Source organism: Mesorhizobium sp. CAU 1741 (assembly GCF_039839275.1).
Taxonomy (GTDB): domain Bacteria; phylum Pseudomonadota; class Alphaproteobacteria; order Rhizobiales; family Rhizobiaceae; genus Aerobium.
In genome coordinates, this window is record NZ_JBDOQP010000002.1 from 108325 (window position 1) to 222421 (window position 114097).

Annotated in this window: 101 protein-coding genes (2 of these 101 running past the window's edge); 39 read left to right on the forward strand and 62 right to left on the reverse strand. The window is 63.7% G+C overall.

The window, feature by feature from the left end:
* Together ribB and aroC are read right to left on the reverse strand one after the other, a co-directional pair.
* Positions 1-808: the 5' portion of a 3,4-dihydroxy-2-butanone-4-phosphate synthase gene (gene ribB, locus AAFN84_RS07510; protein ID WP_347513942.1), read on the reverse strand. Its footprint begins 290 nt before the window's first position; only the first 808 of its 1098 coding nucleotides appear in the window; the start codon lies at positions 806-808; its stop codon lies beyond the left edge, outside the window.
* Positions 809-831: 23 nt separating this feature from the next.
* The gene (gene aroC / locus AAFN84_RS07515; protein WP_347513943.1) at positions 832-1938 is read right to left on the reverse strand and encodes a chorismate synthase; all 1107 of its coding nucleotides are present in this window, start codon (positions 1936-1938) and stop codon (positions 832-834) included.
* Positions 1939-2153: 215 nt separating this feature from the next.
* On the opposite strand from aroC, the gene AAFN84_RS07520 reads away from it, so the two are divergent.
* Positions 2154-2420 (forward strand): DUF1344 domain-containing protein, encoded by a 267-nt coding sequence (locus AAFN84_RS07520; RefSeq protein ID WP_347513944.1) that lies wholly within the window; start codon positions 2154-2156, stop codon positions 2418-2420.
* Positions 2421-2423: 3 nt separating this feature from the next.
* Here the strand turns inward: AAFN84_RS07520 and AAFN84_RS07525 are convergent, their stop codons facing one another.
* Both AAFN84_RS07525 and fabI read right to left on the reverse strand, forming a co-directional pair.
* Positions 2424-3011, reverse strand: coding sequence for a histidine phosphatase family protein (locus AAFN84_RS07525; protein ID WP_347513945.1), 588 nt, complete (start codon positions 3009-3011; stop codon positions 2424-2426).
* A complete protein-coding gene (gene fabI / locus AAFN84_RS07530) occupies positions 3011-3829 on the reverse strand; it encodes an enoyl-ACP reductase FabI (RefSeq protein WP_347513946.1) in 819 nt (272 codons plus the stop codon). The genes AAFN84_RS07525 and fabI overlap by 1 nt, the downstream gene beginning before the upstream one ends.
* A gap of 190 nt (positions 3830-4019) precedes the next feature.
* On the opposite strand from fabI, the gene AAFN84_RS07535 reads away from it, so the two are divergent.
* Positions 4020-4415, forward strand: a complete 396-nt coding sequence (locus AAFN84_RS07535) for a nuclear transport factor 2 family protein (RefSeq protein WP_347513947.1) — start codon at positions 4020-4022, stop codon at positions 4413-4415.
* Between the two features lie 32 nt (positions 4416-4447).
* Here the strand turns inward: AAFN84_RS07535 and AAFN84_RS07540 are convergent, their stop codons facing one another.
* Both AAFN84_RS07540 and AAFN84_RS07545 read right to left on the reverse strand, forming a co-directional pair.
* Positions 4448-5395 carry a DnaJ C-terminal domain-containing protein gene (locus AAFN84_RS07540; protein WP_347513948.1) on the reverse strand — a complete coding sequence of 316 codons (948 nt, stop codon included), beginning with the start codon at positions 5393-5395 and terminating at the stop codon, positions 4448-4450.
* Between the two features lie 90 nt (positions 5396-5485).
* Entirely contained in the window at positions 5486-6001 is a 516-nt protein-coding gene (locus AAFN84_RS07545; protein ID WP_347513949.1) for an RT0821/Lpp0805 family surface protein, read from the reverse strand.
* Between AAFN84_RS07545 and pdxH the strand changes: the two genes are divergently transcribed.
* A complete protein-coding gene (gene pdxH / locus AAFN84_RS07550) occupies positions 6000-6614 on the forward strand; it encodes a pyridoxamine 5'-phosphate oxidase (RefSeq protein WP_347513950.1) in 615 nt (204 codons plus the stop codon). The two genes, AAFN84_RS07545 and pdxH, sit on opposite strands and share 2 nt — an antisense overlap.
* Before the next feature lie 7 nt (positions 6615-6621).
* Here the strand turns inward: pdxH and AAFN84_RS07555 are convergent, their stop codons facing one another.
* From AAFN84_RS07555 to purD, 3 genes are all read right to left on the reverse strand, one after another.
* Entirely contained in the window at positions 6622-7374 is a 753-nt protein-coding gene (locus tag AAFN84_RS07555; protein ID WP_347513951.1) for a crotonase/enoyl-CoA hydratase family protein, read from the reverse strand.
* A gap of 14 nt (positions 7375-7388) precedes the next feature.
* Positions 7389-9164, reverse strand: coding sequence for an acyl-CoA dehydrogenase family protein (locus AAFN84_RS07560; RefSeq protein WP_347513952.1), 1776 nt, complete (start codon positions 9162-9164; stop codon positions 7389-7391).
* A 150-nt stretch (positions 9165-9314) separates the two neighbouring features.
* A complete protein-coding gene (gene purD / locus AAFN84_RS07565; RefSeq protein ID WP_347513953.1) occupies positions 9315-10589 on the reverse strand; it encodes a phosphoribosylamine--glycine ligase in 1275 nt (424 codons plus the stop codon).
* A 141-nt stretch (positions 10590-10730) separates the two neighbouring features.
* On the opposite strand from purD, the gene AAFN84_RS07570 reads away from it, so the two are divergent.
* The 3 genes from AAFN84_RS07570 to ubiA are packed head-to-tail and all read left to right on the forward strand — an operon-like array spanning position 10731 to position 12325.
* The gene (locus AAFN84_RS07570) at positions 10731-10919 is read left to right on the forward strand and encodes a type II toxin-antitoxin system VapB family antitoxin (protein WP_347513954.1); all 189 of its coding nucleotides are present in this window, start codon (positions 10731-10733) and stop codon (positions 10917-10919) included.
* 3 nt (positions 10920-10922) lie between these two features.
* Entirely contained in the window at positions 10923-11288 is a 366-nt protein-coding gene (locus tag AAFN84_RS07575) for a PIN domain-containing protein (RefSeq protein WP_347513955.1), read from the forward strand.
* Between the two features lie 53 nt (positions 11289-11341).
* Entirely contained in the window at positions 11342-12325 is a 984-nt protein-coding gene (gene ubiA / locus AAFN84_RS07580) for a 4-hydroxybenzoate octaprenyltransferase (RefSeq protein WP_347513956.1), read from the forward strand.
* A 7-nt stretch (positions 12326-12332) separates the two neighbouring features.
* Here ubiA and AAFN84_RS07585 read toward each other — a convergent pair whose 3' ends face one another.
* From AAFN84_RS07585 to AAFN84_RS07595, 3 genes are all read right to left on the reverse strand, one after another.
* A complete protein-coding gene (locus AAFN84_RS07585; protein ID WP_347513957.1) occupies positions 12333-12896 on the reverse strand; it encodes a DUF6101 family protein in 564 nt (187 codons plus the stop codon).
* Positions 12897-13095: 199 nt separating this feature from the next.
* Positions 13096-14520 (reverse strand): FAD-binding oxidoreductase, encoded by a 1425-nt coding sequence (locus tag AAFN84_RS07590; RefSeq protein ID WP_347513958.1) that lies wholly within the window; start codon positions 14518-14520, stop codon positions 13096-13098.
* Between the two features lie 9 nt (positions 14521-14529).
* The gene (locus tag AAFN84_RS07595; protein WP_347513959.1) at positions 14530-15504 is read right to left on the reverse strand and encodes an L-threonylcarbamoyladenylate synthase; all 975 of its coding nucleotides are present in this window, start codon (positions 15502-15504) and stop codon (positions 14530-14532) included.
* A 131-nt stretch (positions 15505-15635) separates the two neighbouring features.
* On the opposite strand from AAFN84_RS07595, the gene AAFN84_RS07600 reads away from it, so the two are divergent.
* Positions 15636-16034, forward strand: a complete 399-nt coding sequence (locus AAFN84_RS07600) for a hypothetical protein (RefSeq protein WP_347513960.1) — start codon at positions 15636-15638, stop codon at positions 16032-16034.
* A gap of 60 nt (positions 16035-16094) precedes the next feature.
* Entirely contained in the window at positions 16095-16520 is a 426-nt protein-coding gene (locus AAFN84_RS07605; RefSeq protein ID WP_347513961.1) for a hypothetical protein, read from the forward strand.
* A gap of 78 nt (positions 16521-16598) precedes the next feature.
* Here the strand turns inward: AAFN84_RS07605 and glyS are convergent, their stop codons facing one another.
* The 6 genes from glyS to AAFN84_RS07635 all read right to left on the reverse strand — a co-directional run bounded on the left by glyS (position 16599) and on the right by AAFN84_RS07635 (position 25634).
* Complete coding sequence (gene glyS / locus AAFN84_RS07610) at positions 16599-18719, reverse strand: glycine--tRNA ligase subunit beta (protein ID WP_347513962.1); 2121 nt, start codon at positions 18717-18719, stop codon at positions 16599-16601.
* An 80-nt stretch (positions 18720-18799) separates the two neighbouring features.
* Entirely contained in the window at positions 18800-20746 is a 1947-nt protein-coding gene (locus tag AAFN84_RS07615) for a DUF2207 domain-containing protein (RefSeq protein ID WP_347513963.1), read from the reverse strand.
* Positions 20747-20760: 14 nt separating this feature from the next.
* A complete protein-coding gene (locus tag AAFN84_RS07620) occupies positions 20761-21330 on the reverse strand; it encodes a LemA family protein (RefSeq protein WP_347513964.1) in 570 nt (189 codons plus the stop codon).
* Between the two features lie 65 nt (positions 21331-21395).
* The gene (locus AAFN84_RS07625) at positions 21396-22352 is read right to left on the reverse strand and encodes a glycine--tRNA ligase subunit alpha (protein ID WP_347513965.1); all 957 of its coding nucleotides are present in this window, start codon (positions 22350-22352) and stop codon (positions 21396-21398) included.
* A gap of 120 nt (positions 22353-22472) precedes the next feature.
* Positions 22473-24470, reverse strand: coding sequence for a tetratricopeptide repeat protein (locus tag AAFN84_RS07630; protein ID WP_347513966.1), 1998 nt, complete (start codon positions 24468-24470; stop codon positions 22473-22475).
* Between the two features lie 147 nt (positions 24471-24617).
* Positions 24618-25634: a polyprenyl synthetase family protein gene (locus tag AAFN84_RS07635; protein WP_347513967.1), complete on the reverse strand. Its 1017-nt coding sequence runs from the start codon at positions 25632-25634 to the stop codon at positions 24618-24620.
* A gap of 170 nt (positions 25635-25804) precedes the next feature.
* Between AAFN84_RS07635 and AAFN84_RS07640 the strand changes: the two genes are divergently transcribed.
* The 6 genes from AAFN84_RS07640 to moaB all read left to right on the forward strand — a co-directional run bounded on the left by AAFN84_RS07640 (position 25805) and on the right by moaB (position 29479).
* The gene (locus tag AAFN84_RS07640) at positions 25805-26029 is read left to right on the forward strand and encodes a DUF2007 domain-containing protein (RefSeq protein ID WP_347513968.1); all 225 of its coding nucleotides are present in this window, start codon (positions 25805-25807) and stop codon (positions 26027-26029) included.
* Positions 26026-26829 carry a methyltransferase gene (locus AAFN84_RS07645; RefSeq protein ID WP_347513969.1) on the forward strand — a complete coding sequence of 268 codons (804 nt, stop codon included), beginning with the start codon at positions 26026-26028 and terminating at the stop codon, positions 26827-26829. Before AAFN84_RS07640 ends, AAFN84_RS07645 begins: the two co-directional genes overlap by 4 nt.
* An 82-nt stretch (positions 26830-26911) precedes the next feature.
* Complete coding sequence (locus tag AAFN84_RS07650; protein WP_347513970.1) at positions 26912-27769, forward strand: S49 family peptidase; 858 nt, start codon at positions 26912-26914, stop codon at positions 27767-27769.
* A 76-nt stretch (positions 27770-27845) separates the two neighbouring features.
* Positions 27846-28031: a hypothetical protein gene (locus AAFN84_RS07655; RefSeq protein ID WP_347513971.1), complete on the forward strand. Its 186-nt coding sequence runs from the start codon at positions 27846-27848 to the stop codon at positions 28029-28031.
* Positions 28032-28050: 19 nt separating this feature from the next.
* Positions 28051-28935, forward strand: a complete 885-nt coding sequence (locus AAFN84_RS07660; RefSeq protein WP_347513972.1) for a 4-(cytidine 5'-diphospho)-2-C-methyl-D-erythritol kinase — start codon at positions 28051-28053, stop codon at positions 28933-28935.
* Positions 28922-29479 carry a molybdenum cofactor biosynthesis protein B gene (gene moaB, locus AAFN84_RS07665; protein ID WP_347513973.1) on the forward strand — a complete coding sequence of 186 codons (558 nt, stop codon included), beginning with the start codon at positions 28922-28924 and terminating at the stop codon, positions 29477-29479. The genes AAFN84_RS07660 and moaB overlap by 14 nt, the downstream gene beginning before the upstream one ends.
* On the opposite strand, the gene AAFN84_RS07670 is transcribed toward moaB, so the two are convergent.
* Positions 29476-29988 carry a glycosyltransferase gene (locus tag AAFN84_RS07670; RefSeq protein WP_347515075.1) on the reverse strand — a complete coding sequence of 171 codons (513 nt, stop codon included), beginning with the start codon at positions 29986-29988 and terminating at the stop codon, positions 29476-29478. The two genes, moaB and AAFN84_RS07670, sit on opposite strands and share 4 nt — an antisense overlap.
* 134 nt (positions 29989-30122) lie before the next feature.
* On the opposite strand from AAFN84_RS07670, the gene AAFN84_RS07675 reads away from it, so the two are divergent.
* Together AAFN84_RS07675 and AAFN84_RS07680 are read left to right on the forward strand one after the other, a co-directional pair.
* Positions 30123-31277 carry a PA0069 family radical SAM protein gene (locus tag AAFN84_RS07675; protein WP_347513974.1) on the forward strand — a complete coding sequence of 385 codons (1155 nt, stop codon included), beginning with the start codon at positions 30123-30125 and terminating at the stop codon, positions 31275-31277.
* Between the two features lie 162 nt (positions 31278-31439).
* On the forward strand, positions 31440-32090 hold the full coding sequence (locus tag AAFN84_RS07680; RefSeq protein ID WP_347513975.1) for a ribonuclease HII: 651 nt from the start codon (positions 31440-31442) through the stop codon (positions 32088-32090).
* Positions 32091-32151: 61 nt separating this feature from the next.
* On the opposite strand, the gene AAFN84_RS07685 is transcribed toward AAFN84_RS07680, so the two are convergent.
* From AAFN84_RS07685 to AAFN84_RS07750, 14 genes are all read right to left on the reverse strand, one after another.
* A complete protein-coding gene (locus AAFN84_RS07685) occupies positions 32152-32631 on the reverse strand; it encodes a F0F1 ATP synthase subunit B (RefSeq protein WP_347513976.1) in 480 nt (159 codons plus the stop codon).
* Positions 32632-32634: 3 nt separating this feature from the next.
* Complete coding sequence (locus tag AAFN84_RS07690; protein WP_347513977.1) at positions 32635-33204, reverse strand: F0F1 ATP synthase subunit B; 570 nt, start codon at positions 33202-33204, stop codon at positions 32635-32637.
* Positions 33205-33267: 63 nt separating this feature from the next.
* Positions 33268-33495, reverse strand: coding sequence for a F0F1 ATP synthase subunit C (locus AAFN84_RS07695; protein ID WP_347513978.1), 228 nt, complete (start codon positions 33493-33495; stop codon positions 33268-33270).
* Positions 33496-33565: 70 nt separating this feature from the next.
* A complete protein-coding gene (locus AAFN84_RS07700; RefSeq protein WP_347513979.1) occupies positions 33566-34315 on the reverse strand; it encodes a F0F1 ATP synthase subunit A in 750 nt (249 codons plus the stop codon).
* A 39-nt stretch (positions 34316-34354) separates the two neighbouring features.
* Positions 34355-34717: an AtpZ/AtpI family protein gene (locus tag AAFN84_RS07705; RefSeq protein WP_347513980.1), complete on the reverse strand. Its 363-nt coding sequence runs from the start codon at positions 34715-34717 to the stop codon at positions 34355-34357.
* A gap of 178 nt (positions 34718-34895) precedes the next feature.
* Positions 34896-36059, reverse strand: a complete 1164-nt coding sequence (locus AAFN84_RS07710; RefSeq protein ID WP_347515076.1) for a cell wall hydrolase — start codon at positions 36057-36059, stop codon at positions 34896-34898.
* Positions 36060-36171: 112 nt separating this feature from the next.
* Positions 36172-37608 (reverse strand): ribosome biogenesis GTPase Der, encoded by a 1437-nt coding sequence (gene der / locus AAFN84_RS07715; protein ID WP_347513981.1) that lies wholly within the window; start codon positions 37606-37608, stop codon positions 36172-36174.
* A gap of 12 nt (positions 37609-37620) precedes the next feature.
* Positions 37621-38286, reverse strand: coding sequence for a tetratricopeptide repeat protein (locus AAFN84_RS07720; RefSeq protein ID WP_347513982.1), 666 nt, complete (start codon positions 38284-38286; stop codon positions 37621-37623).
* Between the two features lie 116 nt (positions 38287-38402).
* Positions 38403-39515 (reverse strand): YbfB/YjiJ family MFS transporter, encoded by a 1113-nt coding sequence (locus tag AAFN84_RS07725; RefSeq protein WP_347513983.1) that lies wholly within the window; start codon positions 39513-39515, stop codon positions 38403-38405.
* 179 nt (positions 39516-39694) lie between these two features.
* Positions 39695-41089 carry a DUF4214 domain-containing protein gene (locus AAFN84_RS07730; RefSeq protein ID WP_347513984.1) on the reverse strand — a complete coding sequence of 465 codons (1395 nt, stop codon included), beginning with the start codon at positions 41087-41089 and terminating at the stop codon, positions 39695-39697.
* A 97-nt stretch (positions 41090-41186) separates the two neighbouring features.
* Positions 41187-42494, reverse strand: coding sequence for a sugar transferase (locus tag AAFN84_RS07735; RefSeq protein ID WP_347513985.1), 1308 nt, complete (start codon positions 42492-42494; stop codon positions 41187-41189).
* 99 nt (positions 42495-42593) lie between these two features.
* Positions 42594-44006 carry a mannose-1-phosphate guanylyltransferase/mannose-6-phosphate isomerase gene (locus AAFN84_RS07740; protein ID WP_347513986.1) on the reverse strand — a complete coding sequence of 471 codons (1413 nt, stop codon included), beginning with the start codon at positions 44004-44006 and terminating at the stop codon, positions 42594-42596.
* A 166-nt stretch (positions 44007-44172) separates the two neighbouring features.
* Positions 44173-45579: a phosphomannomutase gene (locus AAFN84_RS07745; protein ID WP_347513987.1), complete on the reverse strand. Its 1407-nt coding sequence runs from the start codon at positions 45577-45579 to the stop codon at positions 44173-44175.
* Between the two features lie 109 nt (positions 45580-45688).
* Entirely contained in the window at positions 45689-46861 is a 1173-nt protein-coding gene (locus AAFN84_RS07750; RefSeq protein ID WP_347513988.1) for a glycosyltransferase, read from the reverse strand.
* 119 nt (positions 46862-46980) lie between these two features.
* On the opposite strand from AAFN84_RS07750, the gene AAFN84_RS07755 reads away from it, so the two are divergent.
* The 3 genes from AAFN84_RS07755 to AAFN84_RS07765 are packed head-to-tail and all read left to right on the forward strand — an operon-like array spanning position 46981 to position 50187.
* Positions 46981-48141, forward strand: a complete 1161-nt coding sequence (locus tag AAFN84_RS07755; RefSeq protein WP_347513989.1) for a glycosyltransferase family 1 protein — start codon at positions 46981-46983, stop codon at positions 48139-48141.
* Between the two features lie 28 nt (positions 48142-48169).
* The gene (locus tag AAFN84_RS07760; RefSeq protein WP_347513990.1) at positions 48170-48964 is read left to right on the forward strand and encodes an ABC transporter permease; all 795 of its coding nucleotides are present in this window, start codon (positions 48170-48172) and stop codon (positions 48962-48964) included.
* On the forward strand, positions 48961-50187 hold the full coding sequence (locus AAFN84_RS07765) for an ABC transporter ATP-binding protein (protein ID WP_347513991.1): 1227 nt from the start codon (positions 48961-48963) through the stop codon (positions 50185-50187). Before AAFN84_RS07760 ends, AAFN84_RS07765 begins: the two co-directional genes overlap by 4 nt.
* A gap of 14 nt (positions 50188-50201) precedes the next feature.
* Here the strand turns inward: AAFN84_RS07765 and AAFN84_RS07770 are convergent, their stop codons facing one another.
* From AAFN84_RS07770 to AAFN84_RS07790, 5 genes are all read right to left on the reverse strand, one after another.
* On the reverse strand, positions 50202-51311 hold the full coding sequence (locus AAFN84_RS07770; RefSeq protein WP_347513992.1) for an acyltransferase: 1110 nt from the start codon (positions 51309-51311) through the stop codon (positions 50202-50204).
* Complete coding sequence (locus AAFN84_RS07775) at positions 51308-53740, reverse strand: glycosyltransferase family 4 protein (protein WP_347513993.1); 2433 nt, start codon at positions 53738-53740, stop codon at positions 51308-51310. Before AAFN84_RS07775 ends, AAFN84_RS07770 begins: the two co-directional genes overlap by 4 nt.
* Positions 53737-54780 carry a glycosyltransferase family 4 protein gene (locus AAFN84_RS07780; protein ID WP_347513994.1) on the reverse strand — a complete coding sequence of 348 codons (1044 nt, stop codon included), beginning with the start codon at positions 54778-54780 and terminating at the stop codon, positions 53737-53739. The genes AAFN84_RS07775 and AAFN84_RS07780 overlap by 4 nt, the downstream gene beginning before the upstream one ends.
* Positions 54780-56264: a class I SAM-dependent methyltransferase gene (locus AAFN84_RS07785; RefSeq protein ID WP_347513995.1), complete on the reverse strand. Its 1485-nt coding sequence runs from the start codon at positions 56262-56264 to the stop codon at positions 54780-54782. Before AAFN84_RS07785 ends, AAFN84_RS07780 begins: the two co-directional genes overlap by 1 nt.
* Before the next feature lie 425 nt (positions 56265-56689).
* Positions 56690-57070 carry a helix-turn-helix transcriptional regulator gene (locus AAFN84_RS07790; RefSeq protein WP_347513996.1) on the reverse strand — a complete coding sequence of 127 codons (381 nt, stop codon included), beginning with the start codon at positions 57068-57070 and terminating at the stop codon, positions 56690-56692.
* 369 nt (positions 57071-57439) lie between these two features.
* On the opposite strand from AAFN84_RS07790, the gene AAFN84_RS07795 reads away from it, so the two are divergent.
* Positions 57440-59125: a DUF4214 domain-containing protein gene (locus tag AAFN84_RS07795; protein ID WP_347513997.1), complete on the forward strand. Its 1686-nt coding sequence runs from the start codon at positions 57440-57442 to the stop codon at positions 59123-59125.
* Between the two features lie 187 nt (positions 59126-59312).
* Here AAFN84_RS07795 and AAFN84_RS07800 read toward each other — a convergent pair whose 3' ends face one another.
* Positions 59313-61622, reverse strand: a complete 2310-nt coding sequence (locus AAFN84_RS07800; RefSeq protein ID WP_347513998.1) for a DUF4214 domain-containing protein — start codon at positions 61620-61622, stop codon at positions 59313-59315.
* Positions 61623-61963: 341 nt separating this feature from the next.
* Positions 61964-63772, reverse strand: coding sequence for a DUF4214 domain-containing protein (locus AAFN84_RS07805; RefSeq protein WP_347513999.1), 1809 nt, complete (start codon positions 63770-63772; stop codon positions 61964-61966).
* Positions 63773-64115: 343 nt separating this feature from the next.
* Between AAFN84_RS07805 and AAFN84_RS07810 the strand changes: the two genes are divergently transcribed.
* Entirely contained in the window at positions 64116-64943 is an 828-nt protein-coding gene (locus AAFN84_RS07810) for a SapC family protein (RefSeq protein WP_347514000.1), read from the forward strand.
* A 209-nt stretch (positions 64944-65152) separates the two neighbouring features.
* Here AAFN84_RS07810 and AAFN84_RS07815 read toward each other — a convergent pair whose 3' ends face one another.
* The 3 genes from AAFN84_RS07815 to AAFN84_RS07825 form a co-directional block, all read right to left on the reverse strand.
* Positions 65153-66115, reverse strand: coding sequence for a GDP-mannose 4,6-dehydratase (locus tag AAFN84_RS07815; protein ID WP_347514001.1), 963 nt, complete (start codon positions 66113-66115; stop codon positions 65153-65155).
* Between the two features lie 8 nt (positions 66116-66123).
* The gene (gene gmd, locus AAFN84_RS07820) at positions 66124-67104 is read right to left on the reverse strand and encodes a GDP-mannose 4,6-dehydratase (RefSeq protein ID WP_347514002.1); all 981 of its coding nucleotides are present in this window, start codon (positions 67102-67104) and stop codon (positions 66124-66126) included.
* 73 nt (positions 67105-67177) lie between these two features.
* On the reverse strand, positions 67178-68038 hold the full coding sequence (locus tag AAFN84_RS07825; RefSeq protein ID WP_347514003.1) for a class I SAM-dependent methyltransferase: 861 nt from the start codon (positions 68036-68038) through the stop codon (positions 67178-67180).
* A gap of 284 nt (positions 68039-68322) precedes the next feature.
* On the opposite strand from AAFN84_RS07825, the gene AAFN84_RS07830 reads away from it, so the two are divergent.
* From AAFN84_RS07830 to paoC, 6 genes are all read left to right on the forward strand, one after another.
* Positions 68323-70044, forward strand: coding sequence for a type I secretion system permease/ATPase (locus tag AAFN84_RS07830; protein WP_347514004.1), 1722 nt, complete (start codon positions 68323-68325; stop codon positions 70042-70044).
* Between the two features lie 53 nt (positions 70045-70097).
* Positions 70098-71411, forward strand: coding sequence for an HlyD family type I secretion periplasmic adaptor subunit (locus AAFN84_RS07835; protein WP_347514005.1), 1314 nt, complete (start codon positions 70098-70100; stop codon positions 71409-71411).
* 117 nt (positions 71412-71528) lie between these two features.
* Positions 71529-72920, forward strand: a complete 1392-nt coding sequence (locus AAFN84_RS07840) for a hypothetical protein (RefSeq protein ID WP_347514006.1) — start codon at positions 71529-71531, stop codon at positions 72918-72920.
* A gap of 186 nt (positions 72921-73106) precedes the next feature.
* Positions 73107-73676 carry an aldehyde dehydrogenase iron-sulfur subunit PaoA gene (paoA, locus tag AAFN84_RS07845; protein ID WP_347514007.1) on the forward strand — a complete coding sequence of 190 codons (570 nt, stop codon included), beginning with the start codon at positions 73107-73109 and terminating at the stop codon, positions 73674-73676.
* Entirely contained in the window at positions 73673-74623 is a 951-nt protein-coding gene (locus tag AAFN84_RS07850) for a xanthine dehydrogenase family protein subunit M (protein WP_347514008.1), read from the forward strand. Before paoA ends, AAFN84_RS07850 begins: the two co-directional genes overlap by 4 nt.
* A gap of 2 nt (positions 74624-74625) precedes the next feature.
* Positions 74626-76824, forward strand: coding sequence for an aldehyde oxidoreductase molybdenum-binding subunit PaoC (gene paoC, locus AAFN84_RS07855; RefSeq protein ID WP_347514009.1), 2199 nt, complete (start codon positions 74626-74628; stop codon positions 76822-76824).
* 33 nt (positions 76825-76857) lie between these two features.
* Here paoC and guaA read toward each other — a convergent pair whose 3' ends face one another.
* From guaA to katG, 7 genes are all read right to left on the reverse strand, one after another.
* On the reverse strand, positions 76858-78432 hold the full coding sequence (guaA, locus tag AAFN84_RS07860; protein ID WP_347514010.1) for a glutamine-hydrolyzing GMP synthase: 1575 nt from the start codon (positions 78430-78432) through the stop codon (positions 76858-76860).
* A 39-nt stretch (positions 78433-78471) separates the two neighbouring features.
* Positions 78472-79116 (reverse strand): 5'-methylthioadenosine/S-adenosylhomocysteine nucleosidase, encoded by a 645-nt coding sequence (locus AAFN84_RS07865; RefSeq protein ID WP_347514011.1) that lies wholly within the window; start codon positions 79114-79116, stop codon positions 78472-78474.
* Positions 79100-79558, reverse strand: a complete 459-nt coding sequence (locus AAFN84_RS07870) for a PaaI family thioesterase (protein WP_347514012.1) — start codon at positions 79556-79558, stop codon at positions 79100-79102. The genes AAFN84_RS07865 and AAFN84_RS07870 overlap by 17 nt, the downstream gene beginning before the upstream one ends.
* 82 nt (positions 79559-79640) lie before the next feature.
* The gene (locus AAFN84_RS07875; protein ID WP_347514013.1) at positions 79641-80093 is read right to left on the reverse strand and encodes a TspO/MBR family protein; all 453 of its coding nucleotides are present in this window, start codon (positions 80091-80093) and stop codon (positions 79641-79643) included.
* 63 nt (positions 80094-80156) lie between these two features.
* Complete coding sequence (locus AAFN84_RS07880) at positions 80157-81446, reverse strand: RsmB/NOP family class I SAM-dependent RNA methyltransferase (RefSeq protein ID WP_347514014.1); 1290 nt, start codon at positions 81444-81446, stop codon at positions 80157-80159.
* 95 nt (positions 81447-81541) lie between these two features.
* Complete coding sequence (locus AAFN84_RS07885) at positions 81542-82159, reverse strand: L,D-transpeptidase (RefSeq protein WP_347514015.1); 618 nt, start codon at positions 82157-82159, stop codon at positions 81542-81544.
* Positions 82160-82345: 186 nt separating this feature from the next.
* Positions 82346-84547 carry a catalase/peroxidase HPI gene (gene katG, locus AAFN84_RS07890; RefSeq protein WP_347514016.1) on the reverse strand — a complete coding sequence of 734 codons (2202 nt, stop codon included), beginning with the start codon at positions 84545-84547 and terminating at the stop codon, positions 82346-82348.
* Positions 84548-84813: 266 nt separating this feature from the next.
* On the opposite strand from katG, the gene AAFN84_RS07895 reads away from it, so the two are divergent.
* Positions 84814-85806, forward strand: a complete 993-nt coding sequence (locus AAFN84_RS07895; RefSeq protein WP_347514017.1) for a hydrogen peroxide-inducible genes activator — start codon at positions 84814-84816, stop codon at positions 85804-85806.
* Here AAFN84_RS07895 and AAFN84_RS07900 read toward each other — a convergent pair.
* Positions 85708-86097 carry an MAPEG family protein gene (locus AAFN84_RS07900; RefSeq protein ID WP_347515077.1) on the reverse strand — a complete coding sequence of 130 codons (390 nt, stop codon included), beginning with the start codon at positions 86095-86097 and terminating at the stop codon, positions 85708-85710. The genes AAFN84_RS07895 and AAFN84_RS07900 overlap by 99 nt on opposite strands.
* Positions 86098-86200: 103 nt before the next feature.
* The gene (gene guaB / locus AAFN84_RS07905) at positions 86201-87703 is read right to left on the reverse strand and encodes an IMP dehydrogenase (RefSeq protein WP_347514018.1); all 1503 of its coding nucleotides are present in this window, start codon (positions 87701-87703) and stop codon (positions 86201-86203) included.
* A 427-nt stretch (positions 87704-88130) separates the two neighbouring features.
* On the opposite strand from guaB, the gene AAFN84_RS07910 reads away from it, so the two are divergent.
* The 3 genes from AAFN84_RS07910 (at position 88131) to AAFN84_RS07920 (ending at position 90714) form a co-directional block, all read left to right on the forward strand.
* Entirely contained in the window at positions 88131-88448 is a 318-nt protein-coding gene (locus tag AAFN84_RS07910) for a hypothetical protein (protein WP_347514019.1), read from the forward strand.
* A gap of 141 nt (positions 88449-88589) precedes the next feature.
* The gene (locus AAFN84_RS07915; protein ID WP_347514020.1) at positions 88590-90254 is read left to right on the forward strand and encodes a peroxidase family protein; all 1665 of its coding nucleotides are present in this window, start codon (positions 88590-88592) and stop codon (positions 90252-90254) included.
* Between the two features lie 37 nt (positions 90255-90291).
* Positions 90292-90714, forward strand: a complete 423-nt coding sequence (locus AAFN84_RS07920) for a hypothetical protein (RefSeq protein ID WP_347514021.1) — start codon at positions 90292-90294, stop codon at positions 90712-90714.
* A 53-nt stretch (positions 90715-90767) separates the two neighbouring features.
* On the opposite strand, the gene AAFN84_RS07925 is transcribed toward AAFN84_RS07920, so the two are convergent.
* From AAFN84_RS07925 to AAFN84_RS07970, 10 genes are all read right to left on the reverse strand, one after another.
* Entirely contained in the window at positions 90768-92654 is a 1887-nt protein-coding gene (locus tag AAFN84_RS07925) for a BTAD domain-containing putative transcriptional regulator (RefSeq protein WP_347514022.1), read from the reverse strand.
* A gap of 121 nt (positions 92655-92775) precedes the next feature.
* Positions 92776-93918: a YcaO-like family protein gene (locus AAFN84_RS07930; protein WP_347514023.1), complete on the reverse strand. Its 1143-nt coding sequence runs from the start codon at positions 93916-93918 to the stop codon at positions 92776-92778.
* A 9-nt stretch (positions 93919-93927) separates the two neighbouring features.
* Positions 93928-95421, reverse strand: coding sequence for a glycerol kinase GlpK (gene glpK, locus AAFN84_RS07935; RefSeq protein ID WP_347514024.1), 1494 nt, complete (start codon positions 95419-95421; stop codon positions 93928-93930).
* Positions 95422-95449: 28 nt separating this feature from the next.
* Positions 95450-96955, reverse strand: a complete 1506-nt coding sequence (gene glpD / locus AAFN84_RS07940; protein ID WP_347514025.1) for a glycerol-3-phosphate dehydrogenase — start codon at positions 96953-96955, stop codon at positions 95450-95452.
* 125 nt (positions 96956-97080) lie between these two features.
* Entirely contained in the window at positions 97081-99219 is a 2139-nt protein-coding gene (gene scpA, locus AAFN84_RS07945) for a methylmalonyl-CoA mutase (protein WP_347514026.1), read from the reverse strand.
* A gap of 219 nt (positions 99220-99438) precedes the next feature.
* Positions 99439-101445, reverse strand: coding sequence for an acetyl/propionyl/methylcrotonyl-CoA carboxylase subunit alpha (locus AAFN84_RS07950; protein ID WP_347514027.1), 2007 nt, complete (start codon positions 101443-101445; stop codon positions 99439-99441).
* Complete coding sequence (gene yghU / locus AAFN84_RS07955; protein ID WP_347514028.1) at positions 101445-102356, reverse strand: glutathione-dependent disulfide-bond oxidoreductase; 912 nt, start codon at positions 102354-102356, stop codon at positions 101445-101447. The genes AAFN84_RS07950 and yghU overlap by 1 nt, the downstream gene beginning before the upstream one ends.
* 34 nt (positions 102357-102390) lie before the next feature.
* A complete protein-coding gene (locus tag AAFN84_RS07960) occupies positions 102391-102675 on the reverse strand; it encodes a DUF2442 domain-containing protein (RefSeq protein ID WP_347514029.1) in 285 nt (94 codons plus the stop codon).
* Complete coding sequence (locus tag AAFN84_RS07965) at positions 102656-102892, reverse strand: DUF4160 domain-containing protein (RefSeq protein ID WP_347514030.1); 237 nt, start codon at positions 102890-102892, stop codon at positions 102656-102658. The genes AAFN84_RS07960 and AAFN84_RS07965 overlap by 20 nt, the downstream gene beginning before the upstream one ends.
* 7 nt (positions 102893-102899) lie before the next feature.
* On the reverse strand, positions 102900-104432 hold the full coding sequence (locus AAFN84_RS07970; RefSeq protein ID WP_347514031.1) for an acyl-CoA carboxylase subunit beta: 1533 nt from the start codon (positions 104430-104432) through the stop codon (positions 102900-102902).
* Between the two features lie 180 nt (positions 104433-104612).
* Here AAFN84_RS07970 and AAFN84_RS07975 point away from each other — a divergent pair, with 180 nt between their 5' ends.
* The 8 genes from AAFN84_RS07975 to AAFN84_RS08010 all read left to right on the forward strand — a co-directional run.
* Positions 104613-106022, forward strand: a complete 1410-nt coding sequence (locus AAFN84_RS07975; RefSeq protein WP_347514032.1) for an XRE family transcriptional regulator — start codon at positions 104613-104615, stop codon at positions 106020-106022.
* Positions 106023-106119: 97 nt separating this feature from the next.
* Positions 106120-107184: an enoyl-CoA hydratase/isomerase family protein gene (locus AAFN84_RS07980; protein WP_347514033.1), complete on the forward strand. Its 1065-nt coding sequence runs from the start codon at positions 106120-106122 to the stop codon at positions 107182-107184.
* Between the two features lie 82 nt (positions 107185-107266).
* A complete protein-coding gene (gene pcaD / locus AAFN84_RS07985) occupies positions 107267-108061 on the forward strand; it encodes a 3-oxoadipate enol-lactonase (protein ID WP_347514034.1) in 795 nt (264 codons plus the stop codon).
* A gap of 37 nt (positions 108062-108098) precedes the next feature.
* Positions 108099-110192 (forward strand): 3-hydroxyacyl-CoA dehydrogenase NAD-binding domain-containing protein, encoded by a 2094-nt coding sequence (locus tag AAFN84_RS07990; protein ID WP_347514035.1) that lies wholly within the window; start codon positions 108099-108101, stop codon positions 110190-110192.
* A 21-nt stretch (positions 110193-110213) separates the two neighbouring features.
* The gene (locus tag AAFN84_RS07995) at positions 110214-111395 is read left to right on the forward strand and encodes an acetyl-CoA C-acyltransferase (protein WP_347514036.1); all 1182 of its coding nucleotides are present in this window, start codon (positions 110214-110216) and stop codon (positions 111393-111395) included.
* A 10-nt stretch (positions 111396-111405) separates the two neighbouring features.
* Positions 111406-112608 (forward strand): pimeloyl-CoA dehydrogenase large subunit, encoded by a 1203-nt coding sequence (pimC, locus tag AAFN84_RS08000; RefSeq protein ID WP_347514037.1) that lies wholly within the window; start codon positions 111406-111408, stop codon positions 112606-112608.
* A gap of 12 nt (positions 112609-112620) precedes the next feature.
* Complete coding sequence (locus AAFN84_RS08005) at positions 112621-113769, forward strand: acyl-CoA dehydrogenase family protein (protein ID WP_347514038.1); 1149 nt, start codon at positions 112621-112623, stop codon at positions 113767-113769.
* A gap of 90 nt (positions 113770-113859) precedes the next feature.
* Positions 113860-114097, forward strand: partial view of a TIGR01244 family sulfur transferase gene (locus AAFN84_RS08010; RefSeq protein WP_347514039.1) — the 5' portion only. It continues 98 nt past the right edge of the window; the window shows 238 of its 336 coding nt (coding positions 1-238); its start codon is at positions 113860-113862; the stop codon falls past the right edge of the window.

Here is a 114097-nt window from a genome sequence, read left to right on the forward strand (position 1 = left end):
GGCTGTCCGGTCCGAACACGTCGGAAACGACGTTTTCCGGATGCAGGCGCACCGGCACTTCGACGCCGTCCCGGATATCGCCGTAGACCACCACGAAGTGCTGCATGGCGTCCCATGGCAGGCGGTAGGTATAGGCCTTGGCCGGGCCCGCCACCGTGTCGATGTCGACGCAGGCAATGCGCTCGATCAGCGTTTCCTGGCGCTGACGGTATGCGATCAGGTCGGCCACGGAGACCTGCTTGAGGCCGTGCTGTTCGGCAAATCCGGTCACCTGCGGCCCACGCATCACCGAGCCGTCGTCGTTGACGAGTTCGCAGATCACGCCGACCGGCGGCAGGCCTGCGAGCTTGCACAGGTCGACGGCGGCCTCGGTATGGCCGGACCGCATCAGAACCCCGCCTTCGCGCGCCACCAGCGGGAAGACATGCCCTGGCCGCACAAAGTCGGCGGCGCCGACATTGCCATTGGCGAGATTGCGCACCGTCAGATTGCGGTCTTCCGCCGAAATGCCCGTGGTGGTGCCGTGCTTGAAGTCGACGCTGACCGTGAACGCCGTCGAATGCGGCGCGTCATTGTCGGCCACCATGGGCTGGAGATTGAGCCGCTTTGCGTCGTCGCGGGTCATCGGCGCGCAGACGATGCCGGACGTATGACGCACGATGAACGCCATCTTCTCGGGCGTGCAGTGAACGGCAGCGACGATCAGGTCGCCTTCGTTCTCGCGGCCATCATCGTCCATCACGACGACGATCTCGCCAGCCTCGAAGGCGCGCAGCGCCTCGACGATCTTCTTCTGGTCATACGCCATGGTGCGGCCCTCGTCGGTATCGGTCAGGAAATGCGTCCGGTCTGGCCGCGATGGCGCAGATAATGATCGGCGAGCGCGCAGGCAACCATCGCCTCGCCGATCGGCACGGCACGAATGCCGACGCAGGGGTCGTGGCGCCCTTTGGTGCGGACATCGACTTCATTGCCGTCCACGTCGATGGAACGGCGCGGCGTCAGGATCGACGAGGTCGGCTTGACCGCGAAGCGCGCGACGATCGGCTGGCCGGTGGAGATGCCGCCCATGATGCCGCCGGCATGATTCGCCATGAAGATCGGCTTGCCATCATTGCCCATGCGCATCTCGTCGGCGTTCTGTTCGCCGGTCATGCGCGCGGTGGCAAAGCCATCGCCGATCTCCACGCCCTTAACGGCGTTGATCGACATCAGGTTCGAGGCGATGTCCTGGTCGAGCTTGGCATAGACCGGCGCGCCGAGGCCTGCGGGCACCCCTTCGGCGACTATCTCGACAACGGCGCCCACCGACGAGCCCGCCTTTCGGATCTCGTCCAGATAGTCGGTGAAGACCGGCACGGATGCCGGATCCGGCGTGAAGAACGGATTGTCGGCGCTCTCGATGAAGCCCCAGTTCCAGTTGTCGCGGTCGATTTCGCGCTCGCCGACCGCGACCAGCGCGCCGCGCACGCTCATGCCCGGCACCACCTTTCGCGCCAGCGCACCGGCGGCGACACGGGCTGCGGTCTCCCGCGCCGACGAACGCCCGCCGCCGCGATAATCGCGGATGCCGTATTTGACGTCGTAGGTATAGTCGGCGTGGCCAGGGCGATACTGGCGCGCGATTTCGCCGTAGTCCTTGGAGCGCTGGTCGACATTCTCGATCATCATGGAGACCGGGGTTCCGGTGGTCACCATCGTCTCGCCGTCCGCATCGTCGAGCACGAAGCCGGACAGCACCTTCACCTGGTCCGGCTCGCGCCGCTGGGTGACGAAGCGCGACTGGCCGGGACGGCGACGGTCGAGTTCGAACTGAATGTCGGCGACCGTGAACCTGACGCCGGGCGGGCAACCATCAACCACGCAGCCGAGCGCCTCGCCGTGGCTTTCGCCCCAGGTGGTGACGCGAAACAGGTGACCGAAAGTGTTGTGCGACATGGCGGGGCCTGCAGTGGGTTTCGGCGACGCTTCTATTGGCGTTTCGGGTGGGCGTCAAACACACGGACCGCAAGGCTGCGCCCGACGCCGTCCCGACGTGTTGCGCACCGCGGGCACGCGGCAAAGTTTTGACACAGTCGGTGTGTTTCTGCTCTTGTCGAAGTGCGAGGCAGGAAGCGCGCTTCGCATCAAGGGGCCAGGGATAAGGAACAAAAATGCGCATCCTGACAGGGGTACTTTACGCTTTCGCAATCGCAGCCAGCATCGGGCTGTTTGCCGGCGGGGCAACCGCGGCCGACGACGAAGGCAAGATCCAGCAGATTGACGTCGAAGCGCTGACGATCACGCTGGACAACGGCAATACCTATAGCTTGCCTGGCGAGTTCAATGTCGACGCCTTGGCGGAAGGCGCTGAAGTCGTCATCGCTTACGACACCGTCGAAGGCGTCAAACAGGTGACCGACATCGTCATCTACGAGTAGCTCTCAGAGCCACTCCGCGACACCATTGCGCAGCCGCAGGATACGGTCCTGCGGCACGGACATCGCCGCGCATTCGGCCGGCGTCATGGTGTTCGTCAGCCAAAGAACCGAGCGCAGGATACCGCCATGCGCGACGCAGATGGTGTCGGCGGCGATATCTTCGAAGAACGGTCTTACCCGTTCGGCCAGTGACGCATAGCTCTCGGCTCCCGCTCCCGGCGGCACGAAACCCCATTTGTCGCGTTCGCGACGCTCGTAACAGCCGGGCTCCAGTGCTTCGAGTTCAGCGAAGGTGTGGCCCTGCCAGTCGCCGAAATGCAATTCCATCAGCCGTGGGTCGGTGCGATAACCATCTGCCTCAAGGCCCATCGCCGCTCGGATGCGCTCCATCGTCTGCCGTGTGCGACGCAATGGGCTCGATACGAAGTCGAAGCGTGTGGGATCAGGCACCAGCTCGCGCAGCAGATCGCCATTGCGCGAGGCTTGCTGGCGGCCGGTGGCGTTCAGGTCGGTGTCGGCCTGGCCCTGGAGCCGGCCTTCCGCATTCCAGTCGGTCTGCCCGTGGCGGACGAAGTAGACGAGTTTTTGCATTATTCCTTGACGACGGAGATGTCGGGCGCGTCGACCGCCTTCATGCCGACGACGTGATAGCCGGAATCGACATGATGGATTTCGCCGGTCACGCCCTTTGAAAGATCGGAGAGCAGATACAGCGCCGAGCCGCCGACTTCCTCGATCGTGACGGTCTTCTTCAACGGCGCGTTGTACTCGTTCCATTTGAGGATATAGCGGAAGTCGCCAATGCCCGACGCTGCCAGCGTCTTGATCGGGCCCGCTGAAATGGCGTTGACGCGGATCCTGCTTGCGCCCAGATCGACGGCCAGATAGCGCACGCTCGCCTCAAGCGCGGCCTTGGCAACGCCCATCACGTTGTAGTGCGGCATCACCTTCTCCGCACCGTAGTAGGTCAATGTCAGCATCGAGCCGCCATCGGTCATCAGTTTCTCGGCGCGCTGCGCGATCGCGGTCAGCGAGTAAACGGAGATGTCCATCGAGCGCAGGAAGTTGTCGCGCGACGTGTTGATGTAGCGACCGTCGAGTTCGTCCTTGTCGGAAAAGGCGATGGCGTGAACGAGGAAGTCGAGCCGGCCCCACTTCTCTTCGAGCCCAGCGAATACGGCGTCCACGCTGGCCATGTCGGTAACGTCGCAATCGCCTGCAATGTGGGCGCCAAGATCGGCGGCGAGCGGTTCGACGCGCTTGCGGAATGCATCGCCCTGATAGGTCAAGGCCAGTTCAGCGCCGGCATCGGCACATGCCTTGGCGATTCCCCAAGCGATCGACCTGTTGTTGGCAACACCCATGATCAGGCCGCGTTTGCCCGCCAGAAGCCCGTTTCCTGCCGCCATGCGTCGTCTCCCCGCATTGTTGGAATGTGCGAGCCCTATCGCACAGGCGCAGAGCGCGTTCAAGAAGACAAGGATCGCGGCCGTTAGCGGTCCTCAGTTTTCGAAGCGCCAAAACTGATTGTTCTATGCAATCAGTTTTGATAGCATTGACATGGATTCATCGTGAAGGACGCGCGGGAGAAAGCTGAGCATGCCACTACAACCAGCCGACGATCCCGATCCCGTTGCAGTGGCGAAAGCCTGCTTGCTTGCCTATGCGGCAAGCGATCGCGAGGCGATCGAGAGGGTGATCGCACCCGACTTCCATTTCACCAGCCCTTTGGACAATCGGATCGACCGCACCGCGTATTTCGAGCGCTGCTGGCCGAACAGCGCTTTCATCACGGATTTCGAGTTCGTCAGGATCGTGCGGGACGGCGACGTCGTGCTGGTCACCTATGAAGGCACGAACCAGGATGGAAAACGGTTTCGCAACACCGAGGCGCTGACGATCCGCGAGGGCCAGATCGTCGAGGTGGAGGTCTATTTCGGCTGGAACGTGCCCCATGATGCGCCGGAAGGCGGGTTCATCCAGCCTCCGGCATAGCCCGTCATTGAAACCGCGGCGCCTCGATCGGGTCAGGCCGCCTTCGGATTTGCCTCGCGCATCAGCGCCTCGAGGCGAGGATCGCCGCCTTCCGGCAACATGATGCGGAGATGGGCGTAGAGATCGCCATGTCCACCTGCCTTCAATGGCAGGCCCTTGCCCTTCAGCCTCAGCACGCGATCCGAACTCGACCACGCGGGAATGGACAGCGCGAGGCGGCCATAGGGCGTGTCGACAGGCACCTTGGCGCCGAGCACGGCATCGGCAAGCGGCACGGGCACATCGACATGCAGGTCGCGGCCCTCCACGCGATAGAGCGGGTGCCTCGCAAAACGAACCTTGACCAGAGCGTCTCCAGGCTGGCCGAAGGGCGAAGCTTCTCCCTGTCCTTTCAGCCTTATCGTCTGGCCGTCCTCGACATAGGCCGGCAGTTTGATGCCGAGCTTGCGGCCGTCTGGAAAGGCGGCGGTGACCTTCGAGGCCTGGGCAACGTCTTCGAGGCTGACGTCGAGCGACACGTTGATGTCGGAGCCGCCCGTCGCACGCGCGCCGCCGCCGGGCTGGCCACCACCTGCCTGCCGCTTGAACGATTGGCCGAACAGTTCGCTGAAAATGTCGCCAGCGTCACCGAACGGATCGCCACCGGGTCCGCCGGAACGGAACTCGAAATGCGCGCCGCCTGGGCCGCCGCGGGCGCCGGACTGTCGGAAGCCGCCGAACGGACCGCCGTCGCCGCCGCCGAAATTCGCGTAGCGCGGCTTGCCGCCAGCGTCGATCTCGCCGCGATCGAACTGGCCACGCTTCGTTTCGTCTCCGACGACCTCGTAGGCCTGGTTCACCTCGGCGAACCGGTCCTTGGCCTTCGGATCGTCCGGATTCTGGTCCGGATGATATTTCTTGGCGAGCTTGCGGAACGCCGACTTGATGTCTTTCGCAGAGGCGTTCTTCGCAACGCCCAATACGTCATAGGGATCGCGCATCGTGTCCTGTCTGCCGAAATGGAATTTTCTCTCACGGCTAATATGCGTACTGCTAGGAAGAAATTCCAGATCGGGCAAGCCGTTCAGCCACTATTCCACCGCGTCGAAGGCCCTCATCACCCAGATTCGGGAGGGTCCCAGGCAGGTCTCGCCCCGAAAAAGGTGGATGCCGTCGAAACTCTCGCGAGAGGCGACGAACTGGCGGCAGAGATAGCCGTCCTGTCGGTTTTCCTGCACCTGGCGAATCGAGCCGCGTGATCCCGTGCCCGCGTTTGCCCAGCCGATGCCGTCCGGACCAACCTCATCGACGATCGCGGAAGACACCGCGTTGCGAATCGTCGCTTCGTCCGAAAGCCGCACGGCGTCAATCTCTGGAGGCGCATCCTGGGAAATCGAGCCGGTCACGATCGAGCGATCCGGGACCGCATCCTCAATCGAAAAGCTGCTCGTCCCGCAAGCAACAAGGGGTACGCAGGTGACGATGGGCACGAGCATGCGCGGGCTGAACCAAAGGAAAAGCCGCCTGCCCCATCCACCGAATGCTTGCGCCTTGCGCGCCAATCGGCATTCTCCCGTCAGTTCGACACATGTCCGAGGATCGATCATGCCTGAATCAAGGTTAACGGATGGTGATTTCACAGAAAGCGCGCAGCCCTATGCCTTGTTTGCGCAGTGGCTGGAGGATGCCACGCAATCTGAACCCAACGATCCCAATGCAACCGCGCTCGCGACCGTCGACCCCGATGGCCTGCCGAACGTGCGCATGGTGCTGCTGAAGGGCTTCGACCAACAGGGCTTCGTTTTCTACACCAATTATGACAGCACCAAGGGGCAGGAGATCCTGGCGTCGATGAAGGCGGCGATGTGTTTTCACTGGAAGAGCCTGCGCCGTCAGGTGCGGGTACGCGGCCCGGTCGAGCGTGTCACGGATGCAGAAGCCGACAGCTATTTCGCGTCGCGGCCGCGCGGCAGCCGCATCGGCGCCTGGGCCTCGGCACAGTCGAGGCCGCTTGAAAGCCGGTTCGCGCTGGAAAAGGCGGTAGCCGAATACACGGCGCGCTACGCGATCGGGGAGATTCCCCGCCCCGCACACTGGTCGGGCTTTCGAATCAGGCCGGTACAGCTCGAATTCTGGCACGACCGGCCATTCCGCCTGCATGACCGGGTCAAGTTCGATGCAGAAGGCGAAGGCTGGAAAAAGACGCGGCTGTATCCGTAGGCCGACGTCAGCCCTTCTTCCTGCTCATGAACGCCATGAACGCGTTGCGGGCCTCGTCGGACTTCAGACGCGCACGGAAATGCACGCCTTCCTCCTTGATCCGCGCGACCAATGCGGCGCGATCGCCCAGCATCAGGTCGCGGGCGATTTTCAGCGCCTCAGGCGGCTTTGAGGCGATGCGCTCAGCCGCCGCCAGCGCGGCCGCCTCGAGTTCATCTTCCGCAACGACGTCGTAAATCAGACCTGCTGCTTTGGCGCGCTCGGCCGAAAAGCCCTCTCCCAGCGCCAGCAAGGCAAATGCCTGCTGGCGTCCGACAATGGCAGGCGCAAGCAGGCTCGATCCGGCTTCCGGCACCAGGCCGAGGTCGACGAATGGGGTGCGGAATTCCGTGCGCGGGGTCGCCAGCGTCAGATCGCAGTGAAGATTGATGGTGGTACCGATTCCCACCGCGATGCCGTCGACGCCCGACACGATCGGCTTAGCGGCGCCAGCGAGCGCCATCAGGAAATCATAGACTTCCGTGCCACCCTCAGCGCCCGTCGCCACCGCCATGAAATCCGCCATGTCGTTTCCCGACGAGAACGCGCCCGCTACGCCGAGGATGAGATGGACGCGCACGCTCTCATCCGCATCGCCTTCGGCCAGCGCGCGCGCCATTGCGGCATACATGGCACGCGTTATGGCGTTCTTCTTTTCCGGACGGTTCATGCGGATGAGTTGGACCGCGCCGTTGCGCTCAACCTGGATGTGCTCGCTCATCGGTACTCTCTCCCTCAGGACGCCAGCGCCGCGTCGGCTGCGGCAAGGCTTGCACCACCATCGATGACCCTGCGCTTGAGCGCCGATGCTTCGTCGATCAGGTTTTCGGCATAGAAGCGCGCTAGCGCGATGCGGCCAGCGTCTTCGCCGGCAAGCGCGCCACGCACCAGCCATGCGCCGCCGGCAGCAAGCCCGCACAGGCGGAGATACGGCGTCGCGCCGGCAAGCGCTTCGGCATGGCGACCATCGGCGACCGCTTGCTGGAGGAACGCGGTCGTTTCCTCCAGATCATCGATCGCGGTGTCGCATTTATCCGCCGTCTTGCCGAAGCCGCCCGCATTCGACTTGCGAAGCCCTTCGATTTCGGCCCGCAACTCGGCGATGAAACCCTTCACCTGCTCGCCGCCCGAGAGAGGCAGCTTGCGCATGACGAGGTCAATCGCCTGGATGCCGTTGGTGCCCTCGTAGATCGGCGCGATGCGCGAGTCGCGCAGCAGCGCGGCGGCACCGGTTTCCTCGATATAGCCCATGCCGCCATGCACCTGCACACCGATCGAGGCGACGTCGACGCCGATATCGGTCGGGAATGCCTTGGCGATCGGCGTCAGAAGTCCGGCACGTTCCTGCCAGCGGGCCGCCTCGTCACCGTCGCTGACGCGTCCCATGTCAATCGCATGGGCGCAGGAATAGCAGATCGAGCGCGCGGCCTGCGTCAACGCCTTCATGGTCAGCAGGTTACGCTTCACGTCCGGATGATGGATGATCGGAGCCATGCCCTTGCCGGAAAAATCGGCGGCCTTGCCCTGCGTTCGGTCCCGCGCATAGGCCAGCGCCTTCTGGTAGGCTGCCTCGGCGATCGCCACGCCTTGGATGCCGACGGCAAGGCGCGCATTGTTCATCATCGTGAACATGCAGGCGAGGCCCTTGTTTTCCTCGCCGATCAGCCAGCCGACCGCGCCGGGCTCCCTGTCCTTGGAGAAGCCGTCGCCATAGACCATGGTGCAGGTAGGCGAGCCGTGCAGGCCGAGCTTGTGCTCCATGGAGGCGCAGAAGAGATCGTTGCGCGCGCCGAGCGAGCCATCTTCTTCCACAAGGAACTTCGGCACCAGGAACAGCGAAATCCCGCGCGTTCCCTCAGGCGCGTCCGGCAGGCGCGCCAGCACCATGTGAACGATGTTGTCGGTCAGATCGTGCTCGCCATAGGTAATAAATATCTTCTGGCCAAAAATCCGATAGGTTCCGTCGGGCGCGCGTTCGGCTCGGGTGCGGAGTGCGGCAAGGTCCGATCCCGCCTGCGGTTCCGTCAGGTTCATCGTGCCCATCCACTCGCCGGACACGATCTTGTCGAGGTAGATGGCCTTTAGTTCTTCCGAGGCGTGCTTCTCCAGCGCCTCGATCGTGCCCATCGTCAGCGTGGGTCCGATTGCGAATGACATCGACCCGGAATTCCACATCTCGAACGTGGCGATCGCAAGTGACATCGGCAGGCCCTGCCCGCCATGCGCGACGGGGCCCGTCAACGCGTTCCAGCCGCCTTCGATCCAGCGCTGATAGAGTTCCTTCCAGCCTTCCGGTGTCGTCACCACAGCATCTTTCAGCGTGGCGCCCTGCTCGTCACCAATGCGGCGCATCGGCGTGATCTCTTCAGTGGCAAAGCGCCCAGCCTCGGTCAGGATGGCGTCAAGAAGGTCCTCGCTGAGATCGCCGAGCCTGCCGTCCTGCAGCGCCGGACCGACGCCCGTCACGTGCTTCAGCGTGTGTGCGATTTCTTCAACTGGTGCCCGATACATGAACGTCCTCCATCCCGTCCGCGCCGCCGTGACGGCAGCCTGTCAGTCAACGCAAGAGCTAGTTCCTTTTTACGTAAGCGTCAAACTTTCGCGGCTGACCAGCTGCGTGAAATTGGACGAGAAATCCGAGTGAGGACCAACGCTTCGAAGCTACGACCGCTCGCGCTCGATGGCCCGCCATCCGATGTCGCGGCGGCAAAATCCGTCCGGCCAGTCGATATCGTCGACGGCGGCATAGGCCTTGCGGCCAGCATCGGTCACGGTCGCCCCGAGCGCGGTGACGTTGAGAACCCGCCCTCCAGCGGCCACGAGCGTGTCACCGTCGCGCCGGGTACCGGCGTGGAATATCTTGACGCCATCGGACTCGCCTTCGCGGATACCCGAAATGCTGCTGCCCTTCTGCGGGTTGTCCGGATAGCCCTTCGCCGCGAGCACAACCGTCAGGGCCGCATCATCGCGCCAGCGTGCCGACATGTGGCCCAGTTGACCGTCGACTGCCGCGTTGAGAAGCACCAGCAGATCGTCCCTGAGACGCATTATCAACACCTGGCATTCGGGATCGCCGAAGCGGACATTGTATTCGATGAGCTTCGGACCCTCCGTCGTGATCATCAGACCAACGAAGAGCACGCCCTTGAAGGGAATACCCATCTCATTCATGCCCGCCAGAGTCGGGCGGACGATCTCCGCCATGACCTGCTCCGTCAGTTCCGGCGTCATCACCGGCGCCGGCGAATAGGCACCCATGCCACCGGTATTTGGCCCGGTATCCCCTTCGCCGACGCGCTTGTGATCCTGCGCCGTGCCGAAGGGCAGCGCGTTCACGCCGTCGCACAGACAGAAGAAGCTCGCCTCCTCGCCTTCAAGAAATTCCTCGACGACGACTTCTGCACCGGCCGCGCCAAACGCACCCTCGAAGCATGCGTCAATGGCATCCAGGGCCTCGTCTAGTGTCATGGCGACGGTAACCCCCTTGCCTGCCGCCAGTCCGTCAGCCTTGACCACGATCGGCGCGCCGACGCCACGCGCGTAGGCCTTGGCCTTGGGGGCATTGTTGAAGCGGCCATAGGCTGCGGTGGGAATGTCGAATCGTGCGCAGAGGTCCTTGGTGAAGCCCTTGGAGCCCTCCAATTGGGCTGCCTGGCCAGATGGTCCGAAGACGCGAATGCCGGCCGCGGCGAGCGCATCGGCGAGACCCGCCACCAGCGGCGCTTCCGGCCCTACAACCACCAGGTCGATGGCGTTCTCCCTGGCGAAGGCGGTCACCGCGTCATGGTCGCCGACATCCAGTGCCACACATTCGGCTTCCTCAGCGATGCCCGGATTGCCGGGCGCGGCAAAGAGCTTCGTCAGCATCGGAGAGGCGGCAAGCTTCCATGCCAGCGCATGCTCGCGCCCGCCGGACCCGATAAGGAGTACGTTCATGTCGCCGATTCCCGCCAAATGTTCATCACGATCTCCGGTAGGGTGCCGAGCGGCCATGGTCAAGAAGTGCAATTTCCGTAGGCGTGCTAGCATTGATAAGGGCATCATCTGATGCCATGTTTGACGCAATCGGGAGAGCTTATGCGCACCACCATTAATCTGGACGAAGAGTTGGTCGCAAAGGGACAAGCCCTGACCGGCATCAAGGAGAAATCCGCGCTCGTACGCGAGGCGTTTACGGCGCTGATCGAGCGCGAGAGCGCACGCCGACTCGCGCGCCTGGGCGGCACCGAACCGGACCTCGAACCCGCTCAACGCCGCAGGGCTTAGACCATGCCGCTGGTCGATACCTCGGTGTGGGTCGATCATTTGAATCATGGCGACACAGCTCTGGCATCTGCCCTTCAGGACGGTCATGTATTGATGCATCCGTTTGTCCTGGGCGAAATTGCGCTTGGCAATCTGCGTGACCGCAACGCCGTCCTAGGCCACATGGCCGGTCTCCCCGCCGCACTTGCCGCAAATGAAGCGGAAGTGCTGCAACTGATTAGCAGACACAAACTGCATGGCATTGGCGTCGGCTATATCGATGCACATCTGCTCGCTTCGGCGATGTTGAGCAACGTAACCTTGTGGACCCGTGATCGCCGTCTGAAGGCAGCGGCAGAGGCGCTAGGTCTGTCCTGGGGCATGGATTGATCGCGGCATCACAGCGTCTTGACGCCCGCGCCGGGCGCTGCCACTCAGAAACCATGGAAAACATCCAGTCCAAGGAATCCCGCGGGCGTGTCGCCGATGCGCCGACCGGCCATTGGGTCTACCGCATGCTTCCCCCCTCCCTGTGGCCCTATGCGCAGCTCGCGCGTTGGGACCGGCCGATCGGCTTCTGGCTGTTGATGTGGCCCTGCTGGTGGTCGGCTGGGATGGCCGCCACCGCGCATGCCCGGCCGGGTGCGCCGCTTCTCGACGTCCTGCCGTCTCCCTGGCACCTGTTCCTGTTCCTGGCCGGCTCCATCGCGATGCGCGGGGCAGGCTGCACCTACAACGACATCGTCGATCAGGACATAGACGAGCAGGTGGCGCGCACGCGGTCCCGGCCGCTGCCTTCCGGCAAGGTCACCGTCCGGCAGGCATGGACGTTCCTCGTGCTGCAATGCCTGGTCGGCGCGGTCGTGCTGTTTCAGTTCAACTGGTTCGCCGTGCTGGTGGGGCTGGCATCATTGCTGACGGTCGCGATCTACCCGTTCATGAAACGCTTCACCGACTGGCCGCAACTGTTCCTCGGCTTCGCCTTTTCATGGGGTGCGCTGATGGGCTGGGCCGCACATTTCGGGTCGCTGGAGCTCGCGCCACTTCTGCTTTATTTCGGGTCGATCCTCTGGGTGATCGGCTACGACACGCTCTATGCTCATCAGGACAAGGAGGACGACGCGCTTGTCGGCGTCCGCTCGACCGCGCGGCTGTTCGGCGACCGCACCAAGCAATGGCTCATCGCGCTTTATGGCGGCGCATTGTTGTTCTTCGTTGTCGCGTTTGCAAACGCGGCCGTTCCGATGCCGGCACTCGCGGGGCTGCTGGCGGCGGGAGCGCACATGGCCAGGCAGATCAAGGTCCTCGACATCGACGACCCTGATCAGTGCCTCAAGCTTTTCCACTCAAACAAGATGGTCGGCTGGCTGATATTTCTCGGCCTGGCCGGCGGCGGCGTGTGGGCCACCATCAGCCCGAGCTTCTGAACGCCCCTCAGCGGCGCGCGATGATTTCCTCGCCGTCCACCACCATGCGCACGCCGAGATGTCCGGTCTTGCGGCGGGCGAGGAAGCGCGGTCGACGCTGGCGCGAGACCTGGCCCTTGCGGCGCTCCTGTGGCGGCGACTTGCGCACGAAGCCGAGCGATTCCTCCAATGTGCGCGCGACGCCATCCGATTCGATCAGGAGCATCGGCAGGCGATAGGCCTCGGCCCACGCGCGCCAGTCGGCGGCGACATCGTCGAGGTCGCTGGCGACCAGAAGAGGCACCGAGAGTTGCGGGTCATTGTGCAGCAATTCCAGCGTGATCGTCACGGTACGATCGTCGTGCTCGATGGCGCGCGCCGCCACCCCCTTGAATGCCTTGGCCGGCAGCGCGACGCTCACCGGCAGGCCGCTGTTCTTCAGAATGCGGCGGACCGTCGCCCCACGATGGTCGATCGTGAAGGTAACGTCCCCCAGATCGTCCTGCGTGGCGTAGGATACGGCCTGGGGCAGCCGGAACGGATCGAGCCGCATGTCGCAGCCGGCCCAGACGGGCTTCAGCTTGGTATACATCGTTGCGCCTTCCTGTCTCTCCTGAGAGCCGGTGTTCCGGTCCCTCGCGGGCGGTTTGTCCCGCCTCGTTATGGGTGAGAGATTAGACGGCGCTCCTTTCCGAGGCGCTTAAGAAACTGGGTTAAGGCTTTCTCGCCTCAGCGCATGGTTATCGAATTCCGACCCGCTGCAACGCTCCGTCAACCCGGGTAAAAATCCCCTAAATCACCTTGCCCGGATTCATGATGCCGGCGGGGTCGAAATCGCGCTTGATGCGCCGCATGAGATCGATCGCCACCGGAGGAGCCGTCGCGATCAGTTCGTCGCGCTTCAGCCTGCCGATGCCATGTTCGGCCGAGATCGATCCGTCGAGGGCACGCACCACATCATGAACCACCTTGTTGATTTCGCGGTAGCGCGCGAGGAAAGCCTCGGGATCGCCGCCTTCAGGCTGCGAAATGTTGTAGTGCAGGTTGCCGTCACCCATGTGGCCGAAACAGACGAGTCGTGCCCGCGGCTCCACCTTCTGCACTGCACGCCAGGCGGCGTCGATGAACTCCGGCACGGAAACCACCGGCACCGATATGTCGTGCTTGATCGAGGCGCCTTCGGGCTTCTGGGCTTCCGACATCGATTCGCGCAAACTCCAGAATGCGGCCGCCTGACCGAGGCTTGCCGCGATGGCGGCGTCGTCCAGCAGGCCGCTCTCCAGCCCTTCGCCGAGAATCTCCTCCAGCAGGCCTCGCGCATCCTCCGCTGAACGTCCCGACGAAATTTCCAACAACACGTGCCACGGATGATCGCCCGACAGCGGCGCTGTGGCGGCGGCGAAGTGCCTGAGCACGAAGGAAAGCGACATGTCGATCATCAGCTCGAAGGCCGTCAGGCTCGCGCCCGCACGCTCGCTGGCAAGTGCAAACAGCTTCAGCGCCTGCTCGGGGTTTTGGAGGCCGACCCATGCGACCTCTCGCCCTTTCGGCTTCGGATAGAGTTTCAGCACGGCTGCCGTAATCACGCCCAGCGTCCCCTCGGCCCCCACAAACAGGTTCTTCAGGTCGTAGCCGGTGTTGTCCTTCTTCAGCTTGCGCAGGTCGTCCAGCACTTCACCGGTTGGAAGCACGACCTCAACACCGAGGCACAGTTCACGCGCGTTGCCGTAGGCAAGCACGGCCGTTCCGCCCGCGTTCGACGACAGGTTGCCGCCAATCTGCGACGAGCCCTGGGACGCAAGCGACAGCGGAAAAAGCCTGTCTGCATTGTCGGCCGCGTCATGCAGGGACTGCAGCACGACGCCGGCCTCGGCGGTGATCGTGTTCGAAGCGATGTCGATCTCGCGTATCCGGTTGAGCCTGGACAGGGACAGCACGATCTCGCGCCCGCTGTCGTCCGGGGTCTGCCCGCCCACGAGGCCGGTGTTGCCGCCCTGCGGCACGATCGGGGTTCCCGTTTCGCTGGCGAGTTTCAGGATCGCCGACACCTCCTGGACGCTGCCCGGTCTCAGCACCATCGCGGATTTGCCGGACCACAGACCACGCCGCTCGGTTACGTATGGCTCGATATCGGCGGGCAGCCGAAAAGTATAGGCGTCGCCGACGATTGCGGCGAAGCGATCCAGCACTGGTTGATCGTCGGCGGAACTGGACATGACGATGGCCTACTCCGGTAAAATGTCGTCGCCGCGTGGCGCGGCGGCCCGGCGCAGACGATCGTTGATGGCTTCGCCGAGCCCGTCCAACGGGATAGGCTCGACGGCAATCGCCGACGCGCCGACCGCGTCGAGCGCCTTCAGATGGGCGTAGAGATTGGCTGCCGCTTCGCCCAGGTCTCCGGTGGGCGACAGGTTCAGCATCGCGGTCGCCGTCTCCGCGCCTGTCACGCGGTGTGGACCGAACGCGAGCAAGGCTTCGTGCTGGCGCACCTCCGACGCATCCAGCCGCACGGCGGCATCAGGCGCGTAGTGCGAGGCCAGCATACCGGGTGCTTCGATGCCCGAACCGCCGCCCCGCCCGAGCTCCAGGCCGAGCACGTCGCCGATCTGCTCAGCCGTAAGTCCGCCCGGACGCAGGATGCGCACACCGTCATCCGCGACTTTCACGATCGTCGATTCAACGCCGATGTTGGTTGCCCCACCGTCGACGACCAGCCCGATCTTCGCGCCGAGATCGTCATCGACGGCCTTTGCGTTCGTCGGGCTGATCCGCCCGGAGGTATTGGCAGACGGCGCGGCCAGCGGACGATGCAGCCTTGCAATCACGTCGCGGCCGAAACCGATCGGCATCCGCAGCGCGACGGTCTTGAGCCCGGCTGTCACCAGCGGATGGATGTCGTGGCCATCCCTTAACGGCAGGACGAGGGTCAACGGACCGGGCCAGAAGCTTTCGGCAAGCCGTCTCGACGTCTCGTCGAATTGGGCGATCGTCTCGGCCATCGCCATGTCGCAGACATGGACGATGAGCGGATTGAAATGCGGTCGTCCCTTGGTCTCGAAGATGCGCGCCACCGCTTCGCCATTGGTGGCGTCGGCGGCAAGCCCGTAGACGGTCTCCGTCGGGATCGCGATCACCTGCCCTGCCTCGAGAAGGTCGAGAGCCGGTTCTAGTGCTGCTTCAAGCGGCAATATGCGGGCCAATAACGGCTCCCCGTCGGTTCGCGTCTGAAGGTAGGTTGCCTAACCCGGGCCTGCGATGGCGGCAAGTGCTTGTTAATGCGCGCATGCGATCATGAACACTTGTGGTGTGTGCGTATGGCAGGTGGCGAAAAATGTATCGAGTTCCGGCCAGGGGCCTTTCTTCCATGTTGATCCTGTCGGCATCGGCCCTTGGGCCGTCGCACGCGTCATCCTTCATCGATGTCGGCGCCCCGGAGTCCACGCCATCCATCGTCATGATGGGAGAAGCGGTGGCCGAGGCGATCGAGGCTCAGCCGGTATCGGCGCAAAAAGAGCCATCGGAGGACGAGAGGTTCGCGTTGAGCGCCTCCGTCACCGCAATCGGCGCTGACGCCATTCCGAAGACCAAGGAAGACGTTGCTTCGGTCACGCCAGCAGAAGCAAGTGAGCCAGAACGTCAGGCACCGTCCTGGACATCAGACGCGCTGCCCACGCTGATGCGGGGCGGCATCGTCGCCGAGGCGCTACCACGGGACACCAGCGACGAATAGGCTCGCACGCTTGACGACAGCGGGTCGGCTGGTCACAGTCCGCTCGAAGGGGAGCGCGCCATGGACCTGACCGTCAATTTCGTCTTGAAGTTCCTGCACATTCTTGGGCTCATGCTGGGTGCTGCCGCCGGCTTCGGGACCATGGTAGTCGCGCGGCAGGCAAGGCGCGCCGGTGCGCCCTCGCCCGAACTCATGGCCTTGCGGCCGCATTTCGCGACGTTTGGCCTTGCGGGTATCGTGCTCATCTGGCTAAGCGGCCTGGCGCTGTGGCTGCTGCGCTACGACCTGGCCAATCTCGGGCCGGCCTACACGCTCAAGCTGGTTGTGGCGCTGGTGCTGCTCGGCGTCATCCTGGCAATTTACCAGGTCAGCCGTCGCGCCGCCAAGGCAGGCACACCGCCGCCTTCATGGCTGCCGAAACTCGGCATGACCACGCCGATCCTGACGCTTCTCGCCATGGGCCTCGGCGTGTGGGTGTTTATCTGACGCCGTTTTGTTGCGGGTAGTGCACGTGGAGCGTTCCGGCATGTATCAGTGGACGATAATCGCCATCGGCTGGCCGTCCTACCCAGCGATCTTCGAGAAGTCGGCGACCTGGCCTGTGGCGCTGCGGATGCGTGCCAGCAGCGCGAGGCGGTTGGCGCGAACCCTGGCGTCAGGGTCGTTGACCAGGACTTTCTCAAAAAACGAATCAACTGGTTCACGCAACACGCTCAGTGCGAGCATGGCGGCGGAAAAGTCCTGTTTCTGAATCGCTTCCGCCGTTTCCATCTCTGCCTGGTTCACCGCATCGTAGAGCGCCGTCTCAGCCGCTTCCGCAAACAGTGCCGGGTCGACGGCATCGGCAATCGCCGTGCCCTTCTTCTCCTCGGCGGCAAGGATGTTGGCCGCCCGCTTGGTGCCGGCGAGAAGGTTCTGGCCGTCCTCGGAATCAAGGAATATGCCCAACGCCGCCACCCGGCTGGTGACCAGCAGCAGGTCGTCTTCCTCCGGCGAGATCACCGCGTCGATCAGGTCGTGCCGCGCGCCCTTGTCGCGCAGATAGACCTTCAGGCGATCATGGAAGAAGGAGAGGAGGTCGGCGCCGCCGTTCGCCGCCGACAGCAACTTGAGCCTTACACCATTCTCGATCACGATCCGAATGACACCCAGCGCCGCCCTTCGCAACGCGTAGGGGTCCTTGGAGCCCGTCGGCTTCTCGTCGATGGCCCAGAATCCAACCAGCGTGTCGAGCTTGTCGGCCAGCGCCACGGCGATCGACACCGGATCGGTCGGCACGACGTCCGATGGGCCCTGTGGGCGGTAATGCTCCTCGATGGCAGCGGCGACCGAGGCGGTTTCTCCCTGGATCAGCGCATATTTGCGGCCCATCGCGCCCTGCAGTTCGGGGAACTCGCCGACGACTTCGGTCTGCAGGTCGGCCTTGGCCAGAACGGCCGCGCGTGCGGCCTCGTCCGGATCGGCGCCGACGATCGGCGCCAGTTCCCGTGCCAGCGCCACGATGCGCGCGACGCGTTCGCCCTGCGTGCCCAGCTTGGCATGGAAGGTGACGCCGAGATGATCGAGGCGTGCCATGCGCTGGTCGAGCGGCTTCGCTAGGTCGAGCGCGAATCTTGTCGCGGATTCCACCAGCGTATCGCGATCCGGCAGGTCGGCCTGATCCGTCTTCCAGAAATGCACGGCGTCGGAGAGGCGCGCGCGCACGACCTTGCCGTTGCCGTAGGCTATCTCTTTGCCGCCATCCTTCGCCTCGATGTTCGACGTCAGGATGAAGCGATTGGCCAAACGCTCGTCCTCCCCGCGAGGCCGCGTGACGAAACATTTCTGGTTGGCGCGGATCGTCAGCCGGATCACTTCTGGCGGGATGCCGAGAAAGGCCTCCTCGAATTCGCCCATCAGCACCACCGGCCATTCGACGAGACCGGACACCTCTTCCAGAAGCCCGTCATCCTCGACAAGCTCCAGCCCGCTGGCGAAGGCAAGGTTGCGGGCATCGTCCTGGATGATGCTCTTGCGCCGTTCGGCATCGAGAACCACCTTGGCGGCCTCGAGTTTGGCGACATAGTCGTCGAAGCGGCGCACGACGATGGCGTCCGGCGCGTGGAAGCGGTGGCCGTAGGTGACGTTCCCGGCGCGAATGCCGTCGACTTCGAAATCAACCACGACGGGTTCCTCGGTCTCCGGGCCGAAGGTGCACAGGATCGACTGCAGCGGACGCACCCAGCGCAGCGAGCCCGGCTGCGCGGAGGCCGCCCCCCAGCGCATCGATTTGGGCCACGGGAAATCCCGGACCACCGAGGGCATGAGGTCGGCAATCACGTCCTGCGCGTCGCGCCCGGGCTTCGAAATGACCGCGACGTAGAAGTCGCCCTTCTTGGGGTCGGACTGAACCTGCGCCTCATCCACCGACGAAAGCCCGGCCGAGCGCAGGAAGCCTTGGATGGCCTGCTCGGGCGCCTTCGTGGATGGGCCCTTGCGCTCCTCGCGCACATCCTTGGAGCGCGCGGTAAGGCCGCGAACGTCCAGTGTCAGCCGGCGCGGTGTCCAATACTCCGTCGCCGCCTCATATGTGAGGCCGGCTCCGACCAGACCGTCCGTCACCATCTTCTTCAGGTCGCCTGCAGCCTTGCGCTGCATGCGGGCGGGGATTTCTTCCGAGCGGAGTTCAAGAAGTAGGTCGGGCATGGGATGGTTCGCCGTGCTGTGCAGTTGGTTGCGCTGCCTCTAGCAAGCCGGCCGCGCTTTGTCATGGGTTGCGGCTGATTTTACCAGCCGCCGCCGCCGCCGCCACCGCCACCGCCACCCGAAAAGCCACCTCCACCGCCACCGCCGCTGAAACCGGAAGACGAGGATTTCGGAGCAGGAAGGGATGCGGTGAAACTGTTGGAGAGCGAACCGGCGACGCCGCCAAGGCTGGAGCCAATCGAGTCGCCGTTGAAGCCGCGGCCATGATACCAGCCGGGTCCGACATAGGCCGCCGCCGCCGCACCAGCCGCCGTGGCTGTCGCCAGCCAGGCGTCGAAAGCGCGCGACCATGGCTTCTCGACACCGAGCGCGACGGCATAGGGAAGCAATGTCTCGAAATGGCGCGGCGACATCTGCGGCGCGCCCTGCATGTTCATGCGGTCCTGCTCGGCAAGCGTCAGGTACTGCTTCAGGCCCTTGATCTCCTCCGTCAACTTGCTTCCCAGCGGGGTCGGCGCGCCCATCAGGTAAATGAAAACGACGTTGGTGATGACGAGACCACCGGCGATAGAGAGCACCGCGCTGTCGAAATCGGATTCAAAGAAGAGGAATCCAAATCCGGACAGGACCGTGAGCGCGATGAAGCCGGCGAATGCGGTGGTCACCACGACGATGAGCCGTTGTGTGAGACTGCGAGCGGAGCGCCAGCGTCTGCCAAGATTGACGGCAAAGATCGAGATGATCACCGCCGGGATCACCACGCCCATTCCGGCCGCCATGGTTTCCACGTCGATATTGCCCAGCAGCAGCGTCCCCGCCAACGCGAGGAGTGAGAGCACCACACCTATGACAAGGTAGCCCGCATTCTGGCGGTAGTAGCGGTTTCGGTGTTCCTTCTCGATCGCGGTGCGAAACGAAAGGCCGGTGGCCTGCACGCGCTCGCCATTGTTCTTGTCGACGGTGAGTTCGTCGCCGTCTCCAGGCAGGTGGGAAAGGATCGCCGCTTCGCCGACCGACGCGTCGGCAGGCGTTCCCGTGCCCTTGCGGCGGATCGTCAGATCGCCTTCCAGATCATCGAGTTCGACGTGTCCCTTCACGCCGAGATTGATCATCGCCGCCGAAAACGCGTCCCAGCCCTGGCCGCGAAAGCCGCGCTGTTCGATATAGTTGACGAGCGCGGGGGAAACGCCCTCCGGCGGGGTCCAGCGTGGCACGACGACACCGCCGGGCGGGTCACGGCCGACACGGCTCCAGGCCCAGAAATAATACGCCAGCACAACGAGAAGGCCGATGCCGCCGACGATCCGCCCGGCATTCTCGCGGAGCCAGGCCATGCGCTCTTCCGCTTCGGTCGGCGGCGAGACGACACCCTTGGGAAAGGCAACCACGGCAGTCAGCCCCTCGCGCTGGCCCAATTCCGTGTCCGCTTCCACGATGATGCGGTTGCCGCCGTCCAGACGTTGCGCGCTCGCGGCCTGTTCTGTCGAACCGAAGGGGCCTGTGTAGTAAGTGACGTCGGTTGCCTGCGCTCCGTTCGGCAGGCGGATTTCGGCACTTGCTGCAAGGATCGGAAAATCCCATCCATTGCCGGTGACATTCCAGTAAAGCTCGTCGTGGTCCTCGAAAAACCGGATCTGCCGGGTGGTGTCGTAGGTGATGTCGTAGACGTGCTCGCCATGCGGAAGCAGCACCCCGGCATCGCCGATCCGGATACGCACGACGCCCGAGCCTCGCTCCACCGCGAAAGGTTCGTCGCTGCCGTCGCGCGTGACCGAGACAACGTCGAGATCCACTTCGCGCATACGGCCCGCCGCGTCCTCGTAGCGCACCGGAATATCGCGGAAAATCCCGCGTGATATCTGCCGTCCCTCAACATTGACGGTAATGTCTTCGCTCACCCGCAAGGTGCCGTCGGAGCCGACATCGATCTCGGAATGGAACGATCGGATTTCCTCGGCGGCCTGCGCGCCCGACGCCATGCCGAACGCAAGCATCACCAGCAGCAGAAATGGCGCGAGCAGCTTCATGCAGGGGCCGGCCTTCAGGAAAACGAGACTTTGGGAACGGCGCGGTCGGCCGGGTTCTCGATCTCGAAATAATCCGCCTTGGTGAAGCCGAATGTGTTGGCGACGATGTTGGACGGAAAGCTCTCGATGCGGATGTTGAGATCGCGCGCCGCGCCATTGTAGTAGCGCCGCGACATCTGGATTTCGCTTTCCAGCGTTTCCAGCGTGGTCTGCATCTGCAGGAAATTCTCGTTGGCCTTCAGGTCCGGATAGGCTTCGGCGACCGCAAAAAGCCTCCCCAGCGCCTGGCTCAGCATGCCTTCCACCTGCGCGCGTCCGGCGACGTCATCGCTGGGGAGGCTTTGTGCGCGCGTCCGCAATTCGGTGACCTCCTCGAGCGTCTGGCGCTCGTGGCCGGCATAGCCCTTCACCGTCTCGATCAGGTTGGGAATGAGGTCGGCGCGCCGCTTGAGCTGGACGTCGATGCCTGACCACGCCTCCTTCACCATCTGGCGCGCCCGCACGAGCGCGTTGTAGACGACGATGACGTAGCCCGCGAGGGCAACGAGGACGACGATGGCAATCGTACCGAATCCGAAATCCATACTTGGTCCCCCTCTGCCGTTTGGCGAAATCTAGCCCGAGGGTTCCCTAAAGGAAAGCGGGAGAATCAGGCCGCCCGTTCGAATCCGAAGCCGCCGGCATCGGTCTGCAGGAATGCTTCGCCGCAGGCCTTTGCGAGGTTTCGTACCCGCAGGATGTAACTTTGCCGCTCGGTGACGGAGATCACGCCGCGCGCGTCGAGCAGATTGAACGCGTGCGAGGCCTTGATGCACTGGTCGTAGGCCGGCAGGACTATCCTGTGGAGAGGCTGGTTTGCGTCAGGCGACGGGGCGCCCGCGGCCAGAAGCGCAGCGCATTCGCGCTCCGCATCCTCGAAATGCCGGAACAGGATGGACGTATCGGCATGCTCGAAATTGTGCCGCGAGTATTCCTGCTCGGCCTGGAGGAAAACGTCGCCATAGCTGACCTTGTCAGCTCCCTCGCGACCGTTGAAGTTCAGGTCGTAGACATTGTCGACGCCCTGGACATACATCGCAAGGCGCTCGAGGCCGTAGGTCAACTCCCCCGCGACGGGTGCGCATTCGATGCCGCAGACCTGCTGGAAATAGGTGAATTGCGACACTTCCATGCCGTCGCACCAGCATTCCCAGCCCAGCCCCCAGGCGCCGAGCGTCGGGCTTTCCCAGTCATCCTCGACGAAACGGATGTCATGCACGAGCGGATCGATGCCGATCGCCTCAAGCGAGCCGAGATAGAGTTCCTGCAGGTTCGACGGGTTCGGCTTGAGGATCACCTGGTACTGATAATAGTGCTGCAGGCGGTTGGGGTTCTCGCCATAGCGGCCATCCTTCGGACGACGCGACGGCTGAACATAGGCGGCGTTCCATGGACGCGGCCCCAAGGCGCGCAGCGTGGTCGCAGGGTGAAACGTGCCAGCGCCCACTTCCATGTCGTATGGCTGGAGCACGACGCAGCCATATTCAGCCCAGTAGTTGTGCAGCGTCAGGATCAAGCCCTGGAACGAGCGGCTGGGATGCATGTGGGCGGGGATTTGTGCGTTCACGGCTTGCCTCGGAAGGGCTGTGGCGGGGTTGGCCACCTCCTAAAGCGGCGACCGTGGAGCGTCAAGCGCGCGGGGAGGCTCGAGTCCTCGCTACACGCGTTGGCGCTACGCCGTTGCCGCTCAGTTCGACGGTGGCACTACAAGCTGCTGTCCGGGGACGATGCGTCCGGGATCGCCCTGAAGGGACGGATTCAGGTCGAGAATCTCCGGATAGCGATTGCCGTCGCCAAGGACATCGGCAGCGATGGACCAGAGCGACTGGCCCGGCGCCACGACATGGACGTTCTCGTTCACCGATACCGTCTCGACGTTCGGTTCAGCCGGTGCCGGCCGCGCGCCTTCGGGCAGAGGCACGATGCCGGACGCCGCGGTCTCGACCTCAGCTTCCTCCGCTTCCGCCTCGGCACGCTGTTCGAAGGGCTTCATGCCTTCCGCGAGCTTGCGCTGCGCTTCCGAACGCACGGCATCATCGGGATCGAGTGCGAGAGCGTGGCGCCATTGGAACGTGGCCTCAAGCTTGCGTCCGACACGCCAGTATGCGTCGCCCAGGTGATCATTGAGCACCGGATCGGCCGGCATCAGGCCCACCGCACGCTCCAGTTCCTTCACCGCCTCGTCGAACTGGCCGAGGCGATAATGCGCCCAGCCGAGCGAGTCGACGATGTAGCCGTCGCTTGGCCGCAACTCGACGGCACGGCGGATCATCTCCATGCCTTCTTCGAGGTTGGTGTTCATGTCGACCCAGGAATAGCCGAGATAGTTCAGCACCTGCGGCTGGTCAGGAAACAGCTCCAGTGCGCGACGGAAATTCGGTTCCGCTTCCTCCCAGCGCTTCAAGCGTTCCAGGGCGATGCCGCGCTGATAGAAGATGTTCCAGTCAGCCTGAGTGGGCTCCTCCAGACGCGACACGGCTTCGTCGTAGAGTTCGGCGGCAGCGGCATAGTTCTCCTGCCGGGCATAGACGCCGCCGAGCGCGAGATAGCCGCGCATGTCGTTCTTGTCGCTCTCGATCGACGACTTGAGATGACGTTCCGCTTCCGGATAGCGTTCGAGGTCGGCCAGGTTCAGTCCGAGCTGAAGCTCCGCGACCGGCTTCATCGGTGACGTTTCAGGAAGCTGCTGGTAATGCATGATCGCCGTCTCGGCGTCACGCTGCTGTTCGGCCACGCCCGCAAGCTGGATGAGGATGGCGTCGTTTTCGGGCCGAAGCGCAAGCGCGTATTGCAGATAGAGACGGACGAAGGATTCGCCGCCGCTGCGGTTGAGCGCGGTGGCGAGGTTCAGCAGGGCCTCGGCGGCGCCCGCCGCGGGATCGGGCACAAGCGGCTCAATCTCCGTGCCCGCCTCGATTTGGGCCCGCAACACTTCGATGGTGAGGCGTCCGGATGCGAACTCGTCGGCACGATCGAGTACAGCAAGCGCTGCCGCATCATCACCTTGCCGGGCGAGGAAGCCGGCATAGGCTTCCATCAGGCGCAGATAGGCATCCGGCGCGGCCGCGCCCGCAGAAACGTTGGTGGAGGCAGATTCATAGGCGGCGCGCGCGGTTGCGGCGTCTCCCCCCTGCTCGGCGATGAGCGCACGATGATAGGCCACGAAGATATTGTACCATTCGGGGCCCGACATGTTGTCCACGTGGGCCAGCGCGCCGGAGGCATCACCGCCGCCCAGCTTCGCCCAGGCGGTCATGATCCCGGTGATCAGCCTGTCGAGGTCGGATTCCAGCGTGAGTTTCAGCAAGTGCTCGGCGTTGGCGTAGTCTCCCTTGCGAATCGCGTCCACTCCCAGCGCCAGGCGCGAGAAGCGTTCGACATCGGGGGCTTCCTTGAGCTTTTCGGCATAGGGCAGCGCCTTGTCGAACTCGCCGTTTGAGATCAGCCCGAGCAGCAGGCTTTGCTGAACCGCCTGATTGTCGGGGTCGAAGGAGAGCGCACGCCGGTAGTAGGCGATCGCGGCTTCGAGATCGTTGTCGCTGTCGGCGGTGCGCGCCGCCAGAAATGCTCCAGAAAGCGAATAGACCCGAGCGGCTTCGCGTTCGCTGGCGGTTGCGGGGCTTCCGATCAGCGTCAGGGCTGCGACCCCGGCGGCAGCGATCAAACGTCCAGTTCCAAGCGGCATTGCTTCCCTTCCTGTCGATCCGGCATGCGCGGAGAGCGGACTCAGCGGTGGGCTTTTGAAGGCCAAAAGCATGGCCTTTTTGCGGACGCCGTTCAATGCGCGTTCGTTCACGATATGGCTATGGGTGCAATCCGCCCCGACGCAGGGCTAGTTGACCCGGCTGATGCAGAAGTCGATCACGTCGAGCATCGCCTGCTTTTGCGGCGTCTTCTTCAGCGGCGCCAGCGCATCGCGCGCGATTTCGCCGAAATGCCGCGCGCGGCCGATCGTGTCGCCGATGGCGCCATGCTTCGTCATCAGTGCGCGCGCGTGCTCGAGCGATTCGTCATCGCTGCGGCCGTTCTCGATCGCATCCTTCCAGAAGCTGCGTTCTTCCGAAGCGCCGCGACGGTAGCTGAGGATGACGGGCAGCGTCACCTTGCCCTCGCGGAAATCGTCGCCGACATTCTTGCCGAGGCTGTGGGAGTCGCCGCCATAGTCGAGCGCGTCGTCGATGAGCTGAAACGCAAGACCGAGATTCATCCCGTAGGAGCGCAGCGCCGCGCGGTCGGTCTTCGACGCGCCGGCGACGATCGGGCCGACTTCCGCAGCCGCCGAGAACAGCGCCGCCGTCTTGGCCTTGATGACCGCGAGATAGTCGTCTTCCGTCGTCTCCAGGTTCTTGGCCGCGCCAAGCTGCATGACCTCGCCCTCGGCGATGACCGATGCGGCGGTCGACAGGATGTCGAGCGCGTCGAGCGAACCGACCTCAACCATCATCCGGAACGCCTGGCCAAGAAGAAAATCGCCGACCAGCACGCTTGCCTGGTTGCCCCAGATCATCCGCGCCGTCCGCTTGCCACGCCGCAGGTCGCTTTCGTCGACGACGTCGTCGTGCAACAGGGTCGCGGTGTGCATGAACTCCACGCTGGTGGCGAGCTTGACATGCGAATCGCCGGAATAGTCGAACATCTGCGCCGCGGCGAGCGTCAGCATGGGGCGAAGCCGCTTGCCTCCCGACGAGATCAGGTGGTTCGCGACTTCGGGTATCATCTCGACGTCGGAACCGGCCTTGGAGAGGATCAGTTCGTTGACACGCCCCATATCTTGCGCCGTCAGCGATACCATGGCCTCGATCGACGGGTTCTCCCGCCGGCCACCTTCGATATTCAGTACGACACCCACCTGTGGAACTCCCGACTGCGCGGCAACCAGCCGCCATTGCGGCCGAACTCTAGGCAGACGAACCCCACACGGCAAGTGGCGAATTGGCGCGGAACGGTCCACGGAAAGCCACCTTTCCCCCGTTAGTCAAAGTCGTTTACAAAGCGCGGCCAAACTGAGAGCGTTCCACCATGATCGAACTCCTGCGTTCCAACGACCCGGTGCTCATTTCCTTCGTCGAGGCCCTGCTGCGTGACGCGGGTCTGTCGTTCTTCGTCGCCGACGAGAACATGAGCATCATCGAAGGCTCGCTGGGCATTCTTCCCCGACGTGTGATGATCGCTGACGATGAAGCCGACAGCGCGCGCGAGTTGCTCCGCGACGCAGGCATCGCCGGCGAGATGAAGGACGGATGAGCGCCGGTGCATCGCTGCCGGGTGACGACCTCGCCGGTCCCGTCACGCTGGATGCGTTTCACCGTGGTGATTTCCATCTCGTGCAGCCGGCTGCCAAGGGGCATCGCGCGGGAACCGATGCGATGATGCTGGCGTCCACAGTGCCGGGCACGTTCGCCGGCCGCCTCGCCGATCTCGGCGCAGGCGCAGGCGCAGCAGGGCTGGCCGTCGCGTCGCGCTGCCCGCAGGCACGCGTGACCCTCATCGAGCGATCGCCGCAGATGGCGGCCTGCGCGCGCCATTCGATCGCGCATGAAGCCAATGCACGCATCCATGGACGCGCCGATGTCGTCCTCGCCGACGTAACCCTTACCGGCATGGCACGCCATGCCGCAGGGCTCGACGATGGCGCCTTCGACTTCGCGATCATGAATCCACCATTCAACGCCGCGGTCGACCGGCCGTCTCCCGACCTTTTGCGGCGCGAGGCGCACGTCATGGATGAAGATCTCTTCGAGCGCTGGCTGCGTACGGCCGCGGCGATAGTGCGGCCGCGCGGCGGCCTTGCAATCATCGCGCGTCCCCAGTCGCTGCCGGCGATCCTCGCGGCGATGAAAGGCCGGTTCGGCAACCCCTGGGTCAAGCCGGTGCACCCGCGTGCGTCGGAACCCGCCATCCGCATCTTGGTGCGGGCAGTGCGTGCCTCGCGCGCGCCACTGTCGTTGATGCCGCCCCTCATCGTGCACGACAGCGGCAGCGACAGGTTCTCCACCGAGGCCGAGGCGGTGAACAATGGGCGAGCCTCGCTTTTCGGAGACTGAAGCGGCGCCTTTTCGGCTCCGATATTGCGCATGCGCGCCGAATGCCTACATGCGACATTGACACATTGGAGAAACGCCCCTCGTGAGACGACTGTTCAGCCGCCTTCTACCCCGCTCCATGCGCCCGAGTGGCGTCACCATTCCCGTCATCCGCCTGCAGGGCGCGATCATGGCCGGAGGCGGCCAGTTTCGCCAGAATCTGTCTATTGCGAACACGGCAGGGCTGATCGAAAAGGCGTTTGCCGTAAAGGATGCTCCCGCCGTCGCGATCGCCATCAACTCGCCCGGCGGCTCGCCGGTCCAGTCGCGTCTCATCTACAAGCGCATTCGCGACCTTGCCGAGGAAAAGAACAAGCGCGTCATCGTCTTCGTCGAGGACGCGGCGGCTTCCGGCGGCTATCTGATCGCGCTCGCCGGCGACGAGATCATCGCCGATCCGTCGTCGATCGTTGGATCGATCGGCGTGATTTCTGCCTCGTTCGGTTTCCAGGACCTGATCAAGAAGATCGGCGTCGAGCGGCGGGTGCACACGGCGGGCCAGAACAAGTCGGTAATGGATCCGTTCAAGCCGGAAAAGAAGGAAGACGTGGAGCGCATCAAGGCGCTGCAACTAGAAATCCACGACACCTTCATCGACCTCGTAAAGGAACGGCGCGGCGCGAAACTCGCCAACCATCCCGACCTCTTCACCGGCCTGTTCTGGACGGGCAAGAAGGGCCTCGAACTTGGCCTCGTGGACGGACTTGGAGATATTCGCTCCTTCCTCAGGCAGCGCTACGGCGACAAGACGAAGCTGCAACTTGTGTCGATGCCGAAGGGGTTGTTCGGGCGCCGACTGGGCATCTTCGGCAGCAAGCTCCCGGAAATGACCGCGTCTGCGGCGGACGGGCTTGTCAGCGCGGCGGAGGAGCGGGCTTTGTGGAACCGGCTCGGCCTTTGACTGGACGCTGAAATCAACTAAACTCGGCGGTCGTAGACACGCGATGCAAACGCCGCGAAACCGAGGAGACCAGGAGATGCCGCAACTGATATTCTTCTCTCTCGTCGGCGTGGTTGCCTATGTGGGCTATCGTTCGTTCGTGCGAGAGGCAGAGAAGATCACCGCCAAGGCAAAGCGTGCCGAAGCGGAGCGCCGGACCGGCAGCCAGGGCACCCTGGTCAAGGACCCCAAGACCGGCGAGTATCACCTGCCGAAGGATTGAGCGGGCCGGCCCGCCACTGATGATCCAGTTCATTTCGGAACATGCCCCGGCAAAGGTCAATCTTGCCCTGCACGTCACCGGGCGACGCGCGGACGGCTACCACCTGCTGGACACGCTGGTGGTCTTCACCGAGGCCGGAGATCGTATTCGCGTGCGTCGGGCCGATCGCGACACGCTCGACATTTCCGGGCCGTTTTCGTCCGGACTTGAAAGCGATGCCGACAATCTCGTGCTGCGCGCGCGCGACATGCTGCGTCGGTTGACCGGAACGACCATTCCCGTCCACATCGCCCTGGAAAAGAACCTGCCGATCGCCTCCGGCATCGGTGGCGGTTCGAGTGACGCGGCGGCGATACTTCGCGCGCTGCACTGCCTTTGGCGTCCGGACGTGTCCCTTGACGAGATCGCGCTTGAATCGCTGCAATTGGGTGCGGACCTGCCGATGTGCATGGAAGCCCGGCCTCTGATCGCGCGTGGAATCGGTGACGCGATCACTCATGTGGAAGGATTGCCGGCCCTGGCGATGGTGCTCGTCAATCCGGGCGTTGCGGTGTCGACACCTGCGATCTTCCGTGCGCTGGCCAGCAGGGACAACGCACCGATGCCGGCGCTCGATCCGCGTCCTGATTTCGCCGGACTCGTCGGGTGGTTGGCGTCGACGCGCAACGACCTTGAGGACACCGCCGCCTCGCTTGCACCGCCGATTGCCGATACACTTCAGGCCCTGCGGCACAGCGGCGCCGCGATGGCGCGCATGTCCGGCTCTGGCGCAACGTGCTTCGGGCTGTATGCCAGTCTGGACGAGGCTCGGCGCGCAGCGGAGGTGATCGCAAGCAGCGAGCCATCATGGTATGTCCAGGCCACCAACACGATCGAAAGGGTCTCAGCCGATGTCGCGACTTGACGAAAGCCGCCCGTTCGTGCCGGTCGGCATTGCCATCCTGACCGTGTCGGATACGCGGTCGCTTGCCGACGACCGCTCCGGCCAGACGCTCGCCGACCGCGTCGGCGACGCCGGTCACAGGCTCGTCGCCCGCGAAATCGTCACAGACGACGTCGATGCGATCAGGGAGATCGTCGGGCGCTGGGCGCGGGACGAGGCTATCGACGTGATCATCACCACCGGTGGCACCGGCTTCACCGGCCGCGACGTGACGCCGGAAGCGCTCGAGCCGCTGTTCGAAAAGCGCATGGACGGTTTTTCCGAAGTCTTCCACCGCATTTCCTACGACAAGATCGGGACTTCGACGATCCAGTCGCGCGCAACGGGCGGGGTCGTCAACGCCACCTTCGTGTTCGCCCTTCCCGGCTCGCCGGGCGCTTGCCGCGACGGTTGGGACGAGATCCTCAAGCCGCAGCTCGACTATCGGCACATGCCATGCAACTTCGTCGAGATCATGCCGCGCCTCGACGAGCATCTGAAGCGTGGCGCGGCCAAGTCGGCCTAGCCCTTGGAGAACGGCGCGACGACAATTTCCGCGCCGAGCCTGCGGGCTGTAATCGCCTTTGCGATTGCTGCGGCCGACGGTTCCCGCTGAGACAGCGATAACGCTTGGCGACGCGTGATCATCAGTCCCTCGGCAAGTGGCCGTCGACCTGACAGGATGCGCGCGAGGAAAGGCTGTTTCGACTGCCTGGCACGCTGGAAGCGGGCCGGGCCGGTCGCATCGCCAGCATGGGCAAGAACCGCGTCCATCCAGCCATCGAGCAGCCGCGCGCCGGGCTCAAGCAAAAGCAGCCACTCGCTCCGCGCCTGCCGTATGCCGGCTTCGAGGTGGGCATCCGCGAGATAATGGCAGCCGGCATGGTCGGCGACCGTGTGGGTGCGATCCGAAGAGCCGGCATCACACACGATCACTTCACGCACCACGCCTTCGACCGCGCCGCCGACGAGCGACGCAAGCGTGCGCGCCAGCGCATCCTCGTGATTTCGTGTCTCGATGACGACTGAGAGCATGAATGCGACATAGCCGAAAGCGTTCTTCAAGGCCAGCATTGCAGTGCAACAAAGAAAGTTCTTGCTTTGTTCTCTCCTCCAAAATAGGAATAGTTTCATCACGGCGACGCGAGTCGCCAGCCACGGAGGCGCAAATGGAACCGATCAGACAGGCTGATGCCGCGGCGTTCGCACAAGGCGGCGCGCCGCTTGCGAACGCGATGATCGACGAGAGCGGCATGCGCGTCGGCTTCGACCGGCGGCGCGGCCGGGCGGCGGGCATCAACCCATCGGGACGATACGAACCGATTTCGCGGCACGTCTTCGACGATGGCTGGAGCACGCTCGAGGAGCTGCCTCCGTTCAAGACGGAAGTTCAGGTCGAGAAGCCGCGCACGATCATCACCCGCAACAGTTCGCCCGACATTTCGTTCGACCGCTCGATCAACCCCTATCGCGGTTGTGAGCATGGTTGCGTCTACTGCTTCGCACGGCCGACCCACGCCTATATGGGCATGTCGCCGGGGCTCGATTTCGAATCGAAGCTGTTTGCCAAACCCGATGCGGCGCGCCTGCTTGAGCGCGAACTGGCCAAGCCTGGCTACGAACCGCGCACGATCGCCATCGGCACCAATACAGATCCTTACCAGCCCGTTGAACGGCAATGGCGCATCATGCGCGAGGTGCTGGAGGTTCTGGAAGCGCATGACCATCCGGTCGGCGTCGTGACCAAGTCGGCGCTGGTGACCCGCGACATCGACATCCTCGGCCGCATGGCGGAAAAGGGTCTGGCCAAGGTGGCGCTGTCCATCACCACGCTCGACCGGAAGCTGGCGCGGACGATGGAGCCTCGCGCCGCGACGCCGCCAAAGCGCCTTGAAGCCCTTCGGACGCTTTCGGATGCCGGCATCCCCGCATCCGTTATGATCGGCCCGGTGATCCCGGGGCTCACTGACCAGGAAGTCGAGCGGATTCTCGAATCGGCTCATGCGGCGGGCGCGCGCGAGGCCGGCTACATCATCCTGCGGCTGCCTTTGGAGGTGTCCCCGATCTTCAAGGACTGGCTGCTGCGTCATTATCCCGATCGCTACAGGCACGTGATCTCGCTGATCCGCTCCATGCGCGGCGGCAAGGATTACGACGCCGAGTGGGGCAAGCGGATGAAAGGTGCCGGGCCATATGCGTGGCAGATCGGGCGGCGTTTCGAGATCGCTGCCAAGCGGTTGGGGCTCAACGCCGAGAAGCAGCGGCTGCGGTCCGATCTCTTCAAGAAGCCGGGTGGCGGCGCGGAGCAGTTGATGCTGCTCTGAGGCTCGGCCACTGCAGGCGCCACGCGTGCGCTTCCGCCAGGTTTCAGACATTCAGTTCCGTCCGGCCTCCCTGTCCCCTCGAGCCGACGGAGCCTTCCCGCCCCGCCCCATTGGCGGGAAGGCCTTGCGGAGAATCAGAGCCAATGCGAGCATCGCCGCACCATGCAACGCGCGCGCTCTGATTCTCCGCTCCTCTGCGATCTGCCCATCCGTCCGGATTTCTCGCTCGAAATGACCGCCCGCCGCGAGGGGCACTGGCCGGTTGCGGGCACAGACGAGGCTGGCCGCGGCCCGCTTGCCGGGCCGGTCGTCGCCGCCGCCGTGATCCTGGACCCCGACAACATCCCGGATGGGCTGGACGATTCCAAACGTCTCGACGCCAAGGCTCGAGAGCTGGTGCTTGCCGAAATCTTCGCGCGCGCCGTGTCGGTGTCGTTCGCGTCGGTATGCGCCGGGTCGATCGATGCCGGGGATATCCGCAAGGCGAGCCTCGAAGCAATGCGCCGCGCGGTATCCGGGCTGTACACGGCACCGCTGATGGTCCTCGCTGATGGTCGCGATGTTCCGCCGGGGCTTTCCTGCGCCGGTCGGGCGGTGGTCAAGGGCGACCAGCGCTCACAATCGATCGCGGCCGCCTCCATCGTTGCCAAGGTGATGCGCGATCGGATGATGTCCCGCGCGGGCTCTTGCGACGGTCGCTACGGGTTTGAACTCCACATGGGCTACGCGACGGTCCGGCATCGCGAGGCGGTCACCGCCCACGGACCGGTGGCGCGCATGCACCGGATGTCGTTCGCACCATTCAAGGCCTGAGCCGCAATGCAAAACGCCGCCCGAAGGCGGCGCTCGACAGACTTTCACGCAAAGAGCCGGATCAGTTCAACCGGGCCTTCACGTCATCAAGCGTCGACTTGAAAAGCGCGGTGTCGGTCTTTGCATCGATCTTGTCGGCAAGAAGCTTGGTTGCGGCGTCGACGGCGATGTCGACGGCACGGCTGCGCACCTCTGCCACCGCGTCGCGCTCCGCCTGGGCGATCTTCTGCTCGGCCAGGACATTGCGGCGGGCCACATACTCTTCTGTCTTCTGCTTGGCGTCCTCGACGATCACCTGCGCCTCGTGCTTGGCGGCGGCGATGATGTCGCTTGCCTCCTTCTCGGCCTCCCTGCGCCGCTTCTGGTACTCGGCCAGAAGTTGCTGGGCTTCTTCACGAAGGCGGCGTGCCTCCTCGAGATCGTTGCGAATACGGTCGGCACGCGCATCGAGTGATTTGGCCATCATCTTGGGAACGCCGAGGTAGGTCACCAGGGCGAGGAAGATGAAAAGGGCGACTGTCGCCCAGAATGTCGCATCCATGACTTACCCTTTCGCAGCCCGAACCGCTGCCGAAACAGCGGACTTCTCCACCTTGGCACCCACCAGTTCCTGGACGATCAGGCCAGCGGTCTCCTCGGCGATCTGGCCGACGTCACGCATCGCGGCATCCTTGATAAGCGCGATGCGGGCTTCGGCCTCGGCGAGCTGAGATTCGAGTGCGGCTTCGACCTTGCGGCGTTCAGCCTCGGCCTCGGCCTTGGCGCTATCGCGTGCTTCCTGGCCGATGGTATTGGCCTTGCTGCGCGCGTCGGCAAGTTCCTGCTCATATGCCGCCACTGCGGCATCGGCTTCTTCCTTGAGCTTGGCGGCCTGGTCGAGATCCTGCGCGATGCGACCGCTGCGGACTTCGAGAATCCCCCCGATCCGCGGCAGTACGACCTTGTTCAGGAACAGGTAGAACAGGCCAAAGGTAATCGCCAGCCAAAGTAGCTGGGATGCATAGGTCGAGGAATCGAAGGGAGGGAAAATTCCTTCCGCGCCGTGCTCGGCACCGGTCTCGGTGTGTTGCTCGGTTTCCGTCGATTCCTGCGCAAATGCAGGCGCCACGAACATGGGCATCCCCTGTCAGGTAGAAGCCGGCCGCGCCACCGCAGCCGGCCTGTGCAGCTTCAGATCTTAAACGGCGAAGAGCAGCAGCAGTGCGATCAGCAGCGAGAAGATGCCGAGCGCTTCCGTCACCGCGAAGCCGAAGATCAGGCGGCCGAACTGGCCATCGGCTGCCGACGGGTTGCGCAGGGCGCCCGAGAGGTAGGCACCGAAGATGTTGCCGAGGCCGAGAGCCGTGCCGGCCATGCCCAGGCAGGCGAGACCTGCGCCGATGTAACGTGCTGCTTCCGCTTCCATGTCAAACTCCTTGTGACTTTCAAGATTGCGGTTTTCTGTCGACGGCTTGGCCGCCAGTGGATGGTATGCGTCAGTGACCCGGATGGATCGCGTCGTTGAGGTACATGCAGGCCAGCACGGCGAACACGTATGCCTGCAGGAACGACACCAGGAACTCCAGCGCCGTGATGGCGATCGTCATGATCAGCGGCAGGACGGCACCTGCGACCCCAACCGCGCCAAGCGAGCCGAGCGAGACGATGAAGCCGGCGAAGACCTTCAGCGTGATGTGGCCTGCCAGCATGTTGGCGAACAGACGCACGGAAAGGCTGATCGGGCGCGAAAGGAACGAGATGATCTCGATGATCACCACCATCGGCAGCACCGCCGCGGGCACTCCGCTCGGCACGAACAGCCTCAGGAACTTGAAGCCATGCTTCCAGAAACCGTAGACGAGCACGGTGCCGATCACCAGCAGCGCCAGCGCGAAGGTGACGATGATCTGGCTGGTGACGGTGAAGAAGTAAGGGAACATGCCCAACAGGTTCGCGACCAGCACGAACATGAACAGCGAGAACACGAGCGGGAAGAATTTCATGCCAGCCGTGCCGGCGGCATCGCGCAGCATGTTCGCGACGAACTCGTAGGACATCTCCGAGACCGACTGCAGGCGATTGGGAACGACGCTGCGGCTGGCGGTGGTCAGATAGAGGAACGCGCTCGCGCCGGCAGCGGTCGCCACCATGAACAGCGACGCATTGGTGAAGGACAGGTCGAGCCCGCCGACCTCGATCGGTATCAGATCGGAGATCTGAAACTGGTGAATTGGATCGTCGGCCAACCTGGACCCCCTCGATACGTCACGCGCGCGCTCGCGCAGCTAATTCCTGTCGGGTCCATCCGCGCGGTCTTGCGCCGACGGCGACCCTGGCTGGGCAATCATCCCCGCTGAACGCAGGACGTTGAGCACACCAGCTACGAAACCAAGGAGCAGGAAGATGATCAGACCCCATGGCGAGGTTCCCGCCATCGTGTCGATGAGCCATCCTATGCCCACCCCGACCGCTATGCCAGCGATGAACTCGCTCGATAGCTTCAGTGCCTGCCCGTAGCCGACGGCACCGCCGGCTCCAGAGCCTTTGTCTTCTTCGCTGCGGGCCGGTCGCCTGGCTGCAAGCTTCGCCTCGAGTTCCTGGCTGCGACGAGCCAGATCGTCTTGGCGACTTTCCGGTCCTGACGGCATGGACTTCCCGCTTTCAAAGTCGCGCGCAACATAGTTAGGGGCCTCTCCCCAGTCAAGCCGGGGAAAGCGGTTGAAAGCGCCGTCGATTTTATAATGATTTCAATATTTTAATTGACTGCGACAATGCGTCGTCGCTGAGGCGGCGGATTCGGCGCCCCGAATCCCCGGCATCCGGGCGCTAGCGCCATCCTCCGCCATAGGTGCGATAGAAGACGTGCAGGCCGATCTTCTTCATCTTTTCCATGGTGCGCGCCCAGCGCGGATGGACATAGGTGGCGTGATAATGCGTGGCTGAACCGACCTCCGGGATAAAGATCTTGCCCGCCGTGACCGCCATCGCGACCTCCTGCGCCACCTTGTAGTGCTGCGCGCTGCGCACGCGCGGTCGCGTGCCGTCGCAGGCAAAGGAAAACTGGCAGCGGTTGCGCCAACTCTTGTTCTGATAGACCACGCCGCAGATCGTGCTCGGATAGGCGGGATTGCGCACGCGGTTCAAGATGACCTGTGCCACGGCCGACTGGCCAAGCACGTCCTCGCCGCGCGCCTCGAAGTAGATGCCTTCCGCAAGACATTTCTGCTCAGCCGAGGAGAACACGCTCGCCGGCAGCGGCGTGCGCATCCATGGATGGTCGCCCTCCGGCACCGGGGGAATGAAGCGCCCTGCCCCGGCCACTTCGTGCTTCAGCAGGCTGGCGAAGGGCGATGCACGGGCATAGTCCGGCTCGGCGGGCGCATAGGCGGTTGCCAATATGTCGGCCTTCTCATTCGTCACCAGAGAAGCAAGGAAAGCCGGAACGCCGGGTTCGGACTTGTCTTCCATCAGGTGGAAGGCACCGGCGATCTGGATTTCCTTGCCCTGTATCTCGGGGACCACGAAGCTCATCTCGACCCCGACGTCCGAAGCGGGATCGAGGAGCGAGCTGGTCCGCTCGAAGACGGAGCCTGCGTTGAACGAGCGAGGCGGCGCGACGGGAGCGACATTGACCACGCGACCGCGTTTGTCGCTGCGGTTGACTCGAGCCTCATCCGGCGTATCGCTGGCTGCTGCCTTGCCGCGCAGGGCAACGGTGCCGACGCCCGGTGTCGAGAGGCCGCCACCCGCGATCGAGCCGGTAGGCGTGGCATCGAGAAAAGGCATCTCGGCCTGATGAACGGAGCCCAGCGCGGATTTCTCCACGAAGGCCCCCCAGCGCGCACCCGTCCGCTCGACGCCGGATACGAGGCTTGCCATGTCCTGATATGCCGTCTGTGTCGGCGAACCTGCCCAGATTGCAAGACCGATCACCAGGGGCGCTGCGAAAGAGCGCAAACCACCAGCGATGTCCCGCCGGCGCGAAACCATACGACGCTGCACAAAAACTCTCCAGAAACGCATCACCCAACACAGTGTCGATAGTGATGCATTAACCTTGAAGGAGGGTTAACGCGGTCGGTGCGGCGGCAATGTGACTGAATCAGTTTCTCTTTTTCGCCTTGTTGGCGAACGGATTTTCCGATGCGCGCAACACCATCCGGATCGGAACACCCGGCATGTCGAAGGTCTCGCGCAGTCCGTTGACGAGATAACGGATGTAGGATTGCGGCATCGAGTCCGGGCGCGTGCACGAAAGCACGAAGCCCGGCGGGCGCGTCTTGGCCTGCGTGATGTATTTGATCTTGAGACGGCGCCCGGCAACAGCCGGCGGCGGGTGATGGCCGAGCACGCCTTCGAGCCAGCGGTTGAGCTTGCCGGTCGAGATGCGGCGATTCCAGACTCGATGGGTCTTCTCCACCGCCTCCATCAGCTTGTCGAGGCCCCTGCCGGTTTCGCCCGATACGGTTACCGCCTGCAACCCGCGTACCTGCGGCAGGAGGCGCGTGGTCTTTTCACGCAATTCCGCAAGCAGTTCCTGTGGATGCTCGATCAGGTCCCATTTATTGAAGGCGAGAACAGGAGCACGTCCCTCACGGATGATCAGGTCGGCAATCTGCAGATCCTGCTTTTCGAACGGTATCGTCGCGTCGAACACGATGACGACGACTTCCGCAAAACGAATGGCCCGCAAACCGTCTGCCACGGATAGCTTTTCCAGCTTCTCCTGCACTCTGGCCTTGCGGCGCAAGCCGGCGGTGTCGAAAAGCTTGATGTGACGCCCACGCCAATCCCAATCGACGGTGATCGAATCACGCGTGATGCCCGCCTCGGGGCCAGTCAGGAGGCGCTCCTCGCCGACGAAGGCGTTGATCAGCGTCGACTTGCCGGCATTTGGCCGACCGACCACGGCGATCCGCAGCGGCTTGGTAGCGTCATATTCGGGAACCGTCTCGTCATCAGGATCGTCGACGTCCTCGCCGATCAAAGCTTCACCGCCGCGCGCCGGCGCTGCCTCGTCCTCGTCGTCTTCGAAGACCCGGTCCTCGCCCAAGGCGGCGATGATGGCCTCGCGTAGATCCGGCATGCCCTCGCCGTGCTCGGCCGAGATCGGGATCGGTTCGCCCAGACCCAGTTCCCACGCTTCAAGCATGCCGGCCTGGGCACCGCGCGCCTCGGCCTTGTTGGCAACGAGAACCACCGGCTTGGACGTACGTCGCACGACGTCGGCAAAGGTGCGGTCGTCGGGCATCAGCCCGACCTTGGCATCGACCAGGAACAGAATCAGGTCGGCCTCGTCGATCGCGGCCTCGGTCTGGACGCGCATGCGGCCTTCAAGCGAGGCAGCCGCAGCGTCTTCGAGGCCGGCCGTGTCGACGACCTCGAAGCGCAGGTCATACAGCTTGGCGGAATTGACACGACGATCGCGCGTCACGCCCGGCGTATCGTCCACGAGCGCAAGCTTGCGACCGGCCAGCCTGTTGAAAAGCGTCGACTTGCCGACATTCGGTCGGCCGATGATCGCTACCTTGAAGCCCATATCAGGCCCCGATCAGGACGATGAACCCGAACCGCGGATCAGTTCGGACATGAGTTCAGCTCGCTGGCGCATATTGCGGGGCGCACCCTCGTCATCGAGGATCTGGCCGAACAAGGCCGAGGCATCCTCCATGCGGCCATGCTTCCATGCCGACAGCCCGAGAGCCTCGCGTGCGGAATGGCGCAAAGCGTTGGTCTCCGCGACAAGCGCCTCGACCCGGGCCGAGACATCCTCGTAGGAACCGTGGTCGACCAGCAGCAGCGCGGCACGCAACGCCGCCATGTCGCGGATCGATTGTGGCACGGAGCCGTCGGACGAAACCTCGTCGAAAGCAGCGATCGCGCCGGCATGGTCGCCTTCCTCGGCGAGCAGCGTGGCCGCGCGCATGCGTGCCAGAACCGGATAGGCACCATAACCGTCTGCCTCGAGCTGCTCGAAGGCGGCCTTGGCCTCCTCGGTGCGACCTTCGCGCGCAAGCGTCAATGCCTGGGAGTAGTCGTCACCCGACTGGTTGGCCTGCGACTGGGTCCAATAGTCCCATGCGACCCATGCGGCCGTTGCGAGCACGACGGCGACCGCCAGCGCGATGGCGGCGGGCCCATAGCGGTCCCAAAGCGCCTTCGCCCGGTCCTGGCGCATCTCCTGGTCTACTTCGCGAAAGAAACTGTCGTCCGACATCACTCACCGGCATCGCATGGGAAAAATTCGGGCGCAGTCGCGCGCCAAGCATCGCTGGCCATGCGTTTAAGCCGAAATCCGCCATCATGGAAGAGGCGACGCCGAAAAATGGCGCGTCAGGACGCTTTGCCGGCTCCCCTGACGACAAAAGCGGAAAGCAGCAGGACCAGCGCGGCCAGCAGCGATGGCGCGGTGAAGCTGCCCGTGCGGTCCGCAAGAAAGCCAGCCGCGATCGGCCCGAGGATCTGTCCGAACCCGAACGCCACTGTCATCAATGCTATGACCCGACGCGGCGATTCCTGCGCCAGTTGTCGCCCCAACTGGAAACCGTAGGCCGTAACCGCCATGAAGGTTCCACCCAGCAGCAGGCCACCGATGAGCGGCCCGACATAGCTTCCCATCGCGACGCTGGCGCCCACGCCGACCGCCTCGACCGTGCAGCCGATCGCCAGCATGGCGGGAAGGCCCCAGCGGCGCACGCCGAATCCCCACAGCCAGACGGACGGGATGATCGCCAGGCCCGTGACGAGCCAGACAACGGACTCGAACAGCCGTCCCGCCTCGCCCGCGCGCACGATCGCCACGAGGAAAGTGGCGGTGATGATATAGCCGAAGCCGAACAGACCGTAGGCAAGAATGGTCCGGGTCAGCGCCGGGCTCTTGGGCATCGGCGGCTCCGCCGTCGGTTTTCCGACAAGCGCAGGGCCGGGATCGATCAGCAGCCAGACCACGAGAAATCCGGCCAGGGAAAGACCGCCGGCCCAGAGCCAGTTTGCCTGCCACCCGGCGCCCGCCACCAAAAGCGAGCCGGTCATCAGTGACGACAGGGCAATGCCGACACCCACGCCGCTGAAATGCCAGACCTGTAGATCCCCACGCTGAGCGGCCGCCAGCCGGGAGACCACGATCGTCGAGCTGAAAACCATGACGAGCGCGCTTGTCACTCCGGCGAAGAAGCGGATCGCAAGGAAAGCCGCGACGTTCTCGGTCAGGCCCATCAGCGCAGCCAGCACGGCACTGGCCACTAGTCCCACCAGCACGATGCTTCGCTCCCTGCCCTGGCCCCAATTGCCGGATGCCAGCACCGCGCCAAGGAAATAGCCGGCGTAGTTAGACGACGCGATGAGCCCGGCATCCGATGATGAAAGGCCGACGCTGTCCATCATTGACGGAAGGATCGGAGTATAGACGAAACGGCCGATACCCATGGCAACAGCCATGGCGGCCATTCCGCCCACCGCATAAACGATGGGGGAACGTGCTTGATAGTGCATTGCGCGCGGTCTGCTTCAGTCCTTGGGAGACGGAACGGAATGCCAAACAGACAAGACACGCCGCGACCGGTCAATAGCCAGCACGCGATTTAGAAGAGTCCAGGAGATGCCAGGGTGCCGGGACCGAGGACTCGTCAGGCGACCCAGTAGCCGTCTTCGATATCCGGGGCGCTGAGCCCGACATACTCGGCAAGCTGTGTGAAGTTGACCAGCGCGGCGGAGCGCGCGCCGCCATCGGCGAGATAGTCGTTCCAGAAATCGACGCCGGCTTCCTCGCCGGGACGTCCCAACACGTTCAGGTAGAGCTGGTCGACGAATTCGGCATCCGTCAGACCGGAGCCATAGAGCGAACTGAACTCCGCACTGGCAATGAAGCCGGCCGCGGCGTCGAGCAAGGTGCCGCCATCATTGAGGTAGTCAGCCCAGAACAGGAAACCGCCTTCATCAGGGGTTCGGTCGAACGCCCCGCCATAGAGCCGATAGGCAGCAGGACCGTTGGCGCCTTCCACGTCGAAAAGCAGAACGCCGTCGGAAAACTCCGCGCGCTCGATGGACACCAGCGTGTCGATCCCGTCCGGCTTCTGGATGAGCACCGCGCCGCTCGCTTCGATGGAAGCTGAAAAATCCGAGCGCGCGCCTGCATAAACCACCGTGTCATTTCCGGCGCCGCCGTCGAAACTGAGGTTTCCGGCACCGGTATTGTAAGTGTCGTCAACGGCACCGCCGCCTGTCCCGGCACCCATCTCGCCCAGCGTGGCATCGAGCTTGACGTTGTCCTGGCCGACCGTGACGTTCGACGTCACCTGTTTGCCGGCATAGGTGAAGGTGACGGCATAGTTGCCTGCAGGAACCTCGAGATTGTATCCGCCTGCCGCCCAACTCGTGGTCGAGTACGTGCCGGACTGGCCGGTTGCCTCGATCGTCACGGCGCCCACGCCTTCGCCGATATCGTAGAACCGGTCGCCATCCTGATCGTCGAGGATCACCCCGGTCAGGAAGGTCTTGTTGCCGCTATAGGCGAAATTCTGCGTCACCATCGCGGCGTTGTAAGCCGCGCCTCCTGACGTAAAGGCGCCCTGCAGGATGCCGACGCCGACCTCGACGAAATCGTCATTCATGAGGTTGACGCGGTGGCCCGAACTGACGAACAGCCCCTCGTGGCGGCCGATCGTCTGCTGCTGCATGTCGATGGCGCCCGTCGAGCCTCCCCAAGCGATGTTCTCGCCATAGCCCCAACCGCCGGAGAAATCGTAGCCAGCCGCGCCCATCCGGTCGCCGGGGCTGCTGCCGCCCTGCCCGGTGTGGGAAAACACGTCGGCGTCCAGCATCCACTGACTGTGGACGCGCGCGGCGTCGATCAGCGTCGCGTTGAAGGCGAGCGGCTGCTTGGCGGTGCCGGAAATGGTGCCGGGCGCCAGCGACGCGTTGAGGTCGATGCCCAGCGCGTTTGCCTGGGCGGTCGGGTTGGCCCGCGCCCAGTTGATCATTTCGAGCATCAACTGCTCATAGACGGTGGGGTTGATGCTCATGGTCTTGTCCTCAACAGTCAGAATCGGGCGGACCATAACAAGGTCGCTCGGAAACCCACAATCACGTCCGTCGACGAGCCGACGCGGAAGCGTGAAGTCAGCGCACGCCGGTGCGGAACAGGATGATGCGCACGGTCTTCACCAGAATCACCAGGTCGATGTCGAACGAAAGCCGCTTCACGTAATAAAGGTCGTAGGCGAGCTTTGCCGCCTCTTCCTGCGGGGTGCTCGCATAGCCATGCGACACCTGCGCCCATCCGGTGAGCCCGGGCCTGACGAGGTGCCGGTAGGAATATTGCGGCAGCATCACCTCCAGGGTGCGCGCGATGGGGATGGCCACCGGCCGAGGGCCGATCCACGACATCTCGCCGCGCAGGATATTGAGAAGCTGTGGAAGTTCGTCGAGGCGGAATTGGCGCAGGAAGCGCAGCGCTGGCACGACGCGATCGTCGTTCTGCCGGGCGGGCGCGTCGCCCGCCTGCAGCACCATCGTCCTGAACTTGACCATCGTGAAGATGCTGTCGCCGAAACCGCAACGCTCCTGGCGGAAAAACACCGGCCCTCCGTCGACGACCCGGATATAACCCGCGATGAGAAGGCATAGCGGAACGGCGATCGGCGACAGGAGGACCACGGCGGTGACGTCGATGGCGCGCTTGAGCTTCGAATAGTAGATCTGGCTCGGACTGTAGGCGAGATGCAGGAGATCGAAACTCTGGACGTCGACGCGGTCAAGACGCGTCTCCAGGAAGCGTATCCACGGCGTCACCTTGACCCCCAGCATGTAGAGACGCGTCAGGAATGCCGACCATTCAGGCGTATGGTGGGCGTCACCGTCGATGAGCACGCGGTCGACACCGGAAATGTCGGGCAGCGGCTTCTTCAGCACCGCGATGCTGCCTCCGAGTAGCCCGGCGATCTCGGGCGCGCGCGGAAAATCGAGGATGGCGATCTTTTCCTTGCGCGCCCGGCGCAGCCGGAAACCGGCATGGACGACGCAGACCAGCGCCACGGGCGCCGCCAGCAAAATGCCGGTGTAGCTCACCGGTATGCGCAGCCCGGCAAGCACCGCGACCACGAAATTGAAGACGATCACCGTGATGAAGGTGGCGGTGGTGATCGGAAAGTCCTGCCGCGGCAGCCAGTTGAGCAACGCCACCGAGACCAACGGCACCAGGGCGAGCGCGACAACCACGAAAGCGAGATTGTGCCAGTCGCTGCGCCCGGCATTGAAGATGATCAGCCAGTAGATGAATGCCTGGAGTGCGACGGCGACGGCGATGGAGGGCCAGGCATGGCGCAGGTCATGGAGAAAACGTCTCGGGCGCAGTGAAGCGCCTCTTGCGACGACCCCCATGAGTTCGGGGGATGGCCCGCGCCGTATGGGTCGGTTATGGCGGTTCATGCTCGCCTTGCCTAATCCCCGGTCCTGTCCCGGTTAGCTTTCAATCATGTCCAAGTCGCGACTGCGCATTTCCAACGTCTTCAGCGTTCCGGCGACGGATCACGAACGGCCGTAAATGTCGTCGAAACGTACGATGTCGTCCTCGCCGAGATAGTCGCCGCTCTGCACCTCGATCATGACCAGCGGATCGTTCGTCGGGTTTTCGAGACGGTGCTTGTGCTCCTTCTCGATATAGGTCGACTGGTTGGTTTCGAGGATCAGCTCGCGGTCGCCATTGACCACCTTGGCCCTGCCGGTCACCACCACCCAATGCTCCGAGCGGTGGTGATGCATCTGCAGGCTCAAGCTGGCGCCGGGCTTGACCTCGATGCGCTTGATCTTGAAGCGCTCGCCTTCCTCCAGCACGGTATAGGAGCCCCAGGGGCGGTGGACCGTACGGTGGAACTGGTGCGCCTCGTGTCCCTGGCTCTTCAGTTCCTCGAAGAGAATCTTGACGTCCTGCAACGAGTCCTTCGCCGCCACCAGCAGAGCGTCGGCGGAATCCACGATCACGAGGTCCTTGAGCCCGACGCCGGCCACCAGCCTCTTTTCGCCATGGACATAGGTGTCGCGCGTGCCGACGAGCACCGCATCGCCCTGCACCCGGTTGCCGGCTTCGTCGGCATCGGTCAGTTCGGCGATCGCGTTCCACGACCCGACATCGCTCCATCCCATGTCGGAGGGCACCACGGCGATGCCGCCTGCCTTCTCAAGCAGTGCATAGTCGATCGAAAGAGCCGGGATGCGCGCAAAGGCCTGGGCCTCGAAAGCCAGCGCCTCGCCGCCCGCGCCGTCGAGCTTCGTCGCCGTTTCGAGGCTGGCGCGCGTCGCGTCGAGAATGTCCGCGCAGTGCTTTTCGAGCAGCGCCAGCATGGTGTCGGCGCGGAAGCACAACATGCCGCCATTCCAATGGAAGCGGCCGGTGCGGAGGTATTCCTCGGCCTTTTCCCGTGACGGCTTCTCGACGAAACGCACCACGTCCTCGCCGTCGGCCTCGATATAGCCGTAGGCGGTTTCCGCGTGGGTCGGCTTGATGCCCAGCGTGACCAGGCGTCCCTGTCCCGCCAGCGCGACCGCACGCGACGCGGCACGGCCGAATGCGTCGAGATCGCGAATGATATGGTCCGCAGGCATCACGAACAGTATCGCATCACCGCCGTGCGTGGCGGCAACGTGCAGCGTGGCGGCAGCGACGGCTGCGGCGGTGTCGCGGCCCGCCGGCTCCAAGAGCATCGTCATGGAAGGTCCCGGATTGACCTCGCGGTATTCGTCGGCCGTTCCGAACTGCAGATCCTGGTTGGTGACGGTGACGATGCCGCTGACATCCTGCAACGCGGCAGCGCGCAGGAACGTATGCTGCAACAGCGACTTGCCATCGGGCAGGCGAATGAAAGGCTTTGGGTGAGCCTTGCGGGATACCGGCCAAAGGCGCGATCCGGACCCGCCGCTGATGATGATCGGAATAAGCGTCATGAGTTCTCTTCGTCCCCGCCCCATTCAGCCATGAAAGGCTTGTCGTTGTCTCTTCAGAATGCCACTGCCGCACAGAACCCGCCGGATTTTCGCAGGGCGTAGTGCAGGGCGGCTGCGAATGCAAGCAAGGCGTGGCGTGTCTGCCGCCGCCGCCCGCGCCGACCCTTTAGGGACGCAGCCGCGAAAGCACGGTTTCCAGCAGCGTCGATGCTTCCCCTGGTTCCGCAGCCTCGACATAACAGCGCATCTCGGGCGCGTTGCCGGATGGGCGCAGATGGACGATGCGGCCATCATCGAGCGCCACGCGCAGGCCGTCCGTGCGGTCGACCTCCTGTGGCGTGCCGATGCCCTCCAGAAGCGCTGCGATCGCGTCATTGCTGGCGTCGAGCCGCTCCATCAATGCGCGGCTGTCGGCGACAGGAAAATTCTCCAGCCGGTCGCTGAGGCAGACCGGCAGGCCAAGCGCCTCGATATGCTCCGAAAGCGGGCCCTTGGTGGCAAGCGCGAGCGCCACGAGGATCGGCAGTGCACTGTCTCGCGTCGGCAAGGCCGCAAGCGTGCCGCCGGCCACCGCCGTTGGGCGTCCGGTGAGAAATCCGCCATTGGCTTCGAAACCCACCACGCTGCCGGCCTCTGCCCCGGCTGCCGCAGCCATCATCGCCTCGATCACGAAAGGCGAACCGACCCTTGTTCTGACGGTTTCGAGGCCCAGCGCGCGGTCGATCCCGGAATTGCTCGTCACCGGTGTCACCACGAAGCGCGCATCCAGGAACAGCGAGGCCAGAATGCCGAGCACGTCACCGCGTATCTGTTCGCCGCGCTCGTCGGCAACCAGCGGCCGGTCCGCGTCGGCATCGGTGGAGATGATCGCCGCGAGCTCGTGTTCCATCGCCCACGCGCGCAGGCGCGTCTGCGTGCCGTCGCCCACCGCTTCCGTGTCGACAGGCACAAAGTGTTCGGACCGCCCCAGCGGCACCACGTCGGCGCCCAGCTCTGTCAGGAGCTTGTCGAAAAAATCGCGGGCAACGGAGCTGTGCTGGTAGATGCCGACGCGCAGGCCCTCCAGCGCCCGCTCGGGCAGGATCGCCAGGCAACGTTCGCGATAGCGCGCCCACGCGGCCGAAGATTCGTCCCGGACATCCGCTACGTCACCCAGTTCGCTAGCAGTGCCAAGCTTTTCGACATGGAAAAGGATCGCCTGTTCGTCGCCCTTGTCGATCTCGCCGTCCGGCCGGTAGAATTTCAGGCCGTTGCGGTCTGCGGGGATGTGCGACCCGGACACCATGATCGCCGCCGTGCCCGAGGCCGTCGCGTGCAGTGCCAGAGCAGGCGTCGGCAGTGCGCAGCACGTCACTGGCGTCATGCCGTCGTTCTGCAGGGCCGCGATACACTGGCGTGCTATGGCCGGGCTGCTGTCGCGCAAATCCTGGCCGACATAGACCACGTCGCCGCGCTTGATGCTGCCGCCCTCGACCAGGTGATGGATGAAGGCGACCGCATAGCGGCCCGCCGCGCCATCGAGAAGATCGGTCGCAAGCCCGCGCAGGCCACTCGTTCCAAATTTCAGGCTCATGCAAAGACCAGTCGGCGTCGCGCTGCCTCACGCGATAAGGAAACGCGGTGGCATTGTTGAACTCGTTCGCGCCTTCGCACCAAAGCGCGATGACGCAGGCTGAGGGTTCTTAGTGCGGAAGCAGGCTTCGATAAAGAGCAATGTAAGAATTCACCATCGGCTCCGCTGAAAAGATGTTACAAAATCTTTCATGCGCGGCAGCGCCCATGGCTCGCGCCAATTCGCGATCTTGGTGAAGCTTCTGCATGGCGGCCCCCAGGGCGGCGGCATCCGCGGGGGGCACCACGATGCCGGTCTCGCCGTCCTTGTTGACGTAGCTGGTACCCGTCCCGATCTCGCAGCTTATCATTGGCCTGCCGGCACGCGCCGCTTCCAGAAGTGCGACGCCGAACGCTTCCGAGCGAAGGTGCGAAGGGAAGACGAATGCACGGCTCAATTCCAGCAGAGCCGCGCGGTCCGCGTCATCGACGCTGCCGACAAGCTGCAGGTTTGGAAGACCGGCGGCAAGGAGATCCGCTCCCATCTCGCCCTCGCCCACCACAACGACGGGCAGCCCCGTCGCGCGGGCGGCATCGATCAGGAACCCCAATCCCTTGTAGTAGCGCAACGCGCCGACAAAGAGGAAGAAGTCCTGCCCGACCCTGGCCCGCCAGGATTCCACCACTGCAGGATCGAGCATCTCGCGCGATTGGGGTCCGAGACCGATCGGTATGACGCTCGTCTTTTCGCGATACGTCTTGAGCACCGGGCTCGAAGCGACATAGTTCGGCGACGTCGCCACGATCCGATCGACCCGTTTCAGGAATGCATGCATCAGCGGCTTGTAGGCCTGGAGCAGCAGTTTCTGGCGCACGACATCGGAGTGATACGTCACGACCGTCGGCTTGCCATGACGCGCCAGGAAATGGGCGATGTCCATATAGGGCCACGGGAAATGATAGTGCACGATGTCGGCTTCGCGGGCGAGATCGGCAAAGACCTTGATACCCGACAACGAGAAGCCGGTGGACGCGACGTGAAGGTCCTGACGCGCCTTGTAGGCGTGGTGACGCCCGACCTGCAACGGTTCCTTGATCCCGGCGGAGGAAGGCGACAGCGACAGGACGTCGGCGCGGATGCCGTGCTCCTCGCTTCCTTCGGCGATCTGCCAGATCACCCGCTCGATGCCGGCGAAGGTATCGGGGATATAGGTCTTGAAGAAATGGAGGACGCGCATATCCGGGCCGCAATCGTTTCCGCGCTCCACCAGGGACAAGCGCGTCAGCCGCCCCTCATCCTTCATGGCGCGCAGCGATGCAACCGCAAATCGGGAGGCGAACCTGCGACCTGCGTGACGCGCCTTGTCGGGAAAGGGTCGAACGGGTAGGAAGTCGCTCGCAACGAGGTCTCCGGCAAACCCGCATGAAAGTCATCCTGTCAGTCGAACCGATACGTTTCCCGCTGACGGGGATCGGACGCTACACGCTGGAGATCGCGCGCCATATGGCGGGCAGCGCCGACGTTGAGGCGCTGCGATATTTTTCCGAGGGCGGGTTCCTGGAGCAATTGCCGTCGCCGTCCGAAACGCCGGCTAGCCCCTCGGTTTCCGCGATCATCAGGGCAAAGCGCCTGCTGGCACGCAACAAGATGCTGCTGGAGACCTACCGCTTCATGCGTGGGCGCAAGCAGGTCAAGGCGCTGGCCGGCACGCAGGACTGGCTCTATCACGGCCCGAACTACTACCTGCCGGAAACGGAAGGGCCATCGGTCGTGACCTTTCACGACCTGTCCGTCATCACCATGCCCGAGTGCCATCCGGTGGAGCGTGTCCTGTTCATGAAAAAGGAGATGGAACTCTCCCTGCAGCGGGCGAGCTTCGTCATCACCGATTCGGACCATGCGCGCCACGAGATCGCCAAGCACTATTCCTGGCCTCTGGAACGCATCCGGACGGTCTATCTGGCCGGCAGCGGCAATTTCGTGCCACGGAGCGCCCAGGAGACCAGCGCCGCGCTTGCCGATCTCGATCTTCCTCATGGCGGCTATACGCTTTATGCCGGCACGATCGAGCCGCGCAAGAATCTCGAGCGCCTGCTGATGGCCTACGAGATGCTCGATCCGAAGTTGCGCCAGCGCTATCCGCTGATCCTCGCCGGCTTCAAGGGCTGGAACAACGACGCGATCCTGCAGCGCATCGACGCGGCCCAGCGCGCCGGCTGGGCGCGCTATCTCGGCTATGTGCCGGAAGGCGTGCTGCCGCACCTGTTCTCGGCCGCCCGGCTCTTCGTGTTTCCCTCCCTTCATGAAGGGTTCGGGCTGCCGGTGCTCGAAGCCATGGCGTCGGCGGTTCCCGTCGTCTGTTCCGACACATCCTCGCTGCCGGAAGTGGCCGGCGATGCCGCCGCCATGTGCGCGCCGGCAGATGTTGATGGGCTGTCGTATCTCATCGCTCAGGGCCTTCAGGACGAGGGGTGGCGCAGCCGGGCGACCGCGAGAGGACTGGCTCAGGCGCAAAAATTCAGTTGGCAGCGGTGCGGGGCAGAGACGGTTCAGCTATACCGCGATGCGCTGGCCGCGGCATGAAGATGCTTCGCCGAAAGGACAGTCGCCCATGAACGGCCTGCTCAAAGGGGCCTGGCGGTATCGCCATTTCATCACTTCGTCGATTGCCACGGAGTTCCGCCTCCGCGTGGCGCGCAGCCGGCTGGGCATTCTCTGGATCGTCATCGCGCCGTTGATGCAGGTCGCGATCTTCGCGTTCGTGCTCTCGGCGATCATGTCGCACAGGCTTCCAGGCATCGACAATCGTTTCGCCTATTCGATCTATCTGATGGCCGGCTTCGTAGCGTGGTTTCCGTTCATCGAGATCGTAAACCGCTGCGTCACCGTGTTTATCGAGAACGCCAATGCGATGAAGAAGATCGCATTTCCGCGGATCGTCCTGCCGCTGATCTGCATCGGCAGCGCCAGCGTCAACAACCTGATTTTCTTTGCCATGGTGATGATCGCCTACGTGCTGATCGGGCATGCTCCGGGCATGACAATCCTCTGGTATCCGGTGCTGTTCTTAGTCACTGCTGCACTTGCGGCCGGCCTTGGCATCGTGCTCGGCGTGCTCAACGTTTTCATGCGCGACGTGCAGCAGATGGTCGCGATCCTGTTGCAGTTCGGGTTCTGGATGACCCCGATCGTCTACATGGTCGAGATCATTCCCGAGCCATGGCGAGAATGGCTCAAGCTCAACCCGCTCTACTGGGTGGTGGAAAACCACCATCGCGTGCTGGCCTACGGACAGGCTCCGGATGCCGTCAGCATGATCGGACTGACGGTTCTGGCGGCGATGCTCGTGATGCTTGGCCTGTTCCTCTTCCGCCGGGCCAGCGCAGAGATGGTGGACGCGTTATGAGCGAACTCGTGCTTCAGGCGCACGGACTTGGAAAGGCGTTCCGCCGCTATCGGCGCGAACTCGACCGCGTTGCCGGCTGGTTCGGCGCCCCGATTGCGCCGGCGGAAGAGCGGTGGGTCTTGCGCGACATCAGCTTCGCCGTCGAAGCCGGTCAATCGATCGGGATCGTCGGGCGCAATGGCGCCGGCAAGAGCACGCTCCTCAAGATGATCGCGGGAACCATGCGGCCCAACGCCGGCACGGTCAGCCTGAGCGGCAGGGTCGCCGCGATCCTCGAACTGGGGATGGGCTTCAATCCCGAACTGACAGGTCGCCAGAACGTCTATCATTCCGGTGGGATGATGGGGTTGCAGCGTTCTGAGATCAGCGGCCTCATGGACTGGATTGCCGGTTTCGCCGAACTGGGCGACCATTTCGACCAGCCGCTGCGCATCTATTCCAGCGGCATGCAGATGCGGCTGGCATTCGCCGTCGCCACCGCGATGCGACCCGACGTGCTGATCATTGATGAAGCGCTTGCCGTCGGTGATTCCTACTTCCAGCACAAAAGCATGGAGCGCATTCGTTCGTTCCGCGAGCAAGGCACCGCGCTGATCCTCGTCTCCCACGACAAGGCGTCGGTACAAAGCCTTTGCGACCGGGCGCTGCTGCTCGACGAGGGCAGGCTGGCCCTCGACGGGACGCCCGAGAGCGTGCTCGACTATTACAACGCACTTCTCGCACGCAAGGAGGGCGAGGCGATCGAAACACACATGCTCGACGATGGCCGGATCCAGACGATCTCTGGTTCGCGGCAGGCTCAAGTCGAGCGGATCGCGCTTCTCGATGCCGCTGGACGCCCGGTCGACACCGTCGGCGTCAACGCCCCTGTAACCTTACGCGTGGAGGTGCTCGTTCACGAGGACATTCCCCGCCTCGTGCTCGGCTTCTCGATCAAGAGCCGCCTCGGCCAGACGATCTTCGGCACCAACTCGCATTTTCTGGGCAAACCGCTCGACAACGTGCGCAAGGGCGAGCGGGCGACGTTTGAGGTGGGATTGCCGGCGGCGTTCGTACCTGGCAGCTATTCAGTCTCGACGGCGCTCGTCAGCGGTGAAAGCCACATTGAGCAAAGCTACGAGTGGCGCGATCTCGCCCTCATGTTCTCCGTCGTCAATGTCGGGGAGCCGCCATTCGACGGCATTTCCTATCTTCCGGTCGATCTGCGGGTGAAGCGGGGATAATCCTGGCCACCGTTTCAGGCGTCGGCCTCCTGCCGTGCCTTCGCGCCTGAATCCCTGTAGCGTCCCCGCAATTGGAGGAATGGCCGCTCGATCACGCTGTAGGACAGGCATGCAAGGACAAGTGTGCAGGCCAGCACCAGCGCGCCGTCGATGAGGAACATCGTCGCGGTCCCGCCACCGATCCGCCCGAACAGTTCGTGCAGGGTGAAGATCACCAGCGCGTGCCACATGTAGATCGAGAAGCTCCACTCCCCGCCCTTGCGCAGGACGGACTCGACCAGGGTCGGCCAGGAGAACCGCGCGTTCAGGTAGCCGACGGCAACCGCGCCCCACAGGGCGGACTCGATCGTTCCCCAGATGATCCAGAACGGTTGTTTCTGATCGGCGGCGAAGAAGCTCGCCCAACGCGCCTGCGCTCCCACCATCACCAGGATAGCCACCACGGAGACAAGCAGCAGCTTTCCGCCGTGACGGTGCAGCCACCCCTGCCGCTGATGATGGATGATCGCCACCAGCATGCCGACAAGGAACTGATCGAACCGGCCGACAAGCGTCGAATAGAGCATGTGCGTGCTGTTGGCGGTGGCGAAATAGGCTGCGAGCTTCACGACGAGCATCAGGAGCACGAGCTTGACGAGATAAGACGGCCCATGGTCGCGCACGAACAGCGCCAGGAACGGGAACACCAGATAGAAGGTGAACTCGACCGAGATGCTCCATGCCGGCCCGGTGGCGAAATGCCAGGAGGTCGGTGCGTTGCCGAGATTGGTGAACAACAAGTAGAGGATGTCGGTCGCCTCGAAACGATCACGACCGATCGATATCGCCACCATGAACACGACGAGAAACAGCGGCGCTATGCGCAGGATGCGATTGCGCAGGAACTGGCCGTACCGGATGCTTCCACCGGCTTGCGCGATCGTCATGAAGATGAAACCGGAAAGCACGAAGAACAGGCTGACGCCTGTGTGACCCTCGGTGATCAGCCCCATCCAGAACAGCGACGGCAGGGCCTGCCATCCGCCCGCGTAATAGTGGAAAAAATGAAAGCCGACGACGAGCAGCGCCGCCAACAGCCGCAGATGATCGAGGCGTGGAATGTAGTCGAGGTTGCGGGACTTCATCTAGCGCCGCCCGGCGCAACGGGACGCCGGAGCTGGCCGAAGCCAGCCTGTTCCAGCGACACGATGAACTTGTCGGCGATCACATTCCACGAATAAAATTCTTCCACCAACCGTCTTGCTGCCACGACCATCGCATCGACATGCTCTCCGTCATAGCCCTGGAACGCGTCAATCGTTCCGGCCAGCCCTTCTTCGCCAACGACGCTGAAATGGGTGTCTGCTTGTGCAAGCAGGCCCCTGGCACCGAACGCCGTGGAAATGACCGGAATGCCGGCGGCGAAATAGTCGAGCATCTTGAGGTTGGTGCCGGATCCAGAATGCATCGGGTTGAGCGCCACGTCGGCGACGGCGAGCAGTTCGTTCCTCACATGCGCGGGAACCTGGCCGAGCAGTCGGACATTGTCCGGCGTTTCGCGCTCCCTGAACGGCAGTCCGACGCTGCCGACGACGATGAATTGGGTCGTCGGCAGGCTGTCGGCAGCCTTGAGAATGTCTTCGACGGCTTCCAGATTCGGCCCGTGCCAACTGCCCATGAACAGCGCGACGGGCTGCTGCTCCAGCCCTGCCTTGTGCTTGAGTGCGCGCCTGCGCGCCGGGTCGACATAGTCGATTTCATCTAGAGCAACGCCATTGGGCACCTCATGCAGCGAGGCGCGGGTCGGACCGTAAAGCGACCGCAGCGTGTCGAGGTCGCGTTGCGCGCAGGCGAAGACGTGGCGTGCACTGCGCCACGATTGGCCTTCCACCTTTCGCACGTCTTCCAGCAGGCGCGCGCCGCCGGCGCTGCCGGACAGCAACGTCGACTTCAGCTCGATCTCGACGTCCTGGGCTTCGTACCACAGTGGCTTGTCCGGTGCGGCGGACCGTATCTCGTCCAGCAGGTATGGATGACAGGCAACGACGGCCTCGCTCGACAGGGCCGAGATGCTGAGCGCAGTGCCAAAATCCGGCGTCAGGCTAGCCAGCGCGGGCGATGTGATGTCGCCGATCGGGATATCGCCGACGGTAGCCGCGATCTTCTGCTCGAAAAGCAGATGCCGCGCCGATCTCGGAATGCGCGTTTCGACCATGCCGGGCGCGATCTCGCGCTCTCCCTGTCCTTCCGTCGTGCTGGAAAGCGAGACAAGGTCGATGTCCAGGCTAGACGTCAGCGCCTTGTAGAGCTGGAATACCCTCGCCTGGCCGCCGCCCATAGGCGGCCACACCGGAAACGTCGTCGCAACCGTAAGCTTTGGCTTACGCATTTTGTTGAGGATCGCCGGCGCAGCTGGACGAAGCAGCCCGTTCACGACGGTTTGCCAGTTCACCGGCTCGACAGATAGCCGCGCGGCTTCTCCCATCGATCTGGCCTCCGAGCGGTGCGCGCAAAGCCAGTCTAGCTTTTCGCCGATCGCCTCGGGTGTGGCTCGCGTCGTGAACCCCGTCTGCCCCTCGCGAACGAATTCGCATGGTCCGCCGGAATCCACGCAGGTGACCACCGGCTTGCCGCTGCGCATCGCTTCGATGGTGATGAGGCCGTAATCCTCGTCATACGGTACGAACGGTACGGCCAACGCATCGGCATAGAGCCCCGGCATGTCGTCGTCGGGCACGAAGCCGAGGAACCGGATACGCGGATCGTCGCCGGCAAGCGCCTTCAGCCGCCGTTCGTCCGGCCCCATGCCGGCGATGAGCAGGGGTATGTCGTGGTGGACATGCGCCATCGCCCTGATGACAAGGTCCAGCCGTTTCGGGCCGTCGAGGCGGCTCGAGACGAAGAAATAGTCGTCGCGGCCACAGCGGTAGTCATCGCGATGCGGCGGCGGATAGAGCACATCGACCGGCACCTGCGGCGGAAAATAGCCGCGCCGGCGCGCAACGGTGCCCGAGATCGCCGCATAGCTGCGCATCTTGCCTGGCGACAGCGCCGCATCATCGAGGAAATGGATGATCTCGCGGGCCACCGGCCCCGGAAACGCCAGAGCGTTTTCGGGGAGCCCGGACGAGCGCAGCGCGCGGAAACGGTCGAAGAACTCCGCCAGGTCCGAACGATCGACGACCATCCCCGCGTCACCCTGCTGACGCATCCAGCGCAGCAATTGCCGCAGTGGCGCATGCGAAAGCAGATCGTCACCGATGCCGCCGCCGCCATAGGTGTCGTAAAGCCCCCTGAGCCGATGCAGCATGTAGCAGATGTGGTTGGGGTGCTCGACCATCCAGCCCGGATACTTGCCCGATATGACGCAGTCGTAGGCGGACAGATCGAGCCGGAAGAAGGTCTCGTAGGACTCGACAAGGTCGACAAGCGAGCCTTCGGGCGACGGAACCGAGACGATGTCGCAGTCATGCTCCGTCTCGTTGACGAAATGTGATTGCAGCCCCCACCAGAGGTTTTCCGCGCCGCCGAGCGCGAGGGGGACGGCCAGGGGCGTGACGAGTGCGATCTTCATGCGCCCTCCGCCAGCAGCGCGGAAACTACATGGTCCCAGCCGATGCCCATCGTATCGTAGCGGGCGCGCCCGGCCCGGCCGAGTTCGGCGGCCCTTGCCGGGTCTGCGGCGAGGTCTTCCAGCGCTGCGGCGACGGCTTGCGCTTCGGGCGCGCAGACGATGCCGGTCTCGCCGTCGATGACGAACTCCAGCGGTCCGCCCGAATCGGTGCAGGTGACGACCGGCTTTTGCGAAAGCATCGCCTCCAGCGTCACATAGCCGTAGTCCTCGTCCAGCGGCCCGAAGAACACACCGAGCGCGTTTGCGTAGAGCTCGATCATCTCCGCGCGGGAGATTTCGCCGAGGAAGCGGACGCGATCCCTGATGCCGAGCTCTCCCGCCAGCCGTTCCAGTTGCGGCTGCATGCTGCCGGCCCCGGCGAAAATCGCCTGTACCGGCGTCCGGCATGCCGCGATGGCGCGCAGCAGCAGGTCCTGCCGCTTCAGTGCCTCCAGCCGGCTCGGCGCGAAGATGTAGGGCAGCGCCCGCGCGCAATGAAAGGCGTGCTCGTCGGCAGGCGGATGGTAGAGCGGCGTCGAGGCGATGCCGTTGAAGTCGTTCAGGCGCTGCGAGACCCGGGCGGCGATCGTATAGACCGGCACGTCGCCGAGGCCCGCATTGTCGGCCGCGATGATGCGATCGCGCAGCGCATCGGTGTCAGCGCGGCCCTTCTGCCAGCCATAGCGCCCGCCATAGAGGTCGTAGGCGGAGCGATGCTGGTGCAGCAGCCACACCGACTTCTTAGGATGATCGATGAGATAGGCCGGGAATTTCAGGCAGATCAGCCGGTCGATCTGGCCGCCGCCATAGCGCGAGAAGTCGAGCGCCGCCGCCCTGTCCATCGTCTCGCCGGCGGCTGCCGGCGGGTCGAAGAAGAACGGCAGTCGGATGAGGTGCAGGCTGTGGCCGGCGGCGCGCACCGCTTCTGCCAGCCCGTCGGCGAGAAACTCGGCGCCGCCACGGATTCCGGGCGTGTAGACGGTGGCGATGCCGACCCGCATCAGGCGGGCCCGTGCTTTCGCGCGAACAGCGCATAGTCCGGCGGCTGGCGGAACCAGTCGTTGATCTCTGCCGGCGCGAAGCCGCTTTCCGGCCGGTCGAGCAGGCAGTCGTCGGGCGTGCGGATGATGCGCGCCTCGCCATAGCCCCGCGCCTCGGCGAGGAAGCGCAGCAGGTCCGGCGGCAGCGGCTTCATGTGGGTGGGGTCGTAGTTGAAGGTGCAGGCGCCGACGACGAGGTTTTCGGGGTTTGGCGTCTCGAACAGCACCGCGCCGCCCGGCGCCAGCACGCGCAGCGCCTCGTCGAACAGCGCCACCAGCGCGCGGAACGGCAGGTGCTCGACGACGTGGAAGGCGGTGATGGCGGCCAGCGACCCGTCCGGCAACGTGCGCAGATGGGCGATGGCGTCGCCCTCGGTGACATCGAGCCCCTGGCCCCGCGCCTGCTCGGCCATGGCGACATTCGTGTCGATGCCGCGCGCGTCGATGTTGCCCGCTTTCAGCAGCGCCAGCCACTCGCCACGGCCGCAGCCGACGTCGAGCACCGTGCCGCCGGCGGCGACCGGCTCGATCAGCCGCATCATGTCGAGATAGCGCGCCTGGCGCTCGCCGATCTCGGCGGTGGAGCCGCGGAAGCGGTTTTCGAAGGCGACGTAGAGCGCGTCGAGATTGTGGTCGTCGAGCGCTGCGAGCGCGTTGGCCCCCTCTCCGCCGATATCCCCGGCGCGGTCGACGAGGGCTGCCAGCCGCATCGTCTGGTCGGCGACCATGCGGCGCGCGGCGGCGAGTTCGACGGCGGCGTTTTCCAGCCCGTCGAGGCCGCGCCGCGCCGTCGCCAGCCCTTCATGGGCGAGCGCGTCGGTGCGCGCCAGCTCGTTCTCGACCAGCACGAAGGAGCGCCGCGCGCCGGTCAGCGAAGCGTTGATGTCGCGCATCAGTGCGGCGCGCTGGGCGCGGCTGCGCTTGTCGGCGGCTGCGATGCGGCGGTGCAGGCGACCGATCTCGCGCGAACGCCGCGCCGTGCGCAACAGCGGGCCGAAGACGCGGCCGACCAGCGGCGCGCGCGCCAGGCGCTCGAGGTACCAGGCGCGTTTCAGCCCCGGTATCTGCAGCCCGCGCGCCTCGCCCTCGGCCGAAAAGCGCAGCGAACAGAGGATGCCGACCACCGAAACGTGGCCCTCGCGCAGGGCGGGCAGGAAATGCGCCAGCCCCGAATCGTCGACCGCGCGGCCAAGCACCACGGCATAGGCGAGGCGCACAAGGTCTTCCTCGTCGAGCGCCTCAAAATCCTCGATGCGCCACGTGTCGCGCTCCAGAACCGCGCCATCCTCGTCGAAGTCGAGCAGCGGCACGTGGGCGCGCCCGCGCTGCCCGCCACCGGCGATTTCGCCGGCGTGTTCCTCGACCGGCGGCAGCTCGGCGCGCACCAGCGCGAGGATGGCGTCGATGTCGAGCGCGGGCGTGGTCTGGCTGGTCTGGTCGGGCATGGGCTGTCGTCAAATCCGCTCGGGCGGACCGCCGATGCGCCATGAAAAAAGCGCGGCGATCCGAAAATGGGTCGGCGCGCTTCTTACAGCATGAATGCGTTGGAAGGGAGTCGCTTTGCGACCTCGGGCACAGACGCGGATCGTCTGTTCCTCGCCGGCCCGCTTTCCGGCCAGGGCGGCACTCGACGTTGCCCCCCTCTGTCCCGCCGGACATCTCCCCCACATGGGGGGGGGGGTCGGATCGCCGCATTGTTCTCGCCAATTCACAAAGGTGCAGAACGGGCACAAACCATGATGAAGGCTGATCTCCCTCATCGTGGGGGAGATGTCCGGCAGGACAGAGGGGGCGCGAAGGCGCGCTGTCCTCACCGGAAACCGGCGTGCGGCGAAACCCAAGAGAAAGATGACGCCGCCCCGCCCGAACCCTATTTCCGGTCGAGCAGGCTTTCCAGCCGCGCGATGCGTTCTTCGAGGTCGTTGGCGGGCGTGCCGGCGGGGGCGGCCTTTTCGGCGGCGAAGATGAGATCGTAGTTGAGCGGATCGTAGAAGCGCATCAGCTCGATGGCGAAGTCGCGCACCGGCACGTTGAGCGCTTCGGCCCAGGCTTTCGTCTGCGCCGGCGGCACGCGGCCACGGCCCGATTCGATCTGCGAGATGAAGGTGTAATATTCGAGGTTGACGACGCGCGCGAGTTCGCGCTGCGAATAGCCGGCCTTCTCGCGCAGGCTGCGCAGCCAGCGGCCGGCCTCCTGGCGAAGCCTCTGGACATCGTCCTGCTCAAGTCCCTGCTGCGGATGCGTGTACATTTCTTTTTCTACCCCGACGCCCTTTCCGGATCGCCCCTTCGCCCCATGTGCCAATCCCGCTACCCCGGAACCGGCCGTCACTCAGCGTCGAGCCGACAAGTTGTTACTGTACATACACGAGGGAATCACCCCTGTCCAGCGAATCGGACCAGGTGACGGCTTCGTGAACCCCGCGGAAAGCCTGGAAACCCGGCTCCGGGCGGGAAAAGGCGGTTTGACGCTAGGGTAAAAAGCCGCTATACGGCGCCCCATGAGGTCGCAGTTCGTCAGACAAACCAATTTTGAACAGTATCCGGTTGACTCCTGTCTACTGGACGTTTAGAAGTCCGGTCGACCTCGTGTCACCAATAACCTTAAGAGGAACACCACATGGCTACCATCCAGGGCGTATACATTGCTCTCTTCGGCCGTCCGGCCGACCCGCTTGGCCTCGCATTCTTCGCTGAAGCCACCAATGACGGTGCCGACCTGACCGCCATCGGCGATCTGTCCGCTTCGGCTGAATACCAGGACCGCTTCGCGGGCATGAGCAACACCCAGATCGTCAACTCGATCTACCAGTCGCTGTTCAACCGCGATGCCGACCTCGCCGGCCTGACGTTCTTCACGGCGGCCCTCGCTGCCGGCGACCTGGACATCAACACCATCGCCATCAACATCTATGACGGCGCCCAGGGCTCAGACGCGGAAATCCTTGCCAACAAGGAAGCTGCCGCCAACGCCTTCACTACGGCTCTCGACACGGGCGAAGAGGTTCTTGCCTATGAAGGCAATGCTGCTGCCCAGGCTGGTCGCGACTTCCTGACGCCGATCACTGAAGACGAAGCAACCATTCCTGACGAGGACGCTGTTGACGCAGCGATTGCCGCTATCGTAGGCGGCGGCACGCCTGGCACAACCTTCACCCTCACCACCGATATTGGCGAGAACCTCGTCGGTACTGCTGACGACGATACCTTCAACGCTATCATTGGCACCGATGCTACGCTGAATACCTTCGACGAAGTCGATGGTGCTGGTGGCGATGATACTGCAAACATCATTGCGGACGTTGCGGTAACTGCTGCACAGCTTGATCAGTTCACCAACGTTGAAAATGCTATGATTGCCCAGTCTTTGGCCGGTGGTCAGACGGCAATTGATGTGTCCGGCGTTGGCTTCACGAACATCACGTTCGGCGGCACGACTGGTCTTGCAAACGGTGCTGCTGTCACGGTTGCCCAGGGTCAGACGATCAATGCTAGCCTCGACGCTGCAGGCGCTTTGGCAGTCACGGGTGCAGCCGGTGTGACGGAATTGACGGCGAACGGTGTCGGCACGACTGTGAATGCATTCACGTTTGCTGAGACCGATGCATCGGTCACGACGGTGAATGCAGGCGGTTCCACCGCTGCTGCGGTTACCGTTACCGGTACGGCAACCACTGAGACCGCCAACATCAGCTTTGAAGATGATGTTGCGCTCACTTTGGTTGGCGCGGCGATCGAGACGCTCGATATGTCGGGTTCGACTGGCGACATCACTGTTACGCTTCTTGCAAACCTCACTTCCGTCGTTGGCGGCGCTGGTATCGATTCGGTGACTGATATCACCGGTGCGGCTGAGCTTTCGGTCGACCTCGGAGCGGGCAGCGACGTGTTCACTATCAACAACGGTGATGGCACCGGTCTGACCAGCATTACGTTGGGCGCCGGTAACGACCTCGTCGATGTGAATGTGCTTGCAAATATCGCCACCGCGACAGAAGCCGACTTCGCCGAAGCGCTCATCAGCATCACGGATTTCAACGTCAGCGAAGACAAGATCGACGTCAGTGGCGTTGGCACGGTCGTAGCAGACAATCTTGTTCAGGGTTCGATCAATGCAGCGGCGACGCTGTATGATGCTCTTGAGATTGCCGGCGCCGGCGCTGCTGGGGATGTTGTTTTCGAGTATGCCGGCAACACCTACGTCTATGCTAACGACGGTGACGCTGTGGTTGAAGTAGGCGAAGGCCTGCTCGAACTGACCGGCATCGCGGTTGCTGATCTGACTGCTGCGAACTTCACTGCTTAATCTACTCATCGGTAGATCACGGAAAGGCCGGCGCTTGCGCCGGCCTTTTTGCTTGTGGGGCTTGGGCCGGGCGATGCCGTTACCCTCGCACCAACCCCTTCCCCTCGCCTGACGCCAACCGCCAAGAAAACAGGGCGCCCGGTTTCCCGGACGCCCTGCTGATGACGGTTGGTTTTTGTTCAGGTTCTTACGCGACCATGCCGTGGGTGAAATTGTCGGCGGTGAACACGCTGCCATTGTTGATGTCCATCACGCCGACGAGCTGGACGTCGCCTTCGGTGATGATGCTGTCGTTACCGGTCCGATCCGCATCCACCATGTAGATGTGGGTCTCGTCAGTGCCCTGCACCACGACGACCGCCCTGGCCTCCTCATCAGTACCCTGATTGATGCGCGCACTGCCAAGGGGGCCAAACAGGTCGCCGAACTCGTCGCCACCGAAATCGCTGTTGGCGACGGTGCCGCCGAAATCGACCACGAGCACTTCACGGTCATTGAGCTCCACCGACGAAGGCGGGGCGATGTTGACCTCGGTCATGTAACTGAAATCGGAGAAGTCCAGCACGTCTCCACCCGGGCCGGTCGAGAAGCCTTCGATCGTATCGACATCGTTGGCGTTGGCCGAGTGTTCGAAGACGATCCGGGCGCTGCCCGCACCGCTGACATTGATCAGGTCGTCGCCTTCGCCGCCGATCAGCAGGTCATAGCCCTGGCCACCGTAAAGGGAGTCCTCGCCGTCCCTGCCCTCGAGCCGGTCGCCGTGGACGGTGTCGTAGGAGAAGAGAATGTCGTCGGCGTCGTCACCGATGATCTTCACGCCGAGCGAGCTGGTGTTGTTTCCGATCGTCACGTCCCAGTCGAAGATGGTGGCGCTGCTGCCGACGAACCACACCGATTCATACATGTAGGCCGACTCGGCGATGGTGTTGCCGGTGATGTTGAAGATCGTGCCGCTTGCATCGTAGCCGCCGATGCCGGCGTTCAACAGGTCGTTGCCGGTGATCGTCACAGTCTGGCCGGCGCCGGTATCGAAACGGATGCCGACATGGCCTGAATTGGGATTGTCGTAGCCGCCGTCTCGATAGATCACATTGCCGGTGATCACCGCGGAGCCGCCGACGACACCGATTTCGGTCGGCACGTCGCCTTCGATCCCGTTGAACCGGTTGCCTATGACGTAGCCTGTGCCGCCGGTTGCATTGACCTCGATGACCGGGCCTTCATTATGGCTGACGCCGTGAAAGGCCGCGTCGAACACGAAGCCCTCGACGGTGCCGCCTGCGGCGCCGATCGTCACCTTGCCGTCGATGACGGCGCCGGCGCCAAGGCCGATATAGCTGGCGATGGATTGCAGGGTGACGTTCTCGCTGAGCACGACGTCTTCGTTCCAGGCGTGGCCCGCGCCGACCAGCACATGGTCGCCCGTGTCGGCGGCGGCCAGTGCCGATGCGATGGAGTCGTAGACGCCGACGAGATCGACGTCGCCGAACGGCACACCGGAACTGCCGGTGTTGGATGCAACCAGCACCTTGTAGCTGAAGTCATAGTCCGAGCGCTCGATGCCGTTGACGAAGTCCCACGCGGCGGCCTTCAACTCGTCGGCGCCGTTGGCCGTGTAGCCATCGGCCACCGGACGGTCCGCGAAAGCGTCTGCGGCGTCATGCACCAGGCTGGCGTCCTTCGGACGAGAGGGGCTTGCCAGCACGTTGCCGTTGATGTTGGCCAGCACGTTGTCGTGGAACGACTGCGCGCGCGAGCCGTCGATGAAGTGCACGACGTCGAGGATCGCCGCATTGCCGGCATTGAGGTAGTCGACATAGTCGTTGGCCAGTTCGAGGAAGCCATTGTTGACCTCCGCCTGCTGGCCCAGCGGCATCTCGGCATAATACTGGTCGTTCAGGTTGTTCCACTCGGCGAGGAACACCTCGACCGGATCGACCGGCGGGGTGATCACGCCGCCGCCGCCACCGCCGCCCGGCGCCTGGCCTTCCAGCGCCAGAAGCGCGTCGATGGCCGCGTCGACGTCGGCCTGGTCGGCCGGGTTGCCGGTGTCGACGCCGTCGATGAACTGGCGCCCGATATCGGCGGCATCGTTGCCGTCATAGGCGTTGATTTCCTCGTCGAGATCGAGCGAGGCGGTGAACAGGTCGGCGGCCGCGATCTTGGCGTTGACGGTGTCGAGGTCGGTGCCCTGCGCGCCGTCGAGGATGCGGATCGCGATGTCGTTGATGGTGAAGGTGCCGTCTTCCAGGCCATTGACGAAGAATTCGACGCCCTCCGCCTCGCCGTCACGCTCGAACAGGCTCTGGTAGATCGACTGGACGATCTCCTCGTTCGACATGCCGGTGAACCGGTCCTGGTATTCGTCGGTCGCCGCCAGATCGCCGATCGCGGTCAGGTCGGCGCCGTCATTTGTTGCGTCATTGAAGAATTCGAGACCGGCGGGATCCGCCGGGCGCCCGAAGAGGGCGATATAGATCCCCTGAATCGTTGCCATGATTAACTCCCAAACTGCGCGCTGCGGCGCGTACATACCCACTCACACCCGATTTCTAGCGCGAGTGGGTTTGGTTAATCAATGGTAAAGCGGTTAAATGGTTACTTCGTGCACGCCGCGCTTCAAGATGATCCGCACTCACTACCACTTTTCTGCAACCATCGCGTGCGATGACGAGCCGGTTTTGACTGCTCTCTAAGATTAATTTAGACACGCGCCGACGAATATGACTTCACAACACATGACTGCCTCTGCGGAAGGTGGAGCGTCTATGCTGCCAAACGAAAAACCCCGCCGGCGAGCGGCGGGGCTTTTGTTCGTGTCAAAGCTGCTGATGCTGCCTAGACGGGGATTACCCCCAGCTCAAAGCCATCGCCAGAGGACGATATGGCAACCAATGAGATGTCGCCAAAAATGGGCTGGTTCAACACGATGCTACCGCTTGCCTCGTGGTCAAAATCGAGCAGGACTATTTGCCCGCCATCGCCGAAGTTGATCATGGTATCGACGTTCCCATCATCGTCGAGATCGTACCGGTCAACGTATACGTTCGCCCACACGTCCATGGTGAAGACGAGCAAATCATTACCGTCCTGACCGAAATCAGTGATGGTGTCTTCGCCGTCGGAGTAGAACTCGCCGACTTCGATGTGAACGAAGATGTCGTCGCCGCCACCGCCGATCAGCTCATCATCACCTCCGAGGCCGATAATGATGTCGTCGCCGGCGCCACCCATGATGAAGTCGTCACTACCCTGGCCAAGCGCCTCCTGCGCGAATTCGAACTCGCCTTCGACGAGTAGCGATACGGCGTCATGGATCGCGTCCATGTTGCCGACCAGGATGTATCCGTCGCCGCCCGTCGCGGTGAGAAAGTTGCTGCCCTCGCCTTCGAGGATGATGGGCATGCCGATCGTCGGAAGCTCGAACGGCAGAAGCGAGCCCTCGTCTTCCATGAAGGAGACCATGTCACCCTCGTCAGAATACTCGCTCATCACGTCGTCGATGATGTCTTCGACGATGCCGTTGAGCGAGGTGACGGCACCCTCGGCAGCCGCAATCGACACGCTTCCGTCAGACGCGAGGAAGTGGACAACCTGATCGAGCACATACAGCGCATCTTCGATGTCAACGCCGCCGGAAACCGCGCCGAGAAGCGAATTCAGCAGGTCCGTCCAAGGAATGTCGTTGTCCTTGGCGAAGTCGCCGACGTCGAAGCCCGAAAGCAGAAGGATGTTGTTGGTGTTGTCCAACGCGCCTTCGTTGCCATTCAGAGGGTTGCCGTAGAAGTCGAGAGCGTCGGGGTAGTAGCCCAACACGGCGCCAGCATTTGCAAAATACCAGACAGGTCCGTCCGAGCCTTCGATCTCGCCGAAAGCGAGAACGTCGCTGGTCTCATGAGCGGAATTGACCGTGACACCCGCCTGAATGCTGGTGATCCCGTCGGACTTGTAGGAATAGTCGAGAATGGCGGTCTTCGAGCCGCGCGCGAATTCCAGCTCGCCATTTTCGTTGACGTCAACGGTCACGTCGCCACGGGCATTGCCGCCGAAGGTCAACTGGCCATCTTCGTCGACGAAGACAGTAAAGGAAGCAGGCGTCACCACGCCGCCGCCACCGCCACCGCCGGGTGCCTGGCCTTCCTGTGCCAGAAGCTCCTCGATGAGATCGTCGATGGACGCCTCGTCGGGAACGTTGCCGGTGTCGACGGTGTCGAAGAACTGGCGAACGAGATCGGCAGCGTCGAGGCCGTCATAGGCGTCGATTTCCTCGTCGAGGTCGAGCCTCTCGAGGAACAGGTCGCCAGCGGCGATCTTGGCGTTGACGGTGTCGAGGTCGGTGCCCTGCGCGCCGTCGAGGATCGCGATGGCGATCTCGTTGATGGTGTAGGTGCCGTCTTCGAGGGCGTTGACGTAGAACTCGACGCCTTCGGCCTCGCCGTCGCGCTCGAACAGGCTGAGATAGATCGAATTGACGATCTCCTCGTTCGACATGCCGGTAAAGCGGTCCTGATACTCGTCGGTCGCAGCCAGATCGCCGATCGCCGTCAGGTCCGCGCCGTTGTTGGTTGCTTCATTGAAAAATTCGAGGCCGGCCGGATCAGCCGGGCGCCCGAAGAGGGCGATGTAGATGCCCTGAATCGTTGCCATCATAGACTCCCAATTACGCTTGATGCGCGTGACGCAAACCCATTTGCGTAACGTTTCCTTAACCACTTTCTACTTGGTTAATCAACGGTAAAGAGTAAAAATGGTTACCGTGAAAGTCGCCTATACCCCTGCGGGGGTACGAGCCCTTCGTCGCCTATGTAAAAAGATGCTGATTTATGATCCGGCGCGCCAAAGTGATTTGTTTCTGGCGCTTGGGCACTTGAAATCGCCATCCGGGCAAGTTTTCGACAGCGTCTCCCTCTGCGTCAGGGTCGGCGGGTTCCGTCTGTGCGCGCGATGCGGTAATAGTCCGGCGCACGAAAAACAGACGCATCAGGACCCCATGACCCAGGACCCGCATCTCGTCACCCGCGACCGCCACGGCGCCAAGAAATGGCTGCGCCACAAGGGCTTCGGTTTCGCCGCTGCCATGAACGTGCTGCCGATCGCGGCGGCCGAGCTTTCGCATGCCGCGCGCGCGCTACCGCTGGGCTTCGTCACCGACGCCGGCAAGACGATGCCGGTGGCGATCCTCGGGCTGCAGCCGGGGCAGAACTATTTCGTCGCGCCCGACGGGCGCTGGGTCGGGCTTTACACCCCCGCCGCGCTGCGCGGCTATCCGTTCCGGCTGGGGCGCACCAACGCCGCCGGCGACACCAATTTCGCGCTTTTGGTCGACGAGGCGAGCGGGCTGGTGATCGACCTCGGCGTCGGCGAGGAAGGCATTCCGTTCTTCGACCTGGAGGGCAAGCCGCATGCCGAGACCCAGCGCGTGCTGGAGTTTTTGGCCAAGACGCGGCAGAGCATGGAGGCGGGCGAGCGCGCCGCCGCGCTGCTGGCCGAAAAGGGTCTGCTGGAGCCATGGCCGATGGCGCTGAAGGACGGCGAGAAGGAGAAGCGCGTCGACGGGGTCTCGCGCGTCAGCGAGGCTGCGCTGTCGAAGCTTTCGGCCGAGGATCTCGTGGCGCTGCGCGATGGCGGCGCGCTGCCGCTGGCTTATGCGCAACTGATCTCCATGGCCAACATCACGCTCCTCTCGACGCTGGCCCAGGCGCACGCCAAGGCCAAGGCGCAGAAGGCCAGCCGCATGACCGTGCCCGAAGGCAGCTTCATGCCCGACGAGGACGACAGCCTCAAGATCGACTGGAACGAGTTCCTGAAGGACAAGTAGGGTTTCTGGCGCGGTCGCGTTCCGGGCTTTCGGCGCACAAGCACCCCCTCCCCGTCCCTTCGGGCCACCTCTCCCCCTGCCCGGGGGCGAGGAAAAGCGCTGCCGCAATGCCCGCGCTCATCCAGCTTGGGTTCCTCGCCCCCGGGCAGGGGGAGAGGTGGCACGCGAAGCGTGACGGAGAGGGGGCGCTTCCCGCTACGGGACGCGGCTCAGTCGCGCACCAGCTCCGGCGCGGTTTCGGCCAGGCCGCGCCAGTGGTCGAGCACGTCGGCCAGCGTGCGCTCCAGCGGGATTTCCGCGCGCCAGCCGAAGGCGGCGTGTGCCCGGGCCGGGTCGCCGCAGATCGTCTCCACCTCGCCTTCGCGCAGCAGCGCCGGGTCGGTCTCGACCGTGACGGGAACGCTGGCGAGGCCGCGCAGCGTCTCCAGCATCGCCGCGATCGCCACCGGGCGGCCGGTCGCGAGGTTGAACGCGCCGGTGATTGCGCCGTCGGACAATGCGGCGGCCAGATAGGCGCGCACCACGTCGCGGGCGTCGAGGAAGTCGCGCCTGACGGCGAGGTTGCCCACCCGCATCAGCGGCGCCTGCCAGCCGCGCTCGATGCGCACGATCTGCCTGGCGAAGGCCGACACGACATAGGCCGCCGTCTGGCCGGGACCGGTGTGGTTGAAGGGCCGGAAGCGCGTCGCGGCAAGCCCCTGGCGCGCCATCTGGCCGAGCATGATGTCGGCGGCCGCCTTGGTCGCGCCATAGGGCGACATCGGCTCCAGCAGCGTATCCTCGCTGACCGGCCTGCCCTTCGCGGCGGCAAAGCCCGCGCCGTAGACCTCCGAACTGCCGGCGAAGACGAAGCGGGCGCCGGGCGCATGGCGCATCGCGGCGTTTGCGAGGTTGAACGTGCCCATGACGTTGACCACCCAGGCGATGTCGGGCTCCTTGGCCGCCTCGCGCGGCGAGGCGACGGCGGCCAGGTGGATGATGGCGGTGGGCGCGAAGGCCTCGATCGCGGCATCCACGGCTCCGGCGTCGCGGATGTCGATCGTTCCGCCCTGCCCGTCGGCCAGCGGCGCCAGGGCGATGTCGCCCGCCAGCGGATGCGCGCGCGCCGCCTCGGCCAGGTGCCGGCCGACGAAGCCGGCAGCACCCGTGACAAGCAGGCGATGGCGCGCCATCGGCCGGCCTAGCCGCGCGGCTTCAGCCGGGCGAGGTCGGCGTCGACCATCTCGCGGATCATGGCCTCGAGCGTGATCGTCGGCTCCCAGCCGAACGCGGCCTTCGCCTTGCCCGGATCGCCGAGCAGGATGTCGACTTCCGCCGGGCGGAAGAAGGCGGGATCGATGACCAGATACTTGTCCATCTCCAGACCGACATGGTCGAAGGCGATCTGGCACATCTCGCGCACCGTCGAGGTGCGGCCGGTGGCCACGACGTAGTCGTCCGGCGTCTCCTGTTGCAGCATCAGCCACATGGCGCGGACATAGTCCTTCGAGTGGCCCCAGTCGCGCTTGGCGTCGATGTTGCCGAGGCGCAGCTCGTTCTGCAGGCCGAGCTTGATGCGGGCGACCGCGTCGGTAACCTTGCGGGTGACGAACTCGATGCCGCGCAGCGGCGATTCATGGTTGAACAGGATGCCGCTCGACGCGTGCAGCCCGAAGCTCTCGCGGTAGTTGACGGTCAGCCAGTGGCCGTAGAGCTTGGCCACCGCGTATGGCGAACGCGGATAGAACGGCGTCGTCTCCGACTGGACCGGCTCCTGCACCAGCCCGTACATCTCCGACGACGACGCCTGGTAGAATCGCGCTTCGGGACGGATGAGGCGCACGGCCTCGAGCATGTTGGCGACGCCGATGCCGGTGACCTGGCCGGTCAGGATCGGCTGCTGCCAGGAAGAGCGCACGAAGGACTGGGCGGCGAGGTTGTAGACTTCGTCGGGCTCGACGTCGCGCATCGTGCGGATCAGGCCCGACAGGTCGAGCAGGTTCCCGTCGACGATCTTGACCTGGTCGGCGATGCCGAGCCACTGCAGACGGCTCAGATTGACGTCCGAGGTGCTGGAGCGTCGCGCCAGACCGTGCACCTCGTAACCCTGCGCCAGCAGAAGCTGCGCCAGATAGGCGCCGTCCTGCCCCGTGATACCCGTTACCAGTGCCTTCTTGGTCACCTTGTTCTCCTGCTGCCTCGCGAATTGCCGCGCTTATGCCACCAGCCCGCCGCCGACCGCAAGGGCGGAAGGCCTATATCCTGGTGGCAACGAAGGCGTAGCGGACATAGGTGGACGCATCGATCTCCTTCGCATTCTCGATACGATAGAAGTCGAAGGCGAACTTGCCTGCCATCGGCGAGGAAATCCTCTCGGCGAAGGTCTTCGGCGTGTAGAAGCGGCCGTGGCGGTTGCCCCAGCCTTCCGCGCAATAGATGACGGCGGTTTCGTCGAAGGTCACGCCGGCGGGAACGCTCAGCGCGGGGTCGGTCTGGGTTCCTTCTTCATGGTGAAGGTAGAATGGGGTGATGCAGATCTTGCCGCCGGGCCGCAGCACGCGATGCATCTCCGCAAACAGGCGCGTGTCGGCGTCGCCCTCGAAATGCTCCAGCGAGCACGTCAACGCCGCCTTGCTGGCGAAACCGTCGGCGACCGGCATCGCGCACGCGTCACCGCCGATGCGGTTGCCGTCTATGCCGTCGGGATACATGATGTCCTGGCTGTAGCTCTTCGCGCCGGTGAGGCGTTCGTAGATTTCCGGCACCGGCGAATGCTCGCTCGCGATGTCGACGAACACGTCGTCTGCGCCAATCTCCAGCAGCGTCAGGGCGATGTGGTGCTCCAGCGTCTTCTCCGGACGATTGCCACGATAGTAGTCCGGATATTTCGCGTCGTAGAGCGCCTTCGCATAGTATTCCCGGTAGGCTGCAGCGTCGACCCGCAGCGGCCGGATTTCCATTTTCTGCTCGGCCGCCAGGCTGGCGACGCGGCGCGTGGCTTCCTCCGACAAATTGTCGACGCCATGACCGCGAACCGCATGACGTCGGCTCAAAGCGACGACAGCCTCGTCGTAGCTCATGCGTGCCACATTTGGCTGGTAGACGTAGGTGCTCATAGGGTCGTTCCCGCGATAGAGTCTCTGCCTTTTCGGCTACAAGACGCAGGCCCGCTTGTCACCATGCCTATTGCGAGAAAATCCGTCTCCGCACGGGCACCTGCCGTCCGCGTCTTAGCCATGTTGAGCAAAGGAGGTGCGACAACTTTACATTGCCATTGTGATGACGCTTTTCACTCTTTATAAGCTGGCAACCGTTTCATGATATCCGTAGCGACGGACATAATGTAATCTTGCCATCGTTACCGGGCTCGATCCCGAAAGGCCATAAGGCACAGGCACCCATGAAGGCCAAAAACCTCTTTTCCGACGCGCTTCGTACCTACCGTACAATTTTGGGATCGACGATCATTTTCAGCGCAGCAATCAATGCGCTGATGTTCGTCGGGCCGCTCTACATGCTCCAGGTCTATGACCGGGTGCTGCAGAGCCGCAGCGAGATGACGCTCGTGGCGCTGACGGTGATCGCGGCCGCCATGCTGGCAATCTACGGCCTGCTGGAATGGATTCGATCGCGCGTGCTGGTGCGCGCCGGAATGCGTTTCGACAACGCGCTGGCCAATCCGCTGTTTTCGCGCGTCGTCTCCGCGAGCCTCGCCCAGCCGGGCGCGAAGTCCGAATTCGCGCTGGTCGACGTCGACCGGCTGCGCGAATTCCTCACCGGCGCCGGCCTCATCGCGATCTGCGACGTGCCTTGGGTTCCCGTCTTCCTCGCGGTCTGCTTCGTCTTCCACCCGCTGCTGGGCTGGGTCGCTACCGGCGGCGCGGTGATCATCTTCATCCTCGCCCTGCTGAACGAGTTCACCACCAAGAAGACGCTCAACGAAGCGAACATGCACTCGCAGAGCGCCCAGCATTTCGCCAATACGACGCTGCAGAACGTGGAAGTCATCCGTGCCCTGGGCATGGAGCACAACCTGCGCGCCCGCTGGGACGCCATGCATCGCCGCATGCTCGAGTTGCAGGCGACCGCGAGCGACCGTGCCGGCGCGCTCGTCTCCGCCTCGAAATTCGTCCGCATGATGCTGCAGGTGGCGATTCTCGGCACCGGCGCCTATCTGGCGCTCGAAAGCGAAATCACGCCGGGCGTGATGATCGCGGCGTCGATCATGATGGGCCGGGCGCTTGCGCCAGTCGACCAGGTGGTCGGGCAATGGAAGCAGTTCGTCGGCGCACGCCAGGCATATGCGCGGCTGAAGGACCTGTTCGCACGCATTCCCGAAGATATCGATCGCACGCAGTTGCCCCGTCCCGAGGGGCATTATTCCGCTGAGCAACTGATCGTTGCTGCACCGGGAACGCGCATGCCGATCCTCAACGGCGTCACATTCTCCCTTCCCGCCGGTGAAACGCTCGCGCTCGTGGGTCCGAGTGGCGCAGGCAAATCCAGCCTCATCCGGGCATTGGTCGGGGTGTGGACTCCGCTAGCGGGCGCCGTCCGGCTCGACGGTTCGGAGCTTTCGCATTGGGACCGCGAGGCGCTCGGCGACCAGATCGGCTATCTGCCGCAGACCGTCGAGCTGTTCTCGGGCACGATTGCCGAGAACATCGCGCGCTTCAACGATGCGACTTCGGACGAGGTCATCGCCGCGGCCAAGAACGCTGGCGTGCACGAGCTCATCCAGTCCCTGCCGGAGGGCTACGAAACCCAGATTGGTACCGGCGGGCGGCAGCTTTCGGGCGGCCAGCGGCAGCGCGTAGGCTTGGCGCGGGCGCTTTTCCGCGATCCGGCCGTCATCATCCTTGACGAACCGAATGCCAATCTCGACATGGAAGGCGAGGACGCGCTGCTGCGCGCGCTCAAGATGTTGAAGGAGCGCGGCCGCACGGTGATCTTCGTCAGCCACAAGATCGGCCTGCTTGCGCTGAGCGACAAGTCGCTCATCCTGGCCGACGGCAAGATGCGCGCCTTCGGGCCGACAAAGGATGTGCTGCAGCCCAAGGCCGTCAGCCCGGTTCAGCCGGCGGCGAGCGTCGATGGCCGGCCACGAAACGCTGTCGGCTAAGGCAAGGGTGAATACCCATGCCGTTTGCCAGACATTAAAGAGGTATTGACGACATGACTGAAAAGACCAAGGACAAGAGCTTCTCGCCGACACCCTATGTCATCGCGGGCTATACGACGATCGTTCTTGCCTTCGGCGTCTTCGGCACATGGGCATCCACAGCGCCGCTGGCCAGCGGTGTCGTGGCTGGCGGAACCGTCGCAGTCTACAGCAACCGCAAGGTCGTGCAGCACCTCGAAGGTGGCATCGTCTCCGAGATCCTGGTGCAGGAAGGCAACACGGTCGACGCCGGGGACATTCTGGTGCGGCTGGACGCCAAGCAGGCACAGGGCAACCACGCAGTGCTTTCCACCCGTCTCGCCTTCCTGAAGGCGACGGAAGCCCGTCTCGAGGCGGAAAGCATGGGAGAAGACGAGATCCAGTTTCCGCCGGAAGTGCTGGGCGCCATCTCGCCCGGCGTGCCGGAGCCACTGTTCATCAAGCTGCAGCGCAACATCTTCGAAGACCGCAATACCACCCGGGATGGCCAGATCAGCATTCTTAAGGTGCGGGCCGAGCAGCTCCAGGAGGAAATCGTTGGGCTCGAGGCACAGCGCCAGGCCTTCGAACGGCAGGTCTCGTCGATCGGCGAAGAGATCGTGCGCGTGACGCGCGGCCAGGAAGGCGGCTACGTGGCAACCAACCAGGTCGCTCAGCTCAGCAGGACCAGCATGGAGATGGAAGGCAATCTCGGCCAGGTCATTTCGAGCATCGCCAAGGCGAAGCAGTCGATCGCCGAGACCGAATTGCAGATACTCCAGATCGACCAGGAGTTCGCAGAGCGCGCAAGCTCGGAACTGCGCGACATCCGCGATCAGGTCCAGGAAGTGTCCGAGCGGGTGAAGCAGGCCAAGGACATCCTCGATCGCACGGTCATTCGCGCCCCCGTTCACGGGATGGTGCAGAATATCCAGATTCACACGACGTCAGGCGTTATCCGCCCGGCAGAGCAGATCATGGACATCATCCCGCTTGACGATGACCTGATCATCAATGCGCGGGTCCGTCCGGTCGACATCGACAATGTCGATATCGGCAACATGGCCGAAATCCGGTTCCCGGCATTTTCGAGCCGCACGACCCCGGTGATTTTCGGCTCCGTACAGGTCCTGTCGCAGGACATCATCCAGCCGGAAGATACACGGGTCGAGCCATACTACGTTGCGCGGGTGGAAGTGGCGGAAGCCGACATCCCCTCGCAGATCCGCGGCCGTCTCGTGCCCGGCATGCCGGCGGAAGTGATCTTCGTGGCCGGCGAGCGCACCCTCGTGCAATATCTGGTGAAGCCTCTTCAGGACGCGTTTTCCAAGGGCCTGCTCGAACAGTAGATGGCCGCCCATTCATTCAATCTTCATGTGTGTAAATCACGGTTGAAGAATGCGACGAATTTATCTACTCCTTTAGTATGACAGTGTCGGATTTCCGATCAGACGAACGTGGCCCGGATGCGCATTCTTCCTTATCCAAGAAAGTTCTTCGGAGCTCGCGAGCAGAATGATGCGCGCGACTGGAGTCAGCAGGAGCTCGCTGACTTCTACCGCGCCCACAGGCTGCTGGTGCAGAATGGTGTCGGCATCGGCCTCGATCGTGGCCTTACGGACGCGGGCGACCCATGGATGGCGTTTTTCGACGTCTCGACCCAGGACGTGTTCATGCACGTGGCTCGTATCGACGGCAAATGCCTGCTGATCTGCGATCAGCTCAATCTTCGCATTACCTGCAATACCATCTCCGAACTCATCGCCACCTTCGAGAGCGAGGTGTGCCGAATCGTTTCTGTGCGCCAGCAGAAGAGCGGAAACGTGATCCTGCACCCGGCAGCACGGATCATCATGTCGATTTCGGCGGTGTTCCTGCTGTTCAAGCTGGAAAATAGCGTCTCGGCCCACGCAAAGAGCGGTGACGTCGAGTTCGGCGCCGGCCATGATGCCTCTTCGCGCAAGCAGGAAGTGTCGGTCACTGGCCGGGCGCAAACGGTTCTCGCGCGCCTGTATGACATGGTCGACTCACCAGCCGCAGTGGCTTCGCTCGCCGGTGTGCTGCTGTCGCTCGAAATCGCCAACATCAATTCCAGGTCGAACGCCGCGGAACACGCGGAAATGAAGCTGCCGGGCACGCTTGACGGACATGATGGCGCGGTGCTGTTCGCCGATGCAAGTGTCGATGCGGCTTCCGACGAGGCCCCGGTCGAAAACGGTCCCATCATCTCCGAATCACACGAATCGGGTCGCGGCATGGTGGTCGTGCCGATCCCGGTCGAGATGACGGAGGTGAAAGTCGCATCCGCCAATTCCAGCGACGACAATGTCATCGTGTTCACGACGGTCGAGCGAACCGACATCCCGATGCTCGACAATGGCGATGATTCGATTGTTGTGCCCGCCGCCGCGCAGTCGGCACCTATCAGCGCAGATGACGCCAAGACCGACGATACGACTTTGGAAGCGAAGGATACACTCGCCTTCCATGCGCTTCAGGCAATCATGGACGTAACGTCGCTCGATTTTGAGAAAGTCTCAGATGGCGCTGACGGAGATGCCGGCGTCGGCGAAATCACGCTTTCAATGCTTGAATCATTGGTTCCTAGTTTCGGGGCGTGGGAGAAGGTGGAGCTTTCGGACCAGGCGCTCATTGACGCATTGGTGTATTTCAGGTCGGCCTTCGCCGGATTTGAATTCGAAGTCTCCGGAAGTTACTTCCTAATGGAGCAAAGCAATACTTCTTCGCTAAAGCACGAAGAGATTGGCCTGTGGCAGAACGTCATGGGGGACGGCAGCGAGATTCTCATCATCGGTCATGTCGACCTGATCGAAGCTGCGGAAGCGCACTTCGCCTGACTTCCTGAGCGTCCAGGCTGCTCCTTGGTAAGATTTGATATCGGCGCTGGCATTACGCCGTCATTGTCTGCAACCGAAATGCCCATCATGAATTGACCTCTGGAATGATGATTTCCAGAGAGTTTCGACATGATCCCTAACGCCAATTCAGGCGGTGCCCCGTCGACTATCGACGGCCCTTCCCCAATGGCCGATGACACATCGTCCCGGTCGAACCGGTCGTCTGGCGGCGTCGCTGCTCCGGTCCGAATGCCGGTATCGCTGACCGTCAATGGCGTGGCAGCCGACCTTGAGGTCGACACCCGCACGACGCTTCTCGACGCGCTGCGCGAGACGATGAAGCTGACCGGCACCAAGAAGGGGTGTGACCACGGGCAGTGCGGTGCATGTACCGTCCTCGTTGGGGGCCGTCGCCTCAATTCCTGCCTGACGCTTGCCGTCATGCACGACGGCGACGAAATCACCACGATCGAGGGGCTCGGTACTCCCGACAATCTTCATCCCATGCAGGCAGCCTTCATCAAGCATGACGGCTATCAGTGCGGCTACTGCACGCCTGGGCAAATCTGCTCGGCGGTCGCCGTGCTTTCCGAGATCGACGCAGGTGTTCCCAGCCATGTCTCCGAGACGCTCGACGCGCAGCCAAAAGCAACCTCGGAAGAATTGCGAGAACGCATGAGCGGCAACATCTGCCGCTGTGGTGCCTACGCCAACATCATGGACGCCATCAGGGAAGTCGCGGGAGGTCGTCCATGAAACCATTCACTTATGAACGCGCCTCGTCTCCCGCAGCGGCGGCAGCAGCGGCAGCCGGCAACCGCGGTGTCAAATTCATCGCCGGCGGCACCAACCTGCTCGATTTGATGAAGCTCGAAATCGAGGCTCCGGCCCATCTGGTCGACGTCAACCGTCTCGGCCTCGACACGATCGAGCCAACCGCCGAGGGCGGCCTGCGGATCGGCGCGCTGGTGCGCAATACCGATCTTGCCGCGGACCCACGCATACGTCGAGACTACGGCTTGCTGTCGCGCGCGCTTTTGGCCGGCGCGTCAGGGCAATTGCGAAACAAGGCGACCACGGCCGGCAACCTTCTTCAGCGGACCCGTTGCCCGTATTTCTACGACACCAACCAGCCATGCAACAAACGCCGTCCCGGCAGTGGCTGTTCTGCGATCGAAGGCTTCAGCCGGCAGCTCGGTGTCGTCGGCGTCAGCGATGCCTGCATTGCTACCCATCCGAGTGACATGGCGGTCGCGTTGCGGGCACTCGACGCGACTGTCGAGACCATTCGCGCCGACGGCACGCCGCGCAGCATTCCCATGCAGGATCTTCACAGCCTGCCGGGCGACACGCCCGAAATCGAGACCACACTCGAGGCCGGCGAACTGATCACCGCCGTCACGCTGCCGCCACCGCCAGGCGGCGTGCACATTTACCGCAAGGTCCGGGACCGGGCGTCGTACGCTTTCGCGCTGGTGTCGGTCGGAGCAATCGTGCTTCCGGATGGCACCGCGCGCATTGCGCTGGGCGGCGTTGCGCCGAAGCCGTGGCGGCGAGAGACAGCGGAAGCCGAAGCGCCACGTGGCGCGCGTGCCGTTACCGAGGCTCTTCTCGCCGGGGCCGTCACCACGCACCACAACGCGTTCAAACTGCCGCTGGTCGAGCGCACGATTGCCTCGGTTCTCAGCGAAGCGAGGCACTGACAATGCGTTTCGACACTCCAGCCTCAACGAACCCGATCGACCGCCTGAAGGTCGTCGGCCAGCCGCTCGATCGCGTCGACGGGCCGCTCAAGACCACCGGCACTGCGCCGTACGCTTACGAACGTCACGACGTCGTGCCGAACCAGGCTTACGGGGCCATCGTGGCGTCCGCGATCGCCAAAGGACGGATTTCGGCGATCGACCTCTCCGAAGCACGTGACGCGCCGGGCGTCATCGCAATCGTCACGGCGGATGAGGCGGGTGATCTCGGAAAGGGCAAGCTTAACGTCGCCAAGCTGCTGGGTGGACCGGAGATCGACCACTATCACCAAGCGCTCGCGGTGGTGGTGGCCGAGACGTTCGAGGAAGCCCGCGCGGCGGCCAATCTTGTACGCGTCGACTACGAGGAAACAGTGGCCCGTTTCGATCTGGCGGCGGAGCGCGACAAGGCCACAGCTCCCGATGATGACGACCCCGAGAGCGCGTTTGGCGATTTCGACGCCGCGTTTACGGCCGCGCCGGTGAAGCTCGACGCGACCTACACCACACCCGACCAGTCGCATGCCATGATGGAGCCGCATGCCACCATAGCCGCATGGGAAGGCGATCGGCTGACGCTGTGGACCTCCAACCAGATGATCAACTGGAGCCGGGGCGACATTGCGAGAACGCTCAAAATCCCCAAGGACAACGTCCGCCTCGTCTCCTCCTTCATCGGCGGCGGCTTCGGCGGCAAGCTGTTCATCCGTTCCGACGCGCTACTCGCCGCCCTTGCCGCCCGCGCCGCTGGCCGGCCGGTCAAGCTGGCGCTGCCACGACCGCTGATCGCCAACAATACGACGCATCGCCAGGCAACGATCCAGCGCATTCGCATCGGCGCCGATGGCGACGGCCACATCACCGCGATCGGACATGAAAGCCTATCGGGCAATCTCCCCGGCGGCGGGACAGAGACTGCCGTCCAGCAGACCCGGCTGCTCTATGCCGGCGCCAATCGCATGACGGCGATGAAGCTCGCCGAGCTCGACCTGCCGGAAGGCAACGCCATGCGGGCGCCAGGCGAGGCGTCCGGGATGATGGCGCTCGAAATGGCGATGGACGAGATGGCGGAAAAGCTCGGCATCGACCCGGTGGAGTTCCGCATCATCAACGATACGCAAGTCGACCCCGAAAAACCTGAACGGCCGTTTTCCCAGCGGCGGCTGGTCGAGTGCCTTCGACTCGGCGCGGAGCGCTTCGGATGGCACGACCGCGCCACGACCGCTGGTGGCCGTCGCGACGGGAGGTGGCTCATCGGCATGGGGATGGCGGCAGGCTTTCGCAACAACATGGTGACGAAATCCGGGGCGCGGATCCGTCTCGATGCGCAGGGCGTGATCACGGTCGAGACCGACATGACAGACATCGGCACCGGCAGCTACACCATCATCGCGCAGACGGCGGCCGAGATGATGGGTGTCGGCATCGAAAAAGTGGTGGTCCGTCTCGGCGATTCAGCATTTCCCGTCGCTGCCGGCTCCGGTGGGCAGTGGGGCGCCAATACCTCGACCGCCGGCGTCTATGCCGCCTGTGTCAAGCTGCGCGAAGCCGTCGCGCAGAAGCTCGGCTTCAACTCTTCCGACGTCGACTTTTCCGATGGCTCGGTGCGAGCAGGCAACCGCACGGTGACGCTGGGAGACGCCGCCGGACCGGACGGCATCCTCGCCGAGGACGCCATTTCCTTCGGCGATCTGGACGAGCAATACCAGCAATCCACATTCGCAGGGCATTTCGTCGAAGTCGGTGTCGACGCGGCGACGGGCGAGACGCGGGTGCGTCGCATGCTTGCCGTCTGCGACGCCGGTCGCATCCTCAATCCGAAGACGGCGCGCAGCCAGGTGATTGGAGCGATGACCATGGGCGTCGGCGCCGCGCTGATGGAAGAGCTGGCGGTCGACACCAAGCGCGGCTTCTTCGTCAACCACGACCTTGCCGGCTACGAAGTGCCCGTCCACGCCGACATTCCGGAACAGGAGGTTGTGTTCCTCGACGGTGAAGACCCCATTTCCTCACCCATGAAGGCCAAGGGCGTGGGTGAACTCGGCCTGTGCGGCGTCGGCGCGGCGGTGGCCAATGCCATCCACAACGCCACCGGCATCCGCGTGCGCAACTACCCGATCACGCTCGACAAGCTCCTGCCACATCTTCCGGACGTGGCATGAGGGGCTGAGCTCAAAGCGTCGGATACGTGGGAATCATTCCCACTCGATTGTGCCGGGCGGTTTCGAGGTCACGTCGTAAACGACGCGGTTGATGCCGCGGACTTCGTTGATGATGCGGGTTGCGGCGCGGCCGAGGAAATCCATGTCGTAGTGATAGAAATCCGCCGTCATGCCGTCGACGGATGTCACCGCCCGCAGGGCGCAGACGAATTCATAGGTGCGGCCGTCGCCCATGACGCCCACGGTCTGTACCGGAAGAAGCACCGCGAACGCCTGCCAGATCGCATTGTAGAGTCCCGCCTTGCGGATCTCGTCGAGATAGATCGCGTCGGCTTCGCGCAGAATATCGAGCTTGTCGCGGCTGACAGGGCCGGGGCACCGAATGGCGAGACCAGGACCGGGGAAGGGATGGCGCTCGATGAAGTGGTCGGGCAAGCCAAGCTCACGCCCAAGCACGCGCACCTCATCCTTGAAGAGTTCACGCAGCGGCTCCACGAGCTGCATCTTCATGCGCTCCGGCAGGCCGCCGACATTGTGGTGCGACTTGATCGTGACCGATGGCCCACCGGTGAACGAGACGCTTTCGATCACGTCCGGGTAGAGCGTGCCCTGTGCGAGGAAGTCCGCCGGCTTCCCGGCTTCGGCGAGTTTCGCAGCCTCTTCCTCGAACACCTCGATGAACAGCCGGCCGATCGTCTTGCGCTTCTTTTCGGGATCGGCCTCGCCTTCCAGCGCCGCGAGGAACCGCTCCTCGGCCCGCACGTGCACCAGCGGGATGTTGTAGTGCTCACGATACATCTGGACGACCTGCTCGCCCTCGTCCTTGCGCAGCAAACCGTGGTCGACGAAGATGCAGGTCAGGCGTTCGCCGATGGCCTCGTGGATCAGAACGGCAGCCACCGAGGAATCAACGCCCCCGGAAAGCGCGCAGATCACCCGTCCATCGCCGACCTGCGCGCGGATCGCGGCAATCGCCTGCTCGCGATAGGCAGCCATGGTCCAGTTGCCCTCGAGGTCGGCGATGTTGTGGACGAAATTGGCCAGCAGCCGCGCGCCGTCGGGCGTGTGCACGACTTCGGGATGGAACTGGACGGCGTAGAAGCGACGCTTCTCGTCGGCAATGGCCGCGAAGGGCGCACCGGTCGACGTGCCGACGACCCGGAAGCCTTCCGGCAGGGCCGTCACGCGGTCGCCATGGCTCATCCACACCTGGTGCCGCGTGCCCTTGGGCCAGACGCCCTCGAACAGCGCGCTCTCCTCGTCGACATCCAGAAAGGCACGGCCGAACTCGCGATGATGGCCTGACTCGACCTTGCCGCCGAGCTGGGCGCACATGGTCTGCTGGCCGTAGCAGATGCCCAGGACGGGAATGCCGGCCTCGAAGATTTCCTGAGGGGCGCGGGGGCTGTCGATGTCGATCGTCGAGGCGGGGCTGCCCGACAGGATAACCGCGCGCGGTGCGATCCTGCGGAAGGCGTCGCTCGCCAACTGAAAGGGGACGATCTCGGAGTAGACCCCGGCCTCGCGCACGCGACGCGCGATGAGCTGCGTGACCTGGCTGCCGAAATCGATGATGAGGACGGTGTCGGGATGAGCGGTGGTGTTCATGGCGAGCGCATAAAGAAAGCACGCTGATTCCGCAAGGTCCTAGACCGAGATATCGCCCGAACCGATCGCAGCCGCGACGCGATCGACCGCCTCGGCGAGGTTTTCGTCGATGACATGCAGATATTCGGTCCAGTCGCCGACATGCTTCAGTTCGGCCGCGCCGTCGGAGATGCCGCGCAGGCCGATGAGAGGCAGGCCGAAATGCTGGCAGGCGCGCAGCACCGCGTAGGTCTCCATGTCGACCATATCGGCATCGATCCCGTCATAGGCGCCACCCGAAACGATGTTTGCGCCTGTCGAAAGGGAGGCCGTCGCGATACCGGGCACGCGCAGCGGCAATTCGATGACATGGGGCAGGCCGAGAAACGGCGTCTCGCCCTTCGGGAATCCCAGCGGTGAGGCATCCATGTCGCGATAGGATACGCTGGTCGCCTGGTAAATCGCCGTCTGCTCGAGCACGCGGCTCCCGGCCGAGCCGAGCGAAACGAGCATCTCCGGGAGTTGGCCCGCAGCTTCCAGGCGCGCGAGCGCCGCCGACAGCACGACACCCGCCTCCACCGGTCCCACGCCGGTCATCACCGGTTTGAACCGGCTCTGCAGCCTCGGGCCGTATTCAGGCGCCGCGGCCATGACGAACAGCACGCGGCGTCCGCCGAGCAGGGTCGGCTCAACCCACGATGCCATCGCGCCCGCTCACAACCATCATCGTGCCGGTCATGGTCGCGATCAGCCGGGCTTCGCCCTCAGCGTCGTAGGCGTAGGCCTGGCCATCGGCGACGATGATCGTCCGTCCCGGCTTGGTCACCGAGCCGCGGAAAAGGAAGCGTTCGCCCTTGCCCGGCGAAAGCAGGTTGACCTTGAACTCGATGGTCAGCACCGCCGCGCTCTCCGGCATCACCGAATAGGCTGCGTAGCCACAGGCGGAATCGAGGGCGGTGGAGATGATGCCGGCATGCAGGAAACCGTGCTGCTGGGTCAGTTCCGCGTCATAGGCAAGTTCGATCTCGACCTCGCCCGGGTTGACACGTGTCAACTCGGCACCGATCGTCGTCATGATCTTCTGCCGCGCAAAACTCGCGCGGACGCGCCCTTCGAAGTCGCCCAGTGGCTCGAAACGCACCGACATCCGTCTACCCCATGTTTTATGTGCAACTGCATAGCCGCCTGCCAGTCCGCAAGCAATGTGCGAGTGGCTCCGGCAAGGCTGCTCAGTTGAGCTGAAAGATCGCAAAGTTGAGCAGCGTGGCGAATGCCACCCATGCCGCATAGGGCAGAAAGAGAAACGCCGCCACGCGATCCCGTGTCCAGGTGATCAGAATGAATGCGAGGATGGCGGCAAGCAGGGCAAGAATGACTGCAAGCGCCACGCCGGTCGCGTGCAGGGTGAAGAAGACCGGCGACCACAGGAAGTTGAGGCCGAGCTGCAGCCACCAGACGGTCATCGCGCCGCCCGTCGCCTTCCTGCTCCAGACCCGCCATCCGGCGATGGCGACGAGGATGTAGAGCGCTGTCCAGACGGGAGCGAAGATCGCATCGGGCGGATTGAAGGACGGCTTCACCAACCCCTGATACCACTCGCCCGGCGTGTTGCTGGCGCCAATCAGAGAGCCGCCGCCGACAACGAGAACCAGGAAGAGAGGAAGAGACAGATAACGAAACATGGCAGGTACCGGTGTTTTCAGCATGAGGAACGATTGGCGCTGGAGCCGGTTCCAGGAACGCGTTCAGCCGGCGACACGCTCCAGGGCAGCGAAGAAAAAGCCGTCCGTGCCACTCGTCCTCGGCGTCAGCACAACCCCGGAACCATCGACACGCATCCGGTCTTCCCGCCCTGGGAAACGGGTGTTCCAAAGAGCTGACGGATCAAGTGGCCTGAAGTCCTGATTGGCGTTGAGGAAGGCCTCCATCTGATGCCTGTTCTCCTGCGGGAAGATCGAGCAGGTGATATAGACCAGCCTGCCTCCCGGCTTCACGAAATCGCGCACGGCGGCGAGGATCGCGGCCTGCTCGCGCAGGCGCACATCGAGCTGGCGGTCGGTCAGTCGCCATTTCGCATCCGGACGGCGCCGCCATGTGCCGCTGCCGGTGCATGGGGCGTCGACCAGCACCAAGTCCATCGCCGCGCACAGCGGTTCGAGATCGGCCGGGCGGGACACGGTCTGGACGTTGCGCGCCCCTGCCCTGCGCAGCCGGTCGAAGATCGGCGCAAGGCGCTGCTTCTCCGAGTCATGGGCAAATATCTGCCCGCGATTTTCCATCGCGGCCGACAGGGCCAGCGTCTTGCCGCCGGCGCCAGCACAATAGTCGAGCACCTGCATGCCAGGCGTGGCATCGGCGAGTTCGCCGACGAGCTGCGAGCCTTCGTCCTGCACTTCGAACCAGCCCTTCTGGAAGGCGGGTTCCGCCTGGACATTCGGATGGCGGCCGTGGCCCTGGATCGGGGGGATGCGGATGCCGTCGCGGGCGAGGCTGGTGATGGATGGATTGGACGCACTCAGTTCCCCAAGCACCTTGTCGCGTGTCGACAGCAGCGTGTTGACCCTCAGGTCCAGCGGCGGACGGGCTGCAAGGGCGGCGACTTCCTCGGGCCATTCATCGCCAAAGGCTTCCTCGACCAGCGGAATACACCAGTCCGGGCAGTCGGCACGTATGGCGGCAGGCGCTTCAGCAAGGTCGCGCTGCTCAAGGGTGGCCAGTTCGTCGCTGGTCAAGGGCGCGGGTGCAAAACGGTCGCCTTCCAGCATGGCGTTGATGCCGGCACCGTTCATGCCCCATTCCAGCAGCAAGGCGCCAAAGGCCAGCGCACGCGATGAACTATCATCGAACAGCCATGCTGCCGAGCGGCGTCGGCGCAAGGCATCGTAGACGACGTTGCCGATGGCGGCACGATCGCCGGCGCCTGCAAACCGGTGCGACAGCCCCCAATCCTTTAGCGCGTCGGCCGCCGGGCGGTGCCGGTTCTCGATGTCGTCCAGTATCTCGATGGCTGCCGCCACCCTGCCGCCAAGTCGCATCGCTCACTCCAAAGCCGGTTGCCCGAATGCAGCCTCCGTAACGAGGCTGCCTCGGGAACACAAGCAGAGCAATGAGAGAAAGCGGGATGCCGCCGTCAGGCCTGGATGACGACCACGTTTGCACCGACTGGCACGCGCTCGTATAGATCGACTACATCGTGGTTGAGCATGCGCACGCAGCCGCTCGACATCGCCAACCCGATCGATTGTGGCTGGTTGGTGCCGTGGATACGGAACATGGTGTCGCGGCCGCCCCGGTAGAGATAGAGCGCGCGGGCACCGAGCGGATTGGTCAGGCCGCCTGGCACACCGCCGGCATATTTGCGGTTGCCGGCGTCGCGGGCGATCATGTTGCTGGTGGGGGTCCAGCTCGGCCACTCCGCCTTGCGACCGATCGTGGCGTTGCCCCGCAGAGCGAGCCCTTCACGCCCGACGCCAATGCCATAGCGCATCGCACGGCCGTTTCCGAGCACCAGATAGAGCCGTCGCTCGGGTGTGTCGACGACGACGGTGCCCGCCTTGTGGCTTGACTGATAGGCCACTTCCCGGCGGCGCAGTTCCGGCTTGATCTTGTCCGGGGACAAGGCGGCCAGCGGAAAGCGCGGATGAGGAACGGCAGCGTAATTCTGGTAGTCCGTGCGGTACTCCGTGACGGAGCAACCCGCAAAGAAGATCGGCAGGCCAATGACAAAGGCCCGGCGGGAAATAGTCATGTCGTCCCCCAAAACGGCTTGGTTACCTCAACAACCTGTATGGCGTTATGGTTAACGAATTCTTGTTGCTCATGACGCTTCGTAAGGCAATACCGATCCGCGGTTTCACGACATCGTCAACTCCGGTCCCCAAGCAAACAGGCGCGGAGATGCTCCGCGCCTGTGGATTGTCGAGACGAGCCGACCTCAGTGCAGGTCGTAGCGGTCCGCGTTCATCACCTTCGTCCAGGCGGCGACGAAATCCCGGACGAATTTCGGCTTGGCGTCGAACTGTCCGTAGACTTCCGAAAGGGCGCGCAACTGGGAGTGCGAGCCGAAGATGAGGTCGACGCGCGTGCCGGTCCACTTCAGTTCGCCGGACTTGCGGTCGCGGCCTTCATACACCCCGTCCTCGCCCTGGGACGCGCTCCATACCGTGCTCATGTCGAGCAGGTTGACGAAGAAGTCGTTGGTGAGCGTCTGCGGCCTGTCGGTAAACACGCCGTGCTTGGAGTTGTCGTAATTGGCGCCAAGAACACGCAAGCCACCGAGCAACACGCTCATCTCGGGCGCGGTCAGACGCAGAAGCTGGGCGCGGTCGACGAGCCCTTCCTCCGGCTTCATGAACTGCGTGCCGCTGAGATAATTGCGGAAACCATCGGTACGCGGCTCAAGCGGTGCGAAGGACTCCGCGTCCGTCTGTTCGGCCGTTGCGTCCATGCGGCCGGGTGTGAACGGCACGGTGACGTCTTCGCCCGCATCCTTAGCGGCCTTCTCGACGCCGGCAGACCCCGCCAGCACGATGAGGTCGGCGAGCGAAATCTTCTTGCCGCCACCCTGCGAGGCACTGAAGTCGCGCTGGATGCCTTCCAGCACGCCGAGCACCTTGGTCAACTGGGCAGGCTGGTTCACCTCCCAGTCCTTTTGCGGCGCAAGGCGGATACGTGCGCCATTGGCGCCGCCGCGCTTGTCGGACCCCCGGAACGTCGAGGCCGATGCCCATGCCGTCGAGACCAGCTCGGCGACCGACAGCCCGGAAGCAAGGATCTTCGCCTTTAGCGATGCGATGTCGACCTGGTCGACCAGTGGATGATCGACGGCCGGGATCGGATCCTGCCAGATCAGGTCTTCCGCCGGCACTTCGGGGCCGAGGTAGCGCACCTTCGGACCCATGTCGCGATGCGTGAGCTTGAACCAGGCGCGCGCGAACGCATCGGCGAACTGATCCGGGTTCTCCAGGAACCGGCGCGAAATCTTCTCATAGGCGGGGTCGAAGCGAAGCGACAGGTCGGTGGTGAGCATCGTGGGGAGATGCTTTCTGGACGGGTCGTGCGCGTCCGGCACGTTGGCCTCCGCATCCTTTGCCTTCCACTGAAATGCGCCAGCGGGGCTCTTGGTCAGCTCCCATTCATGGTTGAACAGGTTTTCGAAGAAGAGGTTGCTCCACCGGGTCGGCGTCTGCGTCCACGTCACCTCGGGTCCGCCGGTGATGGTGTCGGCACCGAAGCCGGTGCCGTGCTTGCTCTTCCAGCCGAGACCCTGGTCCTCGATCGCCGAACCTTCGGGATCGGGACCGATCAGCGACGGATCGCCGGCACCATGGGTCTTGCCGAAGGAGTGGCCACCGGCGATCAGCGCGACGGTCTCCTCGTCGTTCATCGCCATGCGCGCGAAGGTCATGCGGATGTCGTGCGCCGCGGCGACCGGGTCGGGCTTGCCGTTCGGGCCTTCCGGGTTGACGTAGATCAGGCCCATCTGCACCGCCGCGAGCGGTTCATTCAACTGGCGCTCGCCGCTGTAGCGCTCGTCGCCGAGCCAGGTTCCTTCCGGTCCCCAGTAAAGTTCTTCGGGCTCCCAAACATCGGCGCGGCCGCCGGCAAAGCCGAACGTCTTGAAGCCCATGGATTCAAGCGCGACGTTGCCGGTGAGCACCATCAGGTCGGCCCAGGAGATCCTGTTGCCGTATTTCTGCTTGATCGGCCACAGCAGGCGACGCGCCTTGTCGAGGTTAGCGTTGTCGGGCCAGCTATTGAGCGGTGCAAAACGCTGCTGTCCCATGCCGGCGCCGCCACGCCCGTCGGTGGTGCGATAGGTGCCAGCGCTGTGCCAGGCCATGCGGATGAAGAGCCCGCCATAATGGCCAAAATCTGCCGGCCACCATTCCTGCGAATCGGTCATCAGGGCGCGCAGGTCGTTCTTCAGCGCTTCCAGATCGAGCTTCTTGAATTCCTCCGCGTAGTCGAATTCCCGCCCCATGGGATCGGACAGCGAGGAATTGGTATGAAGGATCTGGACGTTCAGGTGCTCCGGCCACCAGTCGCGATTGGTGCGAACCTGCCTGCCATGCGCGACGGGGCACTTGCCCTCCGATTTCGGTCCGGCGTTGTCGTTGGCCTCTGGCGCGTCCATGGTCGTCTCCATCTGTTGATCGTGTTCTTGCGACACCCCCGCGCGGAGCTGCCAGAACCTGCGTTGCTTTGCCGTGGCCACCGCAGTCGGCCGACACGGACATGAATTGTTGTCCAGAGGCGGCTCAATTCTCGCCGTGAGCGGCACGTGCGGCGTGCGAAAAGCCCGCGTCATGACCGGCCACTCATTCTGGAACAATTCAAAACTATCCGAACTCTACGATAGAAACAAATTGCGTTTCCTATTTGTTACGATAATTTCCGCTTATGATAAAACTGACGGTCCGCCAGATGGAGTATTTCGAGGCGCTTGCGGAAACGCTGCATTTCGGGCGCGCCGCGGCGCTTGTCGGCGTGACCCAGCCGGCCCTCTCCTCGCAGATCGCCGAAATGGAGGAGCGGCTGGGCTGCAAGCTCTTCGAACGCGGGCGCAGGACGGTCCATCTGACCGAGGAGGCACGCGCGATGCGCTCCAGGATAGAGCGCATCCTGGTGGAGTTGCGCGAGATAGAGACGGCGACGCGCCGAGGACCCGGAGCCGTGGAAGGCCGCTTCAGACTGGGCGTCATCCCCACCGTTGCACCCTATCTCCTGCCGCGGCTGTTGCCGGAACTGCGGCGGCGCTTCCCTGCCCTATCCGTGGAAATGCGCGAGGCGGTGACCGCGACGCTGGTCGAGGAAACGGCGGCGGGTCGGCTGGATGCGATGATCGCCGCCCTGCCGCTCGACAGCCCTGCCCTCGTGGTGGAGCCGCTCTTCGAGGACCGATTCTTTCTCGCGATCCCGCGCGACGACCCCGGCTTCATCGCTCCGCCGGTGCCGCCGGAAAGTCCGGCGCTGGAGCGCCTAATGCTGCTTGAGGAAGGCCACTGCATGCGCGACCAGGCGTTGGCGGTCTGCGGCAACATCCGGCCCGCGGCCATGGCGAATTATGGCGCCACGAGCCTGACGACGCTGCTGCAGATGGTTGCCCATGGACAAGGCGTGACGCTGGTTCCGGAAATGGCCAGCGAGGCGAGCCGGGCCATCCCCGACCTCAGGATCGTGCCGTTCGCCGAGCCGATGCCGTCGCGGACGCTTGCCTTCGCGTGGCGCAAAAGCTCCAGTCGCGCCGGCGAGTGCCGCGCGCTTGCGGCAATCGCACGTGGGCTCGGTCCTGCCTCAGGCGCTCAGCAGGTGAATGGCGATCATGACCCAGAGCACCAGGACGATCACGAAACCGGCGACGAAAGCAGGCTGTCGGTAGCGAATCCGGTTTGACGTGACGTGGATGAAAGTGTGCACGTAGCGGGAGATGGCAAACAGCCATGCCAGCACGAGCGCGACGATGTCTGCTCCGCCGGTCGCATAGAGCGACAGGCATGCGATGTGGAACAGCATCGGCAGTTCAAACTGGTTTGCAAGCGCATTCTTCACGAACAGGCTTTGCTGCGGCTCGACCTGATTCTCGCGGAATTGCGAAACCTTGGCATTACCGCTGGTCACCGCCGCCTTTCGGCGCAGGCCGAGCATGGCATAGATGATGAACACCAGGAGCACATGCGCCATCATCGGCCAGAAGATCGCGGTCTGGTTCACTCTGTCCTCACAATCGGGTGGGAGTCAGTTTCAACGTGCCGTCCACGCGCCCGTGGACGCGTGGAGATTTTGGTGATCACGCGCCGCCGGGATAGTTTGGGCTTTCGCGCGTAATGGTCACATCGTGGGTATGGCTTTCACGCAAGCCGGCATTGGAGATGCGCACGAAGGTGGCGCGATTGCGCAATTCGGTCAGGTTCGCCGCGCCGACGTAACCCATCGCCGCCTTGAGCCCTCCGACGAGCTGGTGCAGCACGCCGCCCACCGGACCCTTGTAGGGAACCTGTCCCTCGATGCCTTCCGGCACCAGCTTCAGCGTATCGCGCACTTCCGCCTGGAAATAGCGGTCGGCCGAGCCGCGCGCCATGGCGCCCACGGAGCCCATGCCGCGATAGGCCTTGAAGGAGCGGCCCTGGTACAGATAGACCTCGCCGGGGCTCTCGTCGGTGCCTGCGAGAAGCGAGCCGACCATTGCGGCGGCGGCTCCTGCGGCCAGCGCCTTGGCAAGATCGCCGGAGAACTTGATGCCGCCATCGGCGATGATGCCGACGCCTGCCTTGTCGGCCGCCTCCACCGCCGACATGATCGCCGAAAGCTGCGGCACGCCGACACCCGCAACGATGCGGGTGGTGCAGATCGAGCCCGGCCCGATGCCGACCTTGACCCCGTCGGCGCCGGCATCCACCAGCGCCTTGGTGCCTTCGGCCGTTGCGACATTGCCGGCGATGATACGTACCGAGTTCGACAGCTTCTTTGCCCGCGTCACGGCATCGAGCACACGCTGCGAATGGCCGTGCGCGGTATCGATGACCAGCAGGTCGACGCCGGCGTCGATGAGCCGTTCGGCGCGCTCGAAGCCGTCATCGCCGACGCTGGTGGCAGCCGCCACGCGCAGACGCCCCTGCGCATCCTTGGCGGCGTGCGGGTTGAGCTGCGACTTCTCGATGTCCTTGACCGTGATCAGCCCGACGCAGCGGCCGGCGTCGTCGACCACCAGGAGCTTCTCGATGCGGTGATGGTGAAGAAGCCGCTTCGCCTCTTCCTGCTCGACCGTCTCGCGCACCGTGACGAGCCCGTCATGGGTCATCAGTTCTCGGACCTGCTGGGCAGGATCGGAGGCGAAACGCACGTCGCGGTTGGTCAGGATGCCGATGAGGCGGCCTGTCGTGTGGCCGCCGGTACCACCGTTCTCGACCACCGGAATACCCGAGATGCCGTGGGCCCGCATCAGCGCCTGCGCGTCGCCGAGCGTCGCCTCAGGCCCGATGGTGAGCGGATTGACCACCATGCCGCTTTCGAACTTCTTGACCTGGCGGACCTGCTCGGCCTGCTCCTCCGGCGAAAAATTGCGATGGACGACGCCGATGCCACCGGCCTGCGCCATCGCGATCGCGAGGCGCGCGTCGGTCACGGTATCCATGGCAGCCGAAAGAATCGGGATATTCAGTTCGATGTCGCGGGCGATCTTCGTCGAAACGTCGGTCTGGCCCGGCATCACTTCCGAATGGCCCGGCTGCAGCAGCACGTCGTCGAAGGTGAGCGCGAGCGCACCGGTTGCGGTCTCAATAATTCTTGCCATTGCCGATCCTTCGACGTTCGGGTGCGCGGGAGAAACGCTCTGGCCTCGCGGCCGGCGGCGATTCGATTTCTCCCTTTCAGGATGGCGGTGGCTGGTAACACGGAGATGTCGGAAAGGGAAGCGCCACGAGGCGCGATTCGTCAGGGGACCGGGCCGGGCGATGGAAGTTTTTCGCAGGCAAGGCCGCAGGTCGCGCCGCCATTGTACCGTCAGCCGGCTTTCACGCTGCTTTCACGGCGAGGGAGTCACAGTTGCGCAAGGCGAAAGTGACGGACGAGGCGTCACCGGATCGCCGGGAAAGTCCCTGAGGGCCTTGCGCCGATGCCCTTAACCGGCGCGAAGCAGAGGCGGCCCGGACCGCCGCCTCGTGCCTTCAGGGACATCTCCGGTCCAATGGCGGGCACGGAGCCTGAAAAGGTAAGAATCGATGGACTTCAGACAAGATGCGGAAAATCGTCAACGCGCTTCCACCACCACCCAACAACCGGCAAATCCGGTCTCGCTGGTGAGAATCGACGAAGGCGGCGACTCAAAAGCGCCCAAAGCCAGCCAAGGCGTGAGCGACCACTACGAAATCGCGATCGGGCGATGGAAGGCCGATGTCGTCGCGGCGACGGCCACGGAGGACGCCGGCGTCAGGCTTCGCTCACGCAGAAAGAGCGAGGCGAGCGAGCCGTGGGAGCGCAGGCGGATGCGCAGAATGCGCGAGCGAATCGCCGCGAGGCGTCGCGACCGCCGCGACTGACCACCTCCGCCACCAACCTTACCGGCGAATCAATCGGTTCGCCGCAGTGTCGAGTCAAACCTGTTCCCGTAATGCGTGTGTTTTGCGCGTCAGTATCCGCGTGAGTTTTTCCACAGGCTGAGACGAACAGGAGAATGCGGCATGCATGGTGGCCTCGACCTACGGCGGCGCCAATCCGACACTATCGGCGTCTGCCCGGCCTCCTTTTCGGGCACTCGCTTCGGCTTTCCGTCGATGCATGTCGGCGCGCACTATATCGGCGTCGAGCATGCCGCTGGCACGGCGACGGATATAGAGCGGACGCGTGCGCTTTTCGAAGCGCTTGCCATCCGGATGAACGGTCACCACGCATCCGACGTCGAGCCACGCTTCGAAAACCCGAACATCCCTGCCGGCTATACATATCTTGCCCAGTTCGCCGCGCACGACCTGTCGGTCAACAGCGAGGACCGGGCGGAATTGGGCAATGCGGTCGCGGCGCGCAACATGCGAACGCTGCCGCTCGCGCTCAACGCGCTCTACGCCAGCGGCCCGACGATTTCCGCATTCTGCTATCAGCATGCGCCCAGCTTCTCGCCGGACTTCGCGCGGCTCCGGCTCGAGCGGATCGGCAAGGAAAACGGCACCGCGCCGCGTCGCGACATCGGCCGGCTGTGCGAGTATGAGGCCGCGATCCCGCGCAGCAAACCGCTGACCGCGGACGCCCGCAGCGATGACAATGCAATGCTGTCTCAACTGGTTGCGCTGCTGTCGATGGTGCACAACGCGGCTGTCGACATCTCCGCTGCGGCATGGCCGACCGACACGCCGTTCGCGCACTACAAGCGGGCGCGGCTGGCCACGACCCTCGCCTACCGTTCGATCCTGCGCAACGACCTCCTGCGTCGGCTGCTGGATCGCGACGTCTTCGCCTGGTATGCGAGGTCGAGCGATCCGTCACGTTTCCTCACCGACGTCGACGAAGACGATCCGGTCACGCGTGAATTCGCCCATGCCGCCTTTCGCATCGGCCATTCGATGGTGCGGCCATTCTACAAGTTCAACGAGCATAGCGAGGTGCATCCGATCCAGCGCGCGTTGATGCGGACATCGGAAATGGACCCGCTCGAAGTGCCGCTCGATCGCTGCTGGATCGCACAGTGGTCGCGCTTCTTTGACATTCCAGGCGCGACAGGATCAGGAATGCTGCAGCAGAGCATGAAGATCGGACCGGGATACGGGAGCGCGCTCAACGCACATTTCAAGAAGCCCGTCGAGAGCATCGGATCCGGGCTGGCGATGCGCGACCTGGTGCGGTCCGCCGTTTCGGGCATCAGCAAGCTCGAGCAACTCGGTGCCGGTCTCGCGGCCGGCGCACCGTCGGACTTCCCGCATCGCGGATGGCTGGCGGACCATGCCGGACACCGTGCACTGCTGGAGGCGTGGGCGCGCAGGCCGACGCCGCCCGGCGGCTATGGCGGTGTGTTCCCGCCGCCGCTGACCGAGGAGCAGGTACGTGAATTCGCCGAGAACCCGCCACTGGTGCTCTTCATCATGATCGAGGCCGCATCGCATCCCGCGAACGGCGAGCGGCTCGGCCCGCTCGGTTCGATCATCATCGCGGAGACCTTCTTTCGCGCGCTCGACAACCAAGCCTCGCTCGACTTCCTGGGAGGAAGCGACCGGGACGAATGCGCTGAAGCAATCGAAATCATCTTCGGGGCGGCAATGCCTTCGACGATGCCTGATCTGGTGCTGTGGCTCGACCGCAACGTACCCGCGGCCGAGAAGACGCTGCCCGACGGACAGCAGGTACCGATCATCTAACCACCAAGAAGAAACCAACAGGGAAAGGCAAAATACCATGGACATTCACGAAGGACCGCACGGGCGCTTCAAGGTCATCGACCATCTCGCCTTCGGCAAGCTGATCCACAAATGGGCCAATGACGCGAGCACGGCGCCGACGAGCATCGAGGAACTGAAAGCGGCTCTCGAACCCGGCATTGCCCTTGTGCCCACCCGCTACACGCAGATGCGCACGGTGCAGCCGGAAGAGGAGGAGTTCATCCTGCGCCTGCCACCACGCCACATGATCAACAACACGATCGAGGAACTGAACGGGCCTGCCTCGGATCCGAAATCGACATACGCCGTGCCGGATTTCTATTTTCTCAAGATGCGCAGCCCGGACGGCTCGCCCGCCAGCGTGAGCAACGCCTTCATCAACAATGGCGACTTCTTCTACTCGCGCGTCGCGGACTATACGATTTCCGTCTGCCGTTGACCGATCGGCCGTCGATCCTCCTGGATCGGCGGCGTCCTTCCCGCCACGCCGAGCTACTCGAAGCCTGCCTCGGCCAGACGCTCGCGCACGCGAAGGCGTATCGTTTCGTCGCTTATCGGAAACATATCGGCAAGCCAGTCGCCTGCCATCTGGCGGTTCGGCGGTTCCTTGGAGCGCCAGTCCTGGGCGAGTGACCGGTAGAGCTGAGAGGCTTCCTCGCTTGCCCGGCCGCCCTGACCCAGTTCCCGCAGGGCGGCGATCGTCCAGGTTTTCATGCCGTAATATCCGTGCTCGACACGGGAAGCGGCGTTCAGCGATGCCTCGTAGTCCCCTGCGAGATAGTGGATGCCGGCGAGGTAGCTCCAGTGCTGGGGCGCGAGCGTTACGCCCATGTCGAGGATTTGTCCCGCAAGCTGGTCGATCTCGCCGCCGGCACCACAAAAGGCAAGGCCGTGGGCAGCCGAGGTCAGCACCCAGGGATCGTTGCCATTGAGCTGCAGCGCGCTGCGATAGGCATTGTCAGCCTCGAGGAACTGGCCGAGCAGCGCGTGCGACCAGCCGAGGCTCAGATGCGCCTTGGCATCCAGCGGATCGAGCAGACGCGCCATGCGGGCATGCTCCAGCGCCATGTGCGTGACGGACTCCTCGCGGAAGATGCCGGGACAGACGATGTGCCTTCCATTGGCATGCTGCGCGAGCGCGCTGTGCGCAGGACCGAAGCCGGGGACGGCGCGGATGATCGACTGCAGCAGGTCGAGCGCGGCACTGTCATCGGCATCGCGCCAGCGGTACATGTGCTGCTGTGCGCGCACCCACGCATCGAAATGGCTCCCCGGCAGAACCGCATGTGTGGAGAGATGCCGAAGCCTATCGGCTGACAGATGCATGTTCAGGGTCGACGCCATGCGGCGCACGAACCCTTCCTGCGCTTCGCAAAGCGATTCGACCCCGCCACGCAGCGTCTCGCCCCAGACAAACCGCCCGTCGCGCTCGTCGCGCAGGTTCAGGCTGTAGGCGATAGCGTTGCCGCCGGAGCGCCCGGAAATCAGGATCGTGTAGGTGGGGCGACGCAGGGACGCGCCGCTGCCGTCCCAATCGACCACCGTCCATTCCCGGAAACGCGAAAGCAGTGAGATGAGCTCGAAGCGCAAGCCGCTGAGGGCTCGCGAGAAGCCTGAATCGGTATCGTCGGTCGATTCCACCGGCGCCACGATGAGAACCGGGCCCTCGTCCCGGGGCGCGGCCGTAGCGTGGTCCGGCGTCGATGTTGGATGCTTCGGGCCTACGAGGCCGAGCTTGATGTCGGCATAGAGCTTCTGGGTTTCCGGCGAAGGCTCGGCGTCGAATTCTTCGTCGAGCGTGTGCCACAGCGAATTGTAGACCTGCAGCGCGCCGGACTGGTTGCCCTGGCGGGCACGCGCGTGCATCACGTAGCGGGTCGCGGGCTCGTGCGAGGGATCAAACGCCGTCAGCGCCTTGGCCCAGTTTTCACGCTGCTGTTCGTCGAGCAATTCGGAGCGGAACCGGCTCTCCAGCGCATCGAGGAACATGTCGCTCCAGAACTGACGCTGTACCCGTACCCATGCCGAATAGCTATCATCGAGGTCATCGCAACCCTGCAGAATGCGGTTGCCGTATCGAAGTGCGTGCAGGCTTTCGGCGTCGGGAAGGCTTCCTTCGCGGATGGAAGCGAGCATCTGCGTGAGATCGACCTGGATCTTGTCGCGGTCGATTACCAGGCTGTCCTTGTAGGCATGGAAGCCGTCGAACCCCACCATTTCCAGCGCATGTCGGATGGAACGGACGCCCTGGCGCAGCGAAGTGCGAGCGCGTTCCTCGCTGGATGTGGACCACAGCAGCCCGGCGGCAAACTGACGCTGCAGTTCTCCCGATTCAGACACGCACAGATAGGCAAGCAGCGCGTCCGCCTTGCGCGACATGGTTCGTACACGGCGTCCTTCGCACATGAAGGTTGGCTCGCCAACGATATCTACGTGCAGCCGTGGCTTCACCGTTCCCAACAACCTCGCTTTGCAGGAACCAGACCAGGCTCCCCTGATACTAAAATAGCGCGATGGAGGGAATGTCGAGCGTCGTTCGGCGCCTCTGTTCGCGGAGGCGCGATGTTTCCACTGCTGAAGGATGGCCCTGCAGCAGCGGCGCCACCGCCTTGACCACCGGAATGTCCAGGTCGCGATTGGTGAGGTCTGCCGCGAAGACTTCGATGCCGGACGCGCCCATCAGCGCGACGATGTCCTTGAGAGACGAAAAGGCCGGATTTCCGGCCTGCTCGCCCGATTCGATGCCCTCAAGAATTGCGTCATCCGCATGCAACGTCGTCATCCGCGCGAGCTGATCCCGCTCCGTGGGCGCAAGCGCGTCGAGACCGCTACGCTCATGTTTGAGCGCCACCAGCCGGTTGCCAAGCTCCATCTGCAGGAGCTCGTTTAGCGCCGCGCGGCCCGCGGCATTCCGGTCGGCTCGGGCGCCGAAGCCCGCTGCGATGCCCTGGCCATCCGACCGGCAGGAAAGTGCCGCGACGACAGGAACGCCGATTTCCGTCGTCAGGTCGAGAAACCAGGTACGGCGGTCATTGTCGTCGCCTCGAAGACGAGCGATGGCGGCGTCAAGGTCCATGTCCGCAAACCGCCCTGGCTGCCGGCCTCCACGCCACCACAAGGCCACCGCGTCACGTTCGATCAGTTCAAGGACAGCCGACAGTGTCGCATCCTTGACGGTCCGCCCTGCGGCACAGCCGGAACTGAGCACCACGCCGGCTGGAGCGTAGTCGCGCAGGCACAACGCTACGGGCAGCGCCGCTGCCGAGCCATCGGAAAGGCGAACCGCATCCAACCAGTGGCAGTGGCCCTCGTTCAATCCGGCAAGCGCCAGAAGTCGCTCGCACTCCTCGGCCGTGAGGCCGCCGGGTTCAGGAGACAGGACAGGCGTGCGCGGGTTGAGATGCGCAAATTGCGAAAGTGTCTCGACCACCTCGCCCATGCAGCGGCGAAATGCACGTTCGCGGTCAGCATCCGCGGCGCCGGCCGAGTATTTCCGCTCTTCGCCATCGGGCGTTTGGACGGTGAAACGTCCGCCGAAGAGGATGCCCCCTGGTGCATCCGGCAATTCCATTCCGAACAGGTCGTCCATGCGCTGTGCCGCGCGCTGCAGCCGGATAAAATCCTCGTCTTCCGCGTCGACCACCAGGATGACCTAGGCGCTGGAAAGCGTTCGGCGGACGGCATCGGCCCAGCCTGCAAGCTTGCGCTTGCGCGATGACGCGTCCATCGACGGTTCGAAGCGGCGGTCGAGCGCCCAGTTCGCCGCAAAGCCCTTCGCGTCGGGCCAAACGCCGGCACGAGAGCCGGCAAGCCACGCTGCGCCAAGAGCCGTCGTCTCGAGGATGGTCGGGCGATCTACCGGGGCATCGAGCAGGTCGGCGAGGCGCTGCATCGTCCAGTCCGAGGCGACCATGCCGCCGTCGACGCGAAGGACCGTCTGCGATGAATCCGCCTTCCAGTCCTTGTGCATGGCACGAAGGAGATCATGTGTCTGGAAGGCGACCGACTCCAGCGCCGCACGCGCAAATTCCGCCGGACCCGAATTGCGCGTGAGCCCAAAGATCGCTCCCCTCGCCTCCGCGTCCCAGTGCGGCGCACCGAGACCGACAAAGGCGGGGACCAGATAGACGGCCTGCGTGTCGTCCGCACCGGCAGCCAACGCTCCGCTTTCGTCCGCCTTGCCGATGACATTCAGTCCGTCGCGCAGCCACTGGACCGCGGCGCCGGCGATGAAGATCGAGCCTTCCAGCGCATAGGTCGTCTTGCCGTCGAGGCGATAGGCGATGGTCGAAAGCAGCCGGTTCTTGGAGCGCACCAGCGCCTCGCCGGTGTTGAGCAGCGCGAAACACCCGGTTCCATAGGTCGACTTGATCATGCCCGGCTCGAAGCAGGCCTGACCGATGGTCGCCGCCTGCTGGTCGCCGGCAACGCCGAGTATCGGTATCTCCGCCCCGAACAGCTTGTCGTCGGTGACACCGAAGTCGGCGGCACAGTCCTTCACCTCGGGAAGCATCGCTGCAGGGATTTTCAGGATGTCGAGAAGTTCGGCATCCCAATCGTTCGTCTGAATGTTGAATACAAGCGTGCGGGACGCGTTGGTTGCGTCCGTGACATGCGCCTTGCCGCCCGTGAGCCGCCAGATGAGGAAACTGTCGATCGTGCCCGCGAGCAGTTCGCCCTTGCGGGCGCGGCCGCGTGCGCCCTTCACGTGGTCCAGCAGCCAGGCGAACTTGGTCCCTGAGAAATAAGGATCGAGAAGCAGTCCGGTCGTTTTCGAGAATTTCGGTTCTAGACCCTGTTTCTTCAGTTTCTCGCACATGCCGGCGGTGCGGCGATCCTGCCAGACGATGGCGTTGTGGATCGGCTCACCCGTGGCCCTGTCCCATATCACCACCGTCTCGCGCTGGTTGGTGATGCCGATTGCCGCGATGTCGGCGGCCGAAAGCTGCGCCTTCTTCAGGGCAGTCTTCACGGCCCATACCACGGTCGACCAGATTTCCTCGGGATCATGCTCGACCCAGCCCGATTGCGGGAAATGCTGGGTAAATTCCTTCTGCGCGATCGAAACGATCTTCATCTCCGGATCGAAGACGATCGCCCTGCTCGACGTCGTGCCCTGGTCGATTGCTAGGACATAACCGGTCATGCTTCCTCCCCCGAAGACGCGAAAATCGCTATGCGCTGACGGCTTCACGCATAAAGGATTCGAGCGCCGTGGTTTCCTCGTCCGTCAGCCTCAGGCCACGCTTGGTGCGGCGCCACAACACGTCCTGGCTGCCCACTGCCCACTCGTTGGCGATGAGGTAGCGCACTTCCGCCTCGTAGAGATCGGCGCCGAAACAGCGACCGAGATCTTCAAGGGCGCCGGCATTGCCAAGCAGAACGCGCGCCCGGGTCCCGTAGAGCCGCATGAGGCGCCGCGCATGAAAGCCTTCCAGGAACGGATAATCCGCCTGCAGCCGCGCCACCTCCGCCTCGAACGCTTGCGCGGGGAAATCCCCGCCGGGAAGCGGTGCGCCACTCGTCCAGGCAGGCCCCTTGCGCCCGAGATAGTCCTCGATCTTTTCCAGCACATGCTCGGCCAGACGGCGGTACGTTGTGATCTTGCCGCCGAAGATGTTGATAAGAGGCGCTTCCCCGTCGCCGCCCTCGGCTTTCAGCACATAGTCACGCGTCGCCTCCTGGGCCTTGGAGGCTCCGTCGTCGTACAGCGGACGCACCGCAGAATAGGTCCAGACGATGTCCTCGTGGCGCACCGGCTCGGCGAAATACTCGCTTGCAGCGGCACACAGATAATCGGTCTCCTCGTCGGTGATGCGAACGTCCTTCGGATCGCCGTCATAGTCGCGATCGGTCGTGCCGATCAGCGTGAAGTCTTCCTCATAGGGAATCGCAAAGACAATGCGCCCGTCCGAGTTCTGGAAGAAGAAGGCGCGCGGATCGTCGAACTTCTTCTCGATGACGATATGGCTGCCCTGGACCAGGCGGACATTGTGGGCGCTGTTGCGCCCCATGGCCGTGCCCAGCACCTCGTCGATCCATGGCCCAGCCGCATTGACCAGCAGGCGCGAGCGAACCGTCCAGCGCCTGCCGCTCCCGTCCTCCAGTTGCAGCGTCCACATGCCCTGGTCACGGCGCGCATCGACGACTTTCGACCGGGTTGCGATCACGGCGCCGCGGTCGGCGGCATCGCGGGCATTGAGCACGACGAAACGCGCGTCATTGACCCAGCAATCCGAATATTCGAACGCGCGCGTAAACAGCTTCTTCAACGGCCGGCCCGCCGGGTCGCGGGTCATGTCGAGGGTGCGTGTCTTCGGCAACAGCTTGCGCCCGCCGATGTGATCGTAAAGGAAGAGACCCAGCCGCAGGAGCCACGCCGGCCGCAGGCCTTTGTGATGCGGCAACACAAACCGCATTGGCCAGACGATGTGGGGAGCGTTCCGCCACAGCACCTCGCGTTCCATCAGCGCCTCGCGCACGAGCCGGAACTCATAATGTTCGAGATAGCGCAGGCCACCATGGATGAGTTTGGTGGAACCGGAGGAGGTGCCGCTCGCCAGGTCGTTCATCTCGGTGAGATAGACCGAGTATCCGCGCCCGACGGCGTCACGCGCGACGCCGCAACCGTTGATGCCGCCACCTATGACGAAGACGTCGTATATTTCAGTCTGGCTCAAGCAGCCCTCCGGACCTCACATATCGCGCTTCCCTGCGCATGCGCGGACCGGGTTTCGCATTCGGCCACGCTAGCCAAAAACGGAGGCAATGAATAGCGTCGACGAATAGCGTCGACGTGGCAAAGTTATTCGTTGCGGCGCTTGCCCTGCATGAGGTCGAGCACCGCGCGGGCCGCGTCCAAAACGTTGGTGCCTGGGCCGAAGACCGCCGCCACGCCGCTGTCGAGCAGAAACTGATAGTCCTGCCGTGGCACGACGCCGCCGACGACGACGATCACGTCCTGCGCGCCCCTGTCCTTCAACGCCTTGACCAGTTGCGGGGCCAAGGTCTTGTGCCCTGCCGCCAGCGACGACATGCCGACCACGTGGACCTTGTTCCTGACGGCTATCTCGGCTGCCTCGTCCGGTGTCTGGAACAGCGGGCCGGCGATTACCTCGAAACCGATGTCGCCAAAGGCCGAGGCAATGATTTTGGCGCCACGGTCGTGGCCGTCCTGCCCGAGCTTGGCGACCAGAAGCTTCGGCGTTTCACCCATCACTTTGGCGAAATCGTCCAGCCGCTGCACCAGCGTCTCGTATTCCGGTTCCCCTTCATAGGCCGCGCCGTAGACCTTGCTGACGACCTCGGGCACGGCGGAATGGTCGCCGAACGCTTCGCGCAACGCGTCGGAAATCTCGCCGAGCGTGGCGCGCGCGCGCGCCGCCTCGACTGCCGCGTCAAGAATGTTGCCCTCGCCGGACCGTGCGACCTCGCGCAGTGAAGCAAGTGTTTCTTCCCACCGCTTTGGGTCGCGCTGGCGGCGCGTCTTCTCGATGCGGGCGATCTGGCTTTCGCGCACCGCCTTGTTATCGATATCGAGGATGTCGAGATCATCCTCGTTTTCGAGGCGGTACTTGTTGACGCCGACGATCACCTCGTCGCCACGGTCAACCGCTGCCTGCCGGCGCGTCGCCGCCTCCTCGATCAGCCGCTTCGGATAGCCGTCATTGACCGCCTTGGTCATGCCGCCCATCTCTTCTATTTCCTCGATCAGTGCCCAGGCTTTCTCCGCCAGTTCACTGGTCAGGCTCTCGACGTAGTAGGAACCCGCCAGCGGGTCGACCACCTTGGTGACGCCGGTCTCGTGCTGGAGAATGAGCTGCGTGTTGCGGGCGATGCGGGCGGAAAATTCCGTCGGCAGCGCGATTGCCTCGTCGAGCGCATTGGTGTGAAGCGACTGGGTCCCGCCAAGTGCCGCCGACATCGCCTCATAGGCCGTGCGAATGACGTTGTTGTACGGGTCCTGCTCCTGCAGCGACACGCCGGACGTCTGGCAATGGGTGCGCAGCATCAGCGAAGACGGCTTCTTCGGCTCGAACTCCTGCATGATGCGGGACCACAACAAGCGCGCGGCGCGCAGCTTGGCGGCTTCCATGAAGAAGTTCATGCCGATAGCGAAGAAGAACGACAGCCGGCCCGCGAACGCGTCGACGTCGAGGCCCTTCTTCAGCGCTGCGCGGACATATTCGCGCCCATCGGCCAGCGTGAAAGCGAGTTCCTGGACCAGCGTCGAACCCGCCTCCTGCATGTGGTAGCCGGAGATGGAGATCGAGTTGAACTTCGGCATGTCCTTTGCCGTGTACTCGATGATATCCGCGATGATCCGCATCGAAGGCTCGGGCGGATAGATGTAGGTATTGCGGACCATGAACTCCTTGAGAATGTCGTTCTGGATGGTCCCCGACAGCTTGTCGCGCGAGACTCCCTGCTCCTCTCCGGCGACAATGAAATTGGCCAGAACCGGGATCACGGCACCGTTCATGGTCATGGAAACGGATATCTGATCGAGCGGGATGCCGTCGAAAAGGATCTTCATGTCCTCGACGGAATCGATCGCCACGCCGGCCTTGCCGACATCGCCCTCGACACGCGGATGGTCGCTATCGTAGCCACGATGGGTGGCAAGGTCGAACGCGACAGAGACGCCCTGCTGCCCGGCTGCCAGCGCCTTGCGATAGAAAGCATTGGATGCTTCCGCCGTCGAAAACCCGGCATATTGCCGGATCGTCCACGGCCTGCCGGCATACATCGTTGCGCGCGGCCCACGCACGAAAGGCTGCATGCCGGGCAGATTGTCGAGATGGTCGATGCCGTCGAGGTCGTCGGCCGTATAGAGCGGCTTGACCGGAATGCCCTCGGGCGTGTTCCAGACCAGCGTGTCGGGGTCGCGCTTGACTTCCTTCTCAGCAAGCGCGCGCCATTTTTCGAGGTCAGGATTGGTCATGAAAGGCTCCTGAGAGGGGGCTCGCTACGTTGCCCCCCTCTGTCCTGCCGGACATCTCCCCCACGAGGGGGGAGATCAGCCGGCCGCTTGGACGATGCTCATTCTGCCACGTTGACGATCCGCGAAAACCGATATGACAACCAATCTCCCCCCTTGTGGGGGAGATGTCCGGCAGGACAGAGGGGGGCGCGAAGAAACGCGGCATCGACAGCATGGCTGCTACTCAAACTCCATGATCAACTCGTCCACCGCCAGGCTCGAGCCCGGCTCGACGGCAACCTTCTTGACCGTGCCGCGCCGTTCGGCACGCAGGACGTTCTCCATCTTCATTGCTTCCACCGTGGCCAGCGCCTGGCCTTCCTGCACCTCGTCGCCTTCTTTCACCGCAACCGCGGTAATGACACCCGGCATCGGGCACAGAAGCATCTTGGACGTATCGGGCGGGAATTTTTCCGGCATCAGCCGGGCGAGTTCGGCAACGCGCGGCGAGCGGACATATGCCTTCACGTCGATGCCGCGCCAGCGCAGGCGATAGGCCGAGTTCACGGCTTGTATCTTGACGCCGATGCGCTTGCCGCCGACGTTGAAATGCGCGTGGCTGCGCCCGGTCAGCCAGTCGGACGTCACGGTCAGTGACGTGTCCTCGTCGAAGCCTACCAGCGTCTTGCCACCCTCGTCGCGGACCGTGACCGCAAACTCGCCTGCGCCATTGAGGCGCACGACCCAGTTTCGGCCGACATGGCGGGGATGGTTCGCCAGCGCGCCCGAAATCAGCACGTTGCGCTTCTGGACGCGCAAATTGATGAAGGCGGCGACGGCAGCCAGTGTCCGCGCCTGCTCATCGCTTGGCTCGACGCCGGAGAAGCCGTCGGGCCATTCTTCGGCAATGAAGGCCGTCGTCAGGCGCCCTTCCTGAAAGCGGGGATGCTCCATCACCGCCGACAGGAACGGCAGGTTGTGCCCGATGCCCTCGACCTCGAAATCGTCGAGCGCCGCGGACATTGCCTTGACCGCCTGCTCCCGGGTTTCCCCCCAGGCGCAGAGCTTGGCGATCATCGGGTCGTAATACATCGAGATTTCGCCGCCCTCGAAGACGCCGGTGTCGTTGCGGATTACCGTGCCGTCCCTCTGCGTGCCTTCTTCGGGCGGCTGGTAGCGGCTCAACCGACCGATCGACGGCAGGAAGTTCCGGAACGGATCCTCGGCGTAGAGGCGGCTTTCGATCGCCCAGCCGTCGAGCTTCACGTCGCCCTGCGCGATGGTCAGTTTCTCGCCGGCGGCAACGCGGATCATCTCCTCGACCAGATCTATGCCGGTTATGAGTTCCGTCACCGGATGCTCGACCTGCAGGCGGGTGTTCATTTCGAGGAAGTAGAAATTGCGGTCGCCGTCGACAATGAATTCGACGGTGCCCGCGGAGTGGTAACCAACGGCCTTGGACAGCGCCACGGCCTGCTCGCCCATCGCCTTGCGCGTCGCTTCATCCAGGAAAGGGGACGGCGCCTCCTCGATCACCTTCTGGTTGCGGCGCTGGATGGAGCACTCGCGCTCGCCGAGATAGATCACGTTGCCATGCTTGTCGCCCAGCACCTGGATCTCGATGTGGCGCGGCTGGGTGACGAACTTCTCGATGAAGATGCGGTCGTCGCCGAAGGACGCTTTCGCCTCGTTCTTCGACGACTGGAACCCCTCGCGCGCCTCCGCGTCGTTCCAGGCGATGCGCATGCCCTTGCCGCCGCCGCCAGCCGACGCCTTGATCATCACCGGATAGCCGATGGACGTCGCGATCTTGACCGCTTCGTCGGCGTCTTCGATCAGCCCCATATGGCCGGGTACCGTCGAGACGCCAGCCTCGGCGGCGAGCTTCTTCGAGGTGATCTTGTCGCCCATCGCCTCGATCGCACCCACCGGTGGGCCGATGAAGGCGACGCCCTCCTTCTCCAGCGCCTGCGCGAAGAGCGGGTTTTCCGACAGGAAGCCATAGCCCGGATGTACGGCGTCCGCGCCCGTCTGGCGGATCGCCTCGATGATCCGGTCGATGACGATGTAGGACTGGCTGGACGGCGCCGGACCGATATGCACCGCCTCATCGGCCTGCTTGACATGCAGCGCTTCCCGGTCGGCGTCCGAGTAAACCGCGACCGTGGCAATGCCGAGCTTCTTGGCGGTGCGGATCACCCTGCAGGCGATCTCGCCACGGTTTGCGATGAGGATTTTCTTGAACATCAGGCGGCCGAAATCTTGTCCTGCGTCTTCAACTCGAAGTCCGATGCGTCATGGCGCTCAGGGAGCTGCTTGGCGGGATCACCGAAGGTGCGGTTGACCATCGAGCCGCGCTCCGCTGCCGGCCGGGCTCCGATCAGCTTGCGCCAGCGCTGGACATTTCCGTACTCCTCGACCGACAGGAAGTCGCCGGCGTCGTCGTAGGCTCCCTTCGCGGCCAGCCTGCCGTACCAGGGCCAGATCGCCATGTCGGCGATCGAGTATTCGCTGCCGGCCATATATTCGTTGTCCGCCAGATGCCGGTCAAGAACGTCCATCTGCCGCTTCACCTCCATGGCATAGCGGTTGATCGCGTATTCGATCTTCACCGGCGCATAGGCGTAGAAGTGACCGAAGCCACCGCCGAGGAACGGCGCGGAGCCCATCTGCCAGAAAAGCCAGTTCATCGCTTCGGTTCGGCCGCGCAGGTCGCTTGGCAGGAAGGCGCCGAACTTCTCGGCCAGATAGACCAGGATCGAGCCGGATTCGAACACGCGCACCGGTGCGCCGCCACCTTTCGGCGCGTGATCGCTCAGCGCCGGAATCTTGGAGTTCGGATTGACGTCGACGAAGCCGGAACCGAACTGGTCGCCATCGCCGATCTTGATCAGCCAGGCGTCGTATTCGGCGCCGGAATGGCCTGCTGCCAGCAGTTCCTCCAGCATGATCGTCACCTTGACGCCGTTCGGCGTGCCCAGCGAATAGAGCTGCAGCGGATGCTTGCCGACGGGCAGGTCCTTGTCATGGGTCGGCCCGGCGATAGGGCGATTGATCGACGCGAACGCGCCGCCCGACGCGGTGTTGGTCCACACCTTCGGCGGGACATAGCCTGCGGGCAGGTTCTTTTCGGGCGGGAACTTTTCAGTGTCGGTCATGATAGCCTCGTAGTGGAAGTGGGGGATTTGGGAATCATTCGGCAGCTCTTGCGGGCGGAACCGCACCTGGCGCCGCGCCACCGATGATCAACGCCTTTGCACTTATATATTCATCGATCTGTTCCCAGCCGACCGCATCGCCAAACGGCAGAATTTCCCAGTTCTTCTGCTGTGCTTCCGACGCGGCGTACAGTCGCGGATACCACCACAACGGCGCTTCGATCCGACGACCGTCTGCCATCTCGAAGATGATGAAGTGGCTGGTCACCTGAACGTCAGAAACCAGAAGCTGCTTTTCGTCAATTTCCAAAGTAGTCATTCCAAGCCTCCAGGAATCGGTGTCTGTTCTCGGTGGCAATCTTGACAATCTCATTCACGTCATGAGCGGCAAAGCCCACGTTCCTGGCAATCCGCATGTCGGCGAGCCAAATCTTCAACTGTCTCTTGTCCTTGAGCACATGAACGTGTGGCGGCTCACCGATCTCTTTCGAGTAGAACAGGAATCTGTGACCGTTCCAACGAAGGACAACCGGCATCTTCCCCTCACAGCGGCATCGTGTCGTGCTTTTTCCAGGGTTGCTCCTGCTTCTTGGTGCGCAGCATTGCGAAGGCGCGGGCGATGCGCCGGCGTGAGGAGTGCGGCATGATCACCTCGTCGATGAAGCCGCGCTCCGCCGCCTTGAACGGGTTGGCGAAGTTGACCTCGTATTCCTTGGTGCGCGCGGCGATCTTGTCGGGATCGCCGAGTTCGGACCGATAGAGGATTTCGGTCGCGCCCTTGGCGCCCATCACCGCGATCTCGGCGGTCGGCCAGGCATAATTCAGGTCGGCGCCGATGTGCTTGGAGGCCATGACGTCGTAGGCGCCACCATAGGCCTTGCGGGTGATCAGCGTGACCATCGGCACGGTGGCCTGGCTGTAGGCGAACAGCAGCTTCGCGCCATGCTTGATGACGCCGCCATATTCCTGCGCGGTGCCCGGCAGGAAGCCCGGGACGTCGACCAGCGTCAGCAGCGGAATGTTGAAGGCATCGCAGAAGCGGACGAAGCGCGCCGCCTTGCGCGAGGAATCGATGTCGAGGCAACCGGCGAGCACCATGGGCTGGTTGGCGACAACTCCGACCGTCTGGCCCTCGATGCGCATCAGGCCGGTGATGATGTTCCTGGCGAAGGCTTCCTGGATTTCGAAGAAGTCGCCCTCGTCGGCCAGCGCGAGGATCAGTTCCTTCATGTCGTAGGGCTTGTTCGCCGAATCCGGGATCAGCGTGTCGAGACGCATTTCCAGCCGCTCGGGATCGTCGTGGAACGGTCGGACAGGCGGCTTTTCGCGATTGTTGAGCGGCAGGTAGTCGAACAGGCGGCGCACCTGCTCCAGCGTCTCGACATCGTCATCATACGCACCGTCGGCGACGGACGATTTCTGGGTATGGGTACGCGCGCCGCCCAGTTCCTCGGCGGTGACGATCTCGTTGGTCACCGTCTTCACAACGTCCGGGCCGGTGACGAACATGTAGGACGAATCGCGCACCATGAAGATGAAGTCGGTCATCGCCGGCGAGTAGACCGCGCCGCCCGCGCACGGTCCCATGATGACCGAGATTTGCGGCACCACGCCTGACGCGTCGACATTGCGCTTGAAAACGTCGGCATAGCCGGCGAGCGAGGCGACACCTTCCTGGATACGCGCGCCGCCGCTGTCGTTCAGGCCTATCACGGGCGCACCATTGCGCACCGCCATGTCCATGATCTTGCAGATTTTCTGTGCATGCGTCTCGGACAGCGAACCACCGAGCACGGTGAAGTCCTGGGAGAAGACATAGACGAGGCGGCCATTGATCGTGCCCCAGCCGGTGACGACGCCGTCGCCAGGATATTGCTGGGACGCCATGTCGAAATCGACGGCGCGATGCGCGACATACATGTCGAATTCTTCGAACGATCCCTCGTCGAGCAGGACTTCGATGCGCTCCCGGGCCGTCAGCTTGCCCTTGGCGTGCTGAGCCTCGATCCGTTTCTGACCGCCACCCAATCTTGCCTGCGCGCGGCGATCGGCCAACTGCTCGAGTATCTCACGCATCAGCGGCAGCCTCGCGGCGCTTCGGATTTGTTCGACATGGGCGTTTCCCGGATTATCGTGGTTGGACGTGTTTTCGTTCGCATCTCCGCGCATAACGTCTTCCATGGCAAGCGAAAAGGCTTGAAAGGGCGGAGGCGCGTAAAGTACATTTTGCAAAATTGCAAAAAGCAAAGTTGCGAAATGCGAAACACCAAGCTTTTCATCGGGCGGAAAGTGCGCGACCTGCGCGAGGCCAACAGGCTGACACAGGCGGCATTCGCGGAACGACTGGGAATTTCCACGAGCTACCTCAACCAGATCGAGAACAATCAGCGCTCGGTCTCGGCTGCCGTGCTGCTGGCGCTGGCCGAGACGTTCCGGATCGACATTGCCGATTTCTCGTCCGGTGAAAGCGACCGGCTGATGTCGGCGCTGCTGGAAGCGGTGAGCGATCCCCTGTTCGAACCCGCCCGCCCGAGCCTGCAGGAAATGAAGCTCGTGGCCCAGAACGCTCCGAGCTTCGCGCACGCGCTGATCACCGCGCACCAGGCCTACCGCCGCAACTCCGAGCAGCTCGCCAGCTTCGACGACACGTTGGGCCGCTCGGCCGCGATCGAGCCCACGCCTTATGAGGAGGTGCGCGACTTCTTCCATTTCGTCGACAATTACATCCACGACCTCGACCTCGCGGCCGAAGACCTCGCGGCGAAGCTTGGCATCCCCGACCGCGACCCATCGGCCGCGCTGCCTGCCTACCTGGAAAAGCGGCACCGCATCCGCATAGAGCGAACAAGCGCGGGTGAGACCGTCCTGCGCCGCTTCGACACAGAGCGCCGGGTGCTTTTCCTCGACCCGTTCTCGCCGGTCTCGACCCGCAGCTTCCAGGCCGCGTTCCAGATCGGCGCCATCGAGATGGCGACGGTGATCGACGCGCTCACCGAGGATGCCGGTTTTCACTCGGCGGAAGCGCGTGAGATCTGCCGCATCGGCCTGTGCAACTATTTCGCCGGCGCGCTGATGATGCCCTACGAGGCGCTGCTCGCCTCGGCTAGGGAACTGCGCCACGACCTCGAGCTTCTGGCCATGCGCTTCGGCGCCAGCATCGAGCAGGTCGCGCACCGGTTGTCGACCCTCCAGCGGCCTGGCCGCAAGGGCGTGCCGATCTTCTTCGCCCGCATCGACCGGGCCGGCAACATCACCAAGCGCCATAGCGCCGCCAAGCTGCAATTCGCCCGCTTCGGCGCTGCCTGCCCGCTGTGGAACGTGCACCAGGCATTCGAACAGCCGGGCCGCATCATTCGCCAGCTCGCCGAGACCCCCGACGGCGCGCGCTATCTGTGCCTGGCGACGGAGATCGCCAAGGGTGGCGGCGGGTTTCGCGCGCCACAGCGCCGCTACGCGATCGCGGTCGGCTGCGAGGTCACCCATGCGGGCGATTTCGTCTATGCCGACGACATGGACCTGACCAACCGTGCCGGCTTCGACCCCATCGGCATCTCGTGCCGCATCTGCGAACGCGCCAACTGCGCACAACGCGCCGTGCCGCCGCTAAAGCGACGGCTGGTGGTGGACCGCAACCTGCGGGGCGCCGTGCCCTACGGGCTGGATTAGCGCCCGGGCGCACAGCGGCTGCGCGCTTTTTGACGTTCCAGCCCTATCGTTTGGCGCTATGGTTCCGGGCAAATCAAAGCAGGGAGGCATGAACCGGATGACCATCGAACCCGAAATCCTGTTCGAAAAGCGCGGGCGAGCCGGCATCGTTACGCTGAACCGGCCCAAGGCGCTGAATGCGCTCAACGCCAACATGGTCAGGCTCATGCATCCGCAGATGGCGGCTTGGGCGGAGGATCCGTCGGTTGAACTCGTCATCGTCCGCGCGGCTGGCGAGAAGGCATTCTGCGCCGGCGGCGACATCCGTCAACTTCATGATTGGGGCAAGGCGAACGACCCCGCCATGCGCGCCTTTTATGCCGATGAATACCGGCTCAACGCCTATATCAAGACCTACCCTAAGCCCTATGTCGCCCTCATCGAAGGGATCGTGATGGGCGGCGGCGTCGGACTGTCGGTGCATGGCAGCCATCGGGTGGCAGGCGAGCGACTGATGTTTGCCATGCCGGAAACGGGCATCGGTTTTTTTCCCGACGTCGGCGGCACCTATTTCCTGCCGCGCATGCCGGGCAAGGTCGGCACGTGGCTGGCATTGACCGCCTCGCGGCTGGGACAGGCGGATGCGGTCTGGTCGGGCTTTGCGACGCATGCCGTCGCGTCGGCGGATATCGAAGCCGTGGCCGAGGCGCTGTGCGAGAAGGGCAACCCTACCGATACGCTGGCAGCATTCGCACGTCAGCCTGGGGCCTCCGCACCGTCACGAGCGCTGGTCCCGGTCATCGATCGGTGCTTCTCTGCCGACACCGTCGAGGACATTCTCGATCGCCTCGATAAGGAAAGCGGCGAGCATGCCGAATGGGCGCAGAAGCAGGCCGCTGTGATGCGCACCAAGTCGCCGACGAGCCTGAAGATCGCTCTGCGCCAGATGCAGGAAGGCGCGAAAGCGGATTTCGCCGAATGCATGCGCATCGAGTATCGCATCGTCACGCGGGTCGCCAAGGGCGTCGATTTCTACGAGGGCGTCCGCGCGGTCATCATCGACAAGGACAATGCGCCCCAGTGGCAGCCCGCCTCGCTTGCGGACGTCTCGGATGCCGATGTCGACGCTTATTTTGCGCCGTTGCCAGACGAACTCGACGTGCCGACCCCGCCTCGCGCCTAAAAAACCGAAACCTCACGATTGACTCCGCGCTCCCGCGCTGCAACATACTGAGTAGTATGTTTTCCGGAAGGGAGGAGCCGGCATGACGTTCACAAGAGTGAATGGCGTCGTTCTGCATCACGAGGTCCGCGGCAACGCCAATGGCCCTGTCGTGGTGTTCTCAAATTCGCTGGGGACCGATTTTCGCATCTGGAACGAGGTAGCCGCCGCGCTTTCGGACCGCTATCGCATTGTTCTCTACGACAAGCGCGGCCACGGCCTGTCCGAGGCCACGCCGGCACCCTACAGTTTGCAGGATCATGTCGGCGACCTGTCCGCCCTGCTCGATCATCTCGGGGTCGAGACGGCGGCGGTGGTGGGCCTCTCGGTTGGCGGCCAGATCGCACAAGGCCTTGCTGCGGCCAGGCCGGAACTGGTCAAATTCCTGGTTCTCTGCGACACCGCCCACAAGATCGGCACCACCGACATGTGGAACACACGCATCGAGACGGTAATGTCGCAAGGCATCAATGCCATCGCGGACGCGATCATGGAACGCTGGTTCACGCCGTCCTATCGCTCGCCCGACAATGCCGATTTCGTCGGCTACACCGCGATGCTGACACGCACGACGGTCGATGGCTATGCCGGGACCTGCGCTGCACTCCGGGACGCCGACCTGACTCAGTCGACCAGCGCTCTGGAACTACCGGCCCTTTGCATCGTCGGCGATCAGGACGGCTCCACTCCCCCGGATCTCGTCCGCTCCACGTCGAACCTGATCGATGGCGCGCGGTTCGAGATCGTGGCAGGAGCCGGACACATTCCGTGCGTAGAACAGCCTGAAGAGACCATCCGGCTGATCTCGGCGTTCCTGGCTGAAAAAGGCTGGCACTGACGCGCCGGTTCAATGGCATGACAAAGAGGATTCAGCGATGAGCGACTATGTGACATCAACGCGCGACGGCGAGATCGCCATCGTCACGATCGACAACCCGCCGGTCAACGCGCTGAGCCATCATCTTCGCGAACCTCTTTTCAAGGCGCTTGAAGCCGCGCGCGACGATGCGTCGGTCGAGGGTATCGTGCTTGCATGCGCCGGCCGCACCTTCGTTTCCGGTGCCGACATCACCGAGTTCGGTTCACCGAAGGCACTGGCCGAACCCAACCTGCCGCAGCTTTGCGCGCTGCTTGAATCGCTGCCGAAACCAGCGGTCGCTGCCATTCACGGCACCGCGCTTGGCGGCGGCCTCGAACTTGCGCTTTCCTGTCATTATCGCGTCGCGGACAAGGGTGCCAAGGTCGGCCTGCCGGAAGTCAAGCTCGGGCTCGTGCCCGGTTCGGGCGGTACCGTGCGCCTGCCGCGGCTGACGGGCCCGGAAGCCGCGCTGAAGATGATCGTGTCCGGCAACCCAATCGGCGCGTCCCAGGCGCTTGCCGCTGGCGTCGTCGACGCCGTTGCCGAAAGCGATCTTCTCGCCGAGGCGGTCGCCTTTGCCAAGGCCAAGGTGAAGGAAGGTGGTCCGCACGTCGCGGTGCGCAACCGCGACGAGAAACTCGCCGCCGCACGCGCCGACCTCGCCGGCTTCGACGCGGTGGCAAAGGAACTGACCAAGAAGGCGCGCGGGCTCGAGGCTCCGCTCGCGTGCGTGCAGTCGGTGCGCAACGCGATCACGCTGCCCTTCGACGAAGCGTTGAAGAAGGAGCGGGAATTTTTCATCAACCTCGTCGCCGGGGATCAATCGCGTGCGCAGCGTCACCTTTTCTTTGCGGAACGCGAGGCAGCCAAGGTTCCCGGCGTCGGCAAGGAGACGAAGCCACGCAGCATCGCCAAGGTGGGCGTCATCGGCGCTGGCACGATGGGTGGCGGCATCGCCATGTCCTTCGTCAATGGCGGCGTTCCGGTGACGATGCTGGAGATGAGTGACGAGGCGCTCGATCGTGGACTCGCAACCATCGAGAAGAACTACTCGATTTCCGTGTCGCGCGGTTCATTGAAGGAAGAAGAGAAGCAGGCGCGCATGGCCCGCTTCTCTCGCACGACCGACTACGCCGATCTGGCCGACTGCGACCTGATCATCGAGGCCGTTTTCGAGGAAATGTCTGTCAAGAAAGACGTCTTCGGGAAAATCGATGCGATTGCCAAGCCCGGCGCGATCCTCGCCACCAACACGTCCTATCTCGACGTCAACGAAATCGCCGCCTCAACCAAGCGGCCGCAGGACGTGGTCGGCCTGCACTTCTTCTCGCCCGCCAACGTGATGAAGCTGCTTGAAATCGTGCGCGGCGAAAAGACGGCGGACGACGTTCTGGTCACCGCTCTCGCGCTTGGCCGCAAGATCGGCAAGGTGCCTGTCGTCGTCGGTGTCTGCCACGGCTTCGTCGGCAACCGCATGCTCGGCGCGCGGGGCGACGACCTCGAAGCCCTCCTGCTCGAGGGAGCGACACCGGAGCAGGTCGACAAGGTCTTCACCGATTTCGGCTTCCCGATGGGGCCGTTCGCGATGTGGGATCTGGCCGGGCTCGACATCGGCTGGCGCAACAGGAAGGCGCTCGGCAAAACGGCGGTCATTGCCGATGCCGTCTGCGAGATGGGCCGCTATGGGCAGAAGACCAGCAAGGGCATGTACCTGTACGAAGCAGGCTCACGCACACCAAAGCCCGACCCGGAAATTGCTAGGCTGATCGAAGCGAAAGCCGAGGAACTCGGCATCCAGCGCCGCGCAATTTCCGACCAGGAGATCATCGAACGGACGCTCTATCCGATGATCAACGAGGGCACGCTGATCCTCGAAGAAGGGATCGCGGCGCGCGCCTCCGACATCGATATCGTCTGGGCGAACGGCTACGGCTTCCCTATCGGCAAGGGCGGCCCGATGTTCTGGGCAGACCTTGAGGGCCTGCCGAAGATCGTCGAGCGGCTGGAACACTGGCACGAAAAGACCGGCAAGACAGTGTTCAAGCCATCCGCTCTCATCAGGTCGTCGGCCGCAGACCAACAGAAACTCGCCAGCCGCACAGCGGCGTGAGGCATCTCAGGGAGGAATTTCATGGCTGAGGCCGTCATCGTATCCACCGCCCGCACCCCGATCGGCAAGGCCTATCGCGGCGGGTTCAACGACACCGAGGGCCACGCGCTCGGCGCGCATGCCATCCGCCATGCGCTCGAACGCTCCGGCCTCGACGCGGGGCAGATCGAAGACGTGGTGATGGGGTGCGCCATGCAGGAAGGCACCACCGGCCTTAACGTGGCGCGGCGCGCGCTCTTGTCGGCCGGCCTGCCGGTGACCGTCGCCGGCACGACCATCGATCGGCAATGCTCGTCCGGTCTCCAGTCCATGGCATTGCTGGCGAACGCCATCCGCAATGACGGCGTGGTGGCGGGGATCGCTGGCGGGCTGGAATCCATCAGCCTCGTGCAGAACGACCATCGCAACACCTTCCATTTGGTCGACAAGTCGCTCTCTGGCCCCGCCGCCGACGTCTATCTGCCGATGATCGACACGGCCGAGAACGTCTCGAAGCGCTACGGCATCTCGCGCGAGAAGCAGGACGAATACGGGCTCGAAAGCCAGCGTCGCGTTGCCGCCGCGCGCGAGGCCGGAAAGTTCGACGACGAGATCGCCCCGATCAGGACGCGCATGGCCGTCATCGACAAGGAGACCAAGGAAGTCAGCCACCGCGACGTCGAGATTGCGCATGACGAAGGTCCGCGCCCCGAGACGACGGCGGAGGGCCTTGCAGCGCTCAAGCCCGTTCGCGAGGGCGGTACGATCACGGCGGGCAATGCCAGCCAGCTTTCCGATGGGGCTTCGGCCAACGTAATGATGAGTTCTAAGGACGCCGAAAAGCGCGGCCTGCAACCGCTCGGCATCTTTCGCGGCTTCGCCGTTGCCGGCTGCGAACCCGACGAGATGGGCATCGGCCCGGTCTTCGCCGTGCCGCGGCTGCTCGAACGGCATGGGCTCAAGATCGACGACATCGGCCTTTGGGAACTGAACGAGGCATTCGCGGTGCAGGTCATCTACTGCCGCGACCGGCTCGCCATCGACCCGGACAAGCTCAACGTGAACGGTGGCGCGATCGCGGTCGGCCACCCCTACGGCATGAGCGGCTCGCGGTTGGCCGGCCATGCGCTGATCGAAGGCAAGCGTCGCGGCGTGAAATACGCGGTCGTAACGATGTGCGTCGGCGGTGGCATGGGCGCGGCCGGGCTGTTCGAGATCGCTTGAGGAGACTAACATGGACCTTCGCTACACAGACGAGGAACTGGCCTTCCGCGACGACGTGCGGGCGTTCCTGAAGGAGAACCTGTCCGAGGACATCCGCCGCAAGCTGGTCGACGGCGAGCACATGGACAAGGACGATCTCGTCGCCTGGTCGCGTATCCTCAACGCCAAGGGCTGGGCCGTTCCGCACTGGCCGCAGGAGCATGGCGGCACTGGATGGGACCCGATGCGGCAATACATCTTCCTTGAAGAGACGCAGAAATGGCCGGCGCCGCAGCCCTTGGCCTTCGGCGTCAACATGGTCGGCCCGGTGATCTACACCTTCGGCAATGCCGAGCAGAAGGCGAAATACCTGCCACGCATCGCCAATCTCGACGACTGGTGGTGCCAGGGTTTTTCCGAGCCCGGTGCAGGCTCGGATCTGGCTTCGCTCAAGACCCGCGCGGTGCGCGAAGGCGACCACTACATCATCAACGGCCAGAAGACCTGGACGACGCTGGCGCAATACGCTGACTGGATCTTCTGCCTCGTGCGGACCAATCCCGAGGCCAAGAAGCAGGAAGGCATCTCGTTCCTGCTGATCGACATGAAGACGCCGGGCATCGAGGTCCGTCCGATCGTCACGATCGACGGCGGCAGGGAGATCAACGAAGTCTTCTTCACGGACGTGAAGGTGCCGGTGGAGAACCTCGTCGGCGAGGAGAACAAGGGCTGGGACTATGCGAAGTTCCTGCTCGGCAACGAACGCACCAACATCGCGCGCGTCGGCATGTCGAAGCAGCGCATCGCCCGCATCCGCGAATTGGCCGGCAAGGAAATGTCGAGCGGCCGGCCGCTGATAGAGGATGAGCGGTTCCTCGAAAAACTGACGGCGGTGGAGATCGAACTGAAGGCGCTGGAGCTCACGCAGCTACGCGTCGTCGCCGCCGATGCCAAGCGCGGCAAGACCGGCCGACCGGACCCGGCATCCTCCATCCTCAAGATCAAGGGGTCTGAGATCCAGCAGGCGACGACATGGCTGCTGATGCAGGTCATGGGGCCGCACGCCCTGCCCTATCACGAGCATGGCATCGATGGCTCCAACGAGCCGCCGATCGAACCGGACTATGCCGCAACTGCGGCACCAACCTATTTCAACTTTCGCAAGGTCTCGATCTATGGCGGCTCGAACGAGATCCAGAAGAACATCATCGCCAAGGCCGTTCTCGGTCTCTAGCAGGGGAAGCAGATGGATTTCGACCTTTCCGAAGAGCAGTCGATCCTGAAGGACTCGCTCGACAGGCTTCTGGCCGACAAATACGGCTTCGAGGATCGCAAGCGCCACATGGCCGCGCCGGAAGGCTGGAGCGCGCAGATGTGGAGCCAATATGCCGAGATGGGGCTGATGGCACTGCCGTTCGCCGAAGCCGATGGCGGCATCGGCGGCACGCCTGTCGAAACGGCGATCGTGATGGAGTCGCTCGGCAAGGCGCTGGCACTGGAGCCATATTTTTCCACCGTCGTTCTCGGCGGATCGTTCCTTCGCTTCGGCGCCGACGACGACCAGCGTGCCGAATACGTCCCTGCGGTGGCCGAAGGCAGCCTCAAGCTGGCCGTTGCCCAGCTCGAGCGAAATTCGCGCTACGACCTGCACCATGTCGAGACCACCGCGACGAAGAACGGCGACGGCTTCGTGCTCGACGGCCAGAAGAGCGTCGTGCTCAATGGCGACAGCGCCGGCAAGTTTTTCGTCACCGCCCGAACCGCAGGCGGCACGCGCGACGAAGGCGGCATCGGCGTCTTCATGGTGGATGCGGCCGCTGACGGCGTCTCCGTGAGGGGGTATCGAACCCAGGACGGCGCGCGCGCGGCCGAAGTGACTTTCGACAAGGTCAAGGTGGGCAGTGACGATGTCATCGGTGATCCGGAAGACGGGCTGGCTCTGGCGCGCCGTGTCGTGGATGCGGGGATCGCGGCGCTGACGAGCGAGGCCATCGGCGTGATGTCGGCCATGCATGCGCTGACGGTCGACTACCTCAAGGTCCGCAAGCAGTTCGGCGTGCCGATCGGCCAGTTCCAGGTGCTGCAGCACAGCGCGGTGGACATGTTCGTCGCCATAGAGCAGGCCCGATCCATCTCGCTCTATGCCACGATGATGGCAGACAGCGACGACGCCGACGAACGCGCGCGTGCGATGCATGCCGCGAAGGCCGAGATCGGGCGCGGCGGCCGGATCGTCGGCGAAAATGCCATCCAGTTGCACGGCGGCGTCGGCATGACGATGGAACTGGCGGTGGGACACTACTTCAAGCGCATGACCATGCTCGACATGGCATTCGGCGACGCCGACCATCACCTGCGCGCGCTCGCGGCAAAGGGTGGACTGATGGCGGCATGACGGCCATCAGCCATCACCTTCGTTGCGGGCGCCTTGGCATTTGGCGCCGCACGACGTAGATGAAGGCTAATCCAAAGCCGAGGTCATCCCATGGAAATCCGCCAGATCACCGAAGACTACTCCGTCGCGCCGCAGATCGGTCTCGAACACGTGCCGCTGATCAAGGCCGCCGGTTTCAAGAGCGTCATCTCCAACCGGCCTGACAGCGAGGACGGCGCGGTCCCGCATGGAGAGATCGAGGCGGCCGTTCGCGAGGCCGGGATGGAATTTCGCTACATTCCCGTCATCAGCGGGCAAATGACCCAACAGAACGTCGATGACCAGGCCG

Coding starts and splice junctions, on each gene's coding strand:
- AAFN84_RS07740 (WP_347513986.1), bottom strand. CDS start 44,006: ATGACGCTTATTCCGATCATCATCAGCGGCGGGTCCGGATCGCGCCTT.
- AAFN84_RS07780 (WP_347513994.1), bottom strand. CDS start 54,780: ATGCGGGTCGGCATCGCCACCGTCTACACGCCCGGAATCCGTGGCGGC.
- AAFN84_RS07525 (WP_347513945.1), bottom strand. CDS start 3,011: ATGCAAAAACTCGTCTACTTCGTCCGCCACGGGCAGACCGACTGGAAT.
- AAFN84_RS07655 (WP_347513971.1), top strand. CDS start 27,846: ATGCCGCAACTGATATTCTTCTCTCTCGTCGGCGTGGTTGCCTATGTG.
- AAFN84_RS07825 (WP_347514003.1), bottom strand. CDS start 68,038: ATGAGCACCTACGTCTACCAGCCAAATGTGGCACGCATGAGCTACGAC.
- AAFN84_RS07520 (WP_347513944.1), top strand. CDS start 2,154: ATGCGCATCCTGACAGGGGTACTTTACGCTTTCGCAATCGCAGCCAGC.
- purD (WP_347513953.1), bottom strand. CDS start 10,589: ATGAACGTACTCCTTATCGGGTCCGGCGGGCGCGAGCATGCGCTGGCA.
- AAFN84_RS07815 (WP_347514001.1), bottom strand. CDS start 66,115: ATGGCGCGCCATCGCCTGCTTGTCACGGGTGCTGCCGGCTTCGTCGGC.
- glpK (WP_347514024.1), bottom strand. CDS start 95,421: ATGACCGGTTATGTCCTAGCAATCGACCAGGGCACGACGTCGAGCAGG.
- moaB (WP_347513973.1), top strand. CDS start 28,922: ATGTCGCGACTTGACGAAAGCCGCCCGTTCGTGCCGGTCGGCATTGCC.
- AAFN84_RS07600 (WP_347513960.1), top strand. CDS start 15,636: ATGTATCGAGTTCCGGCCAGGGGCCTTTCTTCCATGTTGATCCTGTCG.
- AAFN84_RS07835 (WP_347514005.1), top strand. CDS start 70,098: ATGACTGAAAAGACCAAGGACAAGAGCTTCTCGCCGACACCCTATGTC.
- AAFN84_RS07785 (WP_347513995.1), bottom strand. CDS start 56,264: ATGCCCGACCAGACCAGCCAGACCACGCCCGCGCTCGACATCGACGCC.
- AAFN84_RS07585 (WP_347513957.1), bottom strand. CDS start 12,896: ATGTATACCAAGCTGAAGCCCGTCTGGGCCGGCTGCGACATGCGGCTC.
- AAFN84_RS07605 (WP_347513961.1), top strand. CDS start 16,095: ATGGACCTGACCGTCAATTTCGTCTTGAAGTTCCTGCACATTCTTGGG.
- AAFN84_RS07705 (WP_347513980.1), bottom strand. CDS start 34,717: ATGCCGTCAGGACCGGAAAGTCGCCAAGACGATCTGGCTCGTCGCAGC.
- yghU (WP_347514028.1), bottom strand. CDS start 102,356: ATGACCGACACTGAAAAGTTCCCGCCCGAAAAGAACCTGCCCGCAGGC.
- AAFN84_RS07710 (WP_347515076.1), bottom strand. CDS start 36,059: ATGGTTTCGCGCCGGCGGGACATCGCTGGTGGTTTGCGCTCTTTCGCA.
- AAFN84_RS07685 (WP_347513976.1), bottom strand. CDS start 32,631: ATGGATGCGACATTCTGGGCGACAGTCGCCCTTTTCATCTTCCTCGCC.
- AAFN84_RS07895 (WP_347514017.1), top strand. CDS start 84,814: ATGATAAAACTGACGGTCCGCCAGATGGAGTATTTCGAGGCGCTTGCG.
- AAFN84_RS07615 (WP_347513963.1), bottom strand. CDS start 20,746: ATGAAGCTGCTCGCGCCATTTCTGCTGCTGGTGATGCTTGCGTTCGGC.
- AAFN84_RS07760 (WP_347513990.1), top strand. CDS start 48,170: ATGAACGGCCTGCTCAAAGGGGCCTGGCGGTATCGCCATTTCATCACT.
- paoA (WP_347514007.1), top strand. CDS start 73,107: ATGGCCGATGACACATCGTCCCGGTCGAACCGGTCGTCTGGCGGCGTC.
- AAFN84_RS07575 (WP_347513955.1), top strand. CDS start 10,923: ATGCCGCTGGTCGATACCTCGGTGTGGGTCGATCATTTGAATCATGGC.
- AAFN84_RS07590 (WP_347513958.1), bottom strand. CDS start 14,520: ATGTCCAGTTCCGCCGACGATCAACCAGTGCTGGATCGCTTCGCCGCA.
- AAFN84_RS07960 (WP_347514029.1), bottom strand. CDS start 102,675: ATGACTACTTTGGAAATTGACGAAAAGCAGCTTCTGGTTTCTGACGTT.
- AAFN84_RS07900 (WP_347515077.1), bottom strand. CDS start 86,097: ATGATGGCGCATGTGCTCCTGGTGTTCATCATCTATGCCATGCTCGGC.
- guaA (WP_347514010.1), bottom strand. CDS start 78,432: ATGAACACCACCGCTCATCCCGACACCGTCCTCATCATCGATTTCGGC.
- paoC (WP_347514009.1), top strand. CDS start 74,626: ATGCGTTTCGACACTCCAGCCTCAACGAACCCGATCGACCGCCTGAAG.
- AAFN84_RS07675 (WP_347513974.1), top strand. CDS start 30,123: ATGGAACCGATCAGACAGGCTGATGCCGCGGCGTTCGCACAAGGCGGC.
- AAFN84_RS07885 (WP_347514015.1), bottom strand. CDS start 82,159: ATGACTATTTCCCGCCGGGCCTTTGTCATTGGCCTGCCGATCTTCTTT.
- AAFN84_RS07630 (WP_347513966.1), bottom strand. CDS start 24,470: ATGCCGCTTGGAACTGGACGTTTGATCGCTGCCGCCGGGGTCGCAGCC.
- AAFN84_RS07990 (WP_347514035.1), top strand. CDS start 108,099: ATGAGCGACTATGTGACATCAACGCGCGACGGCGAGATCGCCATCGTC.
- AAFN84_RS07775 (WP_347513993.1), bottom strand. CDS start 53,740: ATGAAGATCGCACTCGTCACGCCCCTGGCCGTCCCCCTCGCGCTCGGC.
- AAFN84_RS07980 (WP_347514033.1), top strand. CDS start 106,120: ATGACCATCGAACCCGAAATCCTGTTCGAAAAGCGCGGGCGAGCCGGC.
- AAFN84_RS07720 (WP_347513982.1), bottom strand. CDS start 38,286: ATGTCGGACGACAGTTTCTTTCGCGAAGTAGACCAGGAGATGCGCCAG.
- AAFN84_RS07725 (WP_347513983.1), bottom strand. CDS start 39,515: ATGGCCGCCATGGCTGTTGCCATGGGTATCGGCCGTTTCGTCTATACT.
- AAFN84_RS07870 (WP_347514012.1), bottom strand. CDS start 79,558: ATGTCGGTGCGTTTCGAGCCACTGGGCGACTTCGAAGGGCGCGTCCGC.
- AAFN84_RS07755 (WP_347513989.1), top strand. CDS start 46,981: ATGAAAGTCATCCTGTCAGTCGAACCGATACGTTTCCCGCTGACGGGG.
- pimC (WP_347514037.1), top strand. CDS start 111,406: ATGGACCTTCGCTACACAGACGAGGAACTGGCCTTCCGCGACGACGTG.
- AAFN84_RS07795 (WP_347513997.1), top strand. CDS start 57,440: ATGGCTACCATCCAGGGCGTATACATTGCTCTCTTCGGCCGTCCGGCC.
- AAFN84_RS07865 (WP_347514011.1), bottom strand. CDS start 79,116: ATGGCATCGTGGGTTGAGCCGACCCTGCTCGGCGGACGCCGCGTGCTG.
- AAFN84_RS07800 (WP_347513998.1), bottom strand. CDS start 61,622: ATGGCAACGATTCAGGGGATCTATATCGCCCTCTTCGGGCGCCCGGCG.
- AAFN84_RS07975 (WP_347514032.1), top strand. CDS start 104,613: ATGCGAAACACCAAGCTTTTCATCGGGCGGAAAGTGCGCGACCTGCGC.
- AAFN84_RS07910 (WP_347514019.1), top strand. CDS start 88,131: ATGGACTTCAGACAAGATGCGGAAAATCGTCAACGCGCTTCCACCACC.
- aroC (WP_347513943.1), bottom strand. CDS start 1,938: ATGTCGCACAACACTTTCGGTCACCTGTTTCGCGTCACCACCTGGGGC.
- AAFN84_RS07995 (WP_347514036.1), top strand. CDS start 110,214: ATGGCTGAGGCCGTCATCGTATCCACCGCCCGCACCCCGATCGGCAAG.
- AAFN84_RS07840 (WP_347514006.1), top strand. CDS start 71,529: ATGCGCATTCTTCCTTATCCAAGAAAGTTCTTCGGAGCTCGCGAGCAG.
- pdxH (WP_347513950.1), top strand. CDS start 6,000: ATGCCTGAATCAAGGTTAACGGATGGTGATTTCACAGAAAGCGCGCAG.
- AAFN84_RS07670 (WP_347515075.1), bottom strand. CDS start 29,988: ATGCTCTCAGTCGTCATCGAGACACGAAATCACGAGGATGCGCTGGCG.
- AAFN84_RS07770 (WP_347513992.1), bottom strand. CDS start 51,311: ATGAAGTCCCGCAACCTCGACTACATTCCACGCCTCGATCATCTGCGG.
- AAFN84_RS07660 (WP_347513972.1), top strand. CDS start 28,051: ATGATCCAGTTCATTTCGGAACATGCCCCGGCAAAGGTCAATCTTGCC.
- AAFN84_RS07805 (WP_347513999.1), bottom strand. CDS start 63,772: ATGGCAACGATTCAGGGCATCTACATCGCCCTCTTCGGGCGCCCGGCT.
- AAFN84_RS07970 (WP_347514031.1), bottom strand. CDS start 104,432: ATGCGTGAGATACTCGAGCAGTTGGCCGATCGCCGCGCGCAGGCAAGA.
- scpA (WP_347514026.1), bottom strand. CDS start 99,219: ATGACCAATCCTGACCTCGAAAAATGGCGCGCGCTTGCTGAGAAGGAA.
- AAFN84_RS07680 (WP_347513975.1), top strand. CDS start 31,440: ATGCAACGCGCGCGCTCTGATTCTCCGCTCCTCTGCGATCTGCCCATC.
- AAFN84_RS07690 (WP_347513977.1), bottom strand. CDS start 33,204: ATGTTCGTGGCGCCTGCATTTGCGCAGGAATCGACGGAAACCGAGCAA.
- AAFN84_RS07745 (WP_347513987.1), bottom strand. CDS start 45,579: ATGAGCCTGAAATTTGGAACGAGTGGCCTGCGCGGGCTTGCGACCGAT.
- fabI (WP_347513946.1), bottom strand. CDS start 3,829: ATGGCGGCAGGAAACGGGCTTCTGGCGGGCAAACGCGGCCTGATCATG.
- AAFN84_RS07915 (WP_347514020.1), top strand. CDS start 88,590: ATGCATGGTGGCCTCGACCTACGGCGGCGCCAATCCGACACTATCGGC.
- AAFN84_RS07545 (WP_347513949.1), bottom strand. CDS start 6,001: ATGATCGATCCTCGGACATGTGTCGAACTGACGGGAGAATGCCGATTG.
- AAFN84_RS07695 (WP_347513978.1), bottom strand. CDS start 33,495: ATGGAAGCGGAAGCAGCACGTTACATCGGCGCAGGTCTCGCCTGCCTG.
- AAFN84_RS07790 (WP_347513996.1), bottom strand. CDS start 57,070: ATGTACACGCATCCGCAGCAGGGACTTGAGCAGGACGATGTCCAGAGG.
- AAFN84_RS07925 (WP_347514022.1), bottom strand. CDS start 92,654: ATGTCGCGCAAGGCGGACGCGCTGCTTGCCTATCTGTGCGTGTCTGAA.
- AAFN84_RS07555 (WP_347513951.1), bottom strand. CDS start 7,374: ATGAGCGAGCACATCCAGGTTGAGCGCAACGGCGCGGTCCAACTCATC.
- AAFN84_RS07850 (WP_347514008.1), top strand. CDS start 73,673: ATGAAACCATTCACTTATGAACGCGCCTCGTCTCCCGCAGCGGCGGCA.
- ubiA (WP_347513956.1), top strand. CDS start 11,342: ATGGAAAACATCCAGTCCAAGGAATCCCGCGGGCGTGTCGCCGATGCG.
- katG (WP_347514016.1), bottom strand. CDS start 84,547: ATGGACGCGCCAGAGGCCAACGACAACGCCGGACCGAAATCGGAGGGC.
- AAFN84_RS07880 (WP_347514014.1), bottom strand. CDS start 81,446: ATGCGACTTGGCGGCAGGGTGGCGGCAGCCATCGAGATACTGGACGAC.
- AAFN84_RS07950 (WP_347514027.1), bottom strand. CDS start 101,445: ATGTTCAAGAAAATCCTCATCGCAAACCGTGGCGAGATCGCCTGCAGG.
- AAFN84_RS07640 (WP_347513968.1), top strand. CDS start 25,805: ATGATCGAACTCCTGCGTTCCAACGACCCGGTGCTCATTTCCTTCGTC.
- AAFN84_RS07735 (WP_347513985.1), bottom strand. CDS start 42,494: ATGAACCGCCATAACCGACCCATACGGCGCGGGCCATCCCCCGAACTC.
- AAFN84_RS07620 (WP_347513964.1), bottom strand. CDS start 21,330: ATGGATTTCGGATTCGGTACGATTGCCATCGTCGTCCTCGTTGCCCTC.
- pcaD (WP_347514034.1), top strand. CDS start 107,267: ATGACGTTCACAAGAGTGAATGGCGTCGTTCTGCATCACGAGGTCCGC.
- guaB (WP_347514018.1), bottom strand. CDS start 87,703: ATGGCAAGAATTATTGAGACCGCAACCGGTGCGCTCGCGCTCACCTTC.
- AAFN84_RS07560 (WP_347513952.1), bottom strand. CDS start 9,164: ATGTATCGGGCACCAGTTGAAGAAATCGCACACACGCTGAAGCACGTG.
- AAFN84_RS07730 (WP_347513984.1), bottom strand. CDS start 41,089: ATGAGCATCAACCCCACCGTCTATGAGCAGTTGATGCTCGAAATGATC.
- AAFN84_RS07750 (WP_347513988.1), bottom strand. CDS start 46,861: ATGAAGGATGAGGGGCGGCTGACGCGCTTGTCCCTGGTGGAGCGCGGA.
- AAFN84_RS07570 (WP_347513954.1), top strand. CDS start 10,731: ATGCGCACCACCATTAATCTGGACGAAGAGTTGGTCGCAAAGGGACAA.
- AAFN84_RS07875 (WP_347514013.1), bottom strand. CDS start 80,093: ATGTTTCGTTATCTGTCTCTTCCTCTCTTCCTGGTTCTCGTTGTCGGC.
- AAFN84_RS07830 (WP_347514004.1), top strand. CDS start 68,323: ATGAAGGCCAAAAACCTCTTTTCCGACGCGCTTCGTACCTACCGTACA.
- AAFN84_RS07765 (WP_347513991.1), top strand. CDS start 48,961: ATGAGCGAACTCGTGCTTCAGGCGCACGGACTTGGAAAGGCGTTCCGC.
- AAFN84_RS07535 (WP_347513947.1), top strand. CDS start 4,020: ATGCCACTACAACCAGCCGACGATCCCGATCCCGTTGCAGTGGCGAAA.
- AAFN84_RS07540 (WP_347513948.1), bottom strand. CDS start 5,395: ATGCGCGATCCCTATGACGTATTGGGCGTTGCGAAGAACGCCTCTGCG.
- glyS (WP_347513962.1), bottom strand. CDS start 18,719: ATGCCCGACCTACTTCTTGAACTCCGCTCGGAAGAAATCCCCGCCCGC.
- der (WP_347513981.1), bottom strand. CDS start 37,608: ATGGGCTTCAAGGTAGCGATCATCGGCCGACCGAATGTCGGCAAGTCG.
- AAFN84_RS07810 (WP_347514000.1), top strand. CDS start 64,116: ATGACCCAGGACCCGCATCTCGTCACCCGCGACCGCCACGGCGCCAAG.
- AAFN84_RS07920 (WP_347514021.1), top strand. CDS start 90,292: ATGGACATTCACGAAGGACCGCACGGGCGCTTCAAGGTCATCGACCAT.
- AAFN84_RS07965 (WP_347514030.1), bottom strand. CDS start 102,892: ATGCCGGTTGTCCTTCGTTGGAACGGTCACAGATTCCTGTTCTACTCG.
- AAFN84_RS07645 (WP_347513969.1), top strand. CDS start 26,026: ATGAGCGCCGGTGCATCGCTGCCGGGTGACGACCTCGCCGGTCCCGTC.
- AAFN84_RS08005 (WP_347514038.1), top strand. CDS start 112,621: ATGGATTTCGACCTTTCCGAAGAGCAGTCGATCCTGAAGGACTCGCTC.